The sequence below is a fragment of the Pyxidicoccus xibeiensis genome (genome assembly GCF_024198175.1).
GTDB lineage: Bacteria > Myxococcota > Myxococcia > Myxococcales > Myxococcaceae > Myxococcus > Myxococcus xibeiensis.
In genome coordinates, this window is record NZ_JAJVKV010000020.1 from 57672 (window position 1) to 157453 (window position 99782).

Genomic DNA, 99782 nt, shown 5'->3' on the forward strand with positions numbered 1-99782 from the left:
ATGGTGTCGCCGATGGACACCTCCTCGATGCCGGCGATGGAGACGATCTCCCCGGGACCCGCGTCCTGGATCTCCACGCGCTTCAGGCCGGAGAAGCCGTACAGCTTGACGATCTTGCCCGGCTGCACCTTGCCGCCGTCGCGCACGACGGAGACGGGCATGTTGGGCGTGAGCCGGCCTGCCTGCACGCGGCCCACCGCGAGACGGCCCACATAGTCGTCGTAGTCCAGGTTGGCCACGAGCAGCTGCGGGGTCTTCTCGTCCGAGGCGGGCGGAGGCGGGATGTGGCGGATGATGGCGTCGAACAGCGGCTCCAGCGTCTTGCCCGGCACCGCCAGCTCGGTGGAGGCCTGACCGTGGCGCGCCACGGTGTAGAGAACGGGCATCTCCAGCTGCTTGTCGTCCGCGCCCAGGTCGATGTAGAGCGAGTAGACCTGATCGAGGACTTCCGGCGCGCGGGCGTCCTGGCGGTCGATCTTGTTGATGACCAGCACCGTCTTCAGGCCCATGGCCAGCGCCTTGGTGAGCACGAAGCGCGTCTGGGGCAGGGGACCTTCGGCGGCGTCCACCAGCAGCACGACGCCGTCCACGAGGCGCAGACCGCGCTCCACCTCACCACCGAAGTCGGCGTGACCCGGGGTGTCGATGATGTTGATCTGCATGCCCTTGTAGTTGACCGCGGTGTTCTTCGCGAGAATCGTGATTCCCTTCTCGCGCTCGAGGTCGTTCGAGTCCATCACCCGCTCGGCGACGTGCTCGTTGCTACGGAATGTGCCCGCCTGCCGCAGCAGGTGATCGACGAGCGTGGTCTTGCCATGGTCAACGTGAGCGACGATGGCGACGTTACGGATGTTTTCGCGAGGAATCATGCAGACCGAACTGTGATGAAGGTGGGGGAACGCCCGAAACACCCGGGGCTTCCGAACCCCACTGGAACCCGGAAGGCGGGCGCTTATATGCCGCGAGTGCGTCCCCTGCAATGAACGCGGAAGCCCACCAGTCGGGCGGGCACCTCCCACCCCCTGGCGACGAGGCTCCGCGCTCCCCGTCCTTCAACCCCCGGCGAGAGCGATTTCTCCTTTGGCTGGGGGTTGTTACCTGCCTGCCACCTTGCTCGGCGGGCAGGCGCTGATGGCTCACGCGCCTACATCTAATGCCGGGCGGGCGGCACCGTTCGTCCGGACGCCCAGCCGCTCCCGGAGGAAGCGCTCCACCTTCAGCTCCACCAGCCCCGGGGCCTCCAGGGGGGCGGTGTGGGTGCCGTCGGGGATGAGCACCAGCTCGGCGCCCGGAATCCGGTCCGCCATCTTCTGGGAGACCCAGCCGGGGGTGAACCGGTCCTTCTCACCGGCGATGATGAGGGTGGGCACGTCCACGTGGGACAGGTGGTCCCACGCGTTGTGCTCGGCCAGCGACTCCAGCGTCCTCACGAAGACCACGGGGTCCATCTTCGCCAGGTGGTCGAAGTAGGGCCCCAGGTCGTTGCGGGCAATGCGCTCGCGGTTCATCTCCAGCGTTATCGCCAGCTGCACCGTCAGCTCGGTGCGCAGCGCCGCATGGATGATGCGGGCGGACTGCTGGGGGTAGCGCTCCACCACGCGGCGGATGAAGGGAAACAGGCGTTTGAGCGCGGTGGAGTCGTGGAAGGTGTCCAGCGGGTTGCCGTAGCTGCCGCACAGCAGGACGAGCCCGGCGACGCGGCTGGCGTAGCGGCGGTGGAACTCCAGCGCCACCTGGACGCCCATGGAGTGGCCGAAGATGACGCCGCGCTCGAGGCCGGCGGCGTCCATCACCCGCTGCAGGTCGTCACACGTGTAGATCATCCCCACGCGCGAGTGGTCATCCGGGTTGCCGGAGCGGCCGTGGCCCCGGTAGTGCCAGCGCAGCACGCGGTGGCGCCGCGCGAGGTACGGGGACAGGTACTTCCACGCGAAGCCGTCACAGCCCAGGCCGTCGCAGAGGACCATGCCGGGCAGGCCGTCGCCGCTGACCTGGTAGTACAGCTCCGCGCCGTCGGGGACGCGGAGGTAGTCCTGGCGGAAGTAGTGGGCCTCGGGGCTCATGCCTCTCCCATCTCGGCTTCGTCGTCGGGCAGGCCCTTGTCCAGGCCGTAGCGGGCAATCTTCAGGATGAGGTTGGAGCGGCTGATGCCCAGCTCGCGCGCCAGCCGGCTCTTGTTGTAGCGGGTGCGCAACAGGCCCTGCTGGATCATCTCGCGCTCCAGCGCTTCCACAGCCTCGTGCAGCTTGCCGTGGGCGCGCGGGGGGATGAAGGGCCCGCCGCCGGGCACCACCGCGTCGCGGATGCGGCTGGAGATGAGCTCCGCGGGGATGGTCTCCAGGTCGCCCCCGAGCACGAGCAGCCGCTCGATTTCATTCTCCAGCTCGCGGATGTTGCCCGGCCACGCGTAGGCCCCCAGGATGGCCAGCGCCTCCGCGGCCAGCCCCCGCGCGCGCTGCCCGTCGCGGTGGTGCTTGCGCAGGAAGTGGTCGATGAGGACGGGCATGTCGTCCCGGCGCTCGCGCAGGGGCGGCAGCTGCAGCCGGATGACGTTGATGCGGTAGAAGAGGTCCTCGCGGAACTCGCCGCGCTTCACCAGCTCGCTCAGGTCCTTGTGCGTGGCGGCGATGACGCGGACGTTGACCTCGCGCAGCTGCGTACCGCCCACCGGAAGGAACGTTCCTTCCTGCAGGACGCGCAGGAGCTTCACCTGGAGGGCAGGGGACATGTCGCCCACCTCGTCCAGGAAGAAGGTGCCGCCGTCGGCGACCTCGAACAGGCCCTTCTTGTCCCGCAGCGCGCCGGTGAACGAGCCGCGCGTGTGGCCGAAGAGGGCGCTCTCCAGCAGGTTGTCGTTGAAGGCGGAGCAGTTCTGCACCACGAAGGGCTGGTCCTTGCGGGGGCCGTTGTGGTGGATGGCGCGCGCCACCAGCTCCTTGCCGGTGCCGGACTCGCCGTTGATGAGGACGGTGGAGTCGGAGTTCGCCACCTTCTCCATCAGCCGGAACACCTCCATCATCGGCCCGGACCGCCCGATGATCTTCTCGAAGCGGTAGCGGTCGTCCAGGTCCGAGGCCAGCGAGGCCACGGCGCTGTCCTTGCGCGCCAGCTCCACCTCGTAGTTGGAGATCTCCGTCGCCGCGAACTCGAGCAGGTCGGACAGCTTGCTCAGCTCGGCCCCGTCCAGCACCGGCACGCGGTCCTCCGCGCGGTCCAGGTCCGAGCCGGGCGGCGCGAACTGGGCCACCTTCGCCTTGAGCGCCTCCGCATCCCTCGGGCCGAGCGGCTGGCGGGCGAAGCCCTCGACGAAGAGGAAGCCCTCGTACTCGTTGGCGATGTAGAGGGGCGCGCCGACGATGGTGAAGTTCAGGTGGCAGTCGTGGAAGAGCGAGCGGCGCAGCTTCTTGCTGGCCTTGAATTTTTCGTGCAGCACGCGCACCGACTGCCCGCAGCGCCGCAGCCCCTCCTTGGAGGACAGCGACATGCGGCAGAAATCATTCGGCGGTGGAACGATCTCGCCACGCTGCCAGTCGTGCACCACCCCATGCCTGTCCGCGTACGAGAGCTCCACCTGCCACCACTTGCGGATGACATCTCTCAGCATGATGATGGTGTGCAGATTCAGGTGCTTCTCGAAGTCCATCCCCACCTCTGTGCGCCCCCATGCTCGGGGATGGGGACACCGGCCGTCGGAAATCGGATTCCCCGCCTCTCATACCCCATGAACCGGCTTTATCCGCAGCTATCTCTCTCGTGACTACCTCCACTCACACCCGCGGTGGAGCCGGGCATGGCCACGAGCATGAGCACGGCGAGGGGCATGACCATCACCACCATCATCATGGTCACGACCATGGGCACGGCCATTCGCATGGCCCCCGGAAGGGGAGCCTGGCGGAGGAGCGGCGGAAGGACCAGCGGCGGCTCGTCTTCGCGCTGGTGCTGACGGCGACCATCGCCCTGGCGGAGGCGGTGGGGGGCTGGCTGACGAACTCGCTGGCCCTGATGTCCGACGCGGGCCACATGCTGACGGACGTGTCCGCGCTGGGCTTGAGCCTGGTGGCGCTCTGGTTCGCGGGCAAGCCGGCGGACGTGAAGAAGACGTACGGCTACTACCGGATGGAGATCCTCAGCGCGCTGCTCAACGGCGTGCTGCTGCTGGCCATCACCGGCTTCATCCTCTACGAGGCCTGGGAGCGCTTCCGCGCGCCGGCGCCGGTGGCGCTGGGGCCCATGGCCATCGTCGCCACCGTGGGCCTGCTGGCGAACCTGGGCGCCCTGGGCTTCCTGCACAGCACCCACTCCATGAACGTGCGGGGCGCCTTCCTGCACGTGCTGGGGGACACGCTGTCGTCGGTGGGCGTGCTCATCGGCGCGGGCATCATGGCGCTCACCGGCTGGTTCGTGGTGGACCCCATCATCTCGGTGGTCATCTCCGTGGTCATCGTGGTGGGCGCGGTGCGCCTCGTCCGGGACGCGGTGGACGTGCTGATGGAGGCCGTGCCGGCGCACGTGGACATGGCCCACATCAAGGACCTGATGCTGAAGATCAAGGGCGTCACGGCGGTGCATGACCTGCACGTGTGGACCATCTCCAGCGGGGTGTACGCGCTGTCCGCGCACCTGGTGGTGCAGGACCCCATGGTCTGCAACAACGACGAGATCCTCTCGGCGGTGAAGCACGACCTGTACGACCGCTTCGGCATCGACCACACCACCATTCAAATCGAGAGCGAGACCTACGCCCACCTGGGTGAGGTGCACTGACGCCCGCGGGGCCGGCCCCCACGGGTGGGCCCGCGTAGCGCAGCGGACGCTCCTGGCGGGTTCGCCTTGCGCCGGTGGTCCGGAGCGGACGATTCTCCGCGCCCCATGAGCGTGCTGGACAAGGTGTTGGCGTTGCGCCCCGGGAACACGGTGGCCCGGGTGGGCTCCGGCTCCCGCGTGCCGCTGCTGAATCCCAGGGAGCTGCTGCGCGCGCTGGAGGGCGCGCCGGTGGCCCTGCCGTGCCTGCCGGTCCAGGCCAAGGGGGCGCTGCCGGGGCTGCTGCGCGCGGCCCGGGTGGAGGACTCGGTGCTGGGGCTGGCGTGCCCGCACCCCCTGGCGGACCGGGGCGCGGCGGAGCGCTTCGTGGCGGCCGCGCACGCGGCGGCGGTGGAGGCTGAGCACTCGCGGCCCCTCTTCCTCCAGGCCGGGCCGGTGCGCGTGGCCCGGGTGGACGGGGACGCGCTGGGACCCCTCCAGGAAGGCCTGTTCCGCGTGGTGGACGCGGGCTTCACGCTGGTGTCGCTGGACTTGTCGCGGCTGGACTCGTACGCGGCGGTGGAGGCCCTCAACGTCCTGACGGGGCCGATAACGGAGCGCGAGCTGTCGCTGGAGCTGACGGCCCCGGCGCCCTCGGGCGGCGACGTGCTGGACCCGTACCGCACGCTGCTGGAGGGGCTGAAGCAGTGGAAGGTGCCGGTGCGCTTCGTCCGGGTGCCGGAGGCGGCGCTGGGCGTGGGCGAGCCGGACGTGGACCTGCTGCGGCGGCTGGTGGAGCTGGCCGCGGAGTACGACGCGGTGGTGACGGTGGGCGAGGTGGGCATGGGACTGCCTCGGGCCCTGCCCACCTACGTGGCGGCCGGCGTGCGCAAGGTGGACTGCGTGGGCCCCTTCGAGCGGCTCGCGCTGGGCGCCTGGCCCGCCGAGACACGTGCCAGCGTCATGGAGAAGGCCACGGCCGCGGGGCTGCCCGCGGGCGAGCTGCTCAGCGTCCTGGAGGAGCAGCTGCCCCCGCTGGAGCCGGACGCGCGCGAGAAGCTGGAGGCGCTGTCCTTCGCGGAGGCCGTGGAGGTCTTCGCCGCCCTGGGGGCGACCCGCACGGGCCAGCCGTCCATGCGCTTCCTGGCGGAGAACCAGAGCGACTGACCCGAAGCCGGTGCTAGAAGGCTGCGCATGCGAATCGTCGCAGGCACCGCGAAGGGCCGCGCGCTGACCGGCCCCAAGCCGACTTCGTTGCACATCCGGCCCACCGCCGACCGCGTCCGGGAGACCATCTTCAACATGCTGGGCCAGTTCCTGGACGGCCAGGCCGTGCTGGACCTGTACGCCGGCACCGGCGCGCTCGGGCTGGAGGCCCTGTCCCGGGGCGCGGGCCGGGTGGTGCTGGTGGACCAGGACCGCGAGGCCCAGGCCCTGTGCCGGCAGAACACCGACGCGCTCGGCTTCTCCGCCCAGGTGGAGGTGCTGGCGCAGCCGGTGGCCCGGGCGCTGGACGCGCTGCGGAAGCGGGGGGAGCGCTTCGAGCTCGTCTTCGCGGACCCGCCCTACGCCGCCCGCGTGGTGGAGACGGTGCTGGACGGGGTGACGGCGGCCGGGCTGGTGGCGCCCTCGGGCATGGTGGTGGTGGAGCACGACAAGCGCGAGGCCGCGCCGGACGCCCACGCCGGCCTCACCCGGGAAGACCAGCGCCGGTTCGGGGATACCCTGGTGAGCTTCTACCGGGCCCCGGCGACCATTCCTTGACCGGCTGTCAGGGGCGTCCGAGACTCACTGTTGCATGCCGGTCGCCATCTATCCTGGTTCGTTCGATCCGCTCACCAACGGGCACCTGAGCCTCATCCAGCGCAGCCTGAAGATGTTCGATCGGCTCATCGTCGCCATCGCGGTGAACCCGAAGAAGACCCCGCTCTTCACCGAGGACGAGCGGCGCGAGCTCATCCGCGACGCGGTGAAGGACGACCGGGTCGAGGTGGACGCCTTCCACGGGCTGCTGGTGGACTACGTGAAGCGGCGCAACGTGGGCGTCATCATCCGCGGGCTGCGCGCGGTGTCGGACTTCGAATACGAGTTCCAGCTCGCCAACATGAACCGGAAGCTGGCGCCCGACATCGAGACCGTCTTCATGATGACGGGTGAGGACTACTTCTACATCTCCTCCCAGCTCGTCCGGGAGGTGGCGTCGTTCGGCGGCGACGTCACGGGCCTGGTGCCCGACAACGTGAACACGAAGCTGCGGGCGAAGTTCGCCGGGCGGACGTAGGCGGCGTCTCTCCTCTTGTGGGCGCGGGCGCTCCCGCGCTACGCAAGCGGGCATGAAACTCGCCCGCCGTGTCCAGGCCATCAAGCCGTCCCCGACGCTCGCTCTCAACTCGCGCGCCAAGGCGCTCGCCGCTCAAGGCGTGGACGTGGTGGTGCTGGCCGCGGGCGAGCCCGACTTCGACACCCCGGACTACGTGAAGCAGGCCGCGGTGGACGCCATCCGCGCGGGCTTCACCAAGTACACGGCCACCAACGGCATCCCCGAGCTGCGCGAGGCCATCTGCCGCAAGCTGGAGCGCGACAACGCGCTGCGCTTCACGCCGGACCAGGTGCTCGTCACGTCCGGTGGCAAGCAGGCCCTCTACAACCTCTGCCAGGCGGTGCTGGACGAGGGCGACGAGGTCATCATCTTCGCGCCCTACTGGGTCAGCTACCCGGACATGGTGCGGCTGGCGGGCGCCACCCCCGTCATCGTCAACACGCGCGAGGAGGACGGCTTCGCGCCGGACCCGGACGCCATCCGCCGCGCGCTCACCCCGCGCACGCGCGCCGTCATCATCAACAGCCCCGGCAACCCCACCGGCGCCGTCTACTCGCGCGCCGCGCTGGAGGGCATCGCCGAGGTGCTGCGGCCCCACGACTGCCTCATCATCACCGACGACATCTACGAGAAGCTGCTCTACACCAACGAGCGGCTGGGCATCAGCGACGTGGCGCCGGACCTGGTGCCCCGGCTGGTGGTCATCAACGCCCTGAGCAAGTCGCACGCGATGACGGGCTGGCGCATGGGCTACGCGGCGGGCCCCCGGCCACTGGTGGCCGCCATGCAGCTGGTGCAGGACCAGTCCACGTCCAACGCGTCGTCCATCGGCCAGAAGGCGGCGCTGGCCGCGCTCGAGGGGCCGGCGGACACCGTCATCCAGATGGCGAAGGAGTACCACGCGCGCCGGGACCTCTTCGTGGGCGGCCTCAACACGCTGGACGGCATCCGCTGCCGCATGCCGGAGGGCGCCTTCTACGCGTTCGCGGACGTGCGGGGCCTGTACGGCCGCACCTTCAAGGACAAGCCGGTGACGGGCTCCATGCAGCTGTCGGAGATCCTCCTGGACGAGTTCCGCGTCGCGGCGGTGCCGGGAGACCCGTTCGGCGCGGAGGGCTACATCCGCATGAGCTTCGCCACCTCGCGCCAGGTGCTGCAGAAGGGGCTGGTGCGCCTGGGAGAGCTGGTCCAGGCGCTGCGCTGACTCAGTCCGTGTAGGCGAAGGCGCGGTGCTCGTCGCGGTAGGGCCGGAAGAGGAAGATGCCGGGGCGGCCGGAGAGGTTGCCCACGGCGGCCCAGAGGTCCGTCATGTTGCGCAGGTCCAGCCCCAGCCGCGCGGGCGCCTTGCCGTACTTCTTCTCCAGCTCCGCCAGCGTCATCACCTCCACGTCGTAGAGGGTGATGAGGTCCGTGCGCTTGAGCCGCAGCTGCTTCACCCACGCCACCACCAGCTCCTCCGGCGTGGCGTACCGCTTGTCCTCGAGCTGGAACGGGTAGAACAGCTCGTTGGCCGTGCTGCGCACATCCCCCGTCAGCAGCGTCTGGAAGAGGTAGCGGGCCGCCTCCCGGATGTCCTCCTTCGTGCGCTCCTCGGCCGTCATCGGCGCCGTCTCGTCGCGCGGAGGCGGGGGCCGGACGATGTCCGGCTGCCCGGTGGTCGGAGGCGCGGGGGCCGCGGGAGCGGGCGTCGCGGGGGCGGTCGGAGCGGGCGTCGCGGGCGCGGGGGCCGGCGTTGCGGGCTGACGGGACCGGCGCGCGGGGGGCGGCTTCGGCGCGGCTGGAGCCGGGGATTCCGGGGCAGGCGAGGGAGCAGGCGGTGGCGTGGGCTCCGAAGGCGCGGGGGTGGGAGCGGCGGCTTCCGGTGTGGTGGGGGCGGCTTCCTGCGTGGTGGGAGCGGCGGCTTCCGGCGTGGCGGGGGCCTGGGCGAGGGCAGGGGACGCGAGGGAGAAAATCAGGGCCAGGGACCAGCGGCGCATGGAACCTCCGAAAGCGGCGGAGCGTAGCAGACGCCGCCGCACGGAGCCCGGGCTCCGTGCGAGCGGACGAACCCGCATACAGTCCGTGCATGTGGAGTCGGAGGTTGGTATGGGGGCGGCCCGATGCCTAAACGTACCGATATCCGCAAGGTTCTGGTGATTGGCTCGGGCCCGATTGTCATCGGGCAGGCCGTCGAGTTCGACTACTCCGGTACTCAAGCCATCAAGGCACTCCGGGATGAAGGCGTGGAGGTGGTGCTGCTCAACAGCAACCCCGCCACGGTGATGACGGACCCCGAGTTCGCCCATCGCACCTACATCGAGCCCATCACCGTGGATGCGGCGGAGCGAATCCTCGCCGCGGAACGGCCGGACTCGCTGCTGCCGACGATGGGAGGCCAGACGGCGCTCAACCTGGCCAAGGCGCTGGCGGAGCAGGGCATCCTGGAGAAGTACGGGGTGCGGCTGATTGGCGCTTCGCTGGAGGCCATCAACAAGGCCGAGGACCGGCAGCTCTTCAAGGCGGCCATGCAGAAGATCGGCGTGGCGCTGCCCAAGAGCGGCTACGCGACGACGCTGGCCCAGGCCATGGCGCTGGTGGAGGAGATTGGCTTCCCCTCCATCATCCGCCCCTCCTTCACGCTGGGCGGCACGGGCGGCGGCATCGCCTACAACCGCGACGAGTTCGAGGCCATCTGCCGCTCGGGCCTGAAGGCCAGCCCCACCTCCACCATCCTCGTGGAGGAGAGCGTCCTGGGCTGGAAGGAGTACGAGCTCGAGGTGGTCCGCGACTCGGCGGACAACGTCATCATCGTCTGCTCCATCGAGAACCTGGACCCCATGGGGGTGCACACGGGTGACTCCATCACCGTGGCGCCCGCGCAGACGCTGACGGACCGCGAGTACCAGCGGATGCGGCAGGCGTCGCTGGCCATCATCCGGGAGATTGGCGTCGACACGGGTGGCTCCAACATCCAGTTCGGCATCCACCCGAAGGACGGCCGTATGGTCGTCATCGAGATGAACCCGCGCGTGTCGCGCTCCAGCGCGCTGGCGTCCAAGGCGACGGGCTACCCCATCGCCAAGGTCGCCGCGAAGCTGGCGCTGGGCTACACGCTGGACGAGCTTCGCAACGACATCACCCGGGACACGCCGGCCTCCTTCGAGCCGACGCTGGACTACGTCGTCGTGAAGATTCCGCGCTTCAACTTCGAGAAGTTCCCGCACGCGGACCGGACGCTGACCACGAGCATGCGCTCGGTGGGCGAGGTGATGGCCATTGGCCGCACCTTCCCCGAGGCGTACATGAAGGCGCTGCGCTCCATGGAGCTGGGCCGCGTGGGGCTGGAGTCGCCCGACCTGCCGGTGGAGAAGGAGGAGCGCGAGAAGGTGCTGCGCGAGGCGCTGCGGATTCCGCGCCCGGAGCGGCCCTGGTTCGTGGCGCAGGCCTTCCGCGAGGGGATGACGGTGGAGGCGGTGCACGCGCTGTCCGCCATCGACCCGTGGTTCCTGCGCTACATCGAGATGCTGGTGCGCGAGGCGCAGTCCATCGAGGAGTACGGCCGGTTGGATCAGCTCCCGGACGACGTGCTCCGGCAGGCGAAGTCGCACGGCTTCTCCGACAAGTACCTGGGCAAGCTGCTGGGCTACCCGGAGGACGAGGTGCGGGCGCACCGGCACGCGCGGAAGATCCGCCCCGTCTTCAAGCGGGTGGACACCTGCGCCGCGGAGTTCGAGGCGTACACGCCCTACCTGTACTCCACCTACGAGGAGGAGGACGAGGCGCCGCCCACGGACCGGCAGAAGGTGCTCATCCTCGGCAGCGGCCCCATCCGCATCGGTCAGGGCATCGAGTTCGACTACGCGTGCGTGCACGCCGCCTTCGCGCTGCGCGAGGCCGGGTACGAGACGGTGATGGTCAACTGCAACCCGGAGACGGTGTCCACGGACTACGACACGTCCGACCGCCTCTACTTCGAGCCGCTGACGATTGAGGACGTGCTCGAGGTGTCGCAGCGCGAGAAGCCGGTGGGCGCGATTGTCCAGTTCGGCGGGCAGACGCCGCTGCGCCTGTCGGTGCCGCTGGAGAAGGCGGGCCTGCCGATTCTGGGCACGTCGCCGGACGCCATCGACCGGGCGGAGGACCGCGAGCGGTTCTCGAAGCTCATCGAGAAGCTGGGGCTGACGCAGCCGGAGAACGGGGTGGCGCGCAGCCACGCCGAGGCCTTCAAGGTTGCGGAGCGCATCGGCTACCCGGTGATGGTGCGTCCCTCGTACGTGCTGGGCGGGCGCGCGATGGAGACGGTGTACGACGCGGCCAGCCTGGAGCGGTACATGCGCGAGGCGGTGAGTGCGTCACCGGAGCACCCGGTGCTCATCGACCGCTTCCTGAAGGACGCCATCGAGGTGGACCTGGACCTGGTGGCGGACCGCACGGGCGCGGTGCTGATTGGCGGGGTGCTGGAGCACATCCAGGAGGCGGGCGTGCACTCGGGTGACGCGGCCGCGACGCTGCCGCCGCACTCGCTGCCGCCGGACCTGGTGGAGCGGATGAAGGACCAGGCCATCGCCCTGGCGCGCGAGCTGGGCGTGGTGGGGCTGATGAACGTGCAGTTCGCCATCCAGGGGAAGACCATCTACATCCTGGAGGTGAACCCGCGCGCGAGCCGCACGGTGCCGTTCATCTCGAAGGCCACGGGCCTGGCGATGGCGAAGATTGCCGCGCTGTGCATGGTGGGCAAGACGCTGAAGGAGCTGGGCGCGACGCAGGAGCCCGAGTTCAAGCACGTGGCGGTGAAGGAGAGCGTGTTCCCCTTCGCGCGCTTCGCCGGGGTGGACGTCATCCTCGGGCCGGAGATGAAGTCCACGGGCGAGGTGATGGGCCTGTCGCACGACTACGCGTCGGCGTTCGCCAAGAGCCAGCTGGCGGCGGGGGTGAAGCTGCCCAAGAGCGGCAAGGTGTTCATCTCCGTCAAGGACGAGGACAAGCCGGCGGTGGTGGACCTGGCGCGGCGGCTGCGGAACATGGGCTACACGCTCATCGTCACCGCTGGAACGCACTCGTACCTGGCGACGAAGGGCATCGAGGCGCAGGTGGTGCAGAAGGTGAAGGAGGGCCGGCCGAACATCGTCGACAAGATTGTCGACGGGGAGATCGTGCTGGTCATCAACACCACCTTCGGCAAGCAGGAGATTGCGGACAGCTTCTCCATCCGCCGCGAGTCGCTGATGCACTCGGTGCCGTACTACACGACGGTGCAGGCGGCGCGGATGGCGGTGGGTGCGCTGGAGGCGCTCAAGCGCACGGACCTGTCCGTGAAGCCGCTCCAGGAGTACCTGGGCATCGCCGGGGGCGTGACGGCGAAGACGGCCAAGAAGTAGCAGCAGGCTTCAGCAGCCCCTGACGTGAAGCGCGCGGCCCCGCTCCTGAGATGGGAGTGGGGCCGCGAGCGTTTCGGGGTGGCTCAGGCGGCGACGAAGTTCTTCCACTGGCGCATGTACTGGACGAACGTGTCCGACAGCGCCTCGCCGCGCAGGGTCTCCGGTGCGAGCGGGGGGCGCTGGACGGCGTCACCGCGCCGGGCGCGCTCGGGCCAGTTGTGGTTGGCGATGGCGGGGCGGCCGAGGGCGACGGCATCGGCGCCGAGGGTGAGCTGGGCCTCGGCGTCCTCGCGCGTCCAGATGTTTCCCGCGACGACGATCTTCACGTGGGCGGGGAGGGCGGCGCGAAACAGCGGGGTTGCATGGGCGTCGGGGCGCTTCTTGGTGTTGAGGGCGGCGCGCCAGAGGGACAGGTGGAGGATCTCCATGCCGTCCTCGGCGAGCCACTTCGCGACCTGGACGGTCTCATCGAGGTCGAGTCCCTTGGCCTGGCCGAAGTCCTCGGGGGAGAGGCGGACGGCGAGGACGAGGGAGGGGGCGGCGCGGCGGACGGCGCGCAGGGTCTCGCGGATGAGGCGCGAGCGGTTCTCGAGCGAGCCGCCCCAGCGGTCGGTGCGCTGGTTGTAGACGGTGCTGAGGAACTGGGAGAGCAGGTAGCCGTGGGCGCCGTGGAGCTCGACGGAGTCGAAGCCGGCCTGGGCGCAGCGGCGGGCGGCGTTGGCGAAGGCGTCGATGGCGCGCTGGATGTCGTCCTCGGTGCCGGCGCGGCAGCGGACGTCTTCCTCGGAGTGCTCGCTGGCGCTCCAGCGCTCCAGGCCGCTGACGGCGGGGTCGGCGCGCAGGCCGCCGTGGAAGAGCTGGGAGGAGACGAGGGCGCCGCCCTGGTGGATGCGGGCGGCGAGGCGGGTGAGTCCGGGGAGCATGGCGTCATCGTGGACGCCGAGCTCGCCCTGCCACGCCTTGCCATCCTGGGCGACGTGGGCGGCACAGGTCTCGACGAGGCCGAAGCCGCCGTCCGCGCGGGCGGCGAGGAAGCGGAGCTCATCGTCGGACAGCGTGCCGTCCGTGTGGCTCTGCATGTTGGTCAGCGGCGCGAGCCAGATGCGGTTGCGCACGCTGAGGTTGTTCCGGAAGGTGAGGGGAGCGAACAGGTCCGTCATCCGCCCATTGTATTGAGCGCACGCGGCCGATTCCGAGAATTGTAGGCTCCCAGGCCTGCTTGGATGCGCTGGCCCAGGAGGAGCGCCATGGACGTGCTTGCACGCCTGCAGGACTGGTACTCACAGCAGTGCAATGGGGAGTGGGAGCACTCCTTCGGGGCGGCTTCCTGAGCTTCGACGCCCGCTGCGCTTGCGTGCCTGTCCTGCTCACGCCTGCGCGCCACCGCCGCTGTCATCCTGTGTCCTCTCGCGGTGCGCGGCAAGCAGCGCCAGGCCGACTCCCAGCATGATGGCCACGTCGGCCACGTTGAAGACGCCCGTGCGCACCCGGCCGATGCCGAGAATCATGAAGTCCACCACGCGCCCATCGTTCACCACGCGGTCGATCCAGTTGCTCAAGCCCCCGCCCACGAGCAGCGCCAGTGCGCCCGAGTGGAACAGGCTCAGCCGCCGGTTCGCCACCAGGTAGACGAGCATCCCGAGCAGGAAGACGCCCACCCCCGCTGTCAGCAGCCAGAACTGCGCCGGGCGCGAAAGCCCTCCGAAGAGGCTCAAGAAGGCCCCGGGGTTCTCGTAGTAGTCCAGCCGGAAGAGTCCTCCGAGGAAGGACGTGCCGGGCTCGCCCCGGAGTCCGGAGACGGCCAACTGCTTCGTCACCTGGTCACACCCCACCGTTCCGGAGAGGACAAGGGCCAGGAGCGTCAGGCGGTGCTTGCGGGCGGGAATGTGCATGGTGGCAGTCTGCCATGGCGCGGGCGCTCCATGGTTGCGGTGTCCTCCCGCTCCACGGAGGATGACGTGGCATGGCTGACACCAAGCGCCGATACGGAATCTGGGTTGTCGTGGGGCTGCTGCTGCTTGGGTTCCTTGCCTGGTGGGCCCTGGCGCGGAAACCGGACGGCACCCCCGCCGCTGTCACGGCGACTCCCGCCAGCGCTCGTCCTCAGGCGCCCTCCGCGTCACCTGATGCGCCGCGACAGGCCCCGCCAGCAGCGCAGGCCCTGGAGCCTGGTCCGGTGCTGGAGCTGCCGTCCGCCCGGCGCACGGAAGCCCCCGCGAGTGCCCCCGGTGCCTTCTCCGGCCGCGTGGTCTCGGCCATCGACGGGCAGGGCGTTTCGGGCGCGGAGCTGACCTTCGCGGGACCGACGGGCGCTGCCAGCGTCCGCACCAATGAGGCCGGGAACTTCGACTTCAAGCCGGACCGCGAGGGGCTCTGGCAGGTCGCCAGCATCCTCGCGGACGGCTTCCTTCCCTTCGGCCCCGACTGGGGCCAGAGCCCCATCCGCCTCGTGGCGCGCGCTGGCAGCGGCGTCGAAGGGCTGCTCCTGGCCCTCACCCCCGAGGAGTCCTGGACCGTGCGCGTCGAGGACCCGGACACACGTCCGCTCGCCGGTGCCCAGGTGCGGCTGCTCACCGGGCGCGCCGGAGAGACGGTGCTCTTCCCCACGCAGGACCAGTTCGTCACGGGCGCGAACGGAGAGGTCCAGCTCCGCGCTCCCGAGCGCTCCTCGGTGGAGGCTCGCCACCCGGGCCATGCGCCCGCGAGGGCCGAGCTGAGCGCGCGTGTCCCCAACCGTCGCATCGTGCTGCGCCTGAGGCCCGAGTCCACCGCCGCCACCGAGGTCATCGCGGGCCGTGTCGTGGACGACTCCGGCATGGCCATCGCGGGCGCCCGGGTCTGGGTCGAGCCGCCTCGCGCGACGAGCCTCCCGGGCGCCGATGGCACCGACGCGCCCGTGGCCGAGGCCCTGGCGGACGCGGACGGCCGCTTCGTCCTGGAGCGGCTCCCTCCGGGCCGCTACGACGTGTCCGCCCGCATCCTGGAGCGCGTGGGCACCACCGTCCCGAACGTGCAGGCCGGACGGAAGGACCTGGTCCTCACGCTCGCACGAGGCGCCCGCCTCAGCGGCCGGGTGCGCGACGACCAGGGCAACCCGGTCGCGTCCTTCCGGCTGGAGCTGCTGCTCCACCGTGGCCCCCTGGAGCGAGAAACCGGCACGCCCCTCACCGTGGTGGACCCGGAAGGCCGCTTCGCCGTGGAGGGCGTCGCTCCGGGCACCTATTCGCTGCAGGTGGCGTCACACGGCTGGGCGCCTTCGCTGTCGTCGGTGCAGGTGGCTCCGGGCACGAAGGAGGTCGGCTCGCTGGAGGTGACGCTGGCGTCCGGCGTCCGGCTGGAAGGGCAGGTGGTGAAGGCCGGCGGAGGAGGGCCCGTGGCAGGGGCGCGGGTGCAGGCGGAGGGCGGCATGTATGGCGCCGCGCTCGCCACGGCTTACGACGCAATGACCGACGTATCGGGGCGCTTCGTGATGGAGGGCCTGGCGCCGGGCACGCTGAGCCTGTCGGTGAGCGCGACGGGGCACGACACGCGCATCGTGGACAGGGTGCGCGTGGGCCCGGGAGCGCCGCCTCTGCCGCCCATCGAGTTGACCCCCGTGGCCGAAGGTGAGGCCGAGCGGGTGGAGCTGGTGGGCATCGGCGCGGTGCTGGGCCCCCGCGATGATGCGCTGGTGCTCGGGCAGCTCTTCCCCGGAGGCGGGGCCCACGAGGCAGGGCTCAAGCCCGGAGATGCCATCGTGCGCATCGACGGCACCCCCGTCGTGGAGCTGGGCTTTCCCACCGCCGTGCAGCGCATCCGGGGCCCGGAGGGCAGCCGCCTTCTGGCAGGCATCCGCCGCGCGGGCCGTACCGAGCTGGAGGATGTCTGGGTGGTGCGCAGGAAGCTCAAGCTCTAGGTCGAGCCCGCTTTCGGCTGACGCGTTCGTGTACTGGGGCTCAACCGCCGCACGCGCCTCGGCCCGGAAACAGGCACAGGCTCCACCCGGGTCGCGCCGGAACCCTCCACGGCATGTGCCTGGACGCCTGCAGCCCTGGCGGGTATGCCCCCCACGCGGTGCTTCCCGTGCCTCCGCGTGGAGGCTACCTTCATGCGCCCCACGCTGTTTCCGTCCCAGCCGGCCTCCAGGAGCCTTCAGCATGTCGTCCCGCGCCGCCCCCGACTTCGACCTCGCCTCCGTGGATGTGGAGGGCTTCCACCGCGAGCTGAAGGCGCTGCGCGAGCAGTTGGACGCATCACTCGGCGAGGCGGACCTGGCCCACCTGCGGAAGATCGAGCGCTGGGGCCGGGCGGCCACGCTGCTGGGCGCGGCGACGTGCTGGGTGGCACCCAACCCCTTCAGCGCCGCGGCGCTCAGCCTGGGCCGCTCCACGCGGTGGCTGCTCATGCACCACGTGGGGCACCGGGGGTATGACCGCGTGCCGGGCGTCCCCGCGTCCCGCACCGGCAAGGGCTTCGCCAAGGGCGCGCGCCGCTACCTCGACTGGCTCGACTGGATGATGCCGGAGGCGTGGAAGTTCGAGCACAACGTCCTCCACCACTCGCATACCGGTGAGGACGCGGACCCCGACCTCCTGGAGCGCAATGCGGAGGGCACGCTGCGCAACCAGGACCGGTCGCTCGCGCTGCGCTATGTGCAGCTCGGGCTGCTGGCGCTCACCTGGCGCGCCAGCTACTACGCGCCGGAGACGCTGAGCTCGCTGCGCCGCAAGGGCCGGCGCCAGGGCGGCTCCCTCACGCGCGAGGAGCTGAAGGAGCTGCTGCTCCAGTGCTACCTGCCGTACGCCGCCGTCTGGTTTGGACTGTTCCCCTCGGCGTACCTGGTCATCGGGCCGTGGGCCGCGTTCAGCGCGCTGTGCAACTCGGTGATGGCGGACGTGCTCACCAGCCTGCACACGTTCCTGGTGGTGGGACCCAACCACACGGGCGAGGACCTGTACCGCTTCGACTCCGCACCCGAGAGCCGTGGCGCGCGCTACGTGCAGCAGGTGATTGGCAGCGCCAACTACCGCACCGGTGGCGACCTGAACGACTTCGCCCACCTGTGGCTGAACTACCAGATCGAGCACCACATCTGGCCGGACCTGCCCATGCTCAAGTACCGCGAGGTGCAGCCCCAGGTGCGCGCCCTCTGCGAGAAGTACGGCATCCCCTACGTGCAGGAGAGCGTCTGGACGCGCGCGCGGAAGATGGTGGATGTGGTGGTAGGCAAGACCTCCATGCGCAAGCTCGCCACACGTCCGGCGGCGGAGGAGGAGCGCCTCGCGGCCGAGCCTGCCGTAGGCTGAGCGCTCAGGCGCGCCGGTTTCGCGAGGACGTGGTCCGGCGCTCCAGCGTCTTCTGCTCCGTGGGAGGGACCTCTTCCTGACGGATGACCTCGGCGTCCACCACGCGGGCCCCATCCGGGCGCGCCGGCGGGCCGAGCGTCACCACCAGCAGCCGGTAGGACTCTTCCAGCCGCTTGTGCAGCTTGGTGAAGATGAGCTGCGCGGTGCCGGGCATGTCCTCGGTGTACGTGAAGTACCAGCGCAGCTCGTCCAGGCGCTCGTAGAAGTGGTCCACCACGGACTGTTCCTGCTCGGAGAGGTGGATGAGCTGATCGAAGGCGCCGTCTGCGTAGCGCGAGGCGATGGTGCCCAGCAGGGGCTCGCGGCTGCGCAGGCGCGAGAAGAGGGTGAACATCTCGTCACGGCGCGCTTCCAGCCGGCGCATGATGCCGGCAGCGTCCATCGCGAGCAGGTTGCGGACGCGAGCGGCCATCTCCTCGGCCTTCTTGCGACGAGCCATGGTGCGGCAGCCTACCTCCCCGTGCCGCGCGGACCAACAGGGGGCCCCGTCAGTAGACGCGCAGCAGGCGCGGCTGGCACACGAAGCGCGGGTTGCGGAAGTCGATGATCTCGATTTCTCCCGTCGTCTCCTCGAAGCGGCCGGCGAGGACCCCCGCGGCTGCCGCGGCGGCGATGTACCAAGCGTCCTCGCCCTCCACGTCCTTGAGCTTGCGGAGGTAGACGACGCGCCCCTCCACGGACCAGAGGGTGTGGATGCCATCGGGCCGCACGCCCCGAGCCTGGTCCGGCGGGGGCGGGAGCTTCGCCAGCGCCGGGGGCACCGCGTTGAGGACGTAGGCGTCATAGGACGGATTGCCGCTCAGGGAGACGAGCTTCGCGTCGCGCAGCGAGCCATCGGGCCCCTGGTGCAGCTCCAGGGTGACGACCAGCTTCGAGCCCCCGCCGCCCGCCAGCTTCTGCATCTCCTCGGCGGTCTGGACCTTCATCTGCATGGCTTCCAGCGCCTTCTCCATGCCCTGGCTCTTGACCTGCTGCTGCAACTTCGTGAGTTGCTCGCTCACGGTGGGGGTCCTGGGCACGGGCCCCGTGCCGGGATTGCCCTTCGCACCGAACCGGCCGGCCTGTGAGGCCCAGGAGTTCGTCGCATGGTCCAGCAGGCTCGCGCCGGAGAACACCGGGGCGTCCTCGAGCGACTTCTCCAGGGCCTCGCGGAGGCGGCTGAAGTACGGGTCGATCTGCCCGTTGGCCACGCGCAGGTCGGCCTGCTTGTCCTCGATGAACGAACCCACCCGGCCGGAGACGCGGCCCTGCTCCTCGGCGATGAGCACCTCGCGGGGAGGACCGGGGTCTCCGGGGCGGAGCGTGCGGCCACTCTGGGACTTCGGGGCCACGGGCCGCGGTCCTCCGGGGAGGAGCGACGGGGGCAGGGGATAGAAGCCGCCCAGCCGCTCGCGAGGACTGTCGGATGCGGCAGGCCCCTGCGCCATGGCGGCGGAGTCCTGCTGGGGCGCGGGCCCGGTCGGGGCGGCAGGCTCGGGTGTTGCCGACGCAGGTGGGCCCTCGGCCACCTGGGGTGGGGCTTCGCCTGACGGTGGGGCCGGAGGAGAGGTCACCTGCGCGGGCGGACCTTCGGCCAGCGGGGCCTCCCTGGGCGCTGTCTCCTCCGGCCGCGTGGCCTCATCCGGAGATTGCGCATCGGGGATGGCTGGCGGCACGGGCGCCACGGCGATACCGGATGGCGTCTCTTCTGGCGCCGGTGGAAGAGGCCTGGCCGGAGCGGGCCGGGGGCGGGGCTGCTCTGTGCGCGGTGGTGGCTTCGCGGGCCGCTCCTCCTTCCGTGCAGGTGCTGGCGCCTCCGGCACCGTGGCGCTCGGAAGGTGGACGATCTCCACCGCGACTGGGGCCTGCATGGACTGCGGCGCGGTCGGCCGTGGGGGCGGAGCCACGTCCCAGAGCAGGACGAGGAGCGCCGAGTGGATGACGAGTGAGACCAGGGCGGCCCACCCGAGGCGTTGAAACCGCCGCATCACTGTTCCCACGCTTCCTGAAGACTCGCCGGGGCCCGTGGATGACGGGTCCGGCGCCGGCCCTGCGCTCCCAACAGCATATCCGCCGTGGGGCTTCCCGCGCCCCTACGAAGGACGCGTCGCGGCATTGCGTGGAGTCCTCGCCATTCTTCGTGAGGGCGTGCGTGCGGTGCCTGACGCTTCGGCCGGCTCGGGGCCCACGAGGCCTCGGCACCCGCTTTGACGCTTCGCGTCCTTCTCCGACCGTCGTGCCCGGCCCGGGCTCCCGGACGCGAGCCCGAGGTACCTGGAGTATCCTTCCCGGCAGTTCGCGCCGTGCTGGGCGTCTCCCGCCCGGAAGGGTTCAGGGGCTCGATGGACTACCGGAAGTTGTTCCTGGTGCTCGTAGGGGGCGCCACCGCCCGCGGTGACGAGGCCACGGCCGCCCAGGTCGTGGACCCTGACGGGCGCACGGGCGCGCCGGGGACATGGAGCAATAGCGACAGCGGCACGGAGGAAGCGCCGGGCATCGGCGGGGTGCCGGTGTGGTGAACGACAGCCCTTCGGAGCCGCTGGCGGACCCGGTACGCAGGCTCGTCGCCGAGGCCTGGACGTTTCGCCGGCAGGTGGAGCTGGACGCGGCGCTGCGCTTCGCCCGGCTGACGGAGCAGCTCGCGCAGCTGGGCGCGCCCGAGGCGCTGGTCTCCCTGGCCCAGCGCGCCGCGGAGGACGAGCGGCGCCATGCGGGCATGTGTGAGTTGCTCGCGCGGACGTACGGCCAGGTGGACATGCCCCCCGTGCCGCTCGCGGTGGAGGAGGTGGCGCCTCCGGGCATGGGCTTTCGCGAGCGGGTGCTCTACGAGGTGGTCGCCGCCTGCTGCATCACCGAGACGGAGAGCACCGCCGTGCTGACGACGCTGCTGGTGCCGGACGCAACACCCCGGGTGCGCGCGGTGCTGCGCGACATCCTCCGCGACGAGGTGGCGCATGCCCGGCTGGGCTGGGCCTGGCTCGCGCGCGAGCACGCGGAAGGGGCGGTGGCCTTCCTGGCGGGCCACGTGCCGTCGATGCTGGAGGGCAGCGTCTCGCCCCGGCTCTTCGCAGCAGGGGGACCGGAAGAGGAGAGCCCCGCGTTGATGAAGCACGGCGTGCTTCCACACACGCGCAAGCGGGAGACCTTCGTTCGGGCGCTGCGAGACGTCGTCTTCCCGGGCCTGGAGCGCTTCGGAGTGAACACCGGTCCGGGCCGCAGCTGGGTGGAGCGCCGGAGCGCCGCGGGAGCGTAGCCGGCACCGCCGGTGTCCCTGCTACGGTGGGGCCATGGTGCTCAAGATTGTCCAGGCAGGCGAGCCGGTGCTGCGGCAGAAGGCGCGCGACCTCACTCCCGAGGAGATCTCCAGTCCCGACGTGCAGCGGCTGATTGCGCTGATGCGCGACACGATGCGGGACGCGCCCGGTGTGGGGCTGGCGGCTCCTCAGGTGGGCGTGGGGCTGCGGCTGGTGGTGGTGGAGGACCGCGCCGAGTACCAGGCGGGCCTGTCTCCGGCCGACCTCGCGGCGCGCGAGCGGGCGCCGGTGGCCTTCCACGTGCTCATCAACCCGAGGCTGGTGGTGGAGGACCCGACCCCCGCCGAGTTCCACGAGGGCTGCCTGAGCGTGAATGGCTTCGCGGCGCTGGTGTCCCGGGCGCGCGGCGTCCGCGTGGAGGCGCTGGACGAGCACGGCAAGCCGGTGACGGTGAGCGCGAAGGGCTGGTACGCGCGCATCCTCCAGCATGAGCTGGACCACCTGGACGGCACGCTCTACGTGGACCGGATGGAGACGCGCACCTTCACCACGGCGGAGAACCACCGCCGCTACCAGGCGGGGCGCACCACCGCCGAGCTGCGCGCGGCCCTGGGCCTGCCCGAGCGGAAGGGGTAGGGCGGGCCGATGCTCACTGAAGTCCAGGCCGGGCCGTATACCGTGCGCGGCATCTCCGTCGGTGGTGTGTACACCTCGCTCCAGGTGCCGGAGCTGGAGGTCGTGCTCGACGTGGGGCTCCCCATCCGCTCGTTCGCCGGGACGGACCGCATCTTCCTGAGCCATGCCCACCCGGACCATGCCAGCGGCCTCGGCTCGCTGCTCGGCATCCGCCGCCTGATGAACAAGGGCACGCCCCAGGTCTTCCTCCCCGCCGAAGTCGAAGCGCCCGTCCAGGAAGCCCTCGCCGTGCTCTCCCGGCTGCACCACACGAACATGGAGGTGCGCACCGTCCCGCTGCGCCCGGGAGACGTCCACAAGCTCGGGCATGACCTGTACGTGCGCGCCTTCCGTACGCACCACCCGGTGCCCTCGCTCGGGTACCAGTTCCTCCGCCGCATCGCCAAGCTGCGGCCCGAGTTCCAGGGCCTCCCGCCCCAGGAGATTGCCCGGCGCCGTCAGGCAGGCAAGGCGCTGTTCGACGAGGTGGACCGGCTGGAGCTGGCCTACGCCACCGACACGCTGGCGCGCGTGCTGGAGACGGAGCCGTCGCTGTTCGACTCGCGGGTGCTCATCCTCGAGGCCACCTTCGTGGACGCGCGCCACACCGTGCAGGCCGCGCAGGAGCGGTGGCACCTGCACCTGGACGAGCTGGCCGCGCGCGCCGACCAGTTCCGCAACGAGGCCCTGGTGCTGATGCACTTCAGCCAGGCCTTCGCCCCGGAGGAGGTGCGCGCCCGGGTTCGCGAGCGCCTCCCGGCGGCACTCCACGAGCGCGTCCACGTCTTCGCTCCGACCTCCGGCCGCTGGTTCGGCTGAAGCCGCTCGCCGCTCACCCCGGGCGCAGCGCCTCCAGCTCCGCGAGCACGGCGCGCAGCTCCGGGGCCTCCAGCGCCTTCTCCACCGAGGCGAAGAACTGGGACAGGTCTCCCAGGCCCTGGTGCTCGTAGACACACGCCTGCAGGCCCATCTCCAGCCGGTCCAGCTGCCGCACCAGCCGCGCTTCGAATGAGGCGCCGTGCTCGTACTCGTCCCACATCGCCAGGTACTCCGCGCCCCGGGGCAGCTTGCCGAGGATGGTCTCCACCGCGCGGCGCTCCAGCGCGTGCTTGGCCTCGCGGTCCACGCCGTCATGCGGGGTGATGTCGCCCGCGTACGCCTCGCCCAGGTCGTGCAGCAGCGCGATGCGGACCACCTTCGACGCATCCGCTTCGGGGAAGAGGCTCTCCGCGACGAACAGGCCCAGCAGCGCGACGAAGAACGAGTGCTCCGCCACGCTCTCGCACCGCTCCGGGGTAATTCCCACCCGGAGCCAGCCCTGCCGGAAGAGCTGCTTGAGGTGGTTGAGCTCGAAGTACGCCTCGATGAGCGGGAGCGTCTTGCGCCCCTGGAGCAGGGCAATCGGTGGCGCGGCCTTGGTCTTCATGGGGAGCCCCGTACTCCGGGTGAGGGTGAATCCGCCAGGGGAGATGGAGTAGACATGGAGGGAGTCGGAGGGGGAATCATCGTGGTGCTTTCGTCCAGCTGGAGCCTGTCGTCCTCGAGGTGGCTGCTCGCCGCCGCGCTGCTTTTGACCGCCACTGCCTGCAAGCAGGAGCCCGTGGCGCCACCACCGCCGCCGCCCGCGCCCGTGGCCGTGGAGGCGGAGGACCCGCCGTTCCCCGAGGAGGTGCTGCCTCCGGCCGACGCCACCGCCACGGCGGCCGCCGAGCCCGTGAAGCCTCCCGAGCCTCCCTTCACCGGAGACCTCGCGGCGTTGCGCAAGCGCGGCGTGCTGCGCGTCCTCGTCGAGGGCACGGAGGAGGACGCCCTTCCGCGCCAGGGCATGCCCAAGGCGCAGGACCGGGAGTCGCTGGAGCGCTTCGCGGAGAAGCACGGGATGGTGGTGGAGTTCCTCGCCGTCGACAGCTTCGACAAGCTCATCCCCCTGCTGCGCGAGGGGCGCGGGGACATCATCGCCGCCGACCTGACGGTGACGCCCGAGCGCGCGAAGGAGCTTGCCTTCACCCGCCCGCTGGCTCGGGTGAGCGAAGTCGTGGTGGGCAGGCGCGGCGTCCAGAACCTGCCGCGCAAGGTGGAGGACCTGAAGGACCGGGCCGTGCACGTGCGCGCCAGCTCCACCTTCGCTCAGTCCCTGCGGGCCCTGGCGAAGGACAAGGCGACCGGCCTCGTCATCGAGCCGGCGCCGGAGACGAGCGACCCGGAGGAGCTCGCGTGGAAGGTGTCTCGCGGGGAGCTGCCGCTGACGGTGGTGGACAGCCACGTGCTCGCGGCCATCGAGACGTACAACCCCGACGTGGAGGGGCTGTTCCCCATCGCCGAGGGCCGCCAGCTCGCGTGGGCCGTGCGCCTGGACAACCCCGCGCTGCGCGCCGCGCTGGATGCCTTCCTCGTGGAGCGCGCGCTCACCGAGCACCGGGACCGGCTGGTCACCGTGGACCTGGACGGCATCCGCAAGCGGGGCGTGCTGCGCGTGCTCACCCGCAACAGCCCCGTCACCTACTTCCTCCACCGGGGCGAGCAGGCCGGCTTCGACTACCAGATGGCGAAGCTCGCCGCCGCCGCGCTCAAGGTGCGGCTGGAGGTGGTGGTGCCGCCCACGTATGACCAGCTGATTCCATGGCTGAAGGAAGGCCGCGGAGACGTCATCGCCGCCGCGCTCACCGTCACCGGCGAGCGCGCGAAGCAGGTGGCCTTCAGCAAGCCCTATCTCTACGTGGACGAGGTCCTGGTGCAGCGCGCCGGAGCGCCGAAGCCGGCGTCCCTGGAGGAGCTGAAGGGCAAGGCCGTCCACCTGCGCAAGTCCTCCAGCCACTTCGCCCCGCTGAGCGCGCTGGCCGCGAAGCATGGCTTCACGCTCGTGGAGGAGCCGGAGGACATGGACACCGAGACGCTCATCGACCGCGTGGCGCGCGGGGAGATTCCATACACCGTCACGGACAGCCACATCCTCGCCGCAGAGCGCGTGTACCGCGAGGACGTGGAGGCGGCCCTCACCGTGCCCGGCCAGGGCGAGCCCGCGGGCAAGGACGGCCACCACGGCATCGCCTTCGCCGTGCGCCAGGAGAACCCCAAGCTGCGCGCGTTCCTCGACGGCTTCGTGCAGAAGACCTACCGCGGCACCGACTACAACCTGGCCCGCCGCCGCTACTTCGAGGGCCGCCGGGAGCTGGCCCCCATCACGGTGGAGACGCTGGCCGGCTCCATCTCTCCGTATGACCCGCTGGTGCAGTCGTACTCGGCGCGCTACGGCCTGGACTGGCGGCTGATGGTGGCGCAGATGTTCCAGGAGAGCCGCTTCGACCCGAAGGCGCGCAGCTGGGTGGGCGCGCAGGGCCTCTTCCAGGTGATGCCCGCCACGGGCAAGGAGCTGGGCTTCCGCAAGCTGGAGGACCCCGAGGAGGGCATCCACGCGGGCGTGAAGTACATGCACCAGCTCATCGGCCGGATTGCCCCGGAGATTCCCTTCAAGCAGCGCCTGCGCTTCGCGCTCGCCGCGTACAACGCGGGCCTGGGCCACGTGCTGGATGCCCGCCGGCTGGCGGCGGAGCAGGGGTGGGACCCGAACCGGTGGTTCGGCAACGTGGAGAAGGCCATGCTGTTGCTGGAGAAACCGAAGTACCACCGCCGCGCGCGCCACGGGTACTGCCGGGGCTCCGAGCCGGTGAAGTACGTCTCCGAAATCCAGACGCGCTACGGGAACTACACGGCCGTCGTCCAGCGCTGAGGGCGCGGGACGGTAGAGACGGTCAAGGACAGGTCAAAGCCTTTCGCCGCGAAGAACCGCGCAGCACCGCGTTCGGGAAGAGGCGGGGTCATGAAGGCCTCGTCTCTTGTACGCGGAAGGTAGAAAGACATGTCCACTGGAAGCTCACGTCGCTCGGGTGGGGTGCTGCTCGCTGCGCTTGGAGTCGGGTTCGGCTCGCTGCTGGGTTGCGGCGTCGAGGAGGACTCTTCCGCACCGGTCGAGCTGACCTCTACGCCGGATGACGGCATGAGGCACACGGCCTCCGACCTCTACGTCGCCTCGTCGCGGCTGTGGCGGCCGATGAGCGTGCCGGTGTGTTGGGAGAACCCCGGGGCGGGGGACGCCACGCAGCGGCAGTGGGTGCGCAACGCGGTGGCGCGCACCTGGGAGGCGCGCTCGGGCGTGCGCTTCACGGGCTGGGGAACGTGCCCGGCCTCGTCCACGGGCATCCGCATCAACATCAGCGACACCGGGCCCCACGTGAAGGGGCTGGGCACCCTGCTCAACGGCATGGCCCAGGGCATGGTGCTGAACTTCACGTTCAACAACTGGAGCCCGTCGTGCCGCACCCAGCTCCAGTACTGCATCGACGCCATCGCGGTGCACGAGTTCGGCCATGCCATGGGCTACGCCCACGAGCAGAACCGGCCGGACCGGCCGTCCACCTGTACCGAGCCGGCGCAGGGCTCCTCGGGTGACTGGCTCATCGGGCCGTGGGACTTGAGCTCGGTGATGAACTACTGCAATCCGCAGTGGAACGGGGACGGCAACCTCAGCGCCACGGACGTCCAGGGCGCGCTGGCCACCTACGGCATCCCCTGGGAGTCGCTCGGCGGTGGCTTCACGTCCGGCCCGGCGGTGGCTTCGTGGGGCGCGAACCGGCTGGACGTGTTCGGCCGGGGCCAGGACAACCAGCTCTGGCACATGGCCTGGAATGGCTCGTCGTGGATTGGATGGGGTGCGCTCGCCGGGCAGATCACCTCGGACCCGGCGGCGGTGAGCTGGGGCCCCAACCGCATCGACGTGTTCGCGCGTGGCACGGACAACTCCATGCTCCAGCAGGTGTGGACGGGCACGTCGTGGACCGGCTGGTACTCGCTGGGCGGTGGCTTCACGTCCGGCCCGGCGGTGGCCTCGTGGGGCGCGAACCGGCTGGACGTGTTCGGCCGGGGCCAGGACAACCAGCTCTGGCACAAGGCCTGGAATGGCTCGGCGTGGATTGGATGGGGCGCGCTCGCGGGGCAGATCACCTCGGACCCGGCGGCGGTGAGCTGGGGGCCCAACCGCATCGACGTGTTCGCGCGTGGCACGGACAACTCCATGCTCCACCAGGCCTGGACGGGCACGTCGTGGACTGGCTGGCACTCGCTGGGCGGCGCGTTCTCCTCGGCGCCGGCGGTGGCCTCCCGGGGGCCGGGCCTGCTCGACGTGTTCGGGCGAGGCATGGACAACAGCCTGTGGATGAACAGCTGGACTGGCTCTGCCTGGACCGGCTGGCAGTGGCTCGGCGGTGAGCTGACCTCCGCGCCGGACGTCGAGAGCTGGGGTCCCGGCCGGCTCGACATCTTCTACCGCGGAACGGACAACACGATGCGGCACTCCTGGTACAACAACGGCTGGTGACCTCCCAGCCCCCCAGACATGTCCTCATCGCCGGTGCAGGCATCGGCGGCCTCACCCTGGCCTGCGCGCTCCGCCGCGCGGGCCTCTCCGCCACCGTCTTCGAGCGCGCGGACGCGCTGCGGTGGGTGGGCGCCGGCATCATCGTCCAGATGAACGCCGCCGTGGCCCTGCGCCGCATCGGCCTGGCGGACGCGGTGGCCGCGGCAGGCGCCAGCCCCACCGACAGCGCGATTCTGCGGCCCTCGGGGGCGGCCATCACCCGGCTGCCCGTCCAGCGGCTCCAGCAGGAGCTGGGCGTCCCCATGACCTGCATCCACCGGGCGCGGCTCCAGGCCGTGCTGCTGGAGCATGCCGGGCCGGAGCATGTCCGGCTCGGGCGCGCGGTGGCGGGCTTCACCGACGACGGCCAGGGCATCACCGTGACGCTGTCGGACGGCAGCTTCGTGAAGGGCGACGTGCTGGTCGGCGCGGACGGGCTGCGCTCGGCGGTGCGGAGCGGGCTGCTCGGTGACGCGCCCCTGCGCTACTCCGGCTACACCAGTTGGCGTGGCGTCTCCCCCGAAGTGCCTGGCGCGCGGCCGGGCCACGTCTCCGAGACGTGGGGCCGTGGCGCGCGCTTCGGCGTCGTGCCCATCGGCTCGGGGCAGGTGTACTGGTACGCCACGCTCAACGCGCCGGCTGGCGGACAGGATGCGCCCGGCGAGGCGCGGGCCCGGCTGCGCGACGTCTTCGGAGGCTGGCACGCCCCCATCGCGGACCTGCTCGCCGCCACGCCCGACGACGCCATCGTCCGGACGGACATCCATGACCGGCCTCCCATGGACCGCTGGAGCCGGGGCCGGGTGACGCTGCTGGGCGACGCCGCCCACCCCATGACGCCCAACCTGGGGCAGGGCGGCTGTCAGGCCATCGAGGACGCCGTGGTGCTGGCCGAGTGCCTTGCCCGGGGCGGCGCCGTGGAGGAGGCCCTGGCCGCCTACGAGGCGCGCCGGCGAGAGCGGGCCAATGCCATCGTCGCCCGCTCCTGGTCGCTGGGACGGCTGGCGCAGCTCGAGAGCCCCGTCGGCCGCTTCATGCGGGACTCCCTCTTCTGGCTCGTCCCCTCGGCGCTGGCGGCCCGGGGCGTGCGGGACCTGGTGCGCTCCGCCTCGTGACTCAGAGGCTGACGCCCACCAGGGCGCCCGCGAAGGGGCCGCTGAGGGAGATGGAGAAGCTGTCGCTGGTGGTCACCACGAAGCCCTTCGCCTGGCGGAAGTACTGCGTGTAGCCCGCCTGAAGCCGCGTGTAGACGAAGCGGCCGAAGCCGACCTGCAGCGAGGCCACGCCCCCCGCACCGAAAATCCAGCGCTTGTCCCGGGCCTGGAAGTAGTCAGTCCCCAGCTGCGGGCCGTTGTTCGGGTCGTCGGGCAGGTTCTGCGAGATGACCCCGGTGGGCAGGGAGACCTCGGACGCGGCCCCGAAGGCGGCCACGCCCAGCGTCAGCCGCTGCGACAGCGGGAAGCGCTTCTCCAGGCCCGGGCGGAACGAGAGGACCTGGACGTCGTTGGCGAAGTACCAGTCCACGCCATTGGTCCACCACAGGTCATCCCGGTTGGAGCCCCGGAGGATGTTGAAGTGCAGCCCGCCCGACAGCCGCGGCGCGCTGGCCCGCGACTCCACCGGCTTGAACTCCTGACGGAAGGAGGGAATCTGCGTGCTCGCGTGGTTCATCCGCGTCACGGAGCCCCCCACCTCCACCGAGAGCTGCGGAGGGCGGCGCTCGGTCTGCTCTCCGGGCAGACCCTCCGCCAGGGCGGGTGAGGACAGGCCGAGCGACACCAGCAGCCCGACGGAGCACAGCGCGGGGGTGAGTCTCATGGGGGTTCCTCCTCGGGAGGGAATAGCCACGGCCCCTACCACGGTGGAAGGGGCCGTCCCAAACAGCTGTTGCGCGGTGGAAGGATGGTGCCCCTGTCAGAGGCCGGCCACCTTCGAGCCGCTCGACACGGTGTAGGCCAGCGACAGCTCCTGCTGGGAGCGGGGAGGGGCCGCCAGCTCGAACCGGACGATGCCGTCGTCGCTCACGCGGGCCGGCGAGGGCTTGGTGCCTTCCTTCAGCAGCAGCACCTCCACGGACTCCACCTCGGAGACGGGGATGCGCTCCTCCAGGGCCACGGCCTCGGGCCGCGAGCCCATGTTGGAGAGGAACAGCTTCACCCGGTGCGTGCGCACCCGGCGCCCGGTGAGGCGGCTCGTCTCCATCTCCTCTTCCGCCCTGCGGGCGACACGCAGCGAGTCCTCGCTGCCGAAGCCCAGTCGCACCCGCTCGCTCCGGCCGGTGAAGCGCAGCTGCGCGCGGCCCACGTAGCCGCTGGAGCGCACCAGGTCCACCGGGCCCGCCAGCAGCACCGACGGGCCCGTGTTGTCGAAGCGCGCCACCCGGTGCACCAGCGGCGACAGCTCCGGGCACGCCAGGAACTCGGACGCCGCGGGCGCGGTGAAGCGGAACAGCGGCACGCGGTGCGGCTCCCCGTCCGGGGGCACGGTGGCCCGGTGCTGCGCGGCCAGCGTCAGCGGCTCGCCGCCGTCGTCCATGCCCGGCAGGCCGTCGTCGCGCTTCGCCACGCCGCCCTCGCCGGTGGTCTGGATGACCTCCTCGCGCATGGCCACCTCCACCACCTGCTTCTCGCGCTCCGTCTTGTCGCGCAGCCACAGCCAGTCCTCCACCAGCCGCGGCGGGGTGGCACCCAGCGTGGGACGCGCCGTGGAGAAGGCCAGCTCCGCGTCCTTCCATTCCTCCTCGGTGCGCTGCCACACCACGGCCTCGCACTCCAGCGTCACCGCCTCGCCCTTCTCGCCGCGCTCCAGCGTGGCGCGGTAGGCCGGGCGCCACGCGGCGCAGGGGACGAGGTAGGTGATGGACAGCATCGCCGAGCCGCCGGCGGGGTGGCCCAGCTCCAGCTCCGCATGCACGTCGAGCTTCGACTCCGGCGCCTCGGTGCCCGCCAGCGCGCCGCGCGCCTCCTGGAGCCGGTCCCTGACGCGCTGCACCTCGCGGTTCGCCTCGTGCGTCGCGGCCTCCGCCGCGTCCATCTCGCGGCGCACCGTGGCCAGCTGCTCGCGCCAGAGCTCCGGACGGCTCTGTCCCGTCCCCGCGTCCTCGGAGATGGCGCGGTACACGTCCCCGTGCGCGGTGGTGAGCAGGACGTACCGGTGGCCGCGCCGCTCCTCCTCCGCCTCGGCACGGCGCAGCTCCTGCTCCAGCTCCGCCACGCGCCGGCCCAGCTCCGTGCGGTGCTCTCGCAGCGCCTCCGGCCGGTAGGGCTTCACCGCGCGGCGGATGCGCGCCTGCGACACCGTGCCTCCCGCGAGCTTCGCCTGGAGGGAGCGGTCCACGACGAGCGGAGACAGCCCCTCGACGACCAGGCGCTGGGCGCCGGCCACCAGGGGCACCTCGCCGCGCCGCTCCACGAGCGCCCGGTCCTCGAGGAGGGTGACCTTGACCACGGGCAGCAAAAGGGGGGAACCCATCATGTCCTCCGGTTTCCGCCCCCGAGCATCTTGCTCGCGGGGATTCTCACGGTCCACGTCGCCTTCAGCGTCTGCGCCTCGCCGGGCTGGAGCACCACGCGCCACGCGCGCTCACCCTCCACCTGGGTCTCACCGGGCAGCGGCGTGCGCTTCTGCCAGAAGGGCGCCACCTCCGTCTCCTCCACCTTGATGTCCTTCTCCGAGCCGGCCGGCACCGCGGGGACGCGCTCGCACACCTCCACCAGGACGCGGTTGGCCAGCCGGTTGGCCAGCTCCACCGACACGTGGTGCGTCAGCATCGTCGCGCCGCCGAAGATGCCGCCGGTGGCCTCGTCGAAGCGCGTGTTGCGCGCGACCTTGATGGACTCCTCCACGCCCAGGCCCAGGCGCTGCGTCGCCCCGGGCGCCATGGTGGGAAGGGGAGACGTCATCAGGAACTCGTCGCCCAGCGTGACGTCCACCGGCCCGGCCAGCAGCGGGTACGGCGTCCGGTTCTCCACCCGCACCGTGCGGAAGGCGCGCGCCTCCACCGAAGGCACGCAGACGTACTCGGCGGACAGGCCCACGGGCACCGACAGCACCGGCACCGTGTGCCACGCCCCGTCCGAAGGCACTTCCGCGCGAGCCTCCACGTCGAAGCGCGCGTCGAAGTGCGGCGAGGACTGCCGGGGCGGCACGGACCACGCGGGCGGGGGGGCCTGCCACACGGTGGCCACCTCCGTCTCGCTCACGGCGATGAGCGTGGTGATGTCGATGTGCACGTGCACCGCCGCCAGGGCCAGCAGCTCCCGGGTGACGTAGGTGGGGCGGGGGCGCAGCCGGCCCCGGCTGCCGGAGTCCGCCGGTGCCAGCTCCAGGCGGTCATAGTCGAGTAGCGCATCCGACGGCTCGAGCGGCATGGCGCCCGCCTGGTCCTCCGGGGCGCCGCCGCGTCCCCCCGCGCCCGGGGGCGCACCGCCAAAGCTCTCTTCCGCTTCGGAGGGCTCCTCCATGAGGACCTCCTCGTCGGCATCCTCCATCACCCGGGAGGGCGCCGACCCCATGCGCTTCATCTTGGGCGCCTCTTCGCGGGGGGCCATCCCGCCGCGCGGGCGGGACATCACCTTGGGCGGTGGCGCCGAGGGGGCCGGAGCGCTCATCGGCCGCGGGATGGGCGCGAACGAGCCCGTGGTCGTCATCAGGTCATCCCGGGAGGGGCGGCTCCGCTCCATCATGGGCGGGGGCTCCGGCCGCCGCAGCTCCTTCTGCGGCGCGGCCATGGCCTTCTCGACGGGCGCCGCGTCGAGCTCGGAGCTGCTGGCACCTTCGGGGCTTGGAGCCTGCTCCGCACCCGCAGGCGGGCGCGTGGCGTCGTAGCCGGCGAACAGCTCGTCGAGCCCGGGAGGGGGCTCGCGCCAGCCGGAGCGCGCCGGGGCGGGCTGGCGGCGGCCGATGCGCAGCGCCTTCAGCTCGGGGACCTCCGCGCGCCGCTCGAGGTCCGCGGTGGACACGGACAGCTTCACCCCCGTCCAGTCCTCGCCGGTGCGCTGGAGGACGGAGGCCCGCATGCGCAGGGTCCCCTCTTCGAGCGTGCGAGGCAGGCGCAGGTCATACGTGGGCACCCAGCGCGCCCCTGGCACCGCATACTCGAGCGCGAGCTTCGCGGCATGCTCCGCCGGCAGGTGGCCCGACAGCGTGAGGACGGCGGCCCGATACACGCGGGCCCGCTGGCCTCGCACGGACGAGGAGGCCTCCTGCAGGCGCTGCAGGCGCATCCGCAGCTCCGCCTCCACGTCGCGCTGCTGGCGCTCCAGGTCCAGCCGGCGCGCCTGGAAGGCCGCCAGCTCCGAGTCCGCCAGGGACGCCAGCGACAGCATCGCCGCCAGCGGTGCGTCGCGGGGCTGGAACTCGTCCTTCTTCCGGGGCGGGAAGGTGGGCGCGAGCTTCGTCAGGATGCGAAGCTCGCGGTTGACGGCATCGAGCGCGACCGACACCTTCGCGAGCCGGGCCCGGGCCTCCTCCACCGCGCGGTGCTCGGCGGGAACGTCCACCTCGGGGGGCAGCTGCACGTCGAAGGTGGGACGGATGTCGCGCACCGTGAGGCCGGACGGGCCCTGCACGACGGACGCCCGCAGGGAGCCCGGGCGCAGCGACAGCGGCAGGCCGTTGATGCGCACCTGCGTCGGAAGGCGGCCGCCCTCCGCCAGCACGGTGGCCACGCGGGTACAGAGCGCGCCCTGGGCATGGACGGTGACGGCATCCAGGGTGGATGGCACGACGAGCATGAACCCCCCTCACCACGAAACGAAGAAGAGGGGCACACCCTAGTCGAGATGCCCGGGGGAAATCATGCCCCGCAGGACGCTTCCCGGGATGACCCGGGTGGGTGGAGTCAGCGCGGCTCGGGTGACCCCTGGGCCTTCCACTGGCGCAGCACCTCGTCCAGGCCCGCCTGCCCCGGCTGGCTGGGAGGGCGCGCACCCCGGATGCCCTTGAGCTCCAGACCGAAGGGGAGGTTGCCATTGATGCCATTGGCGCCGCAGCGGAACTCGATGATTCCGGAGGCGGCGAGCGTCAGCTCGTCCTCGTCGACGTAGACCGTGCCCCGCGCGAAGTTGGCCTTGGCGGAGACACAGTCGTCGCCCGTCTCGAAGGGGCAGGACTTCCGGATGATGGACAGGGCGTCATCCGCCAGGTCCGCGCTCAGCCCGCAGCTGAAGCTCATGTCGACACGCTTGGATTCAGAGGCGTCGGCGGTGACCACCAGCTCGCCTGCCGCGTCCTGCTCGATGTTGGCATCGAGGAAGTGGTAGGTCCACGTCCCCGTGTACCCGAACCTGCCGGTGAAGTCGTCGCGGGGATCGCCACAGGCCGCGAGCGAGAGGAACAGCAGGGGCAGCAGGGCAGAGCGGATGTGAGTCATTGAATTTCCAGGGGACGCGGCGCGCGCGGTGCACACGAATTACCATACGTAGACACGGGCGCGGAATGGCTTCACCGCCAGTCGAAATCGCCCCGACGTCCCCAGTCGCCTCAGGGACAGCCGGGGCCCCCTCCGGGGCAGGACCTCTCCGTCCTCCGTGAGCCGCCACCGCAGGTCAAAGTCTTGCAACGCAACCAGGAGTGGGTCCGGGAGCGGACCTGCCGCACGCAGCGTCTCGGCGAAGCGGCGGCCGTCCGCCAGGGCGTTGGGCTCCACCGTCATCGGGTGCCGCTCCGCCCAGGACTCGAACCTCGGAACGAAGTCCGCGCCGAGCGCCACCGTCAGCACGGGCCAGGCGCGCTCCACCCACCTGCGGCGCTTGTCCACCAGCGCCCGGGCCGCTGCCCGCACCCGCTCGACGTCGAAGCCCGGAGGTACCGGCGCGCCCGTTCCCAGCGCGAGGGCCAGGGCCTCCTGCGCCCGGGCCAGTCGCTCCCGTGCGCTCATGCCCGTGTCTCCGTCGCCGTCCATGACGTCCCCTGCTGGAGCGCGGCGCGGATGGCCTCCAGCTCCGAGGCGAGCTCCTCCGGAGGCGGAAAGCGGTCATCGCGCTCCAGCATGACTGGCACCGGCCCCAGCCTCCGCACCAGGAACTCCAGCAGCTTCAGCGGCTCCGCCGGGAGTGGGTGCGCGTGGGTGTCGTGGTACAGGCTGCCTCGCCGCACCCCCCCGGCCACGTGGACGTAGGCCAGCCGCTCGCGAGGCACGCTCGCCAGCACCGCCGCCGCGTCCGTGCCGTGGTTGAGCGCCTGCGCGTGCAGGTTGGCCACGTCCAGCAGCAGCGACGCCCCGGTGCGCGCCAGCACGCCCGCCAGCAGCTCCGCCTCGGAGAAGTCCGCGCCGGGCCACTCGAAGAGGGAGGCCACGTTCTCCAGCGCGAGCGGCACCGGGAGCGCGGCCTCCGCCAGCCGGATGTTCTCCGCCAGCACCTCCAGCGCCTCCTCCGTCCGCGCCACCGGCAGCAGGTGGCCGGACTCCACGCCCCCCGCGCGCACGAAGGCCAGGTGCTCGCTCACGCACACCGCGCCCAGCGCCTCCGCCTGCCGGGCCAGGCGCTCCAGCCGCTTCGGGTCCGGAGGCGCCGCGCTGCCCAGGCCCAGCGAGACGCCGTGCAGCACCAGGGGCACGCCCCGCTCGCGCAGTCGCTCCAGGGAGACGGGCAGGCGGCCGGAGGAGGGCAGGTGCTCGGCCAGCACCTCCACGAACCCGAGGTCCCGGGCCCGGTCGATGAACAGCGCCAGCTCCCGCCTCCAGCCGATGCCCACGCCGCCGAGCGTCCCCATCCTCAGTCTCCTCCTCCGCCGCCGCAGCCGCCGCAGCCACCACCGCCGCCCCCATCGCCGCCTCCGCTGTCACCCCCGCTGTCGCCCCCGCTGTCCCCACCGCTGCTTCCGTCCATCGAGGAGCCCGAGGAGCTGCTGTAGCCGGAGGCCTGCAGGTGGTTTCGCATCAGCGCGAACTCGGAGTAGCCCACCGCGCTCATGCCGAAGAGCCCCACCGCGAGGGCGGTGTCCCCGGTGCTCAGCGAGGAGGCGGACGTCGCGCTCCGGGCCGTCTGCTTGAGCGGCTCCTGCTCCAGGAGAAGCTGGTGGAGCGCCGCGTCGCCCCGGCGGCTGCGCCACGGGGCCTTGAGGCCCATGACGAAGGCGACAATGCCGAAGATGCAGAGGAGGATGAGGAAGCCCACCGGCTTGTCCCGCTCCAGGCCCACCGCCAGCTTCGCGACGCACATCAGGAGCACGGACAGGAAGGGGAGCATCGGAAGCCAGATGATCCTCAGGCTCCAGGCGTCATCCACCAGCCAGCCGCGCTCCAGCAGTGAGCGGCGAAGCTGCTGGATGGCGGGCTCCGCCCGCTCCACCAGCGCCTCGCTGCGGACCACGCCCTCGGCGACCGCGCCATGGACGATGCGCTCGATGAGCGGAGCGTTGAAGGGCACCTTGTCGACCGCGACGAGCTGGTCCACCTGCATCCGGATGAGGCCCTGGTGCGCGAGCGACGCGAGGGCCGCGTCGACCACGGCCTGCCTGCCGCGGAGCGCGGCGGCCTCGTAGGGCCCCGGGGACCGCCTGGGGCGCTCCTGCCCGGGAGTCTCGCCCGGCACTCGCATCCACCACCGCAGCAGGGCGGCCAGCGCGAGGGTCGCCGGCATCAGCAGGAAGGACAGCATCAGGAACTCGGGGCCCGACCAGTCGAGTGGGTTCATCGTGGCTTCCTCCAGGGTGGTTCGCCTTCGCCCCTGCATGAAGAAAGGCCGGACCGGGGTTACGCCGCGTCCGGTGACATCGAGGTGACAGCTCAATGGCGGGCGCGTGCCCGTCTCTGGAGGAGCCAGAGGAAGAGGACAATCAGGCCGCCGCCCGCCAGGGCAGGGAGCCCGCTCCACAGGGCCAGCTGGCCGAGCAGCGTCCGGGTCGGCGCGAAGACGGCCGCATCGCGCGTCTGGACGATGGCGACGTAGTCCGTGCTGCCCACGGGGGCGAAGGCCGCGAGCCAGGGGCCCTCGTCCGGGCGCAGCGGGTCGGTATGGGCCTCGCTGCTCACCACCTGCTCGCGCTGGGGGAACTGCGGGTGCTCCGGCCCCGGCCGTGGCGCGCGGTGGAGCACCTGCCGGACGTGCGCCTTCGTCCCGGCGTCGAGCACGCGCGTCGCTCCGGGCCGGAGGTCCGGGTGGACCACCACCATGAACTCGCTCTGCTGGAAGGCCGTGGTGCCGCCTCGCGGCGCATCCGCCGGGGCCACCAGCACCACCCGCGCGCCCTCCTCACCGGGCGCATCCAGCTGCAGCCGCCCCAACGTCGGCCCGGTGGTGGACATGGCCACCAGCACGCCGACCCATGCGTGCTCGCCGTCGTAGACGGGCGCCGAGACGGCGTACAGGTGCTGGCCGTTGACGACCGACTGGAAGGCGCGTGACACGTAGGCCGCGCTGCTGCCCTTGCGGGCGAGGCCCACCGCGCCCTGGAAGTAGTCGCGCCACGCATGGCTCTGCCCCAGCACGTGCTCGTCCGAGCGCGGCCAGCGCCCCCGGACGACGCCCTCCCTGTCCAGCACCAGCCACACGGAGAAGGGCGAGCCGCCGTCACGCAGGCGCAGGCCGTGGTGCTGCGTGGCATCGGTGTCCACGCGCTGGAGGTACTGGTGCAGCGCCTCGGTGTCGTTCCGGTGGAGCCCGTCGATGACCGCCGCGTCGCGGGCCGCCCAGCCCACGGCGGCGCGGTACGTGTCGAGCTGGTAGAGCACCGCCCCCGCCGCCGTCAGCGCGGCATGGGTGTTGGCTGCCAGCACCTCCGCGCGCCGCGCCTGGAGCTGCCCGAGCGCGACATGGAGTGCGCCCGCCGCCATGGTGACGAGCAGCCACGCCACTACCGCGAGCGTCCCCGCGAGCAGCGGATGCCGTCGGAACCAGCGCCACGTGCGCGCGGCCCGGCCCAGGCGCCGCGCGAGGATGGACTCTCCGCGCGCATAGCGCTCCAGCTCGCGCGCCAGCTCCTCGGCGGAGGCGTAGCGCCGCGCCGGCTGCTTCTCCAGGCACTTGTGACAGAGCGTCTCCAGGTCCGGGTCCACGCCCGGCGCCACGGTGCGCAGGGCCACGGGCTCCGCCTCCAGCACCTGCTGGAGGACGTGCGCCGCCGTGTCTCCCTCGAAGGGCGGCCGTCCGGAGAGCAGCTCGTAGAGGACGGCGCCCAGGCTGTAGACGTCCGCGGAGACGGTGAGGCCGCGCACGTGGCCGGCGGCCTGCTCCGGCGCCATGTACGCGGGCGTGCCCACCACCGTGCCCGTCTGGGTGAGGCCGTCCTTCTCGATGCGCTTCGCCACGCCGAAGTCGCTGACGTGGGGGCGGCCCTCCGTGTCGAGCAGGATGTTGGGCGGCTTCAGGTCGCGGTGGAGGATGCCGCGCTGGTGGCCATGGTGGACGGCGCGGGCCACCGCCGCCATCAGCGCCGCGGCCTCGCGAGGCGTGCTCCGCAGCCGCGCCATGTGGTCGGCGAGGCTGCCGCCCTCCATGAGCCGCATGGTGAAGTAGTGGTGGCCCTCGTGCTCGCCCACCTCGTAGATGGGGACGATGTTCGGGTGGTCCAGCAGCGCGGCGGCCTCGGCCTCGGCGTGGAAGCGGTGGACCTCCAGCTCGCTGGCCAGCTCACCGTCGACAATCATCTTCAGCGCCACCACGCGCTGGAGCCGCAGGTGGCGGGCCTTGTAGACGACCCCCATGCCGCCCCGGGCGATGCGCTCCAGCAGCTCGTACTCGCCGAAGCGCACCGGCAGCTTCGACGCGGCCGGGGGCAGCAGCGCGTTCAGCGAGTGGCTCCGCGGGGGGCACGCGCCGCCCAGCGCACCGGACAGCAGGCACCGGGGGCACGCGCCGCCCAGCACCCCGCCCGACAGGAGCGCTCCACATGTCGCGCACGTGGCGCCCGGTGTATCCGCGTTGGCCATGGTGCCCGCGTCACTCCAGGGCGGCGAGCAGGTGGCGCAGCTCGTCGTCCACGTCGTCCTCGCGCTCGACGGTGCGCGCAATCTCCTCCTGGATGAGCGCGCGGTAGCGGTTGCGCAGCCGGTGGGCGGAGACCTTCACGTTGCTCTCCGTCATGCCCAGCTCCGTGGCGATGGCCTGGTACGAGGCCACGTCCCTGTCCCCGGTGAGGCTCCCGCCGAGCTGCTCGAACAGGTCCGCCTTGCCCAGCCGGGCATACTCGGCGCGCAGCGTCTCCAGGGCGCGCTCCAGCAGGGCGAGCGCCCAGCGCCGCTCGAACAGCTTCTCGGGCGTCACGTCGTGCGACGGCTCGAACCGGCCGTACTCGCTCTCCGCCTCGGCGCCGTCGATGGAGAGGTGCACGGCGCCGCCGCCACGCTTCTGGGTCTGCTCGCGGTGCCAGTCATTGGCCAGGTGGTGCTTCAGCGCCGCCAGCAGCCACGAGCGGAAGCGCCCGCGCTCGCGGTCCACGGTGGCCAGGTCGTTCTTCTCCAGGAGCCGGACGAAGAAGCCCTGTGTCAGGTCATACGCCGGGTCGGCGGCGTACCCCCTGCGCCGGATGAAGGCATAGCAGGGATGCCAGTACAGCTCGCACAGGGTCGCCAGCGCATCGGGCGCGCTGGCGCCACCGCCCGCCGCGGCGATGAGACTCCACCGGGTGGTGGCGAACTTCTGGGGCTTTTCCGGAGGCGCCACGCCGCCAGCATACCGGGCGGGCTCGTCGGACCGGGAGCCCTCCCCGTGCCGGCCCTGTCAGGCACCCACTGGAAAACCGCCGCCGCCTCGCATTTCTGAGGGCGCCGGAGGGCGCGGCTGCTGGAGTTTCGCGAGGTTCGAGCAGGGTGTCCCCGGACTCAGCTCCGGTCCGTCTCCGCGACGGGCGGAGGCACGAGCTCCGGGGCCACGATGCGGCCCAGGCAGTCCTGCCCGGGGAGGGGCGGAACGGTGATGCGCGGGCGGTACTCCCAGTGCCACGGCTCGGAAGGCACCGTGCGCCGGAAGCCGAAGCGGCACGCATGGGAGGCGAGCCAGTCGTAGGTGGGCGACGTGACGTCCCCGACGACGAGGTCCACCGCGAGGCCCCGCTGGTGGTTGGATCGCCCCGGCCGCGCCGCCTGCGGGCCCAGGCCCCTGCGGTAGCGCTCGTACAGCCAGCGCTGCTCCCGGCGCGAGCGGTAGCCGCTGGTGACCCGCAGCGACAAGCCATCCGCGCGGGCCTCCACCGTCATCCGCTGGAACGCGGTGGCCGCGTCACGGTGGAGCAGCTCGCCACCCTTGAGGCGCACGAGCTTCGCGCTCTTCGGCTTCGCCCGGCGGACCTTGGTCCCTCCGGCGAAGGCGATGGGCGCGATCAGACACACGAGGATGAGGACACCCCAGCGGAGATACGCGAGCGGCATGTTGGATTCCGACCCGTTGGCCAGGACATGACTCTCTCGCGTCTATTCCCAGAGGCAAAGCAGGCGGGGGGGCAGGCGCCTGTTCAGAAGAGACGCAGCTGCGCGTCGGGCACGCTCCCCGGGCGCGCGGGCAGCGTCTGGAAGCCATGGGCGCGCGCCCACTGCTCGCTCGGCCCCTGCCAGTGGTGCGCGTCCATCCGCACGTGGCCGCGCTCGTCGAAGGTGACTCCCTCCGCGGCGAGCGCCTCGCGCTGGCCATACCCCGACGTGCTGATGCCGCCGTTGCGGTTGATGACCCGCTGCCACGGCACGGTGGCCGAGCGGGCGCCGAGGGCACCCAGGGCATGGCCCACGATGCGGGCATCACAGCCGTCCCCGACGATGGTCGCGATGTCGCCGTAGGTGGCCACCTGCCCGGGGGGCACCTGCTCGACGGCGGTGTAGATGCGCTCGAAGTACTCGCGCTCGTCGCGCGGCGGTGTCGACATGGCGGCCTCCTGGCCCGTCCAATGCCGTGTGGCGGGTTGTGTGTCAAGCGCACAACCGGCCGGGTGGGGTGGGCGGCCCGCCGGTGTCCGGTGGCGTGCGGTCGTCAGCCCTGGCGGCCGCGCAGCCGGGTGTACGTATAGGAGACGACGAGCAGCATCACCCCGAGCAGGATGAAGGTGAGGACGCGCTGGTCGGCCGGGAGGTTGGCCAGGTCCACCAGCAGCAGGCGCACCAGCGCGAGCCCGAGGACGGCCAGGGCCGCCAGCCGGTACCAGCGCTCGCGCACGGCGAAGCCCAGGGCGAAGAGGCCGAAGGCGGCCACCACCCAGCCCAGGGTGACGAGCCCCTGGGGCATCAGCTCGCCCACCACTCCCACGAGCGCCAGCCCCGCGCCCGCCGCGCTGGCCACCTGGAAGGCGGTGTCATCCCGGCGCGGCACGGGCGGCGTGTGGCGCGGCCAGCTCGCGCGGCTGGCGCGCTCCACGAAGACGAAGATGGCGAAGAGCGCCGCGAGCTGCGGGACGAGGCCGGAGCCCAGCGCCAGGCTGGTGCCCAGCGCGGTGAAGAGGATGAGCACGCCCACCCACCGCAGCACCGGAGAGTCCGCGGCGCGCGCGCTCAGCCCGGTGCCCAGGCCCGTCACCGTCCACGCGACGACCAGCCGCGAGTCCTGGTGCTCCGCGGGCATGGCCACGCCGAGGGTGATGGCGGTGAGCGCGAGGTACGCGTGGAAGAGGGGGCCGGGCGCGTGCCTCAGGTGGGCCACCGCCGCGCAGCCCGCCTGCGCGAGCGCCAGCGCCACGAAGAAGCCGAAGAGGTGGTCATCGTTCCACCGCGCCACCTCATACCCGCCGAGCACCGCCAGCCCCACCCAGTTGAGCAGCGCGAACGCGAGGCACGCGCGCGGGGACAGCTCGCGGGGGCGGGCCAGCAGGGCCACGGAGAACAGCAGGAAGTAGAGGACGACGAAGGCCAGGCTCAGCAGCAGCCGCTCCTGGTCCGGCGCTCCGGGCGCCACGCCGTCGTCGCGCAGCGCCCAGACGATGTGCGTCGAGTACACCGCCACGAGGCTGGACAGCGGCACGACGACCCAGCGGTTGCGCACCAGGAAGAAGAGGGCGCCGCACGCCAGCAGCGTGGTGGAGAACAGCGTGAAGGTGGTGATTTCACTGAGCATCCCCGTGTGCAGCCCGAGGAAGAGCGCGATGCCGGCCACCGTCTCCGACTGCATGCGGTGCGCGATGACGACGATGGCCACCACCAGCAGCGCGAGCAGCACCAGCGCGAGCGCCTGACTCTCGATGACCCGCACCGAGGGCAGGAAGTGCAGCGCGTAGGTGACGAAGTACGCGAGCGCCAGCCCACCGCCGAACACGATGCGCCCGAAGAGCTGGTGCCGCCGCGACAGCCAGAGGCCGAAGGCGCCCAGGCCCGCGCTCAGCACGTAGCCGGCGACCACGCGCGCCAGCATTCCCAGCTCACCGAAGCGGTACGTAATCAGATACGCGATGCCGATGATGAGGGCGACGATGCCCACCCGGCTCAGCCAGTAGGTGCCCAGGTGCGCTTCCAGGTCCCTGCGCTCCGGCGCGGGCACGACCGGTGGCGGGGGCGCGGCGGCGCCCGTCACGACTGGAGCCGGCGGGGTTTTCGGACTGGCACCGGCGGTCTCCAGCCGGGTCAGCCGCGCCTCCAGCGACGCCACGGTCGACTCCAGCTTGCGGATGGCCTCGCGCAGCTCCTGCTCGTCACCTTCGACCGCCATGCCCTCACACCCCGATGTCCCGGCCCGCGCAGACCATAGACGAACCCCGCCGCGTCATTGCAACCCGGGTGCCGACGGGATGACGCGGCATGGCGAAGCTCCAGCGGATCCAGCGGGGAGCGTTGCTTGCAATACAGCTCCGACCCGGAAGCCGTGGCGCCGCATGTGCCACGGCTCCGCCCTCGCAGTCCCCCAGGAGACCCATGTCCCGCGACAACTTCTTCGCAGCAGGTGTCGAGCCCGCTTCGCGGCGCGGCCCGGAGCGTGGTCTCCGCACGAAGGCGTGGAGCCGGGTGCTGCCGCTCGCGCTCCTGCTGGCCGGCGCCATCGGCTTCACGGGCTGTGACGAGGCCGAGCCCGTGGACGTAGAACCCGGCGAAGACGCGGGCACGGGGCAGGATGCGGGAAGCGACGGTGGCACCACGTCGGCCTGCGGTACGTGCGCGGAGCCGGAGGTGTGTGGGGGGCGCGGCCACGCCACCACCTGTGCGATGCCCGCCGCGGAGCGGCTGTGCAGTGAGGATGGCTGGTGTTGGGAGTACCCGCTGCCACATGGCAACACGCTGAGGGGCGCGCACTTCCGGGCGCCCGATGACGGCTGGGCGGTGGGTGAGCACGGCCACATCCAGCACTGGGATGGCACGAAGTGGACGCGCGTTGCGAGCGGCACCACGGCGGACCTTCGCGGCGTGCATGCCGTCTCCGCCACGGAGGTGTGGGCCGTGGGCGCCGGTGGGGCCGTGGTGCGTTCGTCGGGGGCGGCCTTCACGGCGGTGGATGCGGGCACGCCGCAGGCGCTGACCTCCGTCTGGGCCTCGGGGTCGAGCGACGTGTGGGCCGTGGGCGCCGCCGGCACGGTGCTGCGCGAGCGGGGCAGCGGCTTCGAGCGCGTGGATGCCGGCACGGGGCATACCTTCAATGACGTGTGGGGCAGTGGCCCCTCGGACGTGTGGCTGGCGGGGAACGGGGGCACGCTGCGCCACCACGACGGCGCCGCGCTCGCGAGCATCTCCACGAACACGAACCTGCCGCTGTACGAGGTGACGGGCTCGGGGCCCAACGACGTCTGGGCCGTCACGTCGGACGACCCGTGCCTCACCTGTGACGACTACGGCATCGTCTACCGCGTCTCCACGACGGGGCTGGAGGAGCGGCTGCGCATCTCCGACCAGTTCTCCAACCTCTACGCGGGCTCGCCCTCGGTGCTGCTCGCGGTGGGCGAGGGGCCTCGCTATCGCTGGGATGGCGCGTCCTGGCTGCGGCTGGGCATCGGCGGACGGGGCGTCATGGCGGGCGCGGCAGCCAACGACGTGTGGCTCTTCGGCGCGAACGGGCAGGTGGAGCGGTGGAGCGGGAGCACCTGGTGGACGAAGGTGCCGTCGCGCGAGGTGCAGGCGGTGCGGGATATCCACGGCACGGGCCCCTCTGACGTGTGGGTGGTGGACCTGCGCGGCAAGGTGCTGCGGTGGAATGGCGGCGGCTGGGCCGCGCTCAAGTCCGACCAGCTCGACACCTTCGACGACGTGCAGGGCGTCTACGCGGCGAGCCCCACGTCGGTGTGGCTGGCCAGCTCCAGCAGCTTCGAGGGGCGCATCGTCCGGTGGAACGGCACGGCGCTCGTCGAGGAGCGCGTGGTGGACGACAAGGGGCTGAGGGCCGTGCACGGCTCCTCGGAGACGGACGTCTGGGTGGTGGGCGCGGCGGGCGTGGCGGCACGGCGGGACGGCACCGGTTGGACGGAGGTCCCCACGGGGGCCACGGTGACGCTGAATGACGTCTGGGTGCAGGGCCCCGGGCTGGCGGTGGCCGTGGGCGACGGGGGCAACATCCACCTGTGGAATGGCAGTGCCTGGAGCCCCATGACGTCCGGCACGACGCAGCACCTGCTCAGCGTCTGGGGCAGCGGGCCCACGGACATCTGGGCCGCGGGCGCCGCCGGCACGCTGCTGCACTTCAACGGCACCGCCTGGGCACCCGTGGACGCCGGCACCTCGGCCAACCTGAACGCGGTGTGGGGCGTCTCCACCACGGCGCTCTGGGTGGCTGGGGACAACGGCACGCTGCTGCGGCGCGACGGGTCGCGGTGGGTCTCCGAGCGCACGGGCACCCGCCGCCACTTCCGCGCGGTCTGGGCGCCCTCCACCACGGGCCTGTGGCTCGCGGGTGACGGGGCCATCCTCCACAAGGACTGACCTCAGCGCGTGAAGGACTCCAGCAGGGCCAGGGCCTCCGGGGCCCTGGCGGCGGGGATGAAGAGGTGGTCGTGGTGGTACGCGGCCACCGGATTCACGCCGATGCCGTGCGCGGCCAGCCGCGTGGACACGGCGGCGATGAAGCCCACCGCGTCCAGGCTGGAGTGCACCGACAGCGTCAGCAGGCGGAAGGTGCCGGAGTACGGCAGGCCCGCGCCGTCCGCTCGCTCGCGGCGGAGGATGAGCGTCAGCCCCTCGTCCTCATGGAAGAGGCCCACGGGCGCCAGCGCGCCCAGGTCCGGCGAGGCCGGATGGGGGAGGGTGCAGAAGACGTACTCGCCCTCCTTCAGCACCGGCCGCATGGAGCGCAGCAGCACGTCGAGGTTCGTCTCGCCGGGCATGATTCGTTTCCTCCGGAGTGGGGCTCAGCCGCTGCGCGAGCCCAGGCCGGTGGCCTCGCCCGCGCGCAGCCGCTCGTGCAGCGTCCCGGTCAGCAGGTACCAGAACTGCACGTTGCCGAAGCTGAGGATGTCCCCGTCGCGCAGCACCACCTCGCGACCGCCCAGCGTCTGGGCGTTGAGGAAGGTGCCGTTGGTGGAGCCCAGGTCCTGCACCGTGCAGCGCTGCTCGGCCCCGTTCCAGCGCAGCTCCGCGTGCATCTTGGAGACGGACGCGTCGTCGACGACCAGGTCGCAGTCCATGCGCCGGCCGATGCGCAGGCGGTCCGTGGCGAGCAGCGGCGGCAGCGTGGCCACGCGCAGGTGTTCGAATTCGAACAGCAGGGTGAGCATTCCCTGCTCGATGTCCTCCGGCGCGGCCATGCGGGTGGGGGCGAGCACGGCGGCGGATGCCTCGGACGGAGGGCGCTGGATGAGCGCGAAGGGCCCGAGCTGACGCTGGAAGGTTTCGAGGGGGAGGGCGGCGGCGAGACTGCGCAACTCCTGGACGGACAGCACCCGGGCAGACTACCGGGTCGCCGGGCGCGCGCCCAGCGCATCTCGGGTACCCCGTACGGGTTTCATTGACCAACTTGTCACTGGTTCCCTACATTGGGACTTTCATTGTGGGGGCCGGGCTCTGGGAGGAGCGCCGGCCCTCAAAGTTATTGAACCTTGGGAGTGGTGGAAGGAGCTGTTTCGATGAGCAGCGGGAGCGACAACATCCCGATGACCCCGTCCGGACTGCGGAAGTTGAAGGAGGAGCTGAAGCACCTCCAGTCCGTCGAGCGTGGGAAGATCTCGCGAGAAATCGAGGTCGCCCGTGCCCATGGGGACCTGCGCGAAAACGCCGAGTATCACGCGGCCAAGGAGAAGCAGTCGCACATCGAGGGCCGCATCCTGGACCTCAACGACTGGATTGCCCGCGCGGAGGTCATCGACGTCAGCAAGCTGGGCGGCGACAAGGTCGTCTTCGGTGCGACCGTGGACCTGATGGACACGGAGACGGAGAAGCCGGTGACCTACCGGCTCGTCGGCGAGCTGGAGGCTGACCTGAAGAAGCGGTGGATTGCCGTCACTTCGCCCGTGGCGCGGGCGCTCATCGGCAAGAAGGTCGGTGACATCGCCACGGTGCAGAGCCCCGGCGGCACGAAGGAGCTGGAGATTCAGCAGATCCGCTTCGAGGATCCGCAGGGCGACACGCCGGCCGGCGAGAGCTGACCCGATCCCCCTCTGGGGAGCTGCCGGGGGAGCGGGCATGAGCTCGCTCCCCCGGTCTCGTTTCCTGGGACACGTCACCCCCATTCCGTAGGATGTGCGACGGACCTCGCGCGTGAACCATCCGCTCGCCAGCCTCGTTGGACCACTCCGGTATGCGTGCCAGCGCGACTTCGCGAGGCTCGACACCGTGAAGGGGCTGCGCCCCGTGCTGGAGCACGCGCTCGCGGGGGCAGGAGGCGTGGACGCCCGCGTCCTGGAGCACCTGCGCGCGGCGCTGCCCGATGTGGACGACCCCGCTCCGGAGCGCCGCAAGGCCGCGCTGCGGCGCGTGGTGGCCGGCCTGAGGCTCAGCGGCGTGCCGCTGCCCGTGGAGCTGGAGGGCGTGGCCACCGGCGACGGGCGGCGGGATGGAGGGCGGGGGCCCGGCGCGGAGGCGGCTCGTGCGGGTGGCCCCACGGACTCGCGGCCCCCCGGGGCGGGCCTGCTGCCCGGCCTGGAGGTGGCCTCCACGAGGGCGGCCCGGAGGCCTGGCGTGGCGGTGCCCCCGGGAGCAGGGGCCGCGGCCTCGCACGCCGGAGAGGGCCGGACGCTCCTGCGGGAGGGGGCGTTGTCGCCCGGCGCGAAGCCGCGTGCGACGCCGCCCCAGGGCATTCCCCTGTCGCTGCTGGAGGTCGATGCGCCCGGAGCGACTCCGCCGGGCTACGTGCCGCCGTGGAAGTCCACGGACCCCCTGCCCGGAGGGGCCTCGTCCGGAGGCGGGGCTCCTGCCCGTGCGAAGCCCGGTGCCTCCGCGACGGGTGGCGCCTCGTCCTCGTCCCGGGGCGTGACCTCGGGAGCGGGGGCCACGTCCTCGCTCCATGCTCAGCAGGGCACGAGAGCCCCGTCGGCAGCGCGTGCCGGTGCGATGACCTCGGAGGCGGGGTCGACGTCCTCGCCCCGTGGCGCGGCCTCCGCGACTCGCGCGGGTGTCATGGCACCGGGCCCTGGTTCCGCGCAGTCCTCCCGCGCCGGTGCTCCCGCGCAGGCTGTGGGACGGATGGCAAAGGGTCCCCGACAGGGCGTGCTCGACACCGGCCCGGAGGCCGTGCCCGGCGCCCGGACGCGCAAGGAGAAGGCGGAGCGGAAGCAGAAGCGCGCCGCCGCGGCCGAGGCGTCGCGCAACGAGGCGAAGCTGCTGTCCATCGCGCCCCGCACCGGGCCGCTGTCCATGCCGCTGAAGACCCTGGACAAGCGGCTGGGGCCCAAGCTGGTGTCGACCCTCAACAAGAAGGGGCTGCGCCGGATGGGCGACATCCTCTTCCTGCTGCCTCGCTGCTACGAGGACCGGCGGCAGCTTCGCACCATCGCCGAGCTGGAGCCCGGTGCGCGCGGCGTCACCGTGGGCACCGTGAAGGCCGCGGACTTCGTGGCGGGCCGCGGGGGCCGGCGGATGTTCCGCGCCGTGGTGGGGGACCGCTCGGGCAGCATCGCCGCCACGTACTTCCACGCGGGGCCGTGGCTCAAGAGCCGCTTCACCGTGGGCAAGCGCATCGTCCTCTCCGGCGAGGTGCGCGCCACCATGAGCGGCCGGGAGATGGCTCACCCGGAAATCGAGCCCGCCGAGGACCTCGACTCCATCACCTCCGTCCACTTCAACCGCATCGTCCCCGTCTACCCGGGCTTCGAGCGCGGAGAGCAGCGCTCCTTCCGCGAGCTGACCTCCAACGTGGGCGACAAGTACGCGGACGCGCTGGAGGACCCGCTGCCCGTGGACCTGCGCCGCCGCCTGGCGCTGATGGGCCTGCCGGAGGCGCTGCGCTTCATCCACTTCCCGCCCGGGGACGCGGACCTGGATGCGCTCGACTCGCACCTGAGCCCCGCGCACCGGCGGCTCGCGTTCGACGAGCTCTTCTTCCTGCAGCTCGGCATGGCCCTCAAGCGCCAGGACGTGAAGGCGGAGGTGGGCATCTCCTTCGACGTGTCCGCGCCCCGACTGGAGAAGGCCCGGAGCGCGCTCCCGTTCAAGCTCACGGACGCGCAGGCGCGCGTGGTGGAGGAGCTGTGCCGGGACCTGGCGCGCCCCGAGCCCATGAGCCGGCTGGTGCAGGGCGACGTGGGCAGCGGCAAGACGGCGGTGGCGATGGTCGCCGCGCTCGTCGCGCTGCAGGACGGCTACCAGGTCGCGGTGATGGCGCCCACGGAGATCCTGGCCGAGCAGCACGAGCGCACCTTCCGCAAGGTGCTGGAGCCGCTGGGCTACCGTGTGGGGCTGGTGAGCTCGGCGGGCACGGCGAAGTCGAAGAGGGATCGCCGGGACGCCGTGGCCCGGGGGGACGTCCACCTGGCGGTGGGCACCCATGCGCTCATCCAGGACGACGTCGCCTTCAGGCGACTGGGGCTGGTGGTCATCGATGAGCAGCACCGCTTCGGCGTGCTGCAGCGCCACTCGCTGATGAGCAAGGGCCCGAAGCCGGACGTGCTGGTGATGACGGCCACGCCCATTCCCCGCACGCTGGCCATGACGATGTACGGGGACCTGGACCTGTCCGTCATCGACCAGCTCCCGCCGGGGCGCACGCCCATCAGCACGCGCGTCTTCAACGAGAAGCAGCGCGCCCGAGTCTACGAGTCGGTGGCCTCCGAGCTGGCCAAGGGGCACCAGGCATACGTCGTCTACCCGCTGGTGGAGGAGTCCGAGAAGCTCGACCTGGAGGACGCGACGCAGGGCGTGGAGAAGCTGCGGGTGGTGTTCCCCCAGGCGCGCGTGGGGCTGCTGCACGGGCGGATGAAGGGCGAGGAGAAGGACAGCGTGATGGAGGACTTCCGCGAGAAGCGGCTGGACCTCCTCGTCTGCACCACCGTGGTGGAGGTGGGCGTGGACGTGCCCAACGCGTCGGTGATGGTGGTGGAGTCCGCGGAGCGCTTCGGCCTGTCGCAGCTGCACCAGCTCCGGGGGCGCGTGGGGCGCGGCGCGGCGGCGAGCTACTGCTTCCTGGTGGCCGGCGCCGCGCGCTCGTGGGAGTCCACCGAGCGCCTGTCCGTGATGGAGCACAGCAGCGACGGCTTCGTCATCGCGGAGAAGGACCTGGAGATTCGCGGGCCCGGCGAGTTCCTGGGCACGCGCCAGAGCGGCCTGCCCGAGCTGGCCGTGGCCAACCTGGCGCGGGACGGAGACCTGCTCTCCATGGCCCAGTCGGAGGCCCGGCGCATCCTGGAGAAGGACCCGGACCTGAAGGCCCGCGAGCACCAGGGGCTGGTGAAGGCGCTCGAGGAGCGGTGGGAAGGCCGCCTCGCGCTGGCGCGGGTGGGGTAGGGCCCGCGCGCCTGGTCGGAGGGGGAGACGCGAGCCTGTCCCACGCGCGTGGCGCTTCGCCTCCGATTCTCGACAGGCGCGGGGCCGCATGAGGGCCGTGAGAACATGTCCGCCTGCCTGGCAGTGACTAGGGTTGAGGCATGGGCGACTGGGCACGTGCTGAGTTCCTGGCGGGGCAGGGCATCCGAGACCGGCGGGTGCTGCAGGCGATTGCGCGCCTGGACCGCGCCGACTTCGTGCCGGAGCGGGCCCGGAGCGAGGCACCCTCGGACGTGCCCCTGCCCATCGGCCATGGGCAGACCATCAGCCAGCCCTACGTCGTGGCGCTGATGACGGAGGCCCTGGCGCTCAAGGGCTACGAGCGCGTGCTGGAGATTGGCACCGGCTCCGGTTACCAGACGGCGGTGCTCGCCGGGCTCTGCCGCGAGGTGTACACGGTGGAGATCGTCCCGGAGCTGGCCCGCTCCTCGCGCCTGCTGCTGCACCGGCTGGGCTTCCAGAACGTGTACTACCGGCGGGGAGATGGTTCGTTGGGCTGGCCCGAAGCGGCCCCCTTCGATGCCGTGCTCGCCGCCGCCGCCCCCAGCCAGGTGCCCATCGCGCTCCTGTCCCAGCTCAAGCGCGGGGGCCGCATGGTCCTCCCGGTAGGGCCCGTCGGAGGTGCCCAGGAGCTGCTGCGAATCCGCCGCGCCCGGCACGAAGGGGAGCTGCCCCTCGTCGAGCGCCTCCTCCCGGTGCGCTTCGTCCCCATGACGGGGCAGGCCCTCCAGGAGTGACGACACCCGAGGCCGTGGCTCCCGGGTGGAAGTGGACCTGCCGCCTGTCTGCCTGGATGCTGCTCGTTGACCAGGAAGTCGCGTTGCCCCCGAGCGCGGCGGCCCGCTAACGTTCACGCATGATCATCTGTCCGCTGTGTGACCACGTGCAGCCCGAGGGAACCGAGTGCGACGTCTGTGGCCGGGTCTTCCCCGCGCAGACGGTCGACGCGGCGCCCGTGGCGCAGCTGGCGGAGCTGGAGCTGACCCCGCACACGGGAGGCCGCGCGGCGGTGGTGGTCGCCGCCCTGCCCGAGCTGGACCTGACGCGGCAGAAGGCTGGACCGGACCTGCCGGCCCAGGTGGTGCCGGACCTGGAGCTGACGCGCGCCGGGGTCACCGGCGCCGTGCCCGTGGCGCCCATGCAGGAACTGGACACCGGCCGCGCGCAGGATGACGGCGTGCGCACCGCCGCGCCCGTCGGCGTCGTCGTGTGCCGCTACTGCCGCAACGAGCAGGCGCAGGGGATGCTCTGCGACCGCTGCGGCATGAGGCTGCCCCGGGCCCGGGTCGCGGCGACAGCGGTGGCCGGAGCGAAGCGTCCCGAGGGGGACGAGGCGGGGTGGGTGGACTGCTCCTCGTGCCATACACCGGTGCGGCCCGGGAAGGCCTGCCCCGAGTGCTTCACCCGCGCGCCGGCGGAGGCATGAGCGCCACCATGTCCGGCTTCCGTGCCGAGTATGCGTGCAGCGAGGGCTGTGACTTCCGCGCCTCGCTGCTGGACGTCGTCTACCGGTGCCCGCGCTGCAACGGGCTGCTGGAGGTGTCGCACGACGTGGCGGCCCTGCGCACCGTGCCGGCGGCGGAGTGGAAGCGGCGCTTCGAGACGCGCTTCGGCTCCGCGCGCCTGCCGGACGCCTCGGGTGTCTGGGGCAAGCGCGAGTGGGCGTACCCGCAGCTCCCCACCGAGGACATCGTGTCCCTGGGAGAGGGACGCGTGCCGCTCAAGCCGCTGCCGCGCATGGCGGCGGAGCTGGGGCTGGCGACGCTGGAGCTGAAGGAGTGCGGCGTCTCGCCCACGGGGAGCTTCAAGGACTGGGGGATGACCGTCCTCGTCTCCGCCGTGAAGCACATGCGCGCCAGGGGCGTGCCGCTGCGCGCGGTGGCGTGCGCGTCCACGGGGGACACCTCCGCGGCGCTGTCCGCCTACTGCGCGGCGGCGGGGATTCCGGCGGTGGTGTTCCTGCCGCGCGACAAGGTGTCGCTCGCGCAGCTCGTGCAGCCCATCGCCAACGGGGCGCGGGTGCTGTCGCTGGACACGGACTTCGACGGCTGCATGAAGCTGGTGCAGGCGGTGACGGCGGACACGGGGCTGTACCTGGCCAACTCGATGAACTCGCTGCGCATCGAGGGCCAGAAGATGGTCGCCGTGGAGCTCTGCCAGGACCTCGGCTGGGAGCCGCCGGACTGGGTGGTGATTCCGGGCGGCAACCTGGGCAATGCCAGCGCGCTGGGCAAGGGCTTCGAGCTGATGTTCCAGCTGGGGCTCATCTCCCGCCGGCCGCGCATCGCCGTGGCGCAGGCCGAGCGCGCCAACCCGCTGGCGCGCTCCTTCCGTGGCGGCTTCGCCGAGCTGGAGCCCCTGCTGGCCGGGCCCACGCTGGCGTCGGCCATCCGCATCGGCAACCCGGTGTCCTTCCGGCGCGCGGTGCGCGTCCTCAAGGCCTTCGACGGCGTGGTGGAGGACGCCACGGAGTCCGAGCTGGCCAACGCCGCCGCGCGGGCGGACCGCGAGGGCACCTTCACCTGCCCTCATACGGGCGTGGCGCTGGCGGCGGTGGAGAAGCTGGTGGCGCGGGGAGTGATTGCCCGGGGCTCCAGCGTCGCGGTGGTGGCCACCGCGCACGGGCTGAAGTTCGCGGACTTCAAGGTGGGCTACCACCGGAGCGCGCTGGCGGATGTCACCAGCCGCTACGCCAACCCCCCGGTGGAGCTGCCGGCGAACCTGGACGCGGTGCGAAGCGCCCTGGCGGACCTGGGCTGAGCGTCAGTCCGCCTGGAGCGGCACGCGCTTGTCGATGGTGAGGCCGAAGCCCGACAGGCCGCGGTAGGTGATGTCCGTGTTGGTCATCACCTGGAGCGAGCGCACGCCCAGGTCGTAGACAATCTGGCAGCCCATGCCCAGGTCGCGCGTCTCCTGCGGGCCGCGCGCGGGGGCGCTGCTGCCGTCGGCGTTGCGCTTGTGGTGGATGCCGAAGTCGTCGCCGTGCATGCCGGGCAGGTACACGAGGACGCCGGTGCCCTCGCGGGCAATGCGCGCCAGCGCCCGGTCCAGCAGCGCGTTGCAGTTGCACGTCGGCGAGCCGAAGACGTCGCCCATGGCGCACGCGGCGTGCAGCCGCACCAGCGCGCTGGGCTTCGACGCGGGGTCGCCCTTCACCAGCACCAGCGACTTCGCGCCGTCGGGCATCCACGTGTACGTGAGGGCGGTGAACTCGCCGTACTTCGTGGTGACGGTGTGCTGTCCCGGCTCGCGGCGCACCAGCCGGTCCTTGCGGCGGCGGTACTCGATGAGGTCCGCGATGGTGATGACGGACAGCTTGTGCTCGCGGGCGAAGAGCATCAGGTCCGGCATCCGCATCATGGTGCCGTCGTCCTTCACCAGCTCGCAGAGGATGCCGGAGGACTCCAGGCCCGCCAGGCGGGACAGGTCCACCGTGGCCTCGGTGTGGCCGGCCCGGCGCAGCACGCCGCCCTCGCGGTAGCGCAGCGGGAAGATGTGGCCGGGGCGCAGGAAGTCGTCCGCCTTGCTGCTCGGGTCGACGAGGGCGCGAATCGTCTTGGCGCGGTCCGCGGCCGACACGCCGGTGCTGGTGCCGTGCCGGTAGTCCACGGACACGGTGAAGGCGGTGCGGTGCGACTCGGTGTTGTCCGCCACCATCTGCGGCAGCCGCAGCGCGTCCAGCCGCTCGGCCAGCATGGGCTGGCAGACGATGCCGCTGGTGTGGCGGACCATGAAGGCCAGGTGCTCGGGCGTCACCAGCTCCGCGGCCATGATGAGGTCACCCTCGTTCTCACGGTCCTCGTCGTCCGCGACGATGACGAACTTGCCTTCGCGGATGTCGCGAATGGCGTCCTCGATGGAGGAGAGCTGGGTGTCGTGACTCATGGAGGTGTCGGTCCGCCGGGAAGGCTGCATGTCGTGGGCGCATGTAGCGTGGGCGTCCCGGGCTCGCAAGGCAACCTGCTGGCGGCTGTGTGTTCCGGTGATGGGCCGGATGAGCGCCACAGGGCCACCGGGCGGGCGGCAGGGTGGGGAGAGGTCGTTGGTTGGGGGGCCTACGGTCGGCGGGCGGGCGGGTGGCGACTCGACGGGTTGGCCGGGCTGATGTAGGGTCCGCGGCTCCGTGATGAGCGCCGATACCCAGGAAATGCGGACCCAGATGGACCAGCTCCAGGAGAGCCTGTCCACCCGTCAGAGCACCACGAACTTCGCCCATGCGGGCGTGTCCACCATCGCCGCCCTGCTGATTGGGGGCGCGTCGGGCAAGCTGTTCTACGACTCGCTGCGCACTCCGGTGCTGGCGTGGGGCGCGGCCGCGCTGTCGCTGGCGCTGCTGGTGTACGCCTTCCGCAACTACCGCACCGGTCGCAAGGTGCTGGTGGATGAGCTGAAGCGCTACGAGTCGATGCTGGAGCTGCGCCGCCAGCTGCGGCTGGACGACCCGGCCGCGCTGCTGCCCCGGTGAGCGCCGCGAAGAAGGCGGTCCGGAAGGGGCGCTTCATCGTCCTGGAGGGGCTCGACGGCGCCGGCACCACCACGCAGGTGGAGCGGCTGGCGGCGGTGCTGCGCGCGGAGGGGCACGAGGTGCTCACCACGCGCGAGCCCTCCGACGGGCCCGTGGGCACGATGATTCGCCAGGCCCTCACGGGCCGGCTGGGGCTGCCCGGTGGGGCGGGGCCCCTGTCCCCGGAGACGCTGGCGCTGCTGTTCGCGGCGGACCGGACGGACCACCTCACCGCGCGCGTGCTGCCCGCGCTGGCCGCGGGCAAGGTCGTCCTGTGCGACCGCTACGTGCTGTCCTCGCTCGCGTACCAGGGGGCCTCGCTGCCCATGGAGTGGGTGGACGCGGTGAATGCGTGCGCGGTGTCTCCGGACCTGACGCTCTTCGTGGGCGTGGCGCCGGAGGTGGCGGCGCGGCGGCGCGCGGCCCGCGGTGGGCCGGCGGAGCTGTTCGAGGCGGACGAGGCGCAGCGGCGCATCGCGAAGCAGTACGTGGCGGCCATCCGCCTGCTCTCGACGCGGGAGCGCATCGTCCCCATCGACGGGGAGCAGGGCATCGAGGCCGTGACGGAGGCCTCGATGAAGGAGATTCGCAAGCTGCTCGGCCGCAAGCGCTGAGCCGCGGCGTCAGCGGGGGAGGTCGAACTCGATGTCGGCCTCGGCGGCGCTGCCCGGGCACGAGCCGGCCAGTGTCCCCGTCAACTGCAGCTTCAGCCGCCCCGACAGCCAGACGTCGCTGTTGTGCTCCAGCACGAGCTGGCCCTTCACCTGCTGGACCGAGGGCTCCGTGGGAGGGGCGCCGAAGCAGCCGGTGTTGGCCCACGCTGCAACGACACCCGGCGAGTGCCCCGCACCCGGGGTGAACGCAACCTGCCCCGACGTTTCGACGGGGACGGTGGTCGTGCCTTCCAGGGTCAGGGTTGCCGGTCCGGTGCCCAGCAGGGCCTCGTCCAGGGTGACGTTGATGCACACGCTCGTCTCGTCGTCGACGGCGTTGGGGATGGGGTCGTGGGTGCCGCAGAACCAGAGGCCGCGCGGCGTGACGGAGGGCAGCCGCTCGATGCGCTCCTCGTCGAAGTCCCTCCACGTCTCGCCATACTTCACCCGGAGGGTGTCCTCTTCCGCCTCCTTGGAGTCGCAGGCGGTGAGCGAGAGCAGCAGCAGCGCGAGGGGCCAGGGGGTGCGCCGGTAGTGGGACGGATTGCAACGCATGGACAGGTCGTTCATGCCGTCGGGTTGTGCAATCCAGGTGCCGGGAGGGTGCGAGAGGGAGAGGGCTGGACGAGAGGCCAGGAGGCGCATCGGATTTCTGATTCGGGCAACGGACTTCCGGGCGATTCCGTCTGCATCCGAAGCGCTTGCGCTAGAGTCCGGCCCCTCTATGGAGCGCACCGGCGCAGCGGCGGTCATCATCGGAAACGAGGTCCTGACCGCCAAGGTGCAGGACCTCAACGGCCCCCATCTCATCAAGCGGCTGCGCGAGGTGGGCATTCCCCTGCGCTCGGTGGAAACCGTCCTCGACGACGTGGACGCCATCGTGGACGCGGTGGCCCGGGCCCGGCAGAAGGCGCGCTACGTCTTCACCAGCGGCGGCATCGGCCCCACGCACGACGACGTCACCGTGCGCGCGGTGGCCATGGCCATGGGCAAGCCGGTGGTGCGGCTGCCGGAGATGGTGGCCCTCATCACCGCGCGGGCGCCGGACGGCAAGGTGACGCCGGAGGGCATGCGGCTGGCGGACGCGCCGGAGGGCTCGGTGCTGCTGCCCCAGGCGGGCACCTGGTACCCGGTGCTGACGGTGGAGGACGTGTACCTGCTGCCCGGGGTGCCGCAGCTCTTCCGGATGCAGCTGGAGACGGTGCTCGGGCGCCTGAGCGGGACGCCGGTGGTGCTGAGCGCCCTCTACCTGCGCCTGGGCGAGAGCGACATCGCCGGCGTGCTGGACCGCGTGGCGCTGGACATGCCGCACGTGGCCATCGGCTCCTACCCGGAGTTCGACCCGGGCAAGGACTACCGGGTGAAGGTCACCGTGGAGGCCGCCGAGTCCGGCTCCGTGGAGGACGCCACGGGGCGCATCGTCAGCGGCCTTCCCGAAGGTGCGGTGGTGCGGCGGGAGTAGCGCCCGCCGCCACCGGCTACAGCGACATCCCCAGCCGCTGGCGCAGCCGGAAGAAGTCGTCGGTGAAGGAGAAGGCGAGCAGCATGCGCAGCCGCTCGCCCTCGCGCACGGCCTGGAGCACGGGCTCCGCGGTGTCCAGGCGCGCTCCGGCGAAGTTCGGGTCCTCGCGCAGCACCATGCCCAGGCCCACGGCCACGTCGCCGCACATCAGCATGCCCGCGCGGTCCGCGGAGTAGTCCAGCGCGTCCAGCCACTGCGCCAGCTCCACCTTCTGCACGTCGCCCATGGCCATCGCCGGAGTCTCCAGCGCCTTGAGGGCCTTGCGCGAGTACGCCTTGCGCAGCTGCTTCACCGTCTCGTCGTTGCGCCGGCCCAGCGCGGTGAACTGCGGCGCGTGGATGCGGATGGAGCTGCCGAACAGGTCCGCCGTCTCGCCCTGCGACAGCTTCTCCAGCACCGCCGCCTTGTTCAGCAGGCCCAGCGCCGCGCGCCCCAGCAGGAACTTCTGCTCCCGCGCGTTGAAGCGCCGCACCACGTCCTGGCCGATGCACACCGCCATCGGCTCGGTGGTCTCCAGCACCGTCAGCCCGCGCTTGGCCTGGTACGCGTCGAACTCCTCCACGCCGAAGACCTGCGCCACCGTGCGCATGGCCTTGTACACGGCCGAGTCCGGCTTCAGCTTGTCCGTCTTGGGGTTGACGCCCACGATGTCGAAGGTCGGCGGGTACACCTTCTCCAGCTGGTCGCCCACCGCGCGCAGCACCTCGAGCATCGGCCCGCGCGCCTGCGGGTGCAGCAGCACCGCGTCCACGTCCGTGGAGTTGAGCGCCTCGCGCGCCTCCTGCGCCAGCCGCGAGCGGCCCTCCATGTAGAAGGCCTGCTCCACCTCGTTGGCCGAGCGCAGGAACGTCAGCACCGCCGCCGCGCAGAAGGCCTTGTCGTTCTGCCGCAGGCCCTCCCACAGCTTGAAGAGCTTGTGCAGGCTGTCCACCCGCGTCGGGTCCTGGCGGAGGATCTGCCGGTGCTCTTCAATCGCCATCGGCACCGACGAGGTGTCTCGCGCGTACAGCTCCGCGAGCGCAGTGCGCGCCGTCAGGTTGGTGCCGTCTCCGTCCACCACCTGGCGGTACATCGCCGTGGCCCGCGCCGGCTCGGCCAGGGGCCCCGCGTACAGGTCCGCCGACCGCATCCGCAGCGTGGCCGCCCGCTTCGGGTCCACCGGCAGCTGCGTCTGGGCCTGCGCCTCCAGCAGCTGCGCCAGCTCCGGCAGGTTGCGAGCGCGCTCGTACAGCGTCACCAGCCGGTCGATGAGCGCCGGGTTGCCCGGCGTCAGCTCCAGCGCGCGGCGGTAGAGCGGGGTGGCCGCGGCCGCGTCGCCCAGGCCATCGTCGTAGGTGCGCGCCAGCTCCAGCGTGAGGCGTGCCCGGGCGTCCGCCGGCAGCTCCTGCTGCAGCAGCTTGTGCAGGCAGTCCACCGCGCCGGCCCAGTTGCGGCCCTGCGCGTGCAGCCCGGCCAGCCGCTCCAGCGCCTCTACGTTGCGGGGCAGGGTGGCCAGCACCGTCTGGTAGTGCGCCGCCGCGCGGCCCGAGTCATTCAGGTGCGTGGCGTACAGGTTGCCCAGCGTCAGGTGCAGCTGCGCCAGGGCGCGCGGGTCTCCGCCCTGCTGCACGCGCTGGCTCAGCATGGCGGCCGCGTCCGCGTACTGCTGCGCCTCCAGCAGCAGCGAGCCTCGCAGCTCCAGCGCCTCCGGCTGGCCCGGCTGCGCGGCCAGCGCCTTCTCCAGCAGCGCCAGCGCGCGCGGCTTGTCGCCCAGGGCCGTGTGGTACAGGCGCGCCGCGCCGACGAACGCCGTCGCCGCCGCGGTGCCGTCCTTCAGCGCCAGCTTCGCCTCACCGCGCCGCTCCTGCAGCGCCGCCAGGTCCGCCGAGCCGCCCCGCTGCGCGAGCAGCTCCTCCAGGCCCGTCTGCGCGGCGGGGTGCAGCGGGTCCTTCTCCAGCGCCTGCCGGTACAGCGCCGCCGCGCCGTCCGTGTCGCCCTGGCGTCCCGCGGCCAGCTTCGCCGCGGCGATGAGGGCGTCGATGATGCCGCGCGGGTCCCGGCTGGCGCCGGCCTCGGCTTCGAGGGCGGCGCGCGCCCCGGCCACGTCGCCCCGCTTGAGCGCCACGCGCCGCGCGCCCTGCAGCGCGGGCAGGCACTGCGGCTGCAGCTCCAGGGCCTGCTTGTAGAGGGCCGCCGCGCGCTCCAGGTCGTTGAAGCGCGTATCCGCCAGCTCGGCGGTGCGCAGCAGCATCTCCAGCGCCTCGTCGGCGTCCTGCGCCGCCGCCAGCCGCATGGTGTAGAGGCGCGCCAGCCCCGCTGCGTCACCGGCCTGCCGCAGCCCGCGCTCCAGCACGAAGGCCAGCCGCGCATCGCCCGGGTCGGCCTCGAAGGCGCGCTTGTACGCCTCCAGCGTGCCCTCGGCGGGCGTCTTGTCCAAATCCAGCGCGGCGGACAGGCGCAGCGCGGTGGCCAGGCGCGGGTCGTTCACCCGCTCGGCGATGCGCTGGCGCAGCTCGGCGCGGCGCGGGCGGTCCGCGGCGCGGATGCGCTCCAGCAGCGTGAGGGCGGTGAGGTTGCCCGTGTCCAGCCCCAGCACCGCCTCGCAGCACTGGGCCGCGCGGGACGGCTCCTGGAAGCGGTCCAGGTACAGCCGCGCCAGCTTGAGGTACGCCGTCACCTTGGCCGCGGGCGTGCCACCCACCTGCGTCTCGCGGTCCAGGATGGCCACCAGCTCCTTCACGTTGTCCTGGGCCAGGTACAGCCGCTCCAGGGCCCGCAGCGTGGCGGCGTGGCCGGGCGTCAGGCGCAGCACCTCCTGGTACGTGTCGATGGCCAGCTCCGGCCGGTGGAGGGCGTCCTCCCAGATGGCCGCGGCCTGGTACAGCGCGTTGGCGCGCTCCAGCGGGTCCGTGCGGTTGGCGGCCTCCGCGCGCAGCACCTCCACCAGGCTCTCCCACGCGTTCTGCGCCCGGTAGATGCGGGCCAGCGCGCGCAGCGCCGGGAAGTAGCTGGGCGCCAGCATCAGCGCCTCCTGGTAGGAGGCAACGGCCTCGTTCTCGCGCTGCAGCCGCTGCTCGTACAGCTCGCCAATCTTGTAGATGAGCGCGGCGGCCTGTTCCATGGAGGGGGAGGCCTCCGACTCCGCCCGGTACATGTCCACGAGCTTCTCCCAGCGGCCGTCCTGCGCGTACAGCCGGCCCAGCGCCTTGAGCGCGGGCAGGTAGGACGGGGACAGCGCCAGCACGCGCTCGTAGGCGGAGATGGCGCCCGCGCGGTCCTTCAGGTGCTCGTCGAGAATCTCCGCGTTGCGGTGCAGGAGCGACAGCACCTGCTTGGTGTCGCTCGCGAGCGACGCCTCCAGGTCATGGGTGTCCAGCAGCTCGCGGTAGCGCGCGGCCCGCTCGTACAGCCGCGCCAGGTTGCGGATGGTGGGCAGGTGGTCCGACGCCAGGTCGAGGATGCGCTTCATGCACTCGATGGCGTGGTCCAGGTCCCCCAGCCGGTCCTCGTACACCACCGCCATCTTGTTCAGCGTGGTGATGAGCTGGTCGCGGTCGGACGTCTGGAGCAGGTCCTGCTCGTACATGGCCACCAGCTCCGCGAAGCGGCCCTGGCGCTCGTAGAGGCGGGTGAGGGCCTTCTGCGCGGGGAGGTAGCCGGGCTGCAGCTGGAGGCAGGTGTTGTAGCGGGTGATGGCGTCTTCCTGCCGGCCCAGCCGCTCCTCGAGGATCTCCGCCGCCTTGTACATGCGGGCGGCCTTCTGCTTCGCGTCCTCGGCGGCTGCGACCTCCGCGTCGAAGACGGAGACCAGCCCCTCCCAGTTCTGCATGCGGTAGTACAGCTTGCCCAGGCCCGCGAGCGCCGCCGCGTGGCCGGGGATGCGCGCGACGATGGCCTGGTAGCGCGCCGCCGCGTCCGCCTCGCGCTTGAGGGTCTCCTCGTACAGCGCGGCCAGGCGCAGGTTGGTGGCCACCAGCTCGCTCTCGTCGTTGAGCGAGCCCACGCGCGCCAGCAGCACGTCCGCCAGCTCCTCGTAGCGGCCCTGTGTCTCGTAGATGCCGGCCAGCTCGCTGAGCACCAGCGGCTCGTTCGGGGACACGTTGCGCGCGGCCAGCAGCGCGGCCAGCGCGTCGTCGTTGCGGCCCGCGCGCTCGTAGACCTTGGCAATCTGCAGGTACGCGGGCGCCGCCTGCGCGCCCAGCGCTCCAGCCTCGGCCGTCAGCGCGGCGAGCAGCTCGTCGGTGCGGCCATCGCGCTCGGCCACGCGCTTCATGGCCGCCAGCAGCAGCAGGTCCGAGCGGTCCAGCGCGAAGGCCTCGCGGTAGAGGGCGGCGGCGGCCTCGCGCTGCTTCAGGCGCTCCTCGGCGAGCAGGCCTGCGGAGGTGAGGTAGTGCGCGCGCAGCGACGGCTGCTGCACGGCGGCGGACAGCAGCCGGTACACCTCCACCAGCGCCTGCGAGTCATTGCGCGCGGCGTAGACGGACTCGAGCTGGGTGAGGACGACCACGTCGGTGGGCCGGCGCTCCAGGCACAGCTTGAGGCACGCGGTGGAGTCGTCGTCGCGGGACAGGCGCTCCTGGAGGATGATGCCCTTCTCGAAGAGGAGCGCGGCCTGGTGGCGGGTGTCGCCGGTGGCGGCCAGCTCCGCGTCCAGCAACTGCAGCACCATCTGCCAGTTGCCCACGTCCGCGAAGAGGCGGCGCGCGGCGCGGATGTTGACGAGGTAGCGGGGCGCCAGCTTGTACGCGCTCTGGAAGGCCACGGCCGCGTTGCGCGGGTTCTTCAGCGGCTCCTCCCAGAGCAGGCCCACCTCGTGGAAGAGCAGCGCGGCGGCGTGCGGGTCCGTGGCGCTGAGGGCCTTTGCCTCGCGCTCCAGCGAGGCGATGCGCTCGCGGGCTTCATCCTCGGCGCTGGCGTTCACCGCCGCGACGGGCAGGGCGGCCGTGTTCTGTGCCAGCGTCTCCGTGGCGCTCTTCGCGGGCGCTCCGGGAATGGGCGGAGGGGCCACGGGGAGAGGGGGACGCGGGACGTCGTTGCGCTCGCTCATGGGAAGCCGGCTCCGGTGGCCAGGGCGGGGGAGGAGAGCCTGGCCGGTGCCGGTCGTAACACGCGCCCGACCGGTCTCTCAACTTCCCGACTTTCCTGACGTTTTGGGTGCCAGCCACCCCAGGGAGCGGGCAGGCGGCGCACTCCGGGTGCGAGCCGGGGCGCTCCAGGCGGGGCGCGCCCAGGCCATCGCCGGGTGCATGTCGCACCATTCGCGCCTGGATGTTTTGAAGTGCCCGCGGAAGGGGGCTAACGCGGCTGGCTCCGGGTGCCTCCCCGCCGGGCCCGCCACTCCTCACGGCTCTGGCCCCAGGCCTCCGTCACCGCGTTGTCGTACGGGGGCGGCATCTTCACGGGGCCCAGCAGCTTCGAGCCCAGCCTCCGGGCGACCTCCTGGGACGCGACGTTCTCCGGGACGATGCTGTGGATGACCTCCGTCCAGCCCAGCTGGTCGAAGGCCCAGTCCATGGACGCCGTCGCCGCCTCGGTGGCGTAGCCCTTGCCCCAGGCGTCGCGGATGAGGGCCCAGCCAACCTCCGGCCCGGGCCAGCCTTCCGGCTTCCACGGGCCCACGCGTCCCACCCACCGGCCCGTCGCCTTCTCCAGCACGGAGAACATGCCGAAGCCCTGCAGCGCCCACGCGCCCGCCATGGTGCTCATCGCCCGGAACACCAGCGGGCGGGGATTCACACCGCCGATGAAGCGCGCCGACTCCGGGTCCCCCGCGAGGATGCAGAACCCATCCAGGTCCTCCAGCGCCGTGGGGCGCAGGATCAGGCGGGCGGTCTCGAGCGTGGGTCCTGGAGCAATCATGTCCGTCTCCTCGCGAGCAGTGGAGCTTCTGGGGCCCGCGCCTTCATGCCTTTCATACCTGGACGCGCGACGCGGGGCGTGGCTGAAAAACAAACGCGGCTGCCCTGGATGACCGGGGCAGCCGCGCGTGCTTCTCAGGACCTTGGTCAGCGAGCGGTGCGGAAGAGCACGGGGCTGCTCGCCGTCCCGCCCTCGTCACCGTCCAGGACGCCGTCCAGGTCGCGGTCGATGCCGATGCGCGGCCCCGAGCCCGGCGGCGTGCACGTATACGTCAGCACGCCCCCGTGCTGCGCGACGCCCTGCCGGACGGCGGTGTCCGAGACGTGGGGCAGCGCCTGCCGGTCGAGCTTGAACTGCCCGCTCCCCAGGTACAGCAGGCCCACGTCGTGGCCGGAGACGCGCCCCTTCGCCACCAGGTCGCACTCACTCGCGTCCGCGCGCGCCTTCAGCAGGTCGATGCGCGGGCCGGCCACCACCGCGTTGCTCGCCGTGAGCGTCACCTGCTGGCCCACGATGGGCGCCAGGTTGCTCTCGAAGGCCAGCATGTAGAGCTCCATGTTCTTCTTGGCCGCGAAGCCCTCGGGGCTGTCCGGGATGCCCACGGCGTTGAAGATGGGGTGGAAGTCGAAGCCGCTGTTGAAGTGGAACAGGGTGGGGATGGCGCCATCGCTGTTGAAGCCGATGCCGCGCACCTGGTCACCCAGGAACGTGTCCGCGGGCGAGTTGCCGAAGGGGAAGCCGGCGCCGAACATGCCGACCTTCTGGTACATGTTCCTCAGGTGCGGAACCTTGGGGAACAGCGGCTCCGCGTCGAAGGACGACTTGCCGTCCGTGCCAAAGAAGCCCTTGAAGGGGCCCTCGCCCGGGTTGGCGTTCACGTCGACGCGGTGGCAGGACTCGCACGAGCCCTGGAAGAAGCTCGTCGTCTCCATGAAGAAGTCCCGGCCGGCCTGCTGCCGCGGCGTCAGCGAGTTGTCCAGGTTGCGGATGGGGTTGGGCGGGTACATCACCTGGAGGGCGAAGTGGGTGAACTTGTCCATCTCCTCCGGGGTGAGCTGCGCGCTGCGCCCGAGCAGGTCCATGAACGCCGGGTTGAACTCCTTGAACGCCGCCGCTTCGTCATAGACACCGCTGTTCGGCTGGAGGCTCGGCGCGGTGTCAGCGGCGGTGCGGTCTCCGCGCCAGTGCATGGGGCCCTGGTTGGCCATGCCGCGCAGGCTCTGCGTCGCCAGCGGGCCCTTCATCGGGTGGAAGGACGTGTCCTGGCCGAAGGTGCCGTCCGGGCCGAACTCGGGCAGCACGGGCACGACGGGGTTGAGGTTCGCCTTCACCTCGCCGTCCGGGTTGCCCAGGTCCCACGTCAGGCTGTCGAAGTCGCCGAAGATGTGGCAGCTGCCGCACGACGAGTCGCCATGGCTGGAGCTCCTCCGGGCGTCGTAGAGGAACGGGCGCCCCTCGATGATGCTCGCGGGCTCCGGGCTGTACATGGGCAGGTGGGCAACCTCCTGCTTCGTGGTGGTGTTCACCACGGAGACCGAGTTGTCGAAGCGCGTGAGCACGTAGAGGCGCCCGCGCGCCTCGTCCAGCACCACGCCGGTGGGCCCGCCGCCCGTGAGCTGAATCTGGTTCGCCGTGCTCGGCACGAAGGTGTCGGACTCCAGCGCCGCGGTGGAGTAGACGCCCAGCTTCGACGAGCCGAAGGCGGCCACGTACAGGGTCGCGCCATTCGACGTCACCGCCATGCCCAGCGGCTGCGCGAGGCTCTTCTCACTCTCCGCATTGGGGACGGGCGCGCAGCAGACGCTGTAGTCGATGTGCTTGTTGAGGTGGCGCGGGGTGACGCTCCCGGCGCCCAGCACGGTGATGCGGCTCTCGTGGGTGTGGCCGCGCAGGCTGCTCCCGGCGAAGGTGCCCGGGCCCTCGAAGCGCAAATCATTCCGGCCCTCGGTGTTGCTGACGTAGACCTTCCCGCTCACCGGGTTGACGGCCATGTTGAACAGGATGGTGCCCACGCCCGTGTAGAAGCCGGACGGACCCGCCACCTGCACCGGCGGGTTGGCCGTGGCGGAGATGGCGAACACGTCCTTGTCCGGGAGGGAGAAGGGCATCTGCGCGGTCCACGAGCGGCCCAGCACGTCCAGCCAGTCCTGGCCGTTGTACCGGACGAGGACGGAGACCTCGGTGGCCGGCACGCCCTGGACGTTGGTGTTCGGCCCGGGCACGCCGCCGGCCGCCTCGCCGCCGTTCGGCACCAGGCTCTCATGCACCACCGAGCTGCGGTTGCCGGAGTGGAAGGCGGCCGCGTAGACGCGCGAGCCGTCCGGCGTCACCGCGAGCCCGCGAGGCGTGTCGCTGAACAGCGGGATGATGGTCAGCGGGCTGCCGCCCAGCGAGCCGCCCAGGTTCTCCGAGTCGAACACCCAGACGTCGGCGCGGCCGATGCCCTCGGTGGTGAGCTGCGGGTCGAACGGGGCGTTCTGCCCGCGGTGGGCGGCGGTGATGAAGGCGCGGCGCTTGCCGGGCCCCGCGAAGACGATGTCGCGAGGCTCGTCACCGACGAGCAGCGTGCGCACCACGGCGCCGCCCGTGCCGTTGCCATCAATGCGCACGACGCTGACGCTGTCGGACAGGTGGTTGACCACCCACACCTCGTCGTTGCTCCGCGCGGCCACGGCGACGGGCTCCAGGCCCACCGGCACCGAGCCCCGGTGGACGAGCCCGCTGCTGCCGACCTGGAAGATCTCCAGCCGGTTGTCCGGCGTGTTGGCGGCGAAGAGGAGCGCGCCATTGGGGGAGAGCGCCAGGGGGCGGACCTGGCCGCTCTCGAAGAGGGTGTAGGGGGCTGCGGCCGCGACGCTCGTGAACAACATCGCGGTGAGAATGACTGTCGATACGCCACGGCGGATTGCCGTGCTGCTGGCCTTCATGGTGCCTCGCTCAAGGGTGTCGGACGCTCGTGCGCTCCGGAGGCGGAGGCACGAAGAGGCGCAGGTCGTGCGCGTCCCCAGCGTAGGCGGAAATATCGAACAGTGAACAGCGCGGTTCCGCCCGGGGCCACGCCGACCTCAGGCGCGGCTCCGAGCGGGGACGACGCTCAGGGCTGGCTCTGGGCGTCGGCGGGATTGCTCCCCGCCGCGCGCTCGTCACCGTCCAGGACGCCGTCCAGGTCGCGGTCGATGCCGATGCGCGGCCCCGAGCCCGGCGGCGTGCAGGTGTACGTCAGCACGCCGTTGCTCGCGGCGATGGCCGAGCGCAGCGTCCCGTCGGTGATGTGGGGCAGCGCCTGCCGGTCCCCCGCGAACTGCCCCCCTCCCAGGTAGAGGAAGCCCAGCTCGTGGTTCCACGCGCGGCCCTTCGCCACCAGGTCGCACTCGCCAGCCTCCGCGCGTGCCCGCAGCAGGTTGATGCGGGGGCCCGCCACCGCCGCGTTGCTGGCCGTGAGCGTCACCTGCTGGCCCACGATGGGCGCCAGGTTGCTGTCGAACGCGAGCATGTACTGCTCCATGTTCCGCTTGGCCAGCTCGCCCTCGGGCGTGCGGGGGATGCCCGCCGGGTTGAGGATGCCGACGTCGAACCCGCTGCTGAACTGGAACAGCGTGGGAATCGTCCCGTCGCTGTTGTAGCCGAAGCCGCGGATCTGCTCGCCCAGGAAGGCGTCGGGAGGCACCGAGCCGTTGGGGAACGCCACGCCGAACATGCCGACCTTCTGGTACGCGTTCCTCAGGTGAGGCACTCGGGGGAACTGCCTCCCCGCGTCGAACGACGAGCGGCCGTCCGAGCCGAAGAAGCCCTTGAACGCGCCCGCGCTGGGATTGGCGTTGGGGTCGGTGTGGTGGCAGGACTCGCACGGGCCGTTGAAGACGCTGGTGACGTTGAAGAAGAAGTCCCGCCCCGCCTGCTGCGCCGGCGTCAGCGAGTTGTCGAGCTTCCGGACGGGGTTGGGCGGGTACATCACCTGGAGGATGAAGTTGGTGAACTTGTCCATCTCCGCGGGGGTGAGCTGCGAGCTGCGCCCGAGCAGGTCCACGAACGCCGGGTTGAACGCCTTGAAGGCCGCGGCCTCATTGAACGTACCGTTGTCGGGCTGGCTGCTGGGGCCCAGGTCCCCGCCGTTCCGGTCTCCGCGCCAGTGCATGGGGCCATGGTTGGCCATGCCGCGCAGGCTCTGCGTCACCATGGGGCCCTTCAGCGGATGGAAGGACGTGTCCTGGCCCAGCGTCGGGTCGTCGCCGAACTCGGGCAGGAAGGGGACCACGGGCAGCGGGTTGGCCTTCACGTCCCCGTCGGGGTTGCCCAGGTCCCAGGCCAGGCCGTCGAAGTCGCCGAACACGTGGCAGCTGCCGCACGACGAGTCGCCATGGCTGGAGCTGCGCCGCGCGTCGTAGAGGAACGGGCGCCCCGCCACCACGCTGGCCGGCTCCGGGTTGTACATGGGCAGGTGGGCAACCTCCTGCTTCGTGGCGGTGTTCACCACGGAGATGGAGTTGTCGAAGCGCGTCAGCACGTACAGCCGGCCGCGCGCCTCATCCAGCACCACGCCGGTGGGGCCGCCGCCACTGAGCTCTATCTGGTTCGCGGTGCTGGGGACGAAGGTGTCGGACTCCAACTGCGCGGTGGCGTAGACGCCCAGCTTCGACGAGCCGTACGCGGCCACGTAGAGGGTGGCGCCGTTCGACGTCACCGCCATGCCCAGCGGCTGCGCCAGGCTCCGCTCGCTCTCCGTGTTGGGCGTGGGCGTGCAGCAGACGGCGTAGTTGATGTGCTTGTTGAGGTGGCGAGGGGTGACGCTCCCGGCGCCCAGCACGGTGATGCGGCTCTCGTGCAGGTGGCCCTTCAGGGTGCGGCCCCCGAAGATGCCCGGGCCCTCGAAGCGCAAGTCATTGCGGGCCTCGGTGTTGCTGACGTAGACCTTCCCGCTCACCGGGTTGACGGCCATGTTGAACAGGATGGTGCCCACGCCGGTGTGGAAGCCGGCGCCGCCCGCGAGCTGCGTTGGCGGGTTGGCGGTGGCGTTGAGGGTGAAGACGTCCTTGTCCGGCAGGCTGAACCGCACCTTGTCCGTCCAGGAGCGGTTCAGCACGTCCACCCAGTTCTCTCCGTTGTACTTGAGGATGAGGGCCACCTCGGGGGCGGGCTTCCCCGCGAAGTTGGTGTTGGGCCCGGGGGTGCCGCCCGCTGCCTCGCCGCCATCGGGCACCAGGGCCTCGTTGAGGGACGTGGTGCGGTTGCCGGAGTGGAAGACGGCGGCGTAGACGCGCGAGCCGTCCGGCGACGCCGCGAGCGCGCGGGGCGTGTCGCCGAACAGCGGGACGATGGTCAGCGGGCTGCCGCCCAGCGAGCCGCCCAGGTTCTCCGAGTCGAACACCCAGACGTCGGCCCGGCCGATGCCCTCGGTGGTGAGCTGCGGGTCGAACGGGGCGTTCTGCCCGCGGTGCGCGGCGGTGATGAAGGCGCGGCGCTTGCCGGGCCCCGCGAAGACGATGTCGCGAGGCTCGTCACCCACCAGCAGCGTCCTCGTGACGGTGGCCTCCCGCCCCTCCGAGTCGAGCCGTACGACGCTGACGCTGTCGGACAGGTGGTTGACCACCCAGACCTCGTCATTGCTCCGCGCGGCGACCGCGACGGGCTCCAGTCCCACGGGCACCGAGGTGCGGTGGCTCAGACCACTGCTGCCGACGTGGAAGACCTCCAGCCGGTTGTCCGGCGTATTGACGGCAAACAGCAGCCTGCCGTTGGGGGAGAGCGCCAGGGGGCGGACCTGGCCGCTCTCGAAGAGGGTGAACGGTGCCGCTGACGCGGTGGGCAGGGTCGTGACTCCGACCAGCAGCATCACCGCGAACAGCACTCTCGAAACGCCACCACGACATCGCACTTGACTGGGAGCCATTGGGCCTCACGCAAGGGATTGACCCGGATGGTCATCCCGAGAGCAGGAGGCCCAACTCTACCATCACTTTATGTGCGTGCTGGATTCACCTGATGTTTAAATTGTATGTGCATGGCGGATACGGGTGTTCAGCCTACCCGTCACCACATGCGGACGCGCTGCTCCGGCGTGAGGAAGAGGGCCTGTCCGGGGGCGACGTCGAAGGCCTGGTACCAGGCATCCTGGTTGCGCACGGTGGAGGCCCGGTACTCGCCGGGGGAGTGCCCATCCGTCAGCAGCATGCGGCGGAGCGTCGGCTCGCGGTACTTGTTGCGCCACACCTGGGCAAAGCCGAGGAAGAAGCGCTGGTCGCCGGTGAAGCCATCCAGCACCGGGGCCGGATTGCCACCGAGTGACAAACGGTATCCGTCATAGGCCACCGCCACGCCGGCCACGTCCGCGATGTTCTCCCCGAGCGTGAGGTCGCCGTTGACGGACGCGTCGGGCAGCGGCTTGTAGGCGCTGTACTGCGCGGACAGCGCCTTCCCGGCGGCCTTGAACCGGTCGGCGTCTTCCTTCGTCCACCAGTTGGCCAGCTTGCCGCGCGAGTCGAACTGCGCGCCGACGTCGTCGAAGCTGTGGGCAATCTCGTGGCCGATGACCGAGCCGATGCCGCCGTAGTTGACGGCCGGGTCCGCGTTCGCGTCGAAGAAGGGCGGCTGGAGGATGGCGGCGGGGAAGATGATGGAGTTCTGCTGCGGTGAGTTCAGCGCATTCACCACCTGCGGCACCATGAACCACTCCTTGCGGTCCACGGGCTTGCCCAGCTTGCCCAGGTTGCGCTTGAGGTCGAAGAGGGTGGCCCGCTCGGCGTTGCCGAACGCATCCCCGCGAATGACCTCCAGCCCCGAGTAGTCACGCCACTTCTCCGGGTGGCCGATGCTCGTCTGCAGGGTGCCGAGCTTCTCCCGGGCCTTCGCCTTCGTCTCCGGCGACATCCACGGCAGGTTGTCGATGCGGTGGCCGAAGGCGGTGACGATGTTGCGCACCATGTCGTCCGCGGCCTTCTTGGTCTCCGGCGGGAAGTACTTCTCCACGTAGAGCTTGCCGACGGCCTCACCCATGGCCGCGTTGGTGAGGTTGATGCCGCGCTTCCAGCGCTCCCGCAGCTTCTGCGCGCCAGAGAGCGTCTTGCCATTGAACGCGAAGCTCTCCTCGACGAAGGCCTTCGGCAGGAAGGCCGCCGAGCGCGCGATGGCGTGGAAGGACAGGTAGTCCTTCCAGGCCTGGAGGGGCTCGGAGCCCACCAGCTTGGAGATTCCCGTCAGCGCGCTCGGCTGCCAGACGAGGACTTCCTGCTGCTGTGCGAGGCCGGCGGCGGTGAAGTACGCGTTCCAGTCCATGCCCGGCGCGCGCTTCGCGAACTCGGCGCGCGGCCACGGGTTGTTGGTCTTGGTGATGTCCCGCGTGTCGACCTGGGGCCAGTGCGCCTGGGCAATCTTCTTCTCCAGCTCGAAGACGCGGGCGGCGCGGGCCTCCGGCTGGGACACGCCCGCCAGCCGCAGCATGTTGGCGATGTGCTGCTGGTAGGCCTGGCGGACCTCCTTGAAGCGCGGGTTGTCCGCCAGGTAGTAGTCGCGGTCCGGCAGTCCCAGGCCACCCTGGAGCAGGTAGGTGGCATAGCGCGACGGGTCGTTCAGGTCCTCCGCCACCCACAGGCCGAAGAGGCGCTCGGTGTTGACGCCGCCCGTGTTGAGCGCGTCCACGTCGGTGCGCAGGAGCGAGCCGAGCTCGCTGGAGAGCGCGCGGCGGTTGGCGAGCTTCTCGATGCGCGCCAGCTCCGGCTGCAGCGGCGCCACGCCCTTCGCTTCGATGGCGGCCTCGTCCATGAAGCTGGCGAAGAAGTCACCCGCCTTGCGGGCCTCGCTGCCCTCGGGGGCCTGGGCCTGCGCCTCGATGAGCGCGCGGGTGCGCTGGTCGGCCTGCTCCGCGAGCGCGGTGAACATGCCGTAGCGCGTCTGGTCCGCGGGAATCTCCGTCTTGTCCATCCACCCGCCGTTGGCGTAGCGGTAGAAGCTGTCACCCGGCTTGACGGACCGGTCCATGCCGTCGCTGTCGAAGCCGAAGGTGCCGTAGGTGGGCTTCGCGGCGGGCGCGGGCGCCGCCGTGGCGGCAGGGGCGGGGCTCTCCGCGGCGGGAGGCGTCGCCGGCTTCTCGGCCGGGGCGGAGGCACACGAGGACAGCAGGGCGGAGGCGCACGCGGCGACCACTCCGCGTGCGGTGCCCGGGAAACGTCGGTGGTGAAGTGTCAAGGCAAGCTCCTGAACGAAGGACCGCGACGCCGGCCCGGTGGCTCCTGCCACCGGTGCCTGGAGGACCGGGGGTATAGCCGGTCCGCCATGGCGAGGTGACCTCAACACCGGGTGCGCGACTTTCATCCCGTTCGCGTGACGGCTGGAGAACGAAAGGGCCACCGCCGGCGAGGGGCTCCTCGGGTGAAGAAGACCCAGGCCGGCGGTGTCGTCCGTGCGGGTCAGTAGCGGAAGGCCGCGAAGGCGCTGCCGTTCCAGGTGATGTAGCCACCCTCGAAGTTCTGCCGGGGCCCGGTGGCGCTCGCGAACTCCTCGCCGATGGGGTAGCCGAGGAAGCTGCCCGAGCCGCCGAGCTGGTACACGTACGCCGTCCAGATGCTGCCGCGCACCATCCACGCGGTGCCGGCGCCGTCCTTCAGCATGCAGGTGTTGGGGCCCAGCGTGCCGCCGTTGTTGTCCTGCACGACGCCCGCGCCCCAGCGGTGCACGTGCGGAGTGCCACCGTTGTCGAACGGCGTCCCGGCCGCGGCGGCGCCTCCGTTGCGGCTGTGGCAGGTGGAGATGGCGCCGTAGAAGCCACCTCCCGAGTCACGCCCCACGCGCGACGTGCTGCAGGCGGTGCCCTCCGCCGCCCTGAGCAGCGGGTACGGGTCGATGCCCGCGTTGTAGTTGCCGTCCGGGTAGATGGAGAAGTGCAGGTGCGGCGCCGTGCCGGACGCGTTGCCCGTCTGGCCCAGGGTGCCCAGGTACGTGCCCGCGGAGACGAACTGCCCCACGGCCAGCGCGGTGCTCACCGTGTCCAGGTGCGCGTAGTAGTACCACCAGCCGCACCCGTCCTGGATGTAGACGACCTTGCCGCCCGTCGGGTCCGTGAAGCCGAGGCGGATGTGCCCCGCCTGGCCCGCGACGATGGGCGTGCCCTTGGCTCCGAAGATGTCGTTGCCCAGGTGTGAGTCCGTGTTGCTCACCGACGACGCGGACGGCGTGCACTGCCAGTTCGCCCACGTGGCGTCGTAGCCGTTGTTGTGCCGCCCGTTCACCGGGTACACCGGCAGCGCCGCCGGGCACGTGGTGAGCTGCTCCGCCTGCCCCAGCTCCGAGCCCTCCGGCCGGTGCGCCTCCGTCAGCGCATCCTCCTCCGTGCCGCAGCCCGTGGTCAGCAGTGCCCCCACCGCAATCGCTGCCATGCCCAGCTTCGAGTTCATCCGCATCGGTGTCCCCTTTGTTGCCTGGCGTTTGGCCCGGAGAGCCTCCTCTTCGGGCCGGGTGGGACTACCAGGGAGTCTGGATTTAATTCCGTTAAATCCAGTTAAACCAGTTACGGCGGAATCGTACGTTCCGCATGCGAAGCGCCTGGCGGATGTGCGGGGGAGAACTTCCGGCGGCCCCGTCCGTTGAGAGTCGCCATGACCCTTCCTGTCCCGAGGACGCTCCGCGTCCTGCTCACCCTGGGGGTGGCTTCCTCCCTCGTCCTGCTGTCCCCGCGCGTGGTCTCGGCCCGTTCGGAGCCTCGCGACAGTCTCGGCACCGCGAACCGGTTCACGACGCATGTCAGCACCGACAAGCCGCTCTACCGTCCCGGGGAGCAGGTGCTGGCGCGCGGCCTGGTGCTCGAGGCCTTCAGCCGCAAGCCCCACACGGGCACGTTCATGGCGCAGGTGGAGATTCGCGGGCCCAAGGGGGACGTCATCACCCAGGGCACGGTGAGCACCCGGGACGCGGTGTGGGGTTATGCGTGGCCCGTTCCCGCCGGGCAGCCCGGTGGCGAGTACACCCTGCGCGTCAGCCACCCCTGGACGGGCACCGCGCCCACGGAGCGGAAGTTCGACGTGCGCGCCTACCGGGCGCCCCGGCTCAAGTCACAGATTGAGTTCCTCCGGGATGGGTACGGGCCGGGAGACACCGTCACCGCGACGCTGGAGGTGAAGCGCGCAGAGGGCGGCGTGCCCGAGGGCGCGAAGGTGATGGCCACCGCGCTCCTCGACGGCGCCACCGTGGCGCAGGTGCCGTGCACCGTGGACGCGAAGGGGCAGTGCACGGTCCGCTTCCCGCTGCCGAAGGCCATCGAGCGCGGCGAGGGGACGCTGGCCTTCACCATCGAGGACGGCGGCGTGGTGGAGACGGCGGCGAAGACCGTCCCCATCCTCCTGCAGACGCTGGACCTGGCCTTCTACCCGGAGGGCGGCGACCTGGTGGCGGGGCTGGCCTCGCGCGTCTACTTCGAGGCGAGGACGCCCGCGAGCAAGCCCGCGGACCTGATGGGTGCGGTGGTGGAGGTGGGCTCCGGTCAGGTGGTCGCTTCCGTGCGCTCGGCGCACGAGGGGCGTGGCCGCTTCGAGCTGACCCCCAGGGCCGGGGCGCGGTACGCGCTGCGAATCGATGCGCCGTCCGGCATCCGGAAGACCTTCCCGCTGCCGGAGGTGAAGGCCTCGGGCGCCGTCCTCCGGGCGCGTGAGGACGTGGTGGGCGCGGGCCGGCTGGTGAACCTCGTGGTGGGGCTGACCGGGGTGGAGCGCGCGACGGTGACGCTGAGCCAGCGAGACCGGCGGGTGGCCTCCGCGGTGATGACGCAGGCGGGCCCGGTGACGCTGGACCCGGGTGAGGCGGACGGCGTGCTCATCGCCACGGTGTGGGACGCGAACGGGAAGCCCCTCGCGGAGCGGCTGGTGTTCCGCCAGCCCGAGAAGCAGGTCACCGTCGAGCTGAAGGCGGACCGGGAGCGCTACGTGCCCGGCAGCCCGGTGCGGCTCACCGCCCGGACGACGAAGGATGGCAAGCCCGTCTCCGCACTGGTGATGCTGACCGTCACCGATGACGCCGTGCTGGAGCTACTGGAGAAGCGCGATCAGGCGCCGCAGCTCCCGGTGATGGTGCTGCTGGAGCCCGAGGTGAAGGAGCTGGCGGACGCGCAGCTCTACCTCGACCCGAAGAACCCGAAGTCCTCCGTGGCCGTGGACCTGCTGCTGGGCACCCAGGGCTGGCGGCGGTTCGCGGTGGCCAACACCTCGCAGTTCCTCTCCCGCCATGGCGACGCGGGGATGCGCGTCATCGCCACGGGCTTCGCGGTGCAGCGTCCGAAGCCGGTTCGCCGTCCCAGCTTCGCCGCGAGCGGCAGGGGGCAGGCCATGCCCGCCGCCATCCCCGAGATGGTGAAGGAGCTGGAGGCCGAGCCGCAGCTGGAAGGCGCCATGGATGACTTCGCCATGGCGGGGGCTCCTGTCCCTCAGGCGGCGCCTCCGGCCCCGGTCGCGCAGCTGGCTGAGAAGCCCATGGCGCCGCCGGCCGAGGTCGAGGCGAAGCAGGACCTCGCGCCAATAGAGGAGGAGGCGCGCGCGGTGGGGGCCGTCATGGAGCGTCGCAAGGCGAAGCGGGAGGACTGGCGCGAGCAGGACGAGCAGCGGCCCATGTCCTACGTCCGTGAGTACGCGCACACGGTGCGGCCGGGCCGCAAGCCGGGGGACCGGCTCGACTTCGCGGAGACGCTCTACTGGAACGCGGGCGTGCGCACCCACGCGCAGACGGGCGAAGTCCAGGTGTCCTTCGGCCTGAGCGACTCGGTGACGACGTTCAAGGCGTTCGCCGGCGCGGTGGGCATGGACGGCGCGCTCGGCTCGGCGGTGGCGGAGCTGGAGTCGGTGCAGCCCTTCTACGCGGAGCCGAAGCTGCCGCTCGAGGTGACGTCCGGTGACGTGGTGCGGCTGCCGGTGGCGCTGGTGAACGGGACGGAGTCCACGCTCGCCGGGGCCGGCGTGAAGGTCGAGCTGAAGGGCGACGTGAAGGTGACGGGCAGCAAGCCGCTGGACCTGGCCTCGCGGGCGCGGGGCCGGCAGCTCTTCTCGCTGGAGATTGGCCAGGAGGCGCGGTCGGTGGACGTGAAGCTCACGGCGAGCGCGGGCAACTACTCGGACGTCGTCACCCGCACGCTGTCCATCAAGCCCCGGGGCTTCCCGGGCCGGGAGTCCTTCGGCGGGCTGCTGTCGTCCAAGAAGCCGATGGCCCACATGGTGGTCCTCCCGGAGAGCGTGGTGCCCGGCAGCGTCCGGACGTCCATCACCGTGTACCCGGGCCCGCTGGCCAACATGACCGAGTCGCTGGCCCGGCTCATCCAGGAGCCCGGCGGCTGCTTCGAGCAGACCAGCTCCACGACATACCCGATGACGATGGCGCAGCAGTACTTCCAGTCGCACACCGGCGTGAGCCCGGCCCTGGTGGCCGACGCGCGCGAGAAGCTGGAGCGCGGCTACCAGCGGCTGGTGGGCTTCGAGACGAAGGAGCGCGGCTACGAGTGGTTCGGTGAGAACCCGGGCCACGAGGCGCTGACGGCGTTCGGCCTGCTGCACTTCATGGACATGCGCCAGGTGCGCGACGTGGATGCGGCGATGCTGGAGCGCACGCGGGCGTGGCTGCTGGCGCAGCGGGACGGGCAGGGGGGCTTCTCCCGCAAGCGCCGCGCGCTGCACGTGTGGGTGGAGGACCCGGACACCTCGAATGCCTACATCACCTGGGCGCTCCTGGAGAGCGCGGGTCAGCCGGCGGCGCAGGCGAAGGAGCTGGCGCGCGAGGTGGCCGCGGTGAAGGCGGCGGCGAAGACGAGCCAGAACAGCTACGTGCTGGCGCTGGCGGCCAACGTGCTGGCGCTGGCGGGGGACGGCGCGGAGGCGCGGGCGCTGATGGCGCGGCTCGCGACGCTGCAGGGGGCGGATGGCGTGGTGGCGGGAGGGACGCAGTCCATCGTCGGCAGCTCCGGGGACACGCTGAACATCGAGACCACGGCGCTCGCCACGCTGGCGTGGCTGCGGGAGCGCTCGCACGTGGGGAACGTGGAGCGCGCGATGAAGTTCCTGGCCGAGTCGAGCGACGGTGGGCGCTACGGGGCCACGCAGAGCACGGTGCTCGCGCTGCGCGCCATCATCGCCTACGACAAGCAGCGCGCGTCGGGGCTCGCGCCGGGCCTGGTGCGCGTCTACGTGGAGGGGCGTCCGGTGGGGGAGCCGGTGCGCTTCGATGGTTCCTCGCAGGAGGCGCTGAAGCTGCCGGACGTGTCCGCGCTGCTCGGGCCGGGGGGGCGCCGGGTGGAGCTGCGGATGGAGGGGGGCGCGGAGCTGCCGTACTCGGTGGAGGTGACGTACAGCGCGCTCGTGCCGGACAGCTCGAAGGACACCCAGGTGGCGCTGGAGGTGGCGATGGCGAAGACGTCCCTCACCGAGGGCGAGCCGACGGAGGCGCGGGTGATGATTGCCAACCGCACGGGCCAGCGGCTGCCCACGGCGGTGGCCATCTTCGGGGTGCCCGGGGGCCTGGAGGTCCGGCATGACCAGCTCAAGGAGCTGGTGAAGCGCCAGGTGGTGGATGCGTACGAGGTGCTCGGGCGCGACGTCGTCCTCTACTGGCGGGGCATGGAGCCGCGCAAGCGCATCGAAGTCCCGCTGTCCCTGGTGGCAGCGGTCCCCGGCACGTACACGGGTCCGGCGAGCCGCGCGTACCTCTACTACGCGGACGAGCACAAGACGTGGAGCGAGGGTCTGAAGGTCTCCATCCTCCCGAAGCAGTAGCCCGGTGTTGCTTCCCACGAGCAGCCTGGCGGCCGGCCGCACGTCTCCCTCCGCCAGCCTGCTCCGTCACAACACCGAGAGGAGTGCTCCTTCCGCTGAGCCAACAGGGGGGAGCATCCATGAAGAGCAGTCTGGGGAGGGCCCGGCGGTGGGTGGGCCCGGGACTCATCGCCGTCTTGCTGGGCGCCTGCGCCCACACGGAGAAGGCCGCGGAAGAAGTCGACGAGCAGCTCTCCGAGGTGGAAGCAGTCTTCAGGGAGGACGAGGCGGAGGCGACCGGAGCGGCGAAGCGCGATGGAGGCGGGGAGGGGGCCACCCGGCCCAGCCGCCAGCGCCCGAAGAGCTTCTCGCGCGAGTGGTATGTGAGCACCTCGGGTTCGGACCAGGCCGCGGGCTCGAAGCAGGCGCCGTTCCGCACCATCGGCCGGGCCCTGAAGGCGGTGGGGCCCGGTGAGGCCATCCGGGTCCTTCCAGGGGAGTACAAGGGGAGCGTCGTCATCGACGGTGGCGTGAAGGCGGGGAGGGCAGACGCGCCCATCACCCTGCTGGGCACCCAGCACCCGAAGATTGTCCCGGGCGCGAGCGGGGCCGTGGTGCAGATCCGCAAGCCCTTCTGGGTCGTCGACGGCTTCGACATCGACGTGAAGGGGCAGCCGCGCTTCGCGGTCGTCTTCGAAGGGAACACCGAGGGCTCCGTGCTGGCCGGCTCGCGCATCCACCATGGCGCGCTGGGTGGCGGCGTCACCACGTACGGTGGGGCGCGCAAGGTGACCATCGAGGGCAACGACATCCACCACTTCCGGAAGAAGCCGAAGGGCGACTCCCACGGCGTGGTCGTCCAGGCGACGTCCCGGGACATCACCATTCGCGACAATGACATCCATGACAACTCGGGTGACTCGGTGCAGTGCCTCAAGCCGGACAGCGCCTCGGTGACGCCCGCTCGCGGGGTGGTGGTCGAGGGCAACCGGCTCTACTCGAACGACGAGAACGCGGTGGACATCAAGACCTGCAGCGACGTCGTCGTGCGAGACAACGACATGCACGGCTTCAAGAAGTCCCCCAGCTCGGCGGGAGAGGCCGTCGTGGTCCACTACTCCGCGAAGAACGTCCGCGTGGAGGGCAACCGCATCTCCGACGCGGGGCGGGGCATCTCCATCGGAGGCGTGCGGGACGGTGGCCAGCCCAGCCCGTCCGACGTGGAGGTGAAGGGCAACCGCATCAAGGACATCTCCAACAGCGGAGGCAGTGACGGGGTCGGCATCCGCGTGGAGAACGCGCGCGGGGTGCGCGTGCTCGGCAACAGCATCGAGGGGACGGACGGCTACGGGATGATGCTCGGGCTGGGCGCCAACAACGCGCCCAGCGAGAACCTGACGGTCCGGGAGAACGAGGTCCGCGGCCGGAACCTCGTGAGAATCGGCCAGCGGCGTCCCGGGCTGCGGATGGACCAGAACCGGTACGGCGCTGGTGGGCGCTTCAAGGCGGACCCGAAGGAGACGAACGACTTCGCCGAGTGGAAGCGGCTCTCGGGAGTGGACGAGCGCTCGGACGTGCTTCCGTGACGGCTGGCGCGGCCGCTACCGGGTGAGGTTCACCTCATAGGTGCCATCTCCCGACGTGGCCGTGCCCGTCACCCGGGTGCTGCCGCTCTTGCGGCGCACCTTGCCGGTGCCGTCGTCCTCGATTTCGCCTTCCATGGTCAGGTTCAGGGTGACGTTGCCCTCCAGGTCACCGGTCATCTGGAAGGCGCCCATCAGCGTTCCGCTGAAGGTGCCGTTGGGGATGTTGCGCAGCTGGAGGTTCAGCTCCGGCTGCGTCGCCGTGTCGGTGCTGGACGCGTAGGTGATGTTCACCGGGTCCTCGTCGCCGCCCACGGCGACCTCACCGTCGGAGTAGCCGGCCATCCCCACGCGCAGGCGCATGCCCTTGTTGGCGGAGGAGCCCTGGTCCACCTGCCCACCGATGATGAGCGTTCCGGCGGCATCCCCAGTCGCGGACTGGGGCGGGATGTTCGCGCTCGACGCGGCGTTGAAGCCGGCGAAGCCGAGCTGTAGGGACTTGGTGATGGACTCGTCGAGTCCCAGGTAGGCGCGGCGGGCCTGCTCGTCGGAGCTGAGCTCGTCATCACCACAGGCCGTCAGGCCTGCGGACAGGAAGAAGGAACACGCGACTGCGGTCACCACGCGAGAAAGAGCTGAGTGCATCTCGTCTGTCTATCGCATCGGACCGGACCTACACCAAGCGCCTGCGCCCCTCTGGAAAGTGAGGCTTGGGTGTGGCCGAAATGCACGACAAGGGGTCCATTCCCGCGCACGGCCTCGCGGGAAATCCAACACAGCGCAACCCGCTGGCGTGACCTGCTGCCGGGCGGGCGGGGAGGCCCTTCGAGGCCCCTGGGCAGGCTCCATCGTGACGCGCACCTTGAGCGCGCCTCACTCATACTCAATGGAGCGATGACATGGCGACGACTCCCAAGAACCCCGACTTGTCCACCAACCCTGGCGACCTGAACCGCGGCCTGTCTACTGGTGGCCCGGGTGATGACCTGTCGAATGGCCGTGGCGCAACCCGCCCTCAGGACGCTGCCGGCAGGCAGACCTACGGCCTGGGCAGCGGCCTGGGCAGCACCACGGGTGGTACCCGCGACTTCTACCGCGAGGCGCTGGCACGTGGGGCGAGCAGCCGGGGGCGCGAGGACTTCCGCTACTCCGACCGGCGCGAGGACTACGGCAGCAACCTCCGCGGAGAAGTTGGCCCCTACACCAACGAGCGTGTCGGCATGCAGGGCCGCGAAGAGAGCTGGCGCGAGCAGCCCCGGCGCTACGAGCAGGCAGGCGAGGGCTACCGCGGCTCCGAGGGAATGCGCGGACAACAGACCTACCGCAGCGAGGAGTGGAACGCGCAGCGCCCCACGGAGCGGTATGACGTCCCCTACGAGGGCCGTGGCGAGGAGCACTCCGAGCGCGGTGGCCGGCCCAGCGGGCGCACCATGGCGCTTGCCGCCGCGGGGCTGGGCGCCGCTGGCGTGGGCCTTGGCTTGATGCGCCGCGGCCGGTGGGCGAAGGAGCCCCTGTGCGCGAGGGACGTGATGAGCCGCGGCGTGAAGACGGTGCTGCCCGAGCAGACGCTGCGTGAGGTGGCTCGGCTGATGCGCGAGGAGAACGTGGGCATCGTGCCGGTGACGGACCTGCAGGGCCGGCTGCTCGGCGTGGTCACCGACCGCGACCTGGTGGTGCGCGCGATGAGCGAGGACCGCCTGCCCTCCCAGGTGCGCGTGACGGACATCATGTCCTCGGAGGACCTGGAGGTGGCCACCCCGGACGACTCCGTCCATGACCTCATCGAGCTGATGGGCCGCAAGCAGGTGCGCCGCATCCCGGTGGTGGAGCGTGACAACCGCCTCGTGGGCATCATCGCCATGGGGGACATCGCCACGCGCGCCGAGTTCGACGAGGAACTGCAGGATGCGCTCGAGCGCATCTCCTCGCGCCGCTCCTTCTGGTCCCGCCTCGGCTGAGACGGCGCTGACTGACCGCGGCAGGTAGAAAGACAGAGGGCCTGGAGTCCCGAGGTTTTCCCTCTCGATTCCAGGCCCTTCTACTGGCGAGGCGTACGGGCCCTTCGCGCGGCACCTGAATTCTCTCGCCGGCCCATGCGGTCCATCAGGGAAGAACGCAGCGGCAGCGCGGGTCTTCTGGGGCACCGTGCCGGCTTGGGGCCTCAACAGCCCATCCTCTCGAAGCACCGGAAGCTCGGCCTCCGCGCCTCGGGAGACGACGGACCTGCACCCAGGCGGCTATGCAGCTGGCGCAACCAGTCGTTTCTCCGTCACGCGACCGATGAGCTCAATCGATCGCCGCTCCAACTCCCGGAATGATCTCGCACCGGCGCTTCTCTCGGAGCGCTTGCCGGTGAGATCTTCGACGATCTCATCGATCGCGCTGAGCTCGGAGTCGTAGAAATCCAAGAGGAAAGACTCGAGCTGGGCCCAGACCTCAACCTGAACCGACAAGGCGGAGTCGCGATAGGCGGAGCGCACCCCATCTCGCGCATCCCGAAGCTGAAGCCGGTATTGGTCCTGCTGCCGCTCCTCCGCGATTTGAGCGACGACGGCCAGAACGCCTCCGACTGCGGCAATCACTCGACCGGCGTTGCCGAGCGTCCTGGCGACCTTGACCGCGCCCCAAGGCTGGAACTCCACGCCGAAGAACTTGCCGACGTTGTAGACGACTTGATGGGCTTGGCTGCCTTTCGCCGCAGTCGCCGAGCCGATCGCTGCGCCCTCCGCCGCTGGCCCCGTCGCCCAACGCGCAGCCCAGCTACCGATGTTGTTCGCGACGTCGCCGACCTTCTTCGCTTTCGCGGGCCACTCGGCGAGAACCTCCTCCTTGGGGCGTGCGTGCCAGGAAGGGGGGGCGAACTCTCCCACGAGCGTACTCGGACCTCCAGGCAACACGCCGTCAACCTGCCCACGGAGCTCGCGCGCGAGTACACTGTCCCGAAGAGCCTCCAGCTGACGGCGAAGGTCTCCGAGCTCGGCTTCAACACACTGACGCGCTTCCTCGGACAGGGCCGCACTGCGCGCGCTCGCCCGCTTCTGGGCATCCACGTGACGCGACTCGACATCCTTCTCGCTCCTCCCAGGCTCGATCGCCTCGGCCACCTCGTCTCCGTACTTACCGATGTCGGCGACTGCTCGGCCAATGACCCCTCCCATCGCCGTGCGGAGTCGGGCGCGTGATGCCAGGAGGATGCCTCGCTTGCGGTGCAACAACTCGAGCGCGGCGCGCTCCTCGGGGATGTCGGTGGACAGGAGGGCGCGCCCCTGCTCAGCGAGCCCACGCATCGCGAAAAGTGGCGCCGAGAGCCTTCCCACCAGCCCTCGCTCCGCGATGAATGCGTTGAGCGCCTCGATCAGCGCTCCAACGTTTGCAATTTCGAGAAGGTCTGCCCGGTCCTGGCCATGAGCGCTCTGGGCGTCGAGCCAGGAGCGAGCGTCGATGAACACCCCTCGAAAGTCCTCCACCGTAAGGGGAGCGGTGACCTTCTCGATATCTACGCGCTTCGTCTCCGACGTGCCCGGATCCTGGCCCATCTTGTTGACCACCAGGAGCATCCGCCGAGCGTGTTGACGCGCGAACGCGAGCTCGCGGAAATGACGCCCAATGGTGTCGTCGAAGAGCTCGTTGGTCACCACGAAGACCAGCAGGTCCGCACGGTCGATGGCAGCGTAGGTCTTCTCGTCATGATCCGCGTAGCCCGCGTGGATGCCAGGTGTGTCGAGCAGACGAACGCCGTGCCATTCGTAGGCTGTAACCGCATCCGTGCAGACGTCGGAGTCGATGACGATGTCCTCACGGCCGGTCAGCACGCGCAGAATCGTGGACTTCCCCGCGTTGTACTGGCCGACGAACGCGATGGTCAGCGGTGGGGCGTCGCTCGTTGCTCCAACGATGCGAATGCCGTCGACCTCACGGCAGAGGCCACGAACCTTCGGGTCCTCGGAGCGCGCAACCGCTTCACGAAGCTCACGCTGGAGCTTCTGCATGGCGGCGAGGACCGTGCCGAACTCGAATGACGCGTTGTCAGTCATGTATCTATGACTCCTCGGGGATGACCTTGATACGCACGCCCACCAGACGGCTAGCGAGGGACACGTTGCTTCCGCTCCGCCCGATGGCCTTGCCAACCTCACGCTGCGGAACGCGCACCAGGGCGCGCTGTGTGGACAGAGAGACCTTCGCGGGCGATACCACCGCCGGGCGCAGGGCGGACGCCACCTGCTGCACGGCAGGGCCGTTGGGGATTCCATCGACCCACTCACCAATCGCGATACCCACCTGCTTGCAGAACCGGTCGTCCTCCCGTTCGTCCTGCCAGAGGAACTTCGTTCTCACGCCCGGATCGCGAACGACCCGCGCCAGACGCTCTTCGGGCACGGGTGTGCCCACGAATTGCCCCGTGCGAACGAGCAGCCTGCGATTGAGGTGCTCCAGGATGGTTCCGACTTCCCGGGCGCCTTCGTCGAGTGTACGCGCGACGTCGAACATGCCGGTGTAGAGTTGCCGGGTGTCGTTCCGGATGCCGCGCACAAGGCGGCTCGTGATGCTGTCGTAGAACCACTTCTTCAGTGCCCCCGCGACCTGGCGCTCCAATTCGTCGATGGAACCGCGAAGCTGCTCAGCGGCTTTCGCCTTCTGGCGCTGAAGCTTCTGCTCGCGGTCCCCGAAGAGCCAGGAGAGACCGAGGGCCACGACGCCAACCGCGCCCGCGACCCAGCCCACGGGGTTCCAGAAGTTGCCGCCCCCGAGCCAGAAAGCTACCGAAGCAACGCCTGCCAGTGCGGCTCCACCTGCGGACAACCGGCGCAATGTGCGCTTCACGTCCCACGGATCGAAGGTGGAAGGCCCCATGGCGTCGAACGCGGCAACGAGCTTGGACTCCACCGACATTTCGCGTGAGAACTCCGTGAGGCGCCCACGGAGCTCGTCGAGGATGACGGACTGCTGCCGTTGGAGCCAGTCATCGACCTTCAGTGCCTTGACCTTGCGCCTCCAGCGGGCGGCGACGTCTTCTCGCTCGATGTTTTCATCGACGAACGCCGACACCGTGCCGCGAAGTGGCTGAACAAGCTGCGTTGCCTCGGTTTCGGCTCGGGCGTTCGCCGAGCGAACGAACCCGTCGAGCCAGATGTCGAGCTCCCCGAACTTGTCCTTCAGGTAGTTCGCCGCACGCTTCACCGTCTTCGCCTGCTCGCTCAGCTCTTCTTGGAGGTCGAGGAGAGAGACGAGAGTGCCGTCAACGACGGTCTGCACGCGGCGGACGGTTCCCCGGTGCTGGACCTCAGCCTCGAGCGCCGTCAGGAGCTCCCCGAGTCTGCTGTGCTCGGCCAGCACATCGGCGTACTTCTGGTGCTCGGGGCGGGTCGAAAAGTACGCAGCCTGTGCGTGGATTGGGATGACACGGATATTGCGCATGCCCAGGAGCTCGCCAGCGAGCCTGTGGACACGGTCGATGTGCCCCTGCATCTCCGCGTCCTCGATGACCGAGCGCGGGTCCGCGAGGAAGCGCCGCATGAAGACCGGCTTCTGGAGATCGCGCTTCACGTTGAGCACGAACAGCATGGGCTTGTTCTGGTGCCGCAAGGCCTGCATGCCCTTGAACGACTCCTCTTGAATCCCGTCCGAGCTGACGAGAAACAGGACCACGTCGGTCTCATCAATGACCGAGAGGGCAAGCGCGCGGTCCTCGTCGCCCTCGTAGGCTCCGATTCCCGGCGTGTCGATGATGCGAAGGGAGTTCCACGTGTACTCCCTGACGTCACGCGTCGTTCGCTGAGCTCCGTTTCCGATCGTGGAGCCGTCGCCTACCGTGAACGCCTCGCGGATCGTGCTCTTGCCGGCCATGGTCCGCCCGAAGAGCGTCACCGTGAAGTGGTTGAGGGCGGCATGCTTCGCGTTGAGCCCGGCCCTGGTCGATCGGAGCGAGCTGGAGAGCGTTGCTTCGAGCTTCGCCTCGAGTTCCTGAAGCCGCGCGCGCGCATCCTCCACGGCCGCACCGTCGGCTGGCGACCGCCGCGCGATGGTCGCGACTGAGGCCTTGAGCCGAACGCCAAGCTGCTCCGCATCGTCCAAGGCCGCCTTGGCGACCGAGAATTCCTCGCGCGCTACCCGCGAGCACGCGTCCAACGCGCGGCGGTACGTGCCGCCACGGTCCCCCGTCCGGAGATGGTCTCTCTTGGGCGTACGGTCTTCCAAGTCCCCTCTAGGGCCGGGCCATGGGGCGGACCCGGAGTCTGATTGTCGCTCATGGGCCGGGACCAGGAAACCCGCTTGCGGCGCGCCGTCCCGTGTCGCACACTCGCTGGTGCCGGACCTCACCGTGGCTCTGACTGCGCCCACACGCGCCTACGAGGATCCCGGCCGGTGCATGTGCTCCGGAGCGGGGCAGACGGTGGACTGCGCCAGGCGCCCGAGGGCTTGGTCAGCGTGGCATTCCGCTGGCCGAGACCGTAGCCGTCGCGACCAGCGAGTCCCTCAACTCCCCGAGGAACTCCTTCAGCACTCGCCGCGGCTCCGCGTCGAAGGAGGACGATGGCGGGACGACCTCCTCAAGGAGCAGGGACTCGATGGGTATCGTAAACGGGGCCGCGATGTGCGACTCCTCCGCGCGATTCTGCAGGCGCAAGACGGGCGCCTTCTGTCCCTCGGTTCGAGGTGTTGGCCGGGTCACGACGCAGAAGCCGGCTGCACCCTGCCACAGAAGGTCTCCGGTGCGGAGCTCTGCGGCGCGGATACGCGAACGCAAGGTTGGGAGCGTGATGGCGTTCGCCGCCTCCTCAAGGCGAAGGAGCGCGTGGCCCCGTTTCAGCATGCGCTCCCAGGCCGCGCGCACATCCGATGCGGTCACGCCAACGATGCCAGTATGGGCGAGCAGTACCTTGAGCTCCTTCGCCACGGCCACGTCATCGCCTGCATCCCAGAGCCAGTGCAGTCGAGCAACCGCGAGCGCGACCGCCAGGTGGAAGCGTGCCGACTGCGTGGTCGCCTCCGAGGGAGCGACGGCGAAGGCCCATCCGAGAAGCGCCGCCGCCAGCTCAGGCGAGCGAAGGGCAGCGATGAAACCCGCTGCGTCCTCGGCGTGGCGCAGGCGGTACTCGAGCCAGCCTCGGTTCGCGTCAGGGCTGCCTGTGAAGAACAAGGCCGACCAGATGCGGTGCGTGGTCTGGAAGAAGGACGCGCTGTTGAACCAGCCCTCTCGAAGGCCGGTTCTCAGCAGGACTGCTGCAATCTTGAGGTCTGCGGCAAGCTGGTCCGGGCGCCGTTCGGCCAGGAACGACTCCTTCGTCATGGCCTGCTCGATCTGCTCAAGAACCTTCTGGATTCGATGCTTGTCCGCATCGGTCGGCGGCGCTGGAGCGACTCGCTTCGCCGGCAGCACCTCGGGACGGTCAACCGCGTCGTCCCCGTCGAGCTCGTCGCTGACGTCGGTTGCCACTTCGGTCGCGGCTCCCGCCGGGTCGCCAATGCCGAACCAGCGGAGCAGGAGTTGCTGCAGCGAGCGCTCGCTTCCACCCTCCAGCTTCACCGTGAGCTGGCTGAGCTCGTTGAGTTCGGGGGCCTCGTAGCTGTTCGAGAAGACGTCAGCGAAGGTGAACGTTCCTTCGCCCGCACCGGGCTTGTCCTCCGGGGAGCTGGCCGTTCGAGCGCCCTCGCGCGTTGGCATGTAGGACAGATGCTTGCAGAAGACGTCCATGACGTCCGCCCAGGCTGAGGCGTTCCACGAGCCGGGTTGCACGCGGGCCCTGATGCTGTCCGCGAGGCTCCGACCCCGTGCGGATGCCCGAAGGTGCCGTTCGTGATCGATCCAGGTGGGAGCCGACCACACGAGGCTCTCGTCGACCACGGCCTCAAGCCTGACCGAGCGGGGCTCGAACGCGCACACCACGCTCAACACCCCGGGCTCGGAGAGCGAGAACCGAACCGCGGCTCCGTCGATCTCGCACGTGCGAACATCCGCGCGCGGAGGCGTGAAGCCGAGCAGGAGGCCGCCAGCATCGAGTCGCGCGGCGAGGACACGGAGGGCCGTGTCGTTCACGCCGTGGTCGCCGTCCGGCACCTGCTCCAGGAGAGGCACTGCGTCCGGCAACTTCACCAGCTCGCCGACGAAGCTGTCCCCGAAATCCGGTGCCGCCATCCGACGCACAGCCATCAGCTCGGCATTGCCCGCTGGGCCGCTTGCGGTCAGGGCTGCACGAGAACAGTTGGCGCTGCCGGCGAATACCAGTACCTGCTCGCCTTGGCGAAGGCCGTAGAACTTCGCGTGGATGAACGCGGCACGCTTCTCACCACCGACCGAGACATGCTCGAACGACGCGTGCCGCAGCGTCGCCTTGCCTGCGGCAGCACCGAACGCCTCGCGAGTGAGCGTGGTTCCCGCGGGTTGGCAGAGAACTGTTGCGTGTGCTGCCTCAGTCCCCTGGATGAGGTCACGCAGCGCCGCGCCTTCGGAATCGAAGTATGGCGAGCAGATCACCAGCTCGTCGACGGCGCCCGGTCCCTGAGCCGCGCGCATGGACTGGAGCAGGGACTGCCCGCTCCCCACGCGACCGAGGAGGTTCTGCGAGGTCGATGGGCGGTCGTCGGCCAGCCACCGGCGCGTCGTCGAGTCGAACGCCTCCGACAGCTCGTCGACGATTGCGTCGCTGAGCGGCACACGCTCAATCACGTTCTCGACGTAGCGCCTGAACTCGACGAAGGCTGCGGAGCCATCGGCGACAGCGTCGAACCGCGTCCAGACCTCCGCGTTCTCTCGCCATCCGCCGAACGTGAGGTTGCCGCTACCCACGAAGAGCGTTGCGTCCTTCTCCCCTGACAGCAGCACGGCCTTCGGATGGAATCGGAACCCTGGAGACATTGCGACGGGCACGACCCGGTAGCGCACGCCGAGGCCATCGAGCACCGGTGCTTGGTGGGCGAAGGACTCCGCGGCGCACTGTGCATCCACGAAGACGGTGATCGTCGGATGTCCGCACTTGCGGAGCGCGGCCAGCGCGACGGTCTGCAGGAACACGAAGTCGAGGTTGTACGTGAGGACGATTGCGTTCGTGATGTCCTTGGCCGCGGCGATTGCCTTGAGAAGATCGCTCCTCATGGCGCCAGCCTCGCGGCGAGGCCGCGTCCATGGCCGGAGAGCGCGAACCTGCCGCCGTCCGCGCGGTCGAGCACACCGATGTCCGCCCAGATTCCAAGGACATTGCCCAGACGGTCGCCGCTGAACCCGGCCGCGACCGGTGTCCCGGTTGGCCGGAGCAACGCCCCTTCGGGGTAGAACCTGAGCGAGCACTTCTGGCCCTGGCCCATCTTGCGCAGCGTGGTCGCGAGATGTGCCTCGACGACGACCTCACGCAGGATGCGCTTGAGGGCTGCGGAGAGGGACATGGGTCCGGCATCCTCGAGCACGCTGAACGTGCGCTCGAGATAGCTGTGGCGAGAAGGAATCTGTCCGGCGGCGCGAAGCGCAGCCGTTTGCTGCTTCGCCGCCAGCAGCAGGGCGCAGGCGTAGAGCGCGCGCGGACGACTCGTCAGGGAGCGGGCCACCGTGTGGCGCAGTGGGGCTGCGAGGAATGCGTCACTTCGGACGCCAGCAGTGAGTTCGAGCACAGTGCCGCGGAAGGCAGAGGCGCTCCATCCGGTGGCGGTGGAGAGCACCTCGGGGAGCGGAGCCTCGTTGTCCCACGAGTCGACGACTTGACCGACCGTGGCCTCCGTGAGGTCCATCAGCGTGTCGGCCAGGCAGCTGAGGAGCAACTCGATGCCAAAGTGCCCCCTGCGCCGAAGCTCATATTCGGCCCACGCGGCTCCCACTGCGCTCTTGACATTGCCGCTGGCCGCGGCTCGATACGCGTCGAGGATGAGCTCACTCGAGGACATCGGGCGGTCGCCGAGCGCTCCGAACACCCACCGGCTCGTTGCCAGGAAGCGCTCGTACGTCCCAAGGACCTCGCCGGTCTTTACATGCGGGTGAAGCAGCGCGTCCTCCAGGAGGCCTCGCTCCTCCTCGACGGCTCCGAGGTTGTTCACAGAGAAAAACCTTGCTTCGGCGTCCAGTGCATCGAGGGTGAGGCTACCGCCCTGCAGGATGCACTCCGTCACGCGTGATGTGCCCAGTGCCCTGTTTCGCGCCTGCTGAAGGGACTGCCCCCGCGGCGGGATTCGTACGGGCGCGTCTTCACCGCCGGTTTCCAGGAGTCCAAAGGCGCGACACGGCATGACGTACGTGCCGAGCGACGCGCCGCCGCGATCTGCGGGGATGGGCACGGCTCCGGTGTTCTTGAGCTGCGTGAGGGTCTCGTCGTGAAGGTCCGAGCCGAGTACGCCGAAGGTCCCTCCGCGGTCGCTCGAATCGACGTCCCGCACAGATGCGGCGAGCACGACGAACTCGAGCCGCCGAAGAACGGCGTCGAGACCGTCCTCGTCGTGGCTGGCCGCACCCGCTCCGCGGTGCAACTGGAGGGCGTAGTGCTCGGCGAGCACCCAGGGGAGGAGCGAGAGGTACCGAGCGCGGAACGAAATGGTCGTTATCCCGGAGACCCACTGGCGTTCGATGCCTTGGTCGAGCTGACGGAGCCCGAGGACATCGAGGCCCTTGATCTTGTCGCGCTCCCCTGAGTTCCAGAACGCCTGCATGGTGTCCTTGCCGCGGCGATGGCACTGCCCGCAGCGGTGCATTCTCTCAGGTGGTGCCCGTCTGGGAAAGGCGGCGCGCCGGACTATCCCAGCCCCGGCTCATGGCTGCCTGGACGGTGGTGTTGCGAGCAGCAGCCGGTACCGCAGGCCGCCGTTTCGCACGGGGAGGCTTCGTGCATCGGGCAGGTCCAGAGCCTTCACCAGCGCGGGCTTGTCCGAGAGGATGACCGCCGCGCGTGGCGCCGGCAGCGCCTCCGCTTCCGCGTAAGTGTTTCTTCTTTGCCAGGCGTTCTTCAAGTTTGCGACTGATTGCTCGCCCGATGCGACCGTCCACCGGGCGCGGTTGTCACCTCGTCCGGGTGGCGCGTCGAAGCGGCAGCCTTACGCGGCCCGCTGGGAGGCTCGGTTTCCGTCGAAAGCTCGTTCGCACTGGCGGCCTCGGCAAAAAACGGGGTGATTCCACCTTCGTCGTCCGGCAGGTCAAAGTCCCTGAGTCTGTCCCCTGCCTCTACGAGCGCCTGTTGAACTTCCTTTACCGCGTCTGCACTGGAGTACGGCCCCAACTGCGCCAGCCGCGCACGTATGACGTTTTCTAGTTCGGCGGCCGTGGCGCAGCGCTCAGCGGGGTTGCGCCGCAACAGCGTGTGGAGGATGTCCCGAAGTGGCACCGGCAACCCTACCGCCGCGCGCTCCACGTCCTCGGAGCGGTAGGCCATGGCGCACCAGATGGCGTCCTCGGCGAACGGCGGCAACTCCGTCACCATGGACGCCACCGAGGCCGTGAGTGCCTGCTCACGTTCCTCTCTTGATAGCCGCGCCTCCACGTCCTCGATGCGCAAGTGGCCCGGATCGTAGAGGTGCCGCCCGGTAGCGAACTCCAGCAACGTGAGGCCCAGGGAGAACAGGTCCGCCCGAGCGTCCACCACCTCCCCCAGCAACATCTCCGGCGCGGCGTAGAGGACTTCGCCCTGGGGACGCGGGAGCGAGGTGGCCAGCCGCCCCGCCAAACGCGAGAGCGCCACGCCGAAGTCCGTCAGCTTCACCTGCCCGTGGGGATCCAAGCGAATGCGGGCCGGGTTCACGTCGCGGTTGACGATGCCCAACGGCACGCCCGCGTCATCCGTGCGCGTGTGCGCGTAGTCCAGGGCAGCCGCGACTTCCGCGCCCACGTAGAGGATGAACGCCTCGGAGAAGTAGCGACCGCACGCCTGAGCCACGCTCAGTAGCGTGTTGAGCGTCAGCCCCTCGACGTTCTCCATCGCCACGCACAGGCCGGACTCCATTTCAAAAAGGCCGTGGATACGGGCAATGCGCGGGTGCTGGAGGTACTGCGCCAACCTGACCTCTTCCTCCAGCCGAGCACGGGTGCGCCGGTACTTCTCGGTCATATTCGCCACTTGCGGCACTGGCACGCACTTGAGCACCACGCCGGGGCCAAGCCGCTGCGCGGTGCGGGTCTGGGCGAGGAGGATGCGCTCACCAACGCGGCCTTGCCCCAGGTCCCGGAAGAACTCGTATGAGGTGTCGCCATTCGTGAATAGGACAACGCCCCCGGCACGCCGAGAGTCAGACGGATTGGACATGGGCGGGAATCTCCGGTGCCGCGCGAGAAGGAGTCGCGCAAAGGCAGGCACAAGGTAACGCCAGCCCATCCCGTGAGGAACGACGTGATAGGTCAAAAGACTCGGATATCTCGTTCACCATGAGTGAAGAGAAGGGCTTCAAATTGCAAAGGGGCTTTACGCTCTCCGAGAGAACTACGGCCAGCGCTCGACGGCATAGGCAGGGAAGGTCCTAGGGATCCGAACCGCCCCCGGCTTGGAGTCATCCCCCTTCTCCACGTACCCCTTCTTTCCCAGTACGACGCAGACCGGGACGGTGCGGCCATCGGGGAGTTGCGCCTCGGTGTAGCGGCCCACGGCCACCTCTCCACCCGTCCACAGGTAGCCCGACAGCAACGTGCCCGCGGGCATCCCTTTGTGGCTGCTGTATAGCACCAACCCGGTCACAGGGCCGTCAGAATGGACCCCTTCCCCCCGCGAGTCCATTTGAGCGCCGGGCTGGTTCCTGTCCACGGTGAGCGCCACCGAGTAACCCGGACGCAAGAGCAACCCATCCTTGCGCTCCCAGTTGAACATGACATCGCGCGCCTCGGCGGGACAGTCAGCGGGTTCAGGACGCACCTGGGCACCCGGGCAACCCAACTGGAGCGCGGCGGCGGCCGTCGCACCCGCGCACGTCTTGAGGAAGGTCGCCCACGGCGACGGAGGCCAGCTCGGACGTGAGGCGGGGACCCTCGGCTTCATGGCGGTGGAATCAGAGGGGAGGGACATGGGAGGGGGAGCGCGCTTCACGGGAGGGCTTTCCTTCTGAACAGGGGCGGGAGGGGGCAAAGCTACCCCAGGGGACGACGCGGCGGGCGCTGGAGGAGAGGTGGCGGCCACGGCGCCGAAGCCTGCGTCCCGAGTAATGGAAGGTGTCGCGCTCCCCCTGGCCTCTGGAGAATGCGCTACCGGGGGCGCGGAGGGGCGCAACAGCGCATGACCAGCCAGGGCCGCCATGACGAGCGCCACAGCGGCTATCGCGACCGCCCAGCGCCTCCGTGGGGGCCGGGGTGCTACTTGCAGCTCCTCCTCCGGTGCAGGGGGCGCAAGCTGGAGGTGCGGTGCGGGCACATGCAAGGGCACCACCCACTCAGTACCCTGTTGAGGCAGCAACGCATCCAGTTCCCGGCGCATGACTTCGGCCGTAGGCGCTCGCTTCTCCGGCTGGCGGGCAATGAAGTGCAGGGCCGCAGTGCTCAGCGGTTCAGGCACTCGCGGATTGACGGTATGCGGGGCGGGTGGCGGCCACTGGCCCCCTACCAGCACACGCGGCGGCTCGCTGGCTGGCTGCGCATTCGTCAACACGTCATAGAGGCAGATGCCCAGCGCGTACACGTCATCGGTCGCCTTGAACTCGTAGCGCGCGCCGTGCTCGTCCCCGTGGTCGCGCAGGAAACGCGACGCCTCGGGAGAGCGATAGCGACGGGTGCCAGGCGGCAGCGGCGTGTCCGTCAACTCCGGGGCCAGCGTGTAGTCTCCCGCGCTGAAATCCAGGATGAAGGGCTCGCCGTCAGAGGCTCGCACGAGGATGTTGCCCAACTTCAAGTCCCGGTGAAAGACGCCCCGCTCGTGCAGATGGGCAAGGGCCGCCGCGAGCTTGACGAACACGCGCACCACCTCACGCGCCGTCGGGTGCATCTGCTCCACCCACTCGCCCAACGTGTAGCCCTCCACGTAGTCGAGAACGACGTAGATCCAGCCCTTTGTCACGTCAGGCCAGCGCCCGTGGGCGTGGACGCGTACAATGTTGGGATGGCCGCTGACCTGGACGAGGCACACCATCTCCCGCATGAGTCGCGCATCCGCCTGCTCCGCGTCTCCGCTGCTGGCGCGGTGCATGGCGATCTTCATCGCGAAGCGCTGGCCGTCCTTCTCTACGAGGTAGACGGCGCCATAGGTGCCCGAGCCCAGCAGCCGCACCACACGCCAGCCGTCTACCATCTGCCCGGGTTGCAGGTGCGCCGGACTTATCGCGGTCAACATGCGAAGCGGTTCTAGAACGCGAAGCGTGGGATGAGAAGGCGCCGGGCTCCCGCGCTGTCGCGAAGTTCCAGCCGGAGGAATGCGCCGACAGGCCAGCGCGGAGTTCCGGTTTCCACCACCACGAGGGCCCTCCCGCCTGGCTCGATCAGCAGCTCCCGCATGTGCACCGCGAGCACGTTGATGCGCTCGCCGCTCGCGACGGTGGCGAGCTGCGCCTCGGCAGGCGTCCAAGGCTCCGAGCCGGTGTTGTGCACCCGAAGCGCCAGTGCTGCCCACCCAGTCGCCCGAAAGACAAACACTTCCTCGGGCATCAAAGAGCCCGTGGGCTTGCCCCTCGCCATCTCGAGCCTTCCGGCCTGAACTCCAGTCTCGTCCAGCAGGCCCGCGAAGATCATCCCGACCGGGCCGCTCGCCGCGCTGCGCCGCCGAAGCCCTTCCAACTCGGCCTCCTTGGCTGCACACGCGGCGCGCACCTCGTCCAGCTCGGCCTGCACCGCCTCTGCCGTGCGCGGCAACCGCGACACCATGACCTGGCCGTCTACCTCGGAGCCGTGCGTGACGAGCGAGAACACGGCGCGGGGCGGGGCCAGGTCGTCCGCAAAAGGCACGGTCAGCGTCACACTCTGCCCGGACGCCACCTCCATTGCCGGACGCAGAACGACGGTGCGATTGGTGGCCTCGAACAGTGCGAAGCGGCCCCCGGAGTCGTCGAGCGACACTGAGTCGCGAACCACGGGCGAGTCGAACTCCAGGGTGGTGAGGTAGTCGGGCGCGACGTGCAGCTCTACCGGCTTGTCGGCCGTGGCCACGGAGAGCGCCACATGACGCCGCTTCAACTCGCGCCCGCGCGGGGCTTCCTGGGCCATGGCCTTCGCGCCCAGCAGGGGGACAGACAGCAGAACGAGCCGACGGGGGACAGAAGGCACCAGCAGACTACCTCCGAAGAACTGCGCCCAACCTAGCAGGTAACGCACGGGTTCCGGTGGCCTTCGCACTCCCCACCGCAGGGGGCCGCTTCAGCAAGATTTCGGGGGGGTACGAGCTGCGAAACCCTGCTAGGAGCCTGGGCGAGCGTCTGCATGGAAGGTCCGCCGCTATCGGCGTGCCCGGGGCCGGGCGGACGCCGTAGCGGGAGACTTCATGAAAAGGCAGCAGCCTGGAGCGCGAGCCACGTCCTGGTGGCTCGTGATGGGTCTATTTGCGGGAGCAGCATGTGGAGACGCCTCGAGCCCGGCTCCGGCGGACACACGTTCCCAGATGCAGTCACGGCCGGGGGCCCTGACCTTCGCCCCGGACCTCGTGGTGACGAAGGTGGCCGCCCCCGAAAGCGTCCGGCTCGGCGAGTTCTTCCAGCTTTCGGTGACGATGTGCAACCGGGGCACGGCGCCCATCCCCGAGGACTATTACAACTGGCCCCAGCTGGAGCTGGTCCTCTCCATGGACGACAGCCTGTCCATGTCGGGCGGCGACATCCCTCCGGCGAACGACCAGACGCGGATCTCCTCCATGGGCGTGCCCATGATGGACCCGGGGCAGTGCACGACGGTCCGCATGAATGCCTACGCGGAACTGCCCGTCGATGCGCAGGGGCAGGAGGGCGCCTACTACCTGGGCGCCATCATCGACTACGACGGGCGCGTGGCTGAAGCGGACGAGACGAACAACATCTTCGTCCACGGCCGGATGGGCGTGGGCTCCCGCTCGGACCTGGTGGTGAAGGCGGTCACGGGCCCGGCCAGTATCCGCTCGGGCAACTCCTTCACGGCGGGCGTGACGGTGTGCAACCAGGGCACGGAGCCCACCAACACCGCCTCCTCCGTGGAGGTGTATCTCTCCATGGACGACACTCTCACGCTGCCCACGGCCCCCGCCACGGACCAGCGGCTGATTGGACAGGTGCCCGTCCCGGGACTGAACGCGGGCAGTTGTGTCACGAGGAACGTGCAGGTCGCTGCGTCGCTGCCGCAGGACGCGCAGGGACAGGAGGGGGCCTACTACCTGGGCGCCATCGTGGACCCCGCCCAGGCCGAGCAGGAGCTGCGCGAGGACAACAACGCCCACGTGTCCGGGCGGATGGGTGTGGGCAGCCGCTCCGACCTCGTGGTGGCGGAGCTGAAGGGGCCCGCCGACGTACAGCACGGTGCCAGCTTCACGGCCGAGGTGACGGTGTGCAACCAGGGCACGGAGCCCTCCAACTCCGCGCTCGCCGAGCTGTACCTCTCCATGGACGACAGCCTCACGCTGCTGGACCCGAGCACGCCGCTGCCCACGGACCAGCGGCTGATTGGCCAGATGCAGACGCCGCCGCTGTATGCGGGGCAGTGCGTGACGCGGAGCGTGCAGGCCCACGCGGTCCTGCCTCAGGACGCGCAGGGCGAGGGCGCGTACTACCTGGGCGCCATCGTGGACCCCGTGCAGTCCGAGCCGGAGCTGCGCGAGGACAACAACACCTTCGTCCGCGGCCTGCTGGGCGTGGGCACGCGCGCGGACCTGGTGGTGACGGCGGTGACGGGCCCGACCAGTGCCCAGGAGGATGCCCAGTTCACGGCCCGCGTGACGGTGTGCAACCCGGGGACGGCCCCCAGCAACCCGTCCCTGGTCGAGCTCTACCTGTCCATGGACACCGAGCTCGCGTACCCGTCCCTCCTGCACATGCCCTTCGACCAGCGGACGATTGGCTCGGTGCAGCTGCCCTCCCTCGTTCCTGGACAGTGCCTGACCCGGAGCGTGCCGTCCTTCGCGCATCGCCCGCTGGATGGGCCGTTCGAGGGTGGCGCGTACTACCTGAGCGCCATCGTGGACCCCTACCTGTCCGAGCAGGAGCTTCGCGAGGACAACAACGCCTTCGTGGGTGAGCTGATGGGTGTGGGAGGCGCCCCGGACCTCGTGGTGACGGCGGTGACGGTGCCGGCCAGCGTGCGCGACGGCGACCCCTTCACCGCCACCGTGACGGTGTGCAACCACGGCGGGGGATACCCCTTCGGGACCGGCCAGGTGGACCTGTACCTGTCCACGGACGCGACGCTCACGGTTCCCAACTCCCAGGGCCCGGGCCTGCCTGGCGACCAGCAGTGGGTGGGCTCGGCACAGCTGCTCTACCCCTACCGGGGACTGTGCAAGGACGTCCGCATCCAGGCCTCCGCGCTGCTGCCGCAGGAGGCGATGGGCGCGCCGGGTGCCTACCACCTGGGCGCCATCGTGGACCCCCAGCAGGCCATGCAGGAGCTGCGTGAGGACAACAACGCCTTCGTCGGTGGCCTCGTGGGCGTGGGCTCCCGCTCCGACCTCGTGGTGACGGCGCTGAAGGCCCCCGCCAGCGTGCGCGACGGTGCTTCCTTCACCGCCTCGCTGACGGTGTGCAACCAGGGCACGGAGCCCGTCTCCGGCGGGAACAGCCAGGTGGAGCTGTACCTGTCCACGGACGCGACGCTCACGGCTCCCAACACCCACGGCCCGGCCATGCCTGGCGACCAGCGGCTGATTGGCGCGCTGCCGGTGCCCTCGCTGTTCGTCGGACAGTGCGTGACCCGGGACGTGGAGGTCTCCGCGCAGCTGCCGCAGGAGGCGATGGGCGCGCCGGGCGCCTACTACCTGGGCGCCCTCGTGGACCCATACCAATCCGTGCAGGAGCTGCGCGAGGACAACAACGACTTCGTCAGTGGCCTCGTGGGCGTGGGCTCCCGCTCCGACCTCGTGGTGACGAAGGTGACGGCGCCGGCCAGTGCGGCTGACGGAGCCCCCTTCACCGCCACCGCGACGGTGTGCAACCAGGGCACGGAGCCCCTCTCCAGCGGAACCCAGTTGGTGGAGTTGTACCTGTCCACGGACACCACGCTCATGGCTCCGAACGCCATGGGCCCGGGCATGCCCGCGTTCACCGACCAGCAGCTGATTGGCTCCGCGAACGTGCACACGCTGTTCGCCGGGCAGTGCAAGGACCTGAGCATCCAGGCCTTCGCGCAGCTGCCGCAGGAGGCGATGGGCGCGCCGGGCACCTACCACCTGGGCGCCCTCGTGGACCCGTACCAGTCCGAGCAGGAGCTGCGCGAGGACAACAACACCCTCATCGGAGGCCTGCTGGGCGTGGGTGCGCGCGCGGACCTGGCGGTGACGGCGGTGACGGGGCCGGCCAGCCTGCGTGAGGGCGACGCCTTCACGGGGACGGTGCGGGTGTGCAACCTGGGCACGCAGCCCAGCTCGGGCCACCAGGTGGACCTGTTCCTGTCCATGGCCCCCACGCTGGCGCTGGCCTACACCGCGGAGCACAGCTGGCTCACCGACCAGCAGTGGCTGGGCGGGGTCCAGATGCCCGGCCTCAACGTCGGGCAGTGCATGGACGTGCACGTCAACGCCCAGGCGCAGCTGCCGCAGGACGCGATGGGCGCGCCGGGCACCTACTACCTGGGCGGCATGGTGGACTCCTGGAACTCCGAGCTCGAGCTGCGCGAGGACAACAACGCCTTCGTCGGCGGCCTCGTGGGCGTGGGCATCCGCTCCGACCTCGTGGTGACGGAGCTGAAGGGGCCCGCCAGCGTGCGCGACGGTGCTTCCTTCACCGCCACCGTGACGGTGTGCAACCAGGGCACGGAGCTCACCTCCAGCCAGCCCCGCGTGGAGCTCTACCTGTCCATGGACACCACGCTCACGCTGTCTGCTTCGCCGGGGCAGCCCACGGACCAGCAGGCGATTGGTTACGTGGACCTGCCCCCGCTCGCCGCAGGGCGGTGCGCGACCCGGAGCATGAGCGTCAACGCGCACCTTCCGCCCGACGCGATGGGGAACGCGGGCCGCTACTACCTGGGCGCCATCGTGGACGCGCACCACGCGGAGACGGAGCTGCGGGAGGACAACAATGCGTTCATCGGGAGCGCGCTGGGCGTGGGCAACCGCCCGGACCTGGTGGTGACGCAGGTGACGGCGCCTGCCAGCGCGGTTCCCGGTGCGCTCTTCACGGCCTCGGTGACGGTGTGCAACCCGGGCACGGAGCCCTCCGCCCCGACGCAGCTGGAGCTGTACCTGTCCCTGGACACCACGCTCACGCCCCAGGCCGCTGGAGCTCCAGGCGGACAGCTCATGGACCAGAGCCTGATTGGCGCCCTGACCCTGTCGTCGCTGCAGCCGGGTCAGTGCGTGACCCGGGACATGACCGGCGGCACGAACCTTCCGCCCGGGGCGACCGGGAACGAGGGGGCCTACTACCTGGGCGCCATCGTGGACCCGTACCAGTCCGAGCCGGAGCTGCGCGAGGACAACAACGCCTTCATCGGCGGCCTCCTCGGCGTGGGCCACCGCCCGGACCTGGTGGTGACGGCGGTGACGGGCCCGGACAGCGTGCGCATCGGTGACACCTTCACTGCGCAGGTCACGGTGTGCAACCAGGGCACGGAACCCACGGGTGCGTATGGCCAGGCCCTGGTGGACCTGTACCTGTCCGTGGATACGACGCTCACGGCTCCGCCTCCGGGGTCGTCACCGGGGGCGATTGCGGACCAGCGCCTGATTGGCTCCCTGCCGCTGGCGCCGCTACAGCCGGGGCAGTGCGTCACTGGCAGCCTGGCGGTGCCCGCGGACGTCCCGTCGGCGTCCCTCCCCAGCAACAGGACCCTCTACCTGGGCGCCATCGTGGACCCGTTCCAGCTGGAGACGGAGCTGCGCGAGGACAACAACGTCTTCGTCGGTGACCTGCTGGCCGTGGGCCACCTGGCGGACCTCGTGGTGACGGAGGTGAGCGCTCCCGCCAGCGTGCAGCATGGCGCGCCCTTCACCGCCACCGTGAAGGTGTGCAACCTGGGCACGAAGGAGTCCGGCGGGTGGATGACGGAGTCGCGGGTGCAGCTGCACCTGTCCACGGACACCACGCTGGTGATGCCGGGGCCCAACCCGGCTCCGTTGCCCGACCAGCTCATGGTGGGCTCGAGGTACGTGAACGCCATCGCCCCGGGGCAGTGCGAGACCATCCCCGTGCAGGCCACGGCGAACCTGCCCCCGGAGGCGCTGGCGGATGGGCCGGTCTACGTGGCCGCCATCATCGACGGGATTCAGGCCGAGGAGGAGCTGCGCGAGGACAACAACATCACCGTGGGCGGCCTCATGGGCGTGGGCAACCGGGCGGACCTGGTGGTGACGGAGCTGAGTGCCCCCACCAGCGTGCGTGACGGGGACCCGTTCACCGCCACCGTGAAGGTGTGCAACCAGGGGACGACGCTCACGGCGAACCCCTACGGCACGCACGTGGAGCTGTACATCTCCATGGACACCACGCTCACGCAGCCAGAGTCGGGCGCGCCGTGGCCCTCGGACCAGCACCTGGTGAGCAACGCACAGGTCGGGCCGCTGGCTGCGGGGCAATGCCTGACGCTCACCCTGCAGGCGTGGGCGTACCGTCCGCCCGCGTCGCAAGGCCCCGGCGCCTTCTTCCTGGGAGCCATCGTGGACCCGGCGGGGGCGGAGCCGGAGCTGCGTGAGGACAACAACGCCCGGGTGGACTTCGCGCTCGAGCTGACCTCGCCATAAGGCTTCACCGCGCGGAAGGGCGGGAGCCACACCGGCTCCCGCCCCACCGGCCCGGCGCACAGCCCGCGTGTCATCCGTCAGCGCACGGCCGTGGCAACCGTGCGCGGGGAGTCATCGGCTCTTGCTCTCGAGCCACGCCTTGGTGAAGAGGTTGGCCTCCAGGGCGCGCAGGTCGATGGACTTGATGAGGACGACGGTGGAGTTGGCCTTCTCCACCTCGTCGTAGAAGCGAATCTCCTCGGGGTACCAGACGTCCGCGCCCTTGGACTCGCTGAAGAGCTTCTTCCAGCGGGGGTAGAGCACGGTGCGCATCTTCCGGCCGGACAGCGCGTACTCCTCGCGCTTGAGGACGTTGGTCGTCTCCTTGTCCACCCAGAGCTTGACGACGGGGTAGGCCACGTCCACGCCGGCCTTCGCCTTGAGCGACAGCAGGTTGGCCGAGTACTTGCCCAGCTTCGCCTCACCCTCGAAGGACGGGTCGTACTCCTCGGCCAGCCGGGACTCGTCGAAGTCGGCCCGGCGGCTGTCGGTGCCGGCGATGCGCTCGCGCTCGGTGCGCCGCTCCCACTTGCCCACGTTGGGGTCGTAGCTCCAGAGGTTCTTGTCCAGCCGCAGGTAGCCCTTGCCGGCCTCCGCCTTGGGCCGGCTGAAGAGAATCATCAGCTTGTCGTCCGCGTCGCGCCGGTAGACGAACGCCTCGCGCACGGTGTCCGTCTTGTCCTTCTCCTTCTGCTCCAGGTAGACGAGCGCCTTGTAGTCGCCGCCATTGCGCTGCCGGTCGTCGATGGTGGCCAAGAGCTTCGTCATCTCCGCCGGCTCCAGGGCCAGCGCCGCCGGAGCGGACAGCAGCGCCGCGGTCAGCACCGCGGCGGACAGCAGGTTCTTGAGGCTCATGTGCGTTTCACCCGATGTGGTGCATCGCCGTCACGGGCTTCATGCGCGCGGCGAGGAAGGAGGGAATGAGCGAGATGAGCGTGGTGCACACGGTGATGAACACCATCGCGCCCACCACGGCGCCGGGATTGACGGCCAGGCTCAGCGTGTCCGACATGATGAACATCGCCACCACCTCGGGCACGGCCATGCCCGACGTGTTGATGGCCAGGCACACCACCAGCCCCACCACGGCGCCCGCCAGCGTGCCCAGCGCGCCCAGCATCATCGCCTCGAAGACGAACATCACCAGCACGCGCGTGCGCTGCATGCCGATGGCGCGCAGCGTGCCAATCTCCCGGGTGCGCTCCCGGATGGCAATCCACAGCGTGTTCATGATGCCCACGCAGATGATGACCAGCAGGACGAAGATGAGTACCCCCGTCAGGCCATTGAGCGCGGCCAGCGTCCAGCTGATGAAGCTGATCTCGTCCTCCCAGTTGGTGATGTCCAGCTTCTGCCCCGTCCACGCCTCACGGTTCACCACCTCGAACTTGAACCAGTAGGCGCGCGGGTCGTTGTCCATGACCTCATGGCCCGCGTCCGCCAGCGTCTTGCGCAGCCGGGCCTGGACCGCGGGCACCTGCTTCACGTCCTTCAGGTACACCTGGATGGCGCCGGTGGCGTCTTCGCGCAACTGGTAGAGCGAGCGCAGGGTGTTGGAGGGGACGTAGACGTTGAAGTCGCTCATCATCCCCACGTTCGCCGCGACGGCCACCACCCGCACGTCCACCGTGTTGCTGGTGCCGCGCATGGTGGGCGCGGCGAGGGTCAGGGTGTCGCCCACCTTGACCTCCAGTCGCTTGGCCTGCTTCTCGAAGATGAGCACGGTGTTGGGCTCGGCCAGCCCATCCATGGAGCCCTCACGGACCTGGATGACCTGGCGGAAGCCCGGCTCGGCCTGGATGTCGATGCCACCCAGGCCCAGCTGCATGGAGCTGGCCTCGCTCACCACGTTGGCCCAGCCGCGCCCGCGGTGGACGATGTAGTCCACCTCCGGCACGTCCTTGCGGATCTGCTCGATGATTTTCGGGTAGCCCGTCACGACGGGGGCGGCCTGGCCGGCCGACACCTTGAAGAAGCCGGCCACGTTGACATGGCCGGTGGACAGCGTGGTGGCCGAGCGCAGCATCATCTCCTTCATCCCGGTGGACAGCCCCATCAGGAGGACGAGCAGCGCGGTGACGCCGGCAATGGCGCCGCCCAACAGCAGCGTGCGGCGGCGGTGGGTGGCGAGGTTGCGGAATGCGATGAGGAAGAGCTGGAACATGGCGTCACTCGTCCGTCTGCATCGCCTGGAGGGGCGAGACCCGCGTCGCGAGGAAGGCGGGATAGAGGGTGGAAATGGCTGAAACGACGAGGACGATGACGAAGGCCGCCACCAGGTTGCCCGCGCTCAGCGTGGGGTAGAGCCGGGGTCCGGAGAAGAAGAAGTACGCCCACTCGTTGGCCGCGGGGATGCCGGCGCTGTTGAGGGCCGCCA

General features: G+C 70.6%; 70 protein-coding genes and 1 pseudogene (1 of these 71 only partly in view). 29 read left to right on the top strand and 42 right to left on the bottom strand.

Translation table 11 applies throughout. From position 1 onward, the window contains the following. The 3 genes from typA to LXT23_RS44865 all read right to left on the bottom strand — a co-directional run. Window positions 1–869 carry the 5' end (the start) of a translational GTPase TypA gene (typA, locus tag LXT23_RS44855; RefSeq protein WP_253986669.1) on the bottom strand. Its footprint begins 976 nt before the window's first position, so only the first 869 of its 1845 coding nucleotides appear in the window; its start codon is at window positions 867–869; its stop codon lies beyond the left edge, outside the window. Window positions 870–1136: 267 nt separating this feature from the next. Further along, a complete protein-coding gene (locus LXT23_RS44860; protein ID WP_253986670.1) occupies window positions 1137–2063 on the bottom strand; it encodes an alpha/beta fold hydrolase in 927 nt (308 codons plus the stop codon). After that, window positions 2060–3643: a sigma 54-interacting transcriptional regulator gene (locus tag LXT23_RS44865; RefSeq protein WP_253986671.1), complete on the bottom strand. Its 1584-nt coding sequence runs from the start codon at window positions 3641–3643 to the stop codon at window positions 2060–2062. The genes LXT23_RS44860 and LXT23_RS44865 overlap by 4 nt, the downstream gene beginning before the upstream one ends. 110 nt (window positions 3644–3753) lie before the next feature. Here LXT23_RS44865 and LXT23_RS44870 point away from each other — a divergent pair, with 110 nt between their 5' ends. The 5 genes from LXT23_RS44870 (at window position 3754) to LXT23_RS44890 (ending at window position 8267) form a co-directional block, all read left to right on the top strand. After that, on the top strand, window positions 3754–4767 hold the full coding sequence (locus tag LXT23_RS44870) for a cation diffusion facilitator family transporter (protein ID WP_253986672.1): 1014 nt from the start codon (window positions 3754–3756) through the stop codon (window positions 4765–4767). 105 nt (window positions 4768–4872) lie between these two features. Then, window positions 4873–5910, top strand: a complete 1038-nt coding sequence (locus LXT23_RS44875; RefSeq protein ID WP_253986673.1) for a hypothetical protein — start codon at window positions 4873–4875, stop codon at window positions 5908–5910. A 27-nt stretch (window positions 5911–5937) separates the two neighbouring features. Next, a complete protein-coding gene (rsmD, locus tag LXT23_RS44880) occupies window positions 5938–6507 on the top strand; it encodes a 16S rRNA (guanine(966)-N(2))-methyltransferase RsmD (protein WP_253986674.1) in 570 nt (189 codons plus the stop codon). A gap of 34 nt (window positions 6508–6541) precedes the next feature. Then, on the top strand, window positions 6542–7024 hold the full coding sequence (gene coaD, locus LXT23_RS44885; protein WP_253986675.1) for a pantetheine-phosphate adenylyltransferase: 483 nt from the start codon (window positions 6542–6544) through the stop codon (window positions 7022–7024). A 52-nt stretch (window positions 7025–7076) separates the two neighbouring features. Next, on the top strand, window positions 7077–8267 hold the full coding sequence (locus LXT23_RS44890; RefSeq protein WP_253986676.1) for a pyridoxal phosphate-dependent aminotransferase: 1191 nt from the start codon (window positions 7077–7079) through the stop codon (window positions 8265–8267). A gap of 1 nt (window position 8268) precedes the next feature. On the opposite strand, the gene LXT23_RS44895 is transcribed toward LXT23_RS44890, so the two are convergent. Further along, entirely contained in the window at window positions 8269–9039 is a 771-nt protein-coding gene (locus LXT23_RS44895; RefSeq protein WP_253986677.1) for a hypothetical protein, read from the bottom strand. A gap of 123 nt (window positions 9040–9162) precedes the next feature. Between LXT23_RS44895 and carB the strand changes: the two genes are divergently transcribed. Next, the gene (carB, locus tag LXT23_RS44900; RefSeq protein WP_253986678.1) at window positions 9163–12420 is read left to right on the top strand and encodes a carbamoyl-phosphate synthase large subunit; all 3258 of its coding nucleotides are present in this window, start codon (window positions 9163–9165) and stop codon (window positions 12418–12420) included. Between the two features lie 83 nt (window positions 12421–12503). On the opposite strand, the gene LXT23_RS44905 is transcribed toward carB, so the two are convergent. Continuing rightward, window positions 12504–13580, bottom strand: a complete 1077-nt coding sequence (locus LXT23_RS44905) for an NADH:flavin oxidoreductase (protein WP_253986679.1) — start codon at window positions 13578–13580, stop codon at window positions 12504–12506. Window positions 13581–13667: 87 nt separating this feature from the next. Here LXT23_RS44905 and LXT23_RS50835 point away from each other — a divergent pair, with 87 nt between their 5' ends. Next, window positions 13668–13751, top strand: coding sequence for an Imm53 family immunity protein (locus LXT23_RS50835; RefSeq protein ID WP_407692959.1), 84 nt, complete (start codon window positions 13668–13670; stop codon window positions 13749–13751). Window positions 13752–13787: 36 nt separating this feature from the next. On the opposite strand, the gene lspA is transcribed toward LXT23_RS50835, so the two are convergent. Then, a complete protein-coding gene (lspA, locus tag LXT23_RS44910) occupies window positions 13788–14312 on the bottom strand; it encodes a signal peptidase II (protein WP_253986680.1) in 525 nt (174 codons plus the stop codon). A gap of 71 nt (window positions 14313–14383) precedes the next feature. Between lspA and LXT23_RS44915 the strand changes: the two genes are divergently transcribed. After that, window positions 14384–16315, top strand: a complete 1932-nt coding sequence (locus tag LXT23_RS44915) for a carboxypeptidase regulatory-like domain-containing protein (protein ID WP_253986681.1) — start codon at window positions 14384–14386, stop codon at window positions 16313–16315. A gap of 241 nt (window positions 16316–16556) precedes the next feature. Beyond that, window positions 16557–17705 carry a fatty acid desaturase family protein gene (locus LXT23_RS44920; protein WP_253986682.1) on the top strand — a complete coding sequence of 383 codons (1149 nt, stop codon included), beginning with the start codon at window positions 16557–16559 and terminating at the stop codon, window positions 17703–17705. 4 nt (window positions 17706–17709) lie between these two features. Here the strand turns inward: LXT23_RS44920 and LXT23_RS44925 are convergent, their stop codons facing one another. Both LXT23_RS44925 and LXT23_RS44930 read right to left on the bottom strand, forming a co-directional pair. Beyond that, window positions 17710–18204 carry a hypothetical protein gene (locus tag LXT23_RS44925; protein ID WP_253986683.1) on the bottom strand — a complete coding sequence of 165 codons (495 nt, stop codon included), beginning with the start codon at window positions 18202–18204 and terminating at the stop codon, window positions 17710–17712. A 49-nt stretch (window positions 18205–18253) separates the two neighbouring features. Further along, window positions 18254–19192, bottom strand: a complete 939-nt coding sequence (locus tag LXT23_RS44930; protein WP_253986684.1) for a TonB C-terminal domain-containing protein — start codon at window positions 19190–19192, stop codon at window positions 18254–18256. A gap of 894 nt (window positions 19193–20086) precedes the next feature. On the opposite strand from LXT23_RS44930, the gene LXT23_RS44935 reads away from it, so the two are divergent. Genes LXT23_RS44935 through LXT23_RS44950 form a run of 4 tightly spaced genes read left to right on the top strand, consistent with a single transcriptional unit; the run spans window position 20087 to window position 22492 of the window. Next, window positions 20087–20263, top strand: coding sequence for a hypothetical protein (locus tag LXT23_RS44935; RefSeq protein WP_253986685.1), 177 nt, complete (start codon window positions 20087–20089; stop codon window positions 20261–20263). Next, the gene (locus LXT23_RS44940; protein WP_253986686.1) at window positions 20260–20997 is read left to right on the top strand and encodes a ferritin-like domain-containing protein; all 738 of its coding nucleotides are present in this window, start codon (window positions 20260–20262) and stop codon (window positions 20995–20997) included. Before LXT23_RS44935 ends, LXT23_RS44940 begins: the two co-directional genes overlap by 4 nt. A 34-nt stretch (window positions 20998–21031) precedes the next feature. Next, window positions 21032–21634, top strand: coding sequence for a peptide deformylase (def, locus tag LXT23_RS44945; RefSeq protein WP_253986687.1), 603 nt, complete (start codon window positions 21032–21034; stop codon window positions 21632–21634). Between the two features lie 9 nt (window positions 21635–21643). Beyond that, on the top strand, window positions 21644–22492 hold the full coding sequence (locus tag LXT23_RS44950) for an MBL fold metallo-hydrolase (protein WP_253986688.1): 849 nt from the start codon (window positions 21644–21646) through the stop codon (window positions 22490–22492). Window positions 22493–22505: 13 nt separating this feature from the next. Here the strand turns inward: LXT23_RS44950 and LXT23_RS44955 are convergent, their stop codons facing one another. Further along, entirely contained in the window at window positions 22506–23099 is a 594-nt protein-coding gene (locus LXT23_RS44955) for an HD domain-containing protein (protein ID WP_253986689.1), read from the bottom strand. A 54-nt stretch (window positions 23100–23153) separates the two neighbouring features. Here LXT23_RS44955 and LXT23_RS44960 point away from each other — a divergent pair, with 54 nt between their 5' ends. The 3 genes from LXT23_RS44960 (at window position 23154) to LXT23_RS44970 (ending at window position 28198) form a co-directional block, all read left to right on the top strand. After that, window positions 23154–25400, top strand: coding sequence for an MltF family protein (locus LXT23_RS44960; RefSeq protein ID WP_253986690.1), 2247 nt, complete (start codon window positions 23154–23156; stop codon window positions 25398–25400). 267 nt (window positions 25401–25667) lie between these two features. Further along, window positions 25668–27044 carry a hypothetical protein gene (locus LXT23_RS44965; RefSeq protein WP_253986691.1) on the top strand — a complete coding sequence of 459 codons (1377 nt, stop codon included), beginning with the start codon at window positions 25668–25670 and terminating at the stop codon, window positions 27042–27044. After that, the gene (locus LXT23_RS44970; protein WP_253986692.1) at window positions 27041–28198 is read left to right on the top strand and encodes an FAD-dependent monooxygenase; all 1158 of its coding nucleotides are present in this window, start codon (window positions 27041–27043) and stop codon (window positions 28196–28198) included. Before LXT23_RS44965 ends, LXT23_RS44970 begins: the two co-directional genes overlap by 4 nt. Before the next feature lies 1 nt (window position 28199). On the opposite strand, the gene LXT23_RS44975 is transcribed toward LXT23_RS44970, so the two are convergent. The 12 genes from LXT23_RS44975 to LXT23_RS45030 form a co-directional block, all read right to left on the bottom strand. Further along, a complete protein-coding gene (locus LXT23_RS44975; RefSeq protein ID WP_253986693.1) occupies window positions 28200–28901 on the bottom strand; it encodes a hypothetical protein in 702 nt (233 codons plus the stop codon). Window positions 28902–28997: 96 nt separating this feature from the next. Beyond that, the gene (locus LXT23_RS44980) at window positions 28998–30554 is read right to left on the bottom strand and encodes a mucoidy inhibitor MuiA family protein (protein ID WP_253986738.1); all 1557 of its coding nucleotides are present in this window, start codon (window positions 30552–30554) and stop codon (window positions 28998–29000) included. After that, the gene (locus tag LXT23_RS44985) at window positions 30554–32818 is read right to left on the bottom strand and encodes a mucoidy inhibitor MuiA family protein (protein ID WP_253986694.1); all 2265 of its coding nucleotides are present in this window, start codon (window positions 32816–32818) and stop codon (window positions 30554–30556) included. Before LXT23_RS44985 ends, LXT23_RS44980 begins: the two co-directional genes overlap by 1 nt. Before the next feature lie 107 nt (window positions 32819–32925). After that, window positions 32926–33456, bottom strand: a complete 531-nt coding sequence (locus tag LXT23_RS44990; protein ID WP_253986695.1) for a hypothetical protein — start codon at window positions 33454–33456, stop codon at window positions 32926–32928. Between the two features lie 39 nt (window positions 33457–33495). Beyond that, on the bottom strand, window positions 33496–33963 hold the full coding sequence (locus LXT23_RS44995; RefSeq protein WP_253986696.1) for a hypothetical protein: 468 nt from the start codon (window positions 33961–33963) through the stop codon (window positions 33496–33498). Then, window positions 33960–34799, bottom strand: coding sequence for a DUF692 domain-containing protein (locus tag LXT23_RS45000; protein WP_253986697.1), 840 nt, complete (start codon window positions 34797–34799; stop codon window positions 33960–33962). Before LXT23_RS45000 ends, LXT23_RS44995 begins: the two co-directional genes overlap by 4 nt. Before the next feature lie 2 nt (window positions 34800–34801). Then, window positions 34802–35722, bottom strand: a complete 921-nt coding sequence (locus tag LXT23_RS45005; protein WP_253986698.1) for a TIGR04222 domain-containing membrane protein — start codon at window positions 35720–35722, stop codon at window positions 34802–34804. Window positions 35723–35814: 92 nt separating this feature from the next. Continuing rightward, entirely contained in the window at window positions 35815–38037 is a 2223-nt protein-coding gene (locus LXT23_RS45010) for a serine/threonine protein kinase (protein WP_253986699.1), read from the bottom strand. Continuing rightward, complete coding sequence (locus tag LXT23_RS45015; RefSeq protein ID WP_253986700.1) at window positions 37967–38689, bottom strand: RNA polymerase sigma factor; 723 nt, start codon at window positions 38687–38689, stop codon at window positions 37967–37969. The genes LXT23_RS45010 and LXT23_RS45015 overlap by 71 nt, the downstream gene beginning before the upstream one ends. A 158-nt stretch (window positions 38690–38847) precedes the next feature. Beyond that, window positions 38848–39393 carry a M15 family metallopeptidase gene (locus LXT23_RS45020; protein ID WP_253986701.1) on the bottom strand — a complete coding sequence of 182 codons (546 nt, stop codon included), beginning with the start codon at window positions 39391–39393 and terminating at the stop codon, window positions 38848–38850. An 83-nt stretch (window positions 39394–39476) separates the two neighbouring features. Then, a complete protein-coding gene (locus LXT23_RS45025) occupies window positions 39477–39881 on the bottom strand; it encodes an MGMT family protein (protein ID WP_253986702.1) in 405 nt (134 codons plus the stop codon). A 104-nt stretch (window positions 39882–39985) separates the two neighbouring features. Then, a complete protein-coding gene (locus tag LXT23_RS45030) occupies window positions 39986–41647 on the bottom strand; it encodes a DUF2339 domain-containing protein (RefSeq protein WP_253986703.1) in 1662 nt (553 codons plus the stop codon). A gap of 203 nt (window positions 41648–41850) precedes the next feature. Between LXT23_RS45030 and LXT23_RS45035 the strand changes: the two genes are divergently transcribed. After that, a complete protein-coding gene (locus LXT23_RS45035; protein ID WP_253986704.1) occupies window positions 41851–43839 on the top strand; it encodes a hypothetical protein in 1989 nt (662 codons plus the stop codon). Window positions 43840–43841: 2 nt separating this feature from the next. Here the strand turns inward: LXT23_RS45035 and LXT23_RS45040 are convergent, their stop codons facing one another. Beyond that, on the bottom strand, window positions 43842–44240 hold the full coding sequence (locus LXT23_RS45040; protein ID WP_253986705.1) for an ACT domain-containing protein: 399 nt from the start codon (window positions 44238–44240) through the stop codon (window positions 43842–43844). A gap of 24 nt (window positions 44241–44264) precedes the next feature. Continuing rightward, window positions 44265–44795: an FHA domain-containing protein gene (locus LXT23_RS45045; protein ID WP_253986706.1), complete on the bottom strand. Its 531-nt coding sequence runs from the start codon at window positions 44793–44795 to the stop codon at window positions 44265–44267. A gap of 183 nt (window positions 44796–44978) precedes the next feature. Here LXT23_RS45045 and greA point away from each other — a divergent pair, with 183 nt between their 5' ends. The 5 genes from greA (at window position 44979) to thrC (ending at window position 51588) form a co-directional block, all read left to right on the top strand. Beyond that, the gene (gene greA, locus LXT23_RS45050; protein WP_253986707.1) at window positions 44979–45497 is read left to right on the top strand and encodes a transcription elongation factor GreA; all 519 of its coding nucleotides are present in this window, start codon (window positions 44979–44981) and stop codon (window positions 45495–45497) included. 112 nt (window positions 45498–45609) lie between these two features. Then, window positions 45610–48789 carry an ATP-dependent DNA helicase RecG gene (gene recG, locus LXT23_RS45055; RefSeq protein ID WP_253986708.1) on the top strand — a complete coding sequence of 1060 codons (3180 nt, stop codon included), beginning with the start codon at window positions 45610–45612 and terminating at the stop codon, window positions 48787–48789. 140 nt (window positions 48790–48929) lie between these two features. Beyond that, the gene (locus LXT23_RS45060) at window positions 48930–49565 is read left to right on the top strand and encodes a protein-L-isoaspartate(D-aspartate) O-methyltransferase (protein ID WP_253986709.1); all 636 of its coding nucleotides are present in this window, start codon (window positions 48930–48932) and stop codon (window positions 49563–49565) included. A gap of 119 nt (window positions 49566–49684) precedes the next feature. Then, window positions 49685–50254, top strand: a complete 570-nt coding sequence (locus LXT23_RS45065) for a hypothetical protein (RefSeq protein ID WP_253986710.1) — start codon at window positions 49685–49687, stop codon at window positions 50252–50254. After that, the gene (gene thrC, locus LXT23_RS45070; protein WP_253986711.1) at window positions 50251–51588 is read left to right on the top strand and encodes a threonine synthase; all 1338 of its coding nucleotides are present in this window, start codon (window positions 50251–50253) and stop codon (window positions 51586–51588) included. Before LXT23_RS45065 ends, thrC begins: the two co-directional genes overlap by 4 nt. A 3-nt stretch (window positions 51589–51591) precedes the next feature. Here thrC and ribB read toward each other — a convergent pair whose 3' ends face one another. Then, window positions 51592–52743 carry a 3,4-dihydroxy-2-butanone-4-phosphate synthase gene (gene ribB, locus LXT23_RS45075; protein ID WP_323379158.1) on the bottom strand — a complete coding sequence of 384 codons (1152 nt, stop codon included), beginning with the start codon at window positions 52741–52743 and terminating at the stop codon, window positions 51592–51594. A 244-nt stretch (window positions 52744–52987) separates the two neighbouring features. On the opposite strand from ribB, the gene LXT23_RS45080 reads away from it, so the two are divergent. Next, window positions 52988–53293: a hypothetical protein gene (locus LXT23_RS45080; protein ID WP_253986713.1), complete on the top strand. Its 306-nt coding sequence runs from the start codon at window positions 52988–52990 to the stop codon at window positions 53291–53293. Further along, window positions 53290–53946, top strand: coding sequence for a dTMP kinase (gene tmk, locus LXT23_RS45085; RefSeq protein WP_253986714.1), 657 nt, complete (start codon window positions 53290–53292; stop codon window positions 53944–53946). The genes LXT23_RS45080 and tmk overlap by 4 nt, the downstream gene beginning before the upstream one ends. A 9-nt stretch (window positions 53947–53955) precedes the next feature. Here tmk and LXT23_RS45090 read toward each other — a convergent pair whose 3' ends face one another. Beyond that, the gene (locus LXT23_RS45090) at window positions 53956–54540 is read right to left on the bottom strand and encodes a hypothetical protein (protein ID WP_253986715.1); all 585 of its coding nucleotides are present in this window, start codon (window positions 54538–54540) and stop codon (window positions 53956–53958) included. A 169-nt stretch (window positions 54541–54709) separates the two neighbouring features. Here LXT23_RS45090 and LXT23_RS45095 point away from each other — a divergent pair, with 169 nt between their 5' ends. After that, on the top strand, window positions 54710–55447 hold the full coding sequence (locus tag LXT23_RS45095) for a competence/damage-inducible protein A (protein WP_253986716.1): 738 nt from the start codon (window positions 54710–54712) through the stop codon (window positions 55445–55447). A 16-nt stretch (window positions 55448–55463) separates the two neighbouring features. Here LXT23_RS45095 and LXT23_RS45100 read toward each other — a convergent pair whose 3' ends face one another. The 6 genes from LXT23_RS45100 to LXT23_RS45125 all read right to left on the bottom strand — a co-directional run bounded on the left by LXT23_RS45100 (window position 55464) and on the right by LXT23_RS45125 (window position 70728). Then, entirely contained in the window at window positions 55464–60533 is a 5070-nt protein-coding gene (locus LXT23_RS45100; protein ID WP_253986717.1) for a tetratricopeptide repeat protein, read from the bottom strand. A 248-nt stretch (window positions 60534–60781) separates the two neighbouring features. Beyond that, window positions 60782–61345, bottom strand: a complete 564-nt coding sequence (locus tag LXT23_RS45105; protein ID WP_253986718.1) for a GNAT family N-acetyltransferase — start codon at window positions 61343–61345, stop codon at window positions 60782–60784. Between the two features lie 146 nt (window positions 61346–61491). Next, window positions 61492–64272, bottom strand: coding sequence for a YncE family protein (locus LXT23_RS45110; protein WP_323379159.1), 2781 nt, complete (start codon window positions 64270–64272; stop codon window positions 61492–61494). 167 nt (window positions 64273–64439) lie between these two features. Then, window positions 64440–67175 carry a YncE family protein gene (locus LXT23_RS45115; RefSeq protein WP_253986740.1) on the bottom strand — a complete coding sequence of 912 codons (2736 nt, stop codon included), beginning with the start codon at window positions 67173–67175 and terminating at the stop codon, window positions 64440–64442. Window positions 67176–67372: 197 nt separating this feature from the next. Then, window positions 67373–69523, bottom strand: a complete 2151-nt coding sequence (locus tag LXT23_RS45120) for a M13 family metallopeptidase (RefSeq protein WP_253986719.1) — start codon at window positions 69521–69523, stop codon at window positions 67373–67375. Window positions 69524–69744: 221 nt separating this feature from the next. Beyond that, the gene (locus LXT23_RS45125; RefSeq protein WP_253986720.1) at window positions 69745–70728 is read right to left on the bottom strand and encodes a M23 family metallopeptidase; all 984 of its coding nucleotides are present in this window, start codon (window positions 70726–70728) and stop codon (window positions 69745–69747) included. Between the two features lie 201 nt (window positions 70729–70929). Between LXT23_RS45125 and LXT23_RS45130 the strand changes: the two genes are divergently transcribed. Both LXT23_RS45130 and LXT23_RS45135 read left to right on the top strand, forming a co-directional pair. Further along, window positions 70930–75075, top strand: a complete 4146-nt coding sequence (locus LXT23_RS45130) for an MG2 domain-containing protein (protein WP_253986721.1) — start codon at window positions 70930–70932, stop codon at window positions 75073–75075. 119 nt (window positions 75076–75194) lie between these two features. Then, window positions 75195–76640 (top strand): right-handed parallel beta-helix repeat-containing protein, encoded by a 1446-nt coding sequence (locus LXT23_RS45135; protein ID WP_253986722.1) that lies wholly within the window; start codon window positions 75195–75197, stop codon window positions 76638–76640. A 15-nt stretch (window positions 76641–76655) separates the two neighbouring features. Here LXT23_RS45135 and LXT23_RS45140 read toward each other — a convergent pair whose 3' ends face one another. Next, a complete protein-coding gene (locus LXT23_RS45140; protein ID WP_253986723.1) occupies window positions 76656–77261 on the bottom strand; it encodes a hypothetical protein in 606 nt (201 codons plus the stop codon). Window positions 77262–77536: 275 nt separating this feature from the next. Between LXT23_RS45140 and LXT23_RS45145 the strand changes: the two genes are divergently transcribed. After that, window positions 77537–78595, top strand: a complete 1059-nt coding sequence (locus LXT23_RS45145; RefSeq protein WP_253986724.1) for a CBS domain-containing protein — start codon at window positions 77537–77539, stop codon at window positions 78593–78595. A gap of 279 nt (window positions 78596–78874) precedes the next feature. Here LXT23_RS45145 and LXT23_RS45150 read toward each other — a convergent pair whose 3' ends face one another. The 7 genes from LXT23_RS45150 to LXT23_RS45185 form a co-directional block, all read right to left on the bottom strand. Beyond that, window positions 78875–80671 carry a GTPase gene (locus tag LXT23_RS45150; RefSeq protein ID WP_253986725.1) on the bottom strand — a complete coding sequence of 599 codons (1797 nt, stop codon included), beginning with the start codon at window positions 80669–80671 and terminating at the stop codon, window positions 78875–78877. A gap of 4 nt (window positions 80672–80675) precedes the next feature. Then, window positions 80676–82835 (bottom strand): GTPase, encoded by a 2160-nt coding sequence (locus LXT23_RS45155; protein WP_253986726.1) that lies wholly within the window; start codon window positions 82833–82835, stop codon window positions 80676–80678. A 226-nt stretch (window positions 82836–83061) separates the two neighbouring features. Further along, window positions 83062–85731, bottom strand: coding sequence for a phospholipase D-like domain-containing protein (locus LXT23_RS45160; RefSeq protein WP_253986727.1), 2670 nt, complete (start codon window positions 85729–85731; stop codon window positions 83062–83064). Further along, the gene (locus LXT23_RS45165; protein WP_253986728.1) at window positions 85728–87266 is read right to left on the bottom strand and encodes a hypothetical protein; all 1539 of its coding nucleotides are present in this window, start codon (window positions 87264–87266) and stop codon (window positions 85728–85730) included. Before LXT23_RS45165 ends, LXT23_RS45160 begins: the two co-directional genes overlap by 4 nt. Window positions 87267–87559: 293 nt before the next feature. After that, window positions 87560–88849 (bottom strand): serine/threonine protein kinase, encoded by a 1290-nt coding sequence (locus LXT23_RS45175; protein ID WP_253986729.1) that lies wholly within the window; start codon window positions 88847–88849, stop codon window positions 87560–87562. Window positions 88850–89023: 174 nt separating this feature from the next. Beyond that, entirely contained in the window at window positions 89024–90853 is a 1830-nt protein-coding gene (locus LXT23_RS45180; RefSeq protein ID WP_253986730.1) for a serine/threonine protein kinase, read from the bottom strand. A gap of 11 nt (window positions 90854–90864) precedes the next feature. After that, a complete protein-coding gene (locus tag LXT23_RS45185; RefSeq protein ID WP_253986731.1) occupies window positions 90865–91719 on the bottom strand; it encodes a DUF2381 family protein in 855 nt (284 codons plus the stop codon). 391 nt (window positions 91720–92110) lie between these two features. On the opposite strand from LXT23_RS45185, the gene LXT23_RS45190 reads away from it, so the two are divergent. Next, complete coding sequence (locus tag LXT23_RS45190; protein WP_253986732.1) at window positions 92111–97366, top strand: CARDB domain-containing protein; 5256 nt, start codon at window positions 92111–92113, stop codon at window positions 97364–97366. Window positions 97367–97477: 111 nt separating this feature from the next. On the opposite strand, the gene LXT23_RS45195 is transcribed toward LXT23_RS45190, so the two are convergent. The 3 genes and pseudogenes from LXT23_RS45195 to LXT23_RS45205 form a co-directional block, all read right to left on the bottom strand. Continuing rightward, on the bottom strand, window positions 97478–98260 hold the full coding sequence (locus LXT23_RS45195; RefSeq protein ID WP_253986733.1) for an outer membrane lipoprotein-sorting protein: 783 nt from the start codon (window positions 98258–98260) through the stop codon (window positions 97478–97480). A gap of 7 nt (window positions 98261–98267) precedes the next feature. Next, window positions 98268–99569 (bottom strand): ABC transporter permease, encoded by a 1302-nt coding sequence (locus LXT23_RS45200; protein WP_253986734.1) that lies wholly within the window; start codon window positions 99567–99569, stop codon window positions 98268–98270. 4 nt (window positions 99570–99573) lie between these two features. Then, window positions 99574–99782: pseudogene (locus LXT23_RS45205) on the bottom strand (ABC transporter permease); the annotation flags it as partial.

Coding starts and splice junctions, on each gene's coding strand:
- LXT23_RS44860 (WP_253986670.1), bottom strand. CDS start 2,063: ATGAGCCCCGAGGCCCACTACTTCCGCCAGGACTACCTCCGCGTCCCC.
- LXT23_RS44865 (WP_253986671.1), bottom strand. CDS start 3,643: ATGGACTTCGAGAAGCACCTGAATCTGCACACCATCATCATGCTGAGA.
- LXT23_RS44875 (WP_253986673.1), top strand. CDS start 4,873: ATGAGCGTGCTGGACAAGGTGTTGGCGTTGCGCCCCGGGAACACGGTG.
- rsmD (WP_253986674.1), top strand. CDS start 5,938: ATGCGAATCGTCGCAGGCACCGCGAAGGGCCGCGCGCTGACCGGCCCC.
- coaD (WP_253986675.1), top strand. CDS start 6,542: ATGCCGGTCGCCATCTATCCTGGTTCGTTCGATCCGCTCACCAACGGG.
- LXT23_RS44890 (WP_253986676.1), top strand. CDS start 7,077: ATGAAACTCGCCCGCCGTGTCCAGGCCATCAAGCCGTCCCCGACGCTC.
- LXT23_RS44895 (WP_253986677.1), bottom strand. CDS start 9,039: ATGCGCCGCTGGTCCCTGGCCCTGATTTTCTCCCTCGCGTCCCCTGCC.
- carB (WP_253986678.1), top strand. CDS start 9,163: ATGCCTAAACGTACCGATATCCGCAAGGTTCTGGTGATTGGCTCGGGC.
- LXT23_RS44905 (WP_253986679.1), bottom strand. CDS start 13,580: ATGACGGACCTGTTCGCTCCCCTCACCTTCCGGAACAACCTCAGCGTG.
- LXT23_RS50835 (WP_407692959.1), top strand. CDS start 13,668: ATGGACGTGCTTGCACGCCTGCAGGACTGGTACTCACAGCAGTGCAAT.
- lspA (WP_253986680.1), bottom strand. CDS start 14,312: ATGCACATTCCCGCCCGCAAGCACCGCCTGACGCTCCTGGCCCTTGTC.
- LXT23_RS44915 (WP_253986681.1), top strand. CDS start 14,384: ATGGCTGACACCAAGCGCCGATACGGAATCTGGGTTGTCGTGGGGCTG.
- LXT23_RS44920 (WP_253986682.1), top strand. CDS start 16,557: ATGTCGTCCCGCGCCGCCCCCGACTTCGACCTCGCCTCCGTGGATGTG.
- LXT23_RS44925 (WP_253986683.1), bottom strand. CDS start 18,204: ATGGCTCGTCGCAAGAAGGCCGAGGAGATGGCCGCTCGCGTCCGCAAC.
- LXT23_RS44930 (WP_253986684.1), bottom strand. CDS start 19,192: ATGGCGCAGGGGCCTGCCGCATCCGACAGTCCTCGCGAGCGGCTGGGC.
- LXT23_RS44935 (WP_253986685.1), top strand. CDS start 20,087: ATGGACTACCGGAAGTTGTTCCTGGTGCTCGTAGGGGGCGCCACCGCC.
- def (WP_253986687.1), top strand. CDS start 21,032: ATGGTGCTCAAGATTGTCCAGGCAGGCGAGCCGGTGCTGCGGCAGAAG.
- LXT23_RS44950 (WP_253986688.1), top strand. CDS start 21,644: ATGCTCACTGAAGTCCAGGCCGGGCCGTATACCGTGCGCGGCATCTCC.
- LXT23_RS44955 (WP_253986689.1), bottom strand. CDS start 23,099: ATGAAGACCAAGGCCGCGCCACCGATTGCCCTGCTCCAGGGGCGCAAG.
- LXT23_RS44960 (WP_253986690.1), top strand. CDS start 23,154: ATGGAGGGAGTCGGAGGGGGAATCATCGTGGTGCTTTCGTCCAGCTGG.
- LXT23_RS44965 (WP_253986691.1), top strand. CDS start 25,668: ATGAGGCACACGGCCTCCGACCTCTACGTCGCCTCGTCGCGGCTGTGG.
- LXT23_RS44975 (WP_253986693.1), bottom strand. CDS start 28,901: ATGAGACTCACCCCCGCGCTGTGCTCCGTCGGGCTGCTGGTGTCGCTC.
- LXT23_RS44980 (WP_253986738.1), bottom strand. CDS start 30,554: ATGGGTTCCCCCCTTTTGCTGCCCGTGGTCAAGGTCACCCTCCTCGAG.
- LXT23_RS44985 (WP_253986694.1), bottom strand. CDS start 32,818: ATGCTCGTCGTGCCATCCACCCTGGATGCCGTCACCGTCCATGCCCAG.
- LXT23_RS44990 (WP_253986695.1), bottom strand. CDS start 33,456: ATGACTCACATCCGCTCTGCCCTGCTGCCCCTGCTGTTCCTCTCGCTC.
- LXT23_RS44995 (WP_253986696.1), bottom strand. CDS start 33,963: ATGAGCGCACGGGAGCGACTGGCCCGGGCGCAGGAGGCCCTGGCCCTC.
- LXT23_RS45000 (WP_253986697.1), bottom strand. CDS start 34,799: ATGGGGACGCTCGGCGGCGTGGGCATCGGCTGGAGGCGGGAGCTGGCG.
- LXT23_RS45005 (WP_253986698.1), bottom strand. CDS start 35,722: ATGAACCCACTCGACTGGTCGGGCCCCGAGTTCCTGATGCTGTCCTTC.
- LXT23_RS45020 (WP_253986701.1), bottom strand. CDS start 39,393: ATGCCGCTCGCGTATCTCCGCTGGGGTGTCCTCATCCTCGTGTGTCTG.
- LXT23_RS45025 (WP_253986702.1), bottom strand. CDS start 39,881: ATGTCGACACCGCCGCGCGACGAGCGCGAGTACTTCGAGCGCATCTAC.
- LXT23_RS45030 (WP_253986703.1), bottom strand. CDS start 41,647: ATGGCGGTCGAAGGTGACGAGCAGGAGCTGCGCGAGGCCATCCGCAAG.
- LXT23_RS45035 (WP_253986704.1), top strand. CDS start 41,851: ATGTCCCGCGACAACTTCTTCGCAGCAGGTGTCGAGCCCGCTTCGCGG.
- LXT23_RS45040 (WP_253986705.1), bottom strand. CDS start 44,240: ATGCCCGGCGAGACGAACCTCGACGTGCTGCTGCGCTCCATGCGGCCG.
- greA (WP_253986707.1), top strand. CDS start 44,979: ATGAGCAGCGGGAGCGACAACATCCCGATGACCCCGTCCGGACTGCGG.
- LXT23_RS45060 (WP_253986709.1), top strand. CDS start 48,930: ATGGGCGACTGGGCACGTGCTGAGTTCCTGGCGGGGCAGGGCATCCGA.
- LXT23_RS45065 (WP_253986710.1), top strand. CDS start 49,685: ATGATCATCTGTCCGCTGTGTGACCACGTGCAGCCCGAGGGAACCGAG.
- thrC (WP_253986711.1), top strand. CDS start 50,251: ATGAGCGCCACCATGTCCGGCTTCCGTGCCGAGTATGCGTGCAGCGAG.
- ribB (WP_323379158.1), bottom strand. CDS start 52,743: ATGCAGCCTTCCCGGCGGACCGACACCTCCATGAGTCACGACACCCAG.
- LXT23_RS45080 (WP_253986713.1), top strand. CDS start 52,988: ATGGACCAGCTCCAGGAGAGCCTGTCCACCCGTCAGAGCACCACGAAC.
- LXT23_RS45090 (WP_253986715.1), bottom strand. CDS start 54,540: ATGCGTTGCAATCCGTCCCACTACCGGCGCACCCCCTGGCCCCTCGCG.
- LXT23_RS45095 (WP_253986716.1), top strand. CDS start 54,710: ATGGAGCGCACCGGCGCAGCGGCGGTCATCATCGGAAACGAGGTCCTG.
- LXT23_RS45100 (WP_253986717.1), bottom strand. CDS start 60,533: ATGAGCGAGCGCAACGACGTCCCGCGTCCCCCTCTCCCCGTGGCCCCT.
- LXT23_RS45105 (WP_253986718.1), bottom strand. CDS start 61,345: ATGATTGCTCCAGGACCCACGCTCGAGACCGCCCGCCTGATCCTGCGC.
- LXT23_RS45110 (WP_323379159.1), bottom strand. CDS start 64,272: ATGAAGGCCAGCAGCACGGCAATCCGCCGTGGCGTATCGACAGTCATT.
- LXT23_RS45115 (WP_253986740.1), bottom strand. CDS start 67,175: ATGCTGCTGGTCGGAGTCACGACCCTGCCCACCGCGTCAGCGGCACCG.
- LXT23_RS45125 (WP_253986720.1), bottom strand. CDS start 70,728: ATGAACTCGAAGCTGGGCATGGCAGCGATTGCGGTGGGGGCACTGCTG.
- LXT23_RS45130 (WP_253986721.1), top strand. CDS start 70,930: ATGACCCTTCCTGTCCCGAGGACGCTCCGCGTCCTGCTCACCCTGGGG.
- LXT23_RS45135 (WP_253986722.1), top strand. CDS start 75,195: ATGAAGAGCAGTCTGGGGAGGGCCCGGCGGTGGGTGGGCCCGGGACTC.
- LXT23_RS45145 (WP_253986724.1), top strand. CDS start 77,537: ATGGCGACGACTCCCAAGAACCCCGACTTGTCCACCAACCCTGGCGAC.
- LXT23_RS45150 (WP_253986725.1), bottom strand. CDS start 80,671: ATGACTGACAACGCGTCATTCGAGTTCGGCACGGTCCTCGCCGCCATG.
- LXT23_RS45160 (WP_253986727.1), bottom strand. CDS start 85,731: ATGAGGAGCGATCTTCTCAAGGCAATCGCCGCGGCCAAGGACATCACG.
- LXT23_RS45165 (WP_253986728.1), bottom strand. CDS start 87,266: ATGCAGGCGTTCTGGAACTCAGGGGAGCGCGACAAGATCAAGGGCCTC.
- LXT23_RS45175 (WP_253986729.1), bottom strand. CDS start 88,849: ATGTCCAATCCGTCTGACTCTCGGCGTGCCGGGGGCGTTGTCCTATTC.
- LXT23_RS45180 (WP_253986730.1), bottom strand. CDS start 90,853: ATGTTGACCGCGATAAGTCCGGCGCACCTGCAACCCGGGCAGATGGTA.
- LXT23_RS45185 (WP_253986731.1), bottom strand. CDS start 91,719: ATGGCCCAGGAAGCCCCGCGCGGGCGCGAGTTGAAGCGGCGTCATGTG.
- LXT23_RS45190 (WP_253986732.1), top strand. CDS start 92,111: ATGCAGTCACGGCCGGGGGCCCTGACCTTCGCCCCGGACCTCGTGGTG.
- LXT23_RS45195 (WP_253986733.1), bottom strand. CDS start 98,260: ATGAGCCTCAAGAACCTGCTGTCCGCCGCGGTGCTGACCGCGGCGCTG.
- LXT23_RS45200 (WP_253986734.1), bottom strand. CDS start 99,569: ATGTTCCAGCTCTTCCTCATCGCATTCCGCAACCTCGCCACCCACCGC.